At 49.0% G+C, this 115343-nt stretch carries 97 protein-coding genes, 2 tRNA genes and 4 pseudogenes (2 of these 103 cut by a window edge); 76 read left to right on the forward strand and 27 right to left on the reverse strand.

What is annotated here, in order from left to right:
- On the forward strand, nt 1–850 hold the 3' portion of the coding sequence (locus tag AURUGA1_RS03475) for a cryptochrome/photolyase family protein (RefSeq protein WP_240187393.1). It extends 608 nt beyond the left edge of the window; the window shows 850 of its 1458 coding nt (coding positions 609–1458); its start codon lies beyond the left edge, outside the window; the stop codon is at nt 848–850.
- Nucleotides 851–859: 9 nt separating this feature from the next.
- On the opposite strand, the gene AURUGA1_RS03480 is transcribed toward AURUGA1_RS03475, so the two are convergent.
- The gene (locus AURUGA1_RS03480; protein WP_114128894.1) at nt 860–2338 is read right to left on the reverse strand and encodes a DEAD/DEAH box helicase; all 1479 of its coding nucleotides are present in this window, start codon (nt 2336–2338) and stop codon (nt 860–862) included.
- Nucleotides 2339–2716: 378 nt separating this feature from the next.
- On the opposite strand from AURUGA1_RS03480, the gene AURUGA1_RS03485 reads away from it, so the two are divergent.
- From AURUGA1_RS03485 to AURUGA1_RS03495, 3 genes are all read left to right on the forward strand, one after another.
- Nucleotides 2717–3196, forward strand: coding sequence for an FHA domain-containing protein (locus tag AURUGA1_RS03485; RefSeq protein WP_371412366.1), 480 nt, complete (start codon nt 2717–2719; stop codon nt 3194–3196).
- 5 nt (nt 3197–3201) lie between these two features.
- Nucleotides 3202–3897: a MerR family transcriptional regulator gene (locus AURUGA1_RS03490; protein WP_114128895.1), complete on the forward strand. Its 696-nt coding sequence runs from the start codon at nt 3202–3204 to the stop codon at nt 3895–3897.
- A gap of 141 nt (nt 3898–4038) precedes the next feature.
- Entirely contained in the window at nt 4039–4584 is a 546-nt protein-coding gene (locus tag AURUGA1_RS03495; RefSeq protein ID WP_096381344.1) for a MerR family transcriptional regulator, read from the forward strand.
- Between the two features lie 63 nt (nt 4585–4647).
- Here AURUGA1_RS03495 and AURUGA1_RS03500 read toward each other — a convergent pair whose 3' ends face one another.
- On the reverse strand, nt 4648–5454 hold the full coding sequence (locus tag AURUGA1_RS03500) for a ParA family protein (RefSeq protein WP_114128896.1): 807 nt from the start codon (nt 5452–5454) through the stop codon (nt 4648–4650).
- A 74-nt stretch (nt 5455–5528) separates the two neighbouring features.
- Here AURUGA1_RS03500 and AURUGA1_RS03505 point away from each other — a divergent pair, with 74 nt between their 5' ends.
- The 4 genes from AURUGA1_RS03505 (at nt 5529) to def (ending at nt 12427) form a co-directional block, all read left to right on the forward strand.
- Complete coding sequence (locus tag AURUGA1_RS03505; RefSeq protein WP_114128897.1) at nt 5529–8945, forward strand: pyruvate carboxylase; 3417 nt, start codon at nt 5529–5531, stop codon at nt 8943–8945.
- A 141-nt stretch (nt 8946–9086) separates the two neighbouring features.
- The gene (locus AURUGA1_RS03510; RefSeq protein WP_162784047.1) at nt 9087–10514 is read left to right on the forward strand and encodes a hypothetical protein; all 1428 of its coding nucleotides are present in this window, start codon (nt 9087–9089) and stop codon (nt 10512–10514) included.
- 94 nt (nt 10515–10608) lie between these two features.
- Complete coding sequence (locus tag AURUGA1_RS03515) at nt 10609–11919, forward strand: AAA family ATPase (protein ID WP_240187394.1); 1311 nt, start codon at nt 10609–10611, stop codon at nt 11917–11919.
- Between the two features lie 16 nt (nt 11920–11935).
- Nucleotides 11936–12427, forward strand: a complete 492-nt coding sequence (gene def, locus AURUGA1_RS03520) for a peptide deformylase (RefSeq protein ID WP_114128899.1) — start codon at nt 11936–11938, stop codon at nt 12425–12427.
- Here the strand turns inward: def and AURUGA1_RS03525 are convergent.
- Nucleotides 12424–14244 carry a long-chain fatty acid--CoA ligase gene (locus tag AURUGA1_RS03525; protein ID WP_114128900.1) on the reverse strand — a complete coding sequence of 607 codons (1821 nt, stop codon included), beginning with the start codon at nt 14242–14244 and terminating at the stop codon, nt 12424–12426. The genes def and AURUGA1_RS03525 overlap by 4 nt on opposite strands.
- A gap of 75 nt (nt 14245–14319) precedes the next feature.
- Here AURUGA1_RS03525 and AURUGA1_RS03530 point away from each other — a divergent pair, with 75 nt between their 5' ends.
- The 3 genes from AURUGA1_RS03530 to AURUGA1_RS03540 all read left to right on the forward strand — a co-directional run bounded on the left by AURUGA1_RS03530 (nt 14320) and on the right by AURUGA1_RS03540 (nt 17390).
- Nucleotides 14320–15225 carry an ROK family glucokinase gene (locus AURUGA1_RS03530; protein WP_114128901.1) on the forward strand — a complete coding sequence of 302 codons (906 nt, stop codon included), beginning with the start codon at nt 14320–14322 and terminating at the stop codon, nt 15223–15225.
- Nucleotides 15226–15240: 15 nt separating this feature from the next.
- Nucleotides 15241–15930, forward strand: a complete 690-nt coding sequence (locus tag AURUGA1_RS03535) for a 1-acyl-sn-glycerol-3-phosphate acyltransferase (RefSeq protein ID WP_114128902.1) — start codon at nt 15241–15243, stop codon at nt 15928–15930.
- An 89-nt stretch (nt 15931–16019) separates the two neighbouring features.
- The gene (locus tag AURUGA1_RS03540; protein ID WP_114128903.1) at nt 16020–17390 is read left to right on the forward strand and encodes a class II 3-deoxy-7-phosphoheptulonate synthase; all 1371 of its coding nucleotides are present in this window, start codon (nt 16020–16022) and stop codon (nt 17388–17390) included.
- Between the two features lie 63 nt (nt 17391–17453).
- Here the strand turns inward: AURUGA1_RS03540 and AURUGA1_RS03545 are convergent, their stop codons facing one another.
- The 3 genes from AURUGA1_RS03545 to AURUGA1_RS03555 all read right to left on the reverse strand — a co-directional run bounded on the left by AURUGA1_RS03545 (nt 17454) and on the right by AURUGA1_RS03555 (nt 20403).
- A complete protein-coding gene (locus tag AURUGA1_RS03545; RefSeq protein ID WP_114129708.1) occupies nt 17454–18803 on the reverse strand; it encodes an APC family permease in 1350 nt (449 codons plus the stop codon).
- Nucleotides 18804–19146: 343 nt separating this feature from the next.
- Complete coding sequence (locus AURUGA1_RS03550; protein WP_114128904.1) at nt 19147–19749, reverse strand: DUF2202 domain-containing protein; 603 nt, start codon at nt 19747–19749, stop codon at nt 19147–19149.
- A gap of 108 nt (nt 19750–19857) precedes the next feature.
- Nucleotides 19858–20403, reverse strand: a complete 546-nt coding sequence (locus AURUGA1_RS03555) for a DUF4395 domain-containing protein (protein WP_162784048.1) — start codon at nt 20401–20403, stop codon at nt 19858–19860.
- Between the two features lie 30 nt (nt 20404–20433).
- On the opposite strand from AURUGA1_RS03555, the gene AURUGA1_RS03560 reads away from it, so the two are divergent.
- On the forward strand, nt 20434–20898 hold the full coding sequence (locus AURUGA1_RS03560; RefSeq protein ID WP_114128906.1) for an isoprenylcysteine carboxylmethyltransferase family protein: 465 nt from the start codon (nt 20434–20436) through the stop codon (nt 20896–20898).
- Nucleotides 20899–20950: 52 nt separating this feature from the next.
- The gene (gene trxA / locus AURUGA1_RS03565) at nt 20951–21328 is read left to right on the forward strand and encodes a thioredoxin (RefSeq protein WP_114128907.1); all 378 of its coding nucleotides are present in this window, start codon (nt 20951–20953) and stop codon (nt 21326–21328) included.
- Between the two features lie 35 nt (nt 21329–21363).
- On the opposite strand, the gene AURUGA1_RS03570 is transcribed toward trxA, so the two are convergent.
- The 3 genes from AURUGA1_RS03570 to valS form a co-directional block, all read right to left on the reverse strand.
- Nucleotides 21364–28257, reverse strand: coding sequence for an MBG domain-containing protein (locus tag AURUGA1_RS03570; RefSeq protein ID WP_162784049.1), 6894 nt, complete (start codon nt 28255–28257; stop codon nt 21364–21366).
- Between the two features lie 271 nt (nt 28258–28528).
- Nucleotides 28529–28762: a hypothetical protein gene (locus AURUGA1_RS03575; RefSeq protein ID WP_114128909.1), complete on the reverse strand. Its 234-nt coding sequence runs from the start codon at nt 28760–28762 to the stop codon at nt 28529–28531.
- Nucleotides 28762–31347: a valine--tRNA ligase gene (gene valS, locus AURUGA1_RS03580; protein ID WP_114129709.1), complete on the reverse strand. Its 2586-nt coding sequence runs from the start codon at nt 31345–31347 to the stop codon at nt 28762–28764. Before valS ends, AURUGA1_RS03575 begins: the two co-directional genes overlap by 1 nt.
- A 310-nt stretch (nt 31348–31657) precedes the next feature.
- Here valS and ileS point away from each other — a divergent pair, with 310 nt between their 5' ends.
- From ileS to ndk, 4 genes are read left to right on the forward strand one after another with little or no spacing between them, the layout of a single operon-like run.
- Nucleotides 31658–35002, forward strand: a complete 3345-nt coding sequence (gene ileS / locus AURUGA1_RS03585; protein WP_114128910.1) for an isoleucine--tRNA ligase — start codon at nt 31658–31660, stop codon at nt 35000–35002.
- Entirely contained in the window at nt 34995–36458 is a 1464-nt protein-coding gene (locus tag AURUGA1_RS03590) for a folylpolyglutamate synthase/dihydrofolate synthase family protein (protein WP_114128911.1), read from the forward strand. Before ileS ends, AURUGA1_RS03590 begins: the two co-directional genes overlap by 8 nt.
- Nucleotides 36455–36811, forward strand: coding sequence for a DUF4233 domain-containing protein (locus AURUGA1_RS03595; RefSeq protein ID WP_162784050.1), 357 nt, complete (start codon nt 36455–36457; stop codon nt 36809–36811). Before AURUGA1_RS03590 ends, AURUGA1_RS03595 begins: the two co-directional genes overlap by 4 nt.
- A complete protein-coding gene (gene ndk, locus AURUGA1_RS03600) occupies nt 36808–37227 on the forward strand; it encodes a nucleoside-diphosphate kinase (RefSeq protein WP_114128913.1) in 420 nt (139 codons plus the stop codon). The genes AURUGA1_RS03595 and ndk overlap by 4 nt, the downstream gene beginning before the upstream one ends.
- A gap of 41 nt (nt 37228–37268) precedes the next feature.
- Here the strand turns inward: ndk and AURUGA1_RS03605 are convergent, their stop codons facing one another.
- Nucleotides 37269–38729 carry a DHA2 family efflux MFS transporter permease subunit gene (locus tag AURUGA1_RS03605; RefSeq protein ID WP_114128914.1) on the reverse strand — a complete coding sequence of 487 codons (1461 nt, stop codon included), beginning with the start codon at nt 38727–38729 and terminating at the stop codon, nt 37269–37271.
- Between the two features lie 2 nt (nt 38730–38731).
- Nucleotides 38732–39328, reverse strand: a complete 597-nt coding sequence (locus AURUGA1_RS03610) for a vitamin K epoxide reductase family protein (protein WP_240187395.1) — start codon at nt 39326–39328, stop codon at nt 38732–38734.
- A 289-nt stretch (nt 39329–39617) separates the two neighbouring features.
- Here AURUGA1_RS03610 and AURUGA1_RS03615 point away from each other — a divergent pair.
- The 12 genes and pseudogenes from AURUGA1_RS03615 to AURUGA1_RS03670 all read left to right on the forward strand — a co-directional run bounded on the left by AURUGA1_RS03615 (nt 39618) and on the right by AURUGA1_RS03670 (nt 49675).
- Nucleotides 39618–41997: pseudogene (locus tag AURUGA1_RS03615) on the forward strand (Rne/Rng family ribonuclease).
- A gap of 174 nt (nt 41998–42171) precedes the next feature.
- Nucleotides 42172–42480 (forward strand): annotated as a pseudogene (gene rplU, locus AURUGA1_RS03620) (50S ribosomal protein L21).
- Between the two features lie 17 nt (nt 42481–42497).
- Nucleotides 42498–42749 (forward strand): 50S ribosomal protein L27, encoded by a 252-nt coding sequence (rpmA, locus tag AURUGA1_RS03625; protein WP_096381303.1) that lies wholly within the window; start codon nt 42498–42500, stop codon nt 42747–42749.
- Between the two features lie 92 nt (nt 42750–42841).
- A pseudogene (gene obgE / locus AURUGA1_RS03630) lies at nt 42842–44363 on the forward strand (GTPase ObgE).
- A pseudogene (proB, locus tag AURUGA1_RS03635) lies at nt 44353–45135 on the forward strand (glutamate 5-kinase). Before obgE ends, proB begins: the two co-directional pseudogenes overlap by 11 nt.
- A 33-nt stretch (nt 45136–45168) precedes the next feature.
- Nucleotides 45169–46440, forward strand: a complete 1272-nt coding sequence (locus AURUGA1_RS03640) for a glutamate-5-semialdehyde dehydrogenase (RefSeq protein WP_114128915.1) — start codon at nt 45169–45171, stop codon at nt 46438–46440.
- A 32-nt stretch (nt 46441–46472) separates the two neighbouring features.
- Entirely contained in the window at nt 46473–46667 is a 195-nt protein-coding gene (locus tag AURUGA1_RS03645; RefSeq protein ID WP_096381295.1) for a hypothetical protein, read from the forward strand.
- Between the two features lie 10 nt (nt 46668–46677).
- A complete protein-coding gene (gene nadD / locus AURUGA1_RS03650) occupies nt 46678–47277 on the forward strand; it encodes a nicotinate-nucleotide adenylyltransferase (RefSeq protein WP_114128916.1) in 600 nt (199 codons plus the stop codon).
- Nucleotides 47274–48782, forward strand: a complete 1509-nt coding sequence (locus AURUGA1_RS03655; RefSeq protein ID WP_114128917.1) for a hypothetical protein — start codon at nt 47274–47276, stop codon at nt 48780–48782. The genes nadD and AURUGA1_RS03655 overlap by 4 nt, the downstream gene beginning before the upstream one ends.
- Nucleotides 48783–49157, forward strand: coding sequence for a ribosome silencing factor (rsfS, locus tag AURUGA1_RS03660; RefSeq protein ID WP_114128918.1), 375 nt, complete (start codon nt 48783–48785; stop codon nt 49155–49157). It begins immediately after the preceding gene.
- A gap of 42 nt (nt 49158–49199) precedes the next feature.
- A tRNA-Ala gene (locus AURUGA1_RS03665) sits at nt 49200–49275 on the forward strand.
- A 49-nt stretch (nt 49276–49324) separates the two neighbouring features.
- Nucleotides 49325–49675, forward strand: coding sequence for a zinc ribbon domain-containing protein YjdM (locus tag AURUGA1_RS03670; RefSeq protein WP_114128919.1), 351 nt, complete (start codon nt 49325–49327; stop codon nt 49673–49675).
- Here the strand turns inward: AURUGA1_RS03670 and AURUGA1_RS03675 are convergent.
- Together AURUGA1_RS03675 and AURUGA1_RS03680 are read right to left on the reverse strand one after the other, a co-directional pair.
- Nucleotides 49672–51009: a DUF4032 domain-containing protein gene (locus AURUGA1_RS03675; protein WP_114128920.1), complete on the reverse strand. Its 1338-nt coding sequence runs from the start codon at nt 51007–51009 to the stop codon at nt 49672–49674. The genes AURUGA1_RS03670 and AURUGA1_RS03675 overlap by 4 nt on opposite strands.
- Nucleotides 51010–51099: 90 nt before the next feature.
- Nucleotides 51100–52188 (reverse strand): ABC transporter ATP-binding protein, encoded by a 1089-nt coding sequence (locus tag AURUGA1_RS03680; RefSeq protein ID WP_114128921.1) that lies wholly within the window; start codon nt 52186–52188, stop codon nt 51100–51102.
- A 175-nt stretch (nt 52189–52363) separates the two neighbouring features.
- Here AURUGA1_RS03680 and AURUGA1_RS03685 point away from each other — a divergent pair, with 175 nt between their 5' ends.
- The 4 genes from AURUGA1_RS03685 to AURUGA1_RS03700 are packed head-to-tail and all read left to right on the forward strand — an operon-like array spanning nt 52364 to nt 56620.
- Nucleotides 52364–53416, forward strand: a complete 1053-nt coding sequence (locus AURUGA1_RS03685) for an LLM class flavin-dependent oxidoreductase (protein WP_114128922.1) — start codon at nt 52364–52366, stop codon at nt 53414–53416.
- Nucleotides 53417–53443: 27 nt separating this feature from the next.
- Nucleotides 53444–55096 (forward strand): FAD-dependent oxidoreductase, encoded by a 1653-nt coding sequence (locus tag AURUGA1_RS03690; protein ID WP_114128923.1) that lies wholly within the window; start codon nt 53444–53446, stop codon nt 55094–55096.
- Entirely contained in the window at nt 55093–55365 is a 273-nt protein-coding gene (locus AURUGA1_RS03695) for a metal-sensitive transcriptional regulator (RefSeq protein ID WP_114128924.1), read from the forward strand. Before AURUGA1_RS03690 ends, AURUGA1_RS03695 begins: the two co-directional genes overlap by 4 nt.
- Nucleotides 55366–55378: 13 nt before the next feature.
- On the forward strand, nt 55379–56620 hold the full coding sequence (locus tag AURUGA1_RS03700) for a glycoside hydrolase family 3 N-terminal domain-containing protein (protein WP_162784051.1): 1242 nt from the start codon (nt 55379–55381) through the stop codon (nt 56618–56620).
- Here AURUGA1_RS03700 and AURUGA1_RS03705 read toward each other — a convergent pair whose 3' ends face one another.
- Nucleotides 56621–57667, reverse strand: a complete 1047-nt coding sequence (locus tag AURUGA1_RS03705; protein WP_114128926.1) for an aromatic acid exporter family protein — start codon at nt 57665–57667, stop codon at nt 56621–56623.
- Nucleotides 57668–57814: 147 nt separating this feature from the next.
- On the opposite strand from AURUGA1_RS03705, the gene AURUGA1_RS03710 reads away from it, so the two are divergent.
- From AURUGA1_RS03710 to holA, 3 genes are read left to right on the forward strand one after another with little or no spacing between them, the layout of a single operon-like run.
- A complete protein-coding gene (locus AURUGA1_RS03710; protein ID WP_162784052.1) occupies nt 57815–58474 on the forward strand; it encodes a helix-hairpin-helix domain-containing protein in 660 nt (219 codons plus the stop codon).
- Nucleotides 58471–60492 carry a ComEC/Rec2 family competence protein gene (locus AURUGA1_RS03715; RefSeq protein WP_114128928.1) on the forward strand — a complete coding sequence of 674 codons (2022 nt, stop codon included), beginning with the start codon at nt 58471–58473 and terminating at the stop codon, nt 60490–60492. The genes AURUGA1_RS03710 and AURUGA1_RS03715 overlap by 4 nt, the downstream gene beginning before the upstream one ends.
- A 9-nt stretch (nt 60493–60501) precedes the next feature.
- Nucleotides 60502–61506 (forward strand): DNA polymerase III subunit delta, encoded by a 1005-nt coding sequence (gene holA, locus AURUGA1_RS03720; protein ID WP_114128929.1) that lies wholly within the window; start codon nt 60502–60504, stop codon nt 61504–61506.
- A 44-nt stretch (nt 61507–61550) separates the two neighbouring features.
- Here the strand turns inward: holA and rpsT are convergent, their stop codons facing one another.
- A complete protein-coding gene (rpsT, locus tag AURUGA1_RS03725) occupies nt 61551–61811 on the reverse strand; it encodes a 30S ribosomal protein S20 (RefSeq protein WP_096381263.1) in 261 nt (86 codons plus the stop codon).
- 175 nt (nt 61812–61986) lie between these two features.
- Between rpsT and lepA the strand changes: the two genes are divergently transcribed.
- The 12 genes from lepA to leuA all read left to right on the forward strand — a co-directional run bounded on the left by lepA (nt 61987) and on the right by leuA (nt 74609).
- Nucleotides 61987–63834: a translation elongation factor 4 gene (lepA, locus tag AURUGA1_RS03730; protein ID WP_114128930.1), complete on the forward strand. Its 1848-nt coding sequence runs from the start codon at nt 61987–61989 to the stop codon at nt 63832–63834.
- The gene (locus AURUGA1_RS03735; RefSeq protein ID WP_114128931.1) at nt 63831–64493 is read left to right on the forward strand and encodes a DUF1990 family protein; all 663 of its coding nucleotides are present in this window, start codon (nt 63831–63833) and stop codon (nt 64491–64493) included. Before lepA ends, AURUGA1_RS03735 begins: the two co-directional genes overlap by 4 nt.
- Nucleotides 64494–64496: 3 nt before the next feature.
- Entirely contained in the window at nt 64497–65723 is a 1227-nt protein-coding gene (gene hemW, locus AURUGA1_RS03740) for a radical SAM family heme chaperone HemW (RefSeq protein ID WP_114128932.1), read from the forward strand.
- A gap of 66 nt (nt 65724–65789) precedes the next feature.
- Entirely contained in the window at nt 65790–66809 is a 1020-nt protein-coding gene (gene hrcA, locus AURUGA1_RS03745) for a heat-inducible transcriptional repressor HrcA (RefSeq protein ID WP_114128933.1), read from the forward strand.
- A gap of 26 nt (nt 66810–66835) precedes the next feature.
- Nucleotides 66836–67945: a molecular chaperone DnaJ gene (dnaJ, locus tag AURUGA1_RS03750; protein WP_114129711.1), complete on the forward strand. Its 1110-nt coding sequence runs from the start codon at nt 66836–66838 to the stop codon at nt 67943–67945.
- Between the two features lie 4 nt (nt 67946–67949).
- On the forward strand, nt 67950–68678 hold the full coding sequence (locus AURUGA1_RS03755) for a 16S rRNA (uracil(1498)-N(3))-methyltransferase (RefSeq protein WP_114128934.1): 729 nt from the start codon (nt 67950–67952) through the stop codon (nt 68676–68678).
- Nucleotides 68679–68687: 9 nt separating this feature from the next.
- Entirely contained in the window at nt 68688–69038 is a 351-nt protein-coding gene (locus AURUGA1_RS03760; protein WP_114128935.1) for a histidine triad nucleotide-binding protein, read from the forward strand.
- A 46-nt stretch (nt 69039–69084) separates the two neighbouring features.
- Nucleotides 69085–70062, forward strand: coding sequence for a PhoH family protein (locus AURUGA1_RS03765; RefSeq protein WP_240187406.1), 978 nt, complete (start codon nt 69085–69087; stop codon nt 70060–70062).
- Nucleotides 70059–70529: an rRNA maturation RNase YbeY gene (gene ybeY, locus AURUGA1_RS03770; RefSeq protein ID WP_114128937.1), complete on the forward strand. Its 471-nt coding sequence runs from the start codon at nt 70059–70061 to the stop codon at nt 70527–70529. The genes AURUGA1_RS03765 and ybeY overlap by 4 nt, the downstream gene beginning before the upstream one ends.
- On the forward strand, nt 70526–71821 hold the full coding sequence (locus tag AURUGA1_RS03775) for a hemolysin family protein (RefSeq protein WP_240187396.1): 1296 nt from the start codon (nt 70526–70528) through the stop codon (nt 71819–71821). The genes ybeY and AURUGA1_RS03775 overlap by 4 nt, the downstream gene beginning before the upstream one ends.
- Entirely contained in the window at nt 71821–72750 is a 930-nt protein-coding gene (gene era, locus AURUGA1_RS03780) for a GTPase Era (RefSeq protein WP_114128938.1), read from the forward strand. The genes AURUGA1_RS03775 and era overlap by 1 nt, the downstream gene beginning before the upstream one ends.
- A 131-nt stretch (nt 72751–72881) precedes the next feature.
- Nucleotides 72882–74609: a 2-isopropylmalate synthase gene (leuA, locus tag AURUGA1_RS03785; RefSeq protein ID WP_114128939.1), complete on the forward strand. Its 1728-nt coding sequence runs from the start codon at nt 72882–72884 to the stop codon at nt 74607–74609.
- Here leuA and AURUGA1_RS03790 read toward each other — a convergent pair.
- Both AURUGA1_RS03790 and AURUGA1_RS03795 read right to left on the reverse strand, forming a co-directional pair.
- Nucleotides 74606–75490, reverse strand: coding sequence for an SURF1 family protein (locus tag AURUGA1_RS03790; RefSeq protein WP_114128940.1), 885 nt, complete (start codon nt 75488–75490; stop codon nt 74606–74608). The two genes, leuA and AURUGA1_RS03790, sit on opposite strands and share 4 nt — an antisense overlap.
- Nucleotides 75487–75762 (reverse strand): DUF3099 domain-containing protein, encoded by a 276-nt coding sequence (locus tag AURUGA1_RS03795; RefSeq protein WP_114129713.1) that lies wholly within the window; start codon nt 75760–75762, stop codon nt 75487–75489. Before AURUGA1_RS03795 ends, AURUGA1_RS03790 begins: the two co-directional genes overlap by 4 nt.
- 59 nt (nt 75763–75821) lie before the next feature.
- On the opposite strand from AURUGA1_RS03795, the gene fabG reads away from it, so the two are divergent.
- Nucleotides 75822–76550, forward strand: coding sequence for a 3-oxoacyl-ACP reductase FabG (fabG, locus tag AURUGA1_RS03800; RefSeq protein ID WP_114128941.1), 729 nt, complete (start codon nt 75822–75824; stop codon nt 76548–76550).
- Here fabG and serB read toward each other — a convergent pair.
- The gene (serB, locus tag AURUGA1_RS03805) at nt 76547–77215 is read right to left on the reverse strand and encodes a phosphoserine phosphatase SerB (protein ID WP_114128942.1); all 669 of its coding nucleotides are present in this window, start codon (nt 77213–77215) and stop codon (nt 76547–76549) included. The genes fabG and serB overlap by 4 nt on opposite strands.
- On the reverse strand, nt 77212–78450 hold the full coding sequence (gene glgC, locus AURUGA1_RS03810; protein WP_114128943.1) for a glucose-1-phosphate adenylyltransferase: 1239 nt from the start codon (nt 78448–78450) through the stop codon (nt 77212–77214). The genes serB and glgC overlap by 4 nt, the downstream gene beginning before the upstream one ends.
- A gap of 94 nt (nt 78451–78544) precedes the next feature.
- On the opposite strand from glgC, the gene glgA reads away from it, so the two are divergent.
- The 3 genes from glgA to AURUGA1_RS03825 all read left to right on the forward strand — a co-directional run bounded on the left by glgA (nt 78545) and on the right by AURUGA1_RS03825 (nt 80882).
- Entirely contained in the window at nt 78545–79729 is a 1185-nt protein-coding gene (gene glgA, locus AURUGA1_RS03815; RefSeq protein WP_114128944.1) for a glycogen synthase, read from the forward strand.
- A gap of 20 nt (nt 79730–79749) precedes the next feature.
- Nucleotides 79750–80535 (forward strand): ABC transporter ATP-binding protein, encoded by a 786-nt coding sequence (locus AURUGA1_RS03820; protein WP_114128945.1) that lies wholly within the window; start codon nt 79750–79752, stop codon nt 80533–80535.
- A 95-nt stretch (nt 80536–80630) separates the two neighbouring features.
- Nucleotides 80631–80882 (forward strand): type B 50S ribosomal protein L31, encoded by a 252-nt coding sequence (locus AURUGA1_RS03825; protein ID WP_096381219.1) that lies wholly within the window; start codon nt 80631–80633, stop codon nt 80880–80882.
- Between the two features lie 57 nt (nt 80883–80939).
- On the opposite strand, the gene AURUGA1_RS03830 is transcribed toward AURUGA1_RS03825, so the two are convergent.
- The gene (locus tag AURUGA1_RS03830) at nt 80940–81641 is read right to left on the reverse strand and encodes an exonuclease domain-containing protein (protein ID WP_240187397.1); all 702 of its coding nucleotides are present in this window, start codon (nt 81639–81641) and stop codon (nt 80940–80942) included.
- 68 nt (nt 81642–81709) lie between these two features.
- Here AURUGA1_RS03830 and AURUGA1_RS03835 point away from each other — a divergent pair, with 68 nt between their 5' ends.
- Both AURUGA1_RS03835 and AURUGA1_RS03840 read left to right on the forward strand, forming a co-directional pair.
- Nucleotides 81710–82606: an alpha/beta fold hydrolase gene (locus AURUGA1_RS03835; RefSeq protein WP_114128947.1), complete on the forward strand. Its 897-nt coding sequence runs from the start codon at nt 81710–81712 to the stop codon at nt 82604–82606.
- A complete protein-coding gene (locus tag AURUGA1_RS03840; protein WP_114128948.1) occupies nt 82606–83685 on the forward strand; it encodes a glycosyltransferase family 1 protein in 1080 nt (359 codons plus the stop codon). Before AURUGA1_RS03835 ends, AURUGA1_RS03840 begins: the two co-directional genes overlap by 1 nt.
- Here AURUGA1_RS03840 and AURUGA1_RS03845 read toward each other — a convergent pair.
- A complete protein-coding gene (locus AURUGA1_RS03845; RefSeq protein WP_114128949.1) occupies nt 83656–84522 on the reverse strand; it encodes a Sir2 family NAD-dependent protein deacetylase in 867 nt (288 codons plus the stop codon). The genes AURUGA1_RS03840 and AURUGA1_RS03845 overlap by 30 nt on opposite strands.
- A 61-nt stretch (nt 84523–84583) precedes the next feature.
- Between AURUGA1_RS03845 and AURUGA1_RS03850 the strand changes: the two genes are divergently transcribed.
- From AURUGA1_RS03850 to AURUGA1_RS03860, 3 genes are all read left to right on the forward strand, one after another.
- Nucleotides 84584–85387, forward strand: a complete 804-nt coding sequence (locus tag AURUGA1_RS03850; RefSeq protein ID WP_114129714.1) for an RNA methyltransferase — start codon at nt 84584–84586, stop codon at nt 85385–85387.
- A gap of 43 nt (nt 85388–85430) precedes the next feature.
- Nucleotides 85431–87221, forward strand: coding sequence for a DEAD/DEAH box helicase (locus tag AURUGA1_RS03855; protein ID WP_114128950.1), 1791 nt, complete (start codon nt 85431–85433; stop codon nt 87219–87221).
- Nucleotides 87222–87307: 86 nt separating this feature from the next.
- Nucleotides 87308–87769 carry a hypothetical protein gene (locus AURUGA1_RS03860; protein WP_114128951.1) on the forward strand — a complete coding sequence of 154 codons (462 nt, stop codon included), beginning with the start codon at nt 87308–87310 and terminating at the stop codon, nt 87767–87769.
- A 38-nt stretch (nt 87770–87807) separates the two neighbouring features.
- Here the strand turns inward: AURUGA1_RS03860 and AURUGA1_RS03865 are convergent.
- Nucleotides 87808–87890, reverse strand: a tRNA-Leu gene (locus AURUGA1_RS03865).
- 106 nt (nt 87891–87996) lie between these two features.
- On the opposite strand from AURUGA1_RS03865, the gene AURUGA1_RS03870 reads away from it, so the two are divergent.
- Nucleotides 87997–88821 carry an undecaprenyl-diphosphate phosphatase gene (locus tag AURUGA1_RS03870; protein WP_114128952.1) on the forward strand — a complete coding sequence of 275 codons (825 nt, stop codon included), beginning with the start codon at nt 87997–87999 and terminating at the stop codon, nt 88819–88821.
- On the opposite strand, the gene AURUGA1_RS03875 is transcribed toward AURUGA1_RS03870, so the two are convergent.
- The gene (locus AURUGA1_RS03875; RefSeq protein WP_114128953.1) at nt 88818–89741 is read right to left on the reverse strand and encodes a proteasome assembly chaperone family protein; all 924 of its coding nucleotides are present in this window, start codon (nt 89739–89741) and stop codon (nt 88818–88820) included. The two genes, AURUGA1_RS03870 and AURUGA1_RS03875, sit on opposite strands and share 4 nt — an antisense overlap.
- 65 nt (nt 89742–89806) lie before the next feature.
- Here AURUGA1_RS03875 and AURUGA1_RS03880 point away from each other — a divergent pair, with 65 nt between their 5' ends.
- The 13 genes from AURUGA1_RS03880 to AURUGA1_RS03940 all read left to right on the forward strand — a co-directional run bounded on the left by AURUGA1_RS03880 (nt 89807) and on the right by AURUGA1_RS03940 (nt 105916).
- A complete protein-coding gene (locus tag AURUGA1_RS03880; RefSeq protein WP_240187398.1) occupies nt 89807–90499 on the forward strand; it encodes an HAD family phosphatase in 693 nt (230 codons plus the stop codon).
- Entirely contained in the window at nt 90496–91503 is a 1008-nt protein-coding gene (locus tag AURUGA1_RS03885) for a tRNA (adenine-N1)-methyltransferase (RefSeq protein ID WP_114128954.1), read from the forward strand. The genes AURUGA1_RS03880 and AURUGA1_RS03885 overlap by 4 nt, the downstream gene beginning before the upstream one ends.
- Nucleotides 91504–91569: 66 nt before the next feature.
- Nucleotides 91570–92517, forward strand: a complete 948-nt coding sequence (locus AURUGA1_RS03890) for an FKBP-type peptidyl-prolyl cis-trans isomerase (RefSeq protein WP_114128955.1) — start codon at nt 91570–91572, stop codon at nt 92515–92517.
- Between the two features lie 6 nt (nt 92518–92523).
- Entirely contained in the window at nt 92524–93516 is a 993-nt protein-coding gene (locus tag AURUGA1_RS03895; protein WP_114128956.1) for a YafY family protein, read from the forward strand.
- On the forward strand, nt 93516–94487 hold the full coding sequence (locus AURUGA1_RS03900) for a YafY family protein (protein WP_114128957.1): 972 nt from the start codon (nt 93516–93518) through the stop codon (nt 94485–94487). The genes AURUGA1_RS03895 and AURUGA1_RS03900 overlap by 1 nt, the downstream gene beginning before the upstream one ends.
- 35 nt (nt 94488–94522) lie before the next feature.
- On the forward strand, nt 94523–94729 hold the full coding sequence (gene tatA, locus AURUGA1_RS03905) for a Sec-independent protein translocase subunit TatA (protein WP_114128958.1): 207 nt from the start codon (nt 94523–94525) through the stop codon (nt 94727–94729).
- 7 nt (nt 94730–94736) lie between these two features.
- Nucleotides 94737–95561, forward strand: a complete 825-nt coding sequence (tatC, locus tag AURUGA1_RS03910) for a twin-arginine translocase subunit TatC (protein ID WP_371412367.1) — start codon at nt 94737–94739, stop codon at nt 95559–95561.
- A gap of 2 nt (nt 95562–95563) precedes the next feature.
- A complete protein-coding gene (locus tag AURUGA1_RS03915) occupies nt 95564–98005 on the forward strand; it encodes an RNA helicase (protein ID WP_114128960.1) in 2442 nt (813 codons plus the stop codon).
- Nucleotides 98006–99490, forward strand: coding sequence for an apolipoprotein N-acyltransferase (lnt, locus tag AURUGA1_RS03920; protein WP_114128961.1), 1485 nt, complete (start codon nt 98006–98008; stop codon nt 99488–99490).
- 37 nt (nt 99491–99527) lie between these two features.
- Nucleotides 99528–103043, forward strand: coding sequence for a DNA polymerase III subunit alpha (gene dnaE, locus AURUGA1_RS03925; RefSeq protein ID WP_114128962.1), 3516 nt, complete (start codon nt 99528–99530; stop codon nt 103041–103043).
- 20 nt (nt 103044–103063) lie between these two features.
- Nucleotides 103064–104380 carry a histidinol dehydrogenase gene (gene hisD, locus AURUGA1_RS03930; protein ID WP_114128963.1) on the forward strand — a complete coding sequence of 439 codons (1317 nt, stop codon included), beginning with the start codon at nt 103064–103066 and terminating at the stop codon, nt 104378–104380.
- Nucleotides 104381–104384: 4 nt separating this feature from the next.
- On the forward strand, nt 104385–104852 hold the full coding sequence (gene nrdR / locus AURUGA1_RS03935) for a transcriptional regulator NrdR (protein WP_096381175.1): 468 nt from the start codon (nt 104385–104387) through the stop codon (nt 104850–104852).
- Nucleotides 104852–105916 (forward strand): quinone-dependent dihydroorotate dehydrogenase, encoded by a 1065-nt coding sequence (locus tag AURUGA1_RS03940; protein ID WP_114128964.1) that lies wholly within the window; start codon nt 104852–104854, stop codon nt 105914–105916. Before nrdR ends, AURUGA1_RS03940 begins: the two co-directional genes overlap by 1 nt.
- Here AURUGA1_RS03940 and AURUGA1_RS03945 read toward each other — a convergent pair.
- A complete protein-coding gene (locus AURUGA1_RS03945; RefSeq protein ID WP_114128965.1) occupies nt 105913–106470 on the reverse strand; it encodes a DUF3043 domain-containing protein in 558 nt (185 codons plus the stop codon). The two genes, AURUGA1_RS03940 and AURUGA1_RS03945, sit on opposite strands and share 4 nt — an antisense overlap.
- 42 nt (nt 106471–106512) lie before the next feature.
- Between AURUGA1_RS03945 and AURUGA1_RS03950 the strand changes: the two genes are divergently transcribed.
- The 5 genes from AURUGA1_RS03950 (at nt 106513) to AURUGA1_RS03970 (ending at nt 111507) form a co-directional block, all read left to right on the forward strand.
- Entirely contained in the window at nt 106513–107895 is a 1383-nt protein-coding gene (locus tag AURUGA1_RS03950; RefSeq protein WP_114128966.1) for a dipeptidase, read from the forward strand.
- Between the two features lie 81 nt (nt 107896–107976).
- The gene (locus AURUGA1_RS03955; protein ID WP_114128967.1) at nt 107977–108333 is read left to right on the forward strand and encodes an iron-sulfur cluster assembly accessory protein; all 357 of its coding nucleotides are present in this window, start codon (nt 107977–107979) and stop codon (nt 108331–108333) included.
- A 135-nt stretch (nt 108334–108468) separates the two neighbouring features.
- Nucleotides 108469–109359, forward strand: coding sequence for a cytochrome c oxidase subunit II (gene coxB / locus AURUGA1_RS03960; RefSeq protein WP_172418242.1), 891 nt, complete (start codon nt 108469–108471; stop codon nt 109357–109359).
- A 9-nt stretch (nt 109360–109368) separates the two neighbouring features.
- Nucleotides 109369–111081, forward strand: a complete 1713-nt coding sequence (gene ctaD, locus AURUGA1_RS03965; protein ID WP_114128968.1) for a cytochrome c oxidase subunit I — start codon at nt 109369–109371, stop codon at nt 111079–111081.
- A 6-nt stretch (nt 111082–111087) separates the two neighbouring features.
- Complete coding sequence (locus tag AURUGA1_RS03970; RefSeq protein WP_114128969.1) at nt 111088–111507, forward strand: cytochrome c oxidase subunit 4; 420 nt, start codon at nt 111088–111090, stop codon at nt 111505–111507.
- A 522-nt stretch (nt 111508–112029) separates the two neighbouring features.
- Here the strand turns inward: AURUGA1_RS03970 and AURUGA1_RS03975 are convergent.
- The 3 genes in view from AURUGA1_RS03975 to AURUGA1_RS03985 are tightly spaced (at most 38 nt apart) and all read right to left on the reverse strand, a layout consistent with a single transcriptional unit that may run on beyond the window.
- Nucleotides 112030–113631, reverse strand: a complete 1602-nt coding sequence (locus tag AURUGA1_RS03975; RefSeq protein ID WP_114128970.1) for a cytochrome bc complex cytochrome b subunit — start codon at nt 113629–113631, stop codon at nt 112030–112032.
- A complete protein-coding gene (locus AURUGA1_RS03980; RefSeq protein ID WP_114128971.1) occupies nt 113628–114692 on the reverse strand; it encodes a ubiquinol-cytochrome c reductase iron-sulfur subunit in 1065 nt (354 codons plus the stop codon). The genes AURUGA1_RS03975 and AURUGA1_RS03980 overlap by 4 nt, the downstream gene beginning before the upstream one ends.
- A 38-nt stretch (nt 114693–114730) precedes the next feature.
- Nucleotides 114731–115343 carry the 3' portion of a c-type cytochrome gene (locus AURUGA1_RS03985; protein ID WP_114128972.1) on the reverse strand. Its footprint extends 188 nt past the window's final position, so only the last 613 of its 801 coding nucleotides appear in the window; the start codon falls outside the window, past its right edge — the gene reads right to left on this strand; it ends in the stop codon at nt 114731–114733.

The following is a 115343-nucleotide window of genomic DNA, read 5'->3' on the forward strand; positions in this document are numbered from 1 at the left end:
CAGATTTGCTGCAACACGTCAGGAAGCATTAGCTGCATTGGCTGACTTTGTTGAGACCAGATTGATGGATTTTGGCCCTTTCGAGGACGCCAGCCTCATGGGCGATGATGTTATGGCTCATTCCATGCTGAGTGTCCCGCTGAACCTTGGTCTTCTCCACCCTCAAGAAGTTATTGATGCTTGTGTGAATGCCTATGACCAAAGGAAAGCTCCACTAGGAAGTGTGGAGGCCATAGTTCGACAAATTGCGGGCTGGCGTGACTGGGTATGGCACTTGTATTGGCATCTCGGTGAGGACTATGTCCAAAAGAGTAACTACTTAGATGCTCACGTTGATTTGCCTCAACAGTTCTGGGATCTCGACGGCGAGAATGTTTCAGCAAAGTGTATGAGCCATGTCTTGAAGTCCGTTGGGGATACAGGCTACGCACACCACATTCAACGTTTGATGATTTTAGGTAACTGGTCTTTGCAGCGAGGATATAACCCTGCACAACTTAATGATTGGTTCATTGACGCATTCGTCGATGGAACTCCCTGGGTCATGCCTGCGAACGTGATAGGAATGAGCCAACACGCAGATGGCGGCCTTGTGGCCACCAAGCCGTATTCTTCCGGTGGCGCCTACATCAACTCCATGTCTGATTTTTGTAGTGGCTGCCCGTTCAACCCCAAGGTGAGATTGGGCGAAAATACTTGTCCGTTTACCGCAGGATATTGGGCATTTTTACACCGAGTCGAACCACGTATCCGTGGAAACCACAGGATGGCTCAACCACTAGCAGGCATGCGAAAGCTCGAAGATATCGATGCCATTATTGAGCAGGAAGCTCAACGAACGAGCTGGTAGGAGACCTGACTAACGGCTGTTCTGTCGAGCAGGACGTTGACGTTGGCCGCCTCCAGCAGCAGTTCCGTAGTTACGAGAACCTGAGCCATTGCTAGGTTTGTGCGAATCTGAGCGACGTTGGCCGTTCTCATTTGCTGGTGGACGTACAGAACGATCTCGTGCTGGTTTGCCATCTTTGGTCACACGAGTGGGGCGACCTGCAGGGTTCGCGCCGCGCGATTCGCGCTGTGCGCGCTTGCGTTGAGCATTCGCCCCCATTGACTTTCCGCTTCCACCCTGAGGTTTGGCTTCCCGCGGAGCAGGCTTCACATAAGGTGCAATCTCTCCTACGAGTTCGAGAACTTCGGGGGAGTTTGCCGTCACCTTCTGGGGTTGGACCTGAATATCTGCTTTCTTGAGAAGCGAAGCTAGATCTTTTTGTTGTGTGGGAAGACAGATTGTCACGACATCACCCTCAGCGCCGGCACGGGCGGTTCGCCCAGAACGGTGCAAGTATGCTTTGTGTTCCATCGGCGGGTCAACGTGAATCACGAGTTCCACGTTGTCTACGTGTACTCCTCGAGCTGCAACATCGGTTGCAACGAGTACGTTGACGTCTCCGTCGCCGAATGCAGCAAGGTTTCGATCGCGCTGAGGTTGGGATAGATTGCCGTGGAGATCTACTGCAGGGATTCCTGCGTCGGTCAGGGCCTTAGCCAGTTTCTTGGCATGGTGCTTGGTGCGCATGAACAAGATGCGACGACCGGTACCTGAAGCAAGCTTGTACACAAGCTCCTTTTTGGCATCGTTGCCGCTAGTTTCGAAAACATGGTGGGTCATTGCCGCTACGGGGGAATTCGCTTCATCAACGGAGTGGAGAACTTCATTGTGGAGGAATTGGTTCACTAACTTGTCAACACCGTTATCCAGTGTTGCCGAGAACAGGAGTCTCTGGCCACCGGTAGGCGTAGCTTTCAAGATTTTGGTCACGATGGGCAGAAAGCCCAAATCAGCCATGTGGTCTGCTTCATCTAGCACCGTAATTTCGACGGCATCCAAATGCAAAAAACCTTGTTTCATGAGGTCTTCTAGACGGCCGGGTGTGGCAACTACGATGTCGATGCCTTCTTTGAGTGCGGTGACCTGGCGACCTTGAGAGACCCCGCCAAAGATGGTTGTTACCCGCAAGTCATACGCTTCGGCTAGCGGTGACATCGTGTTCGTAATCTGTGTTGCAAGCTCGCGTGTCGGGGCCAGCACAAGGCCCAGCGGTCGGCCAGCACGACGGCGGCCACCGGCAAGTTTGCCGCCAAGACGAGCAGCCATCGGAATGCAAAAAGCCAGTGTTTTGCCCGATCCGGTTTTGCCTCTGCCGAGTACATCACGGCCGGCAAGAGTATCCGGAAGTGTATCTACTTGGATGGGGAAGGGAGAGTCAATACCAGTTGCGGTCAGCGCTGTGACGAGAGGGGCGGGCACGCCCAGTTGGGAAAAAGTCTTTTCAGACATGAGTTTTACCTTTGAATAAATCTCCCGGTCATTCACTATGTGTTTCAAACACAACATTGAACGTTAGTGAACGTCAAACGAGGTGGGGTAAATAACTGGGAATATATGGCGAAGGCGTCTGGTGACGCATCCGTTCGCCGAAGAAAAATGTCAACCAGTGTGGTGAGGGAAGCGTTCTATCGACGCAGGGAACGAAATAAATCGTTCACAAGATTTCTCTAGCCTATCGGGGAAAGCTGTGAAAGCCTCTCTCCATGCTCGAAGGATGCTTGAGACCGCAGAAATACTGGTGGGGGTTTCCGGTGAAAGGTCATAATTTGTCTCATATTTTGTTAATGAGAAAAGTCCACTAATGTGAACAAGTACGAAAGGGGAAAAGTGAACGATTCACTCGCTGGCGATGACGCCACACAGGTCCCCGGTTCGACCCCAGCTCCAGACGTGACTGCTACATTTACTCAGTCTTTCCTTGAGCAAGTTAAAGCACTTGAAGCAGTCGATGTCACTGCTGAAGAACAGGAAGCTATCGCTTCTCTTCCCAGCGGGAATGCTCTTTTGATTGTTCGTCGAGGGCCAAGCCAGGGTTCGCGTTTCCTTCTCGACGTTGATGTCACAACCTGCGGTCGTCACCCTAACTCGGACATTTTTCTCGATGACGTGACTGTCTCACGTCGTCACGCTGAATTCCGTCGCAACGGAACAGAATTTGAAGTGAGAGATCTTGCCTCACTGAACGGCACCTATTACGAGGGTGAACGTGTTGAACGTCATGCTCTCAAAGATGGCGATGAAGTTCAGGTTGGGAAGTTTCACCTCACCTTCTTTGCTTCACGTGTAGACCTAGCTCGAGGTGCATAAGGAACATGGCAACAACGGTAAGAAAAAGCACCCCCGCGCGTGGACTTCTCAGCATTGGGCAAGTTCTAGCCAAGGTTTCACCAGACTTCCCTGATCTGACCCCCTCTAAACTCCGTTTCCTTGAAGAGCAGGGCCTGATCACTCCCGAGCGGACCCCCTCCGGATACCGTAAGTTCTCCGTTGAGCACGTTGATCGCTTGCGTTTGATTCTGACCATGCAGCGCGATCACTACCTTCCACTGAAGGTCATTCGTGCACATTTGGAAGAAATTGATGCAGGAAACAACCCTGCACTTCCGAACGCAGCAAGCCTGTCCGCAGATTCACTTTTGGCAACACCCTCTCGCTACACGCGTGAAGAGTTTGTTCGTGCATGTGGTGCGAGCATGAACCTGCTACAAGATGCTGTTTCTGCCGGAATGCTTGAGCCTGCCGATTCCTATACGGATGAGCACATTGTTGTGTTGACCGCGCTTGTGGAACTTCAACGCTCAGGCATTGAGCCACGTCACTTGCGCACCATGCGTGCAGCAGCTGAGCGGGAATACTCGTTGATCGAACGTGCTCTGGTACCTGTCTCTCACCGCCAGGATGCAGCCAGCCAAGCTCGTTCCATTGAGCGTGCTCATGAGATTTCTCGCCACATTGAGATTGTTCGTTCTCAGATGTTGCGTCAAGTTATTACCCAACAATCTCGATAACTTCGAGTATTGCGACACGCCGAAAGGGCGTGTGAAGCTTTAAATCCCAGACACGATTAAAAACTGTCTGTAAGTTTGAGGATACAAACTCTCAACAACAACTTGAACCTTAAAGTTGTTGACGTCAGGTAAGGGCCGGAAATGAACGAAGTGAACCGCAGCGACGAAGCTCGCTACGAGCTCGACGTCCTGTTCAGCGATGGCATGCCTGAACGAGATGAGAATGCGGGCTACCGTGGTGCCGAAGCTGCAAAGGCAGCTGGAATCACTTACCGCCAGCTAGATTACTGGGCGCGTACCGAACTTGTTGTTCCCACCGTCCGTGACGCATCAGGTTCTGGTTCCCAGCGCCTGTATGGCTTCCGTGACATTTTGGTTCTCAAGCTTGTCAAGCGCCTGCTAGACACCGGAATTTCACTCCAGCAGATCCGTGCAGCTGTTGACCAGTTGCGATCTGCCGGTATCTATGACCTCGCTCAAACCACGCTCATGAGCGATGGTTCCAGCATCTACCTGTGCACTACCAATGACGAAGTGATTGATTTGGTCAGCCGTGGTCAGGGTGTGTTTGGTATCGCTATTGGCAAGGTTTTGCGTGAGGTCGAAACCAGCCTGGTTGAGATCACCTCAACATCAACCGATGCTTCAGATGAGCTTGCAGCTCGACGTGCCCGCAAAGTTGGCTAAGCCTCATTTACGAAAACTTAACGAAATAAACCCAGGCAATGCCTGGGTTTTTTCTTGTCCTGTTTAGGCCTTGTGAGCGTATTCACCGATTTTGCCAGCGCGAGAAATGCGGTTGAGGAGTTGATCGAAGTTTTTTGCCATCTCGGCTGCTGCTTCTCCAGGCCATGCGTGAACAGGGCGTGCAGCACCCTGGGCTTGTTGGAGGGAGGTGCGCTCAGGAAGCTGAGGTTGGAGAACGAGGGGGCCAAACATGTCGCGAAGTTCCTGAATGCGGAACTGGTGCTCCAATGATTGAGCACGGACTCGGTTGATAATCAGGCCAAGAGGCTGCAATCGTGGGCTAAGCCCGCGACGCACTTCTTCGATGGCGCGCAAAGCACGGTCTGCAGCGGCAACAGAGAATAAGCCTGGTTCGGTGACAACTACGACACGGTCAGAAGCCGCCCAAGCGGTTCTGGTAAGCGCATTCAAGCTTGGGGCACAGTCGATGAGGACCAGGTCATATTCGTCCTCTATGGTGGCCAATGCTTCTTCCAGGCGCCACACCTCACGGGCTGTGGGGTGGGGGCCATCAAAGTTGACAGCGGAAGGGCTTCCAATCATCACGTCGATGGGGGCATGACCTGGAGCAGACCAACCAGCTGGGGCTATGGCTTGACGTACAGTTTTGAGCTTGGGGTTAGCCAAAACATCAGCAACATTAAGGTGATCGCGAGTGTCTACACCGAGACCCGTAGAGACGTCAGCCTGAGGGTCAAAATCGACAACGAGAGTACGCAAGTTGGCGGCGAAAGCAGCAGATGCCAAACCGAGGGTGACCGTTGTCTTTCCAACGCCACCCTTGAGTGAACTAATACTGAGCACGTGCATTGAGACCACGATACCTTCTGTAGTCTTGGAGTACCTAACTACGAACCGATGCTGGCGGCATTCGAAGGGGTCATATGTTCAAGAAAATTTTGGTTGCAAACCGTGGCGAAATTGCGATTCGCGCATTTCGTGCGGCTGTCGAGCTAGGAGCAAAGACTGTCGCTGTATTCCCTGAGGAAGACCGCAGTTCTCTGCACCGCCAAAAGGCAGATGAGGCATATCAGATCGGTGAACCCGGTCATCCTGTTCGTGCCTATCTCGACGTATCAGAAATTATTCGCGTCGCAAAACTTTCCGGCGCCGATGCCATTTACCCCGGCTACGGTTTCCTCTCTGAAAACCCTGAATTAGCCCAGGCTGCAGCAGATAACGGCATCACTTTCATCGGTCCACCTGCCCGGGTACTGGAAATGGCAGGAAATAAAGTCACTGCCAAAGAACACGCCATTTCCGCAGGGGTTCCTGTTCTCAAATCGACACCAGCGACAACAGACATTGACGCGCTTCTAGCCGGGGCGGCAGAAATCGGATTCCCCATATTCGCTAAGGCAGTAGCCGGCGGCGGGGGACGCGGTATGCGTCGTGTCGAGACGATGGAAGAACTACGTCCCGCACTCGAGGCAGCCATGCGAGAAGCTGAAAGCGCCTTCGGTGATGGCCGCATGTTCCTTGAGCAGGCAGTGCTTCGTCCCCGCCACATTGAAGTTCAAATTCTGGCCGATAGCCAGGGAGAAACCATTCACCTGTTCGAGCGTGACTGCTCCGTCCAGCGTCGTCACCAAAAAGTTGTTGAGATTGCTCCAGCACCAAACATTTCTGATGAACTGCGTGCAGCTTTGCACCGCGACGCAATCGCTTTTGCTCGCTCCATTGGATATCAAAATGCCGGAACTGTTGAGTTCCTGGTCGACACTGCGGGTGAACGCGCTGGACAGCACGTCTTCATCGAGATGAACCCTCGTATTCAAGTTGAGCACACAGTTACAGAAGAAGTGACTGACGTTGACCTTGTGCAGTCGCAGATGCGTATTGCAGCGGGAGAGTCCCTCGGTGATTTGGGCCTCCACCAAGAGGACATTCACGTTCGTGGTTTCGCACTTCAGTGCCGCATCACCACGGAAGATCCTTCACAAGGTTTCCGTCCAGACACTGGCAAGATCACAACCTACCGTTCACCCGGTGGTGCCGGAATTCGCCTCGATGGTGGAACGGTCAGCCCTGGCGCACAAATCAGCCCCCACTTTGACTCCATGTTGGTCAAGCTCACCTGCCGAGGCCGCACCTATGCAGCTGCAGTTGACCGTTCCCGTCGTGCGCTTGCAGAATTCCGTATTCGAGGTGTTTCCACCAACATTCCCTTCCTACAAGGAGTGCTTGACGACCCACAGTTCAAAGCTGGTGACGTTGCAACCAACTTCATTGAAGAACGACCACACCTGCTGACCGGTCGCGAGTCGAAAGACCGCGGAACCAAGATTCTTAACTGGGTTACCGATGTCACCGTGAATAAGCCCAATGGCCCCCGGCCTGCAGGTGCAGACCCCAAGTCCAAGTTGCCCCGCATCGACCTCAACACACCTGCCCCTGCAGGAAGTCGTCAGGCTTTACTCGAGCTTGGCCCGAAGGGTTTTGCTCAGGCATTGAGGCAGCAAAAGGCAGTCGCGGTAACAGAAACAACCTTCCGAGATGCACACCAGTCGCTGTTAGCTACTCGTGTACGCACCAAGGATTTGGTCAACGTTGCTCCTTATGTAGCCCGTATGACACCTCAGCTCCTCTCCGTTGAGGCATGGGGTGGCGCAACCTACGACGTCGCCCTTCGTTTCTTGGGTGAAGACCCCTGGGATCGACTGGCCAAGTTACGTGAGGCTTTGCCCAATGTGGCGATTCAAATGCTACTTCGAGGCCGTAACACAGTTGGTTACACCCCATACCCAGAGGAAGTAACCAAGGCATTTGTCCAAGAAGCTGCAGCAACAGGTGTTGACATCTTCCGCATTTTTGATGCCCTCAATGATGTGAACCAAATGCGCCCAGCAATAGATGCAGTCCTCGAAACAGGAACGACTATCGCTGAAGTTGGTGTGTGCTACACCGGCAATTTGCTAGACCCCAACGAGGACAAGTTCACACTGGACTACTACCTCGCTCTAGCTGAAGAGATGGTCGCCGCCGGTGCCCACATTTTGGCTATTAAGGACATGGCTGGCTTGTTGCGTCCTGCAGCTGCAGCCAAGTTGGTGAGCGCTTTCCGAGAGCGTTTCGATCTGCCAGTCCATGTTCACACACACGACACCGCAGGTGGACAACTCGCCACGCTTCTTGCAGCTGCGGCAGCAGGTGCTGACGCAGTTGATGTTGCTTCTGCACCAATGTCTGGAACCACAAGCCAGCCAAGTGCTTCTGCTTTAGTTGCTGCGTTGGCAAACACTGAACGTGACACAGGTCTGAACCTGGATGCAGTCTGCGACCTTGAGCCCTACTGGGAAGCAGTACGAAACATATACAAGCCATTTGAATCTGGCCTACCTGCCCCAACGGGTCGTGTTTACCACCACGAAATTCCTGGTGGTCAGCTCTCAAACCTGCGCCAGCAGGCAATCGCACTTGGCCTTGCAGATGACTTCGAACTCATTGAAGACATGTATGCTGCAGCAAACAAGATTCTTGGTCGTGTCCCCAAGGTGACCCCGTCGTCGAAGGTCGTTGGTGATCTTGCGTTGCACCTCGCAGCAGTTAAAGCTGACCCTGCTGACTTTGAGGCCAACCCGCAGAAGTATGACATTCCAGACTCTGTTATTGGATTCATGGCTGGAGAACTCGGAGACATCCCTGGTGGATGGCCTGAACCCTTCCGTTCAAAGGTTCTCGAGGGTAAGACCATCAATATTCAGATTGCCCCATTATCTGAAGAAGATCATGAAGGTTTGTCGGGTGGCTCTGCATCACGCCGCGCCACGTTGAACCGTTTACTCTTCCCCGTTCCCACGAAGGCTTTTGAACAGGTTCGTGAGACGTTCGGTGATGTTTCTGTACTGGACACAGTTGACTATCTCTACGGTCTCGAATCTGGAAGCGAACACATTGTTGACCTTGGTCAGGGTGTTCGTTTGTATGTCGGACTCGAAGCTATTGGTGGGGTAGACCCCAAGGGTATGCGTACAGTGATGACCACGCTCAATGGTCAACTCCGTCCTGTATTCGTCCGTGACCGTTCTGTCGAAATCAGCACTAAGAGTGCAGAGAAAGCAGACCTCACTGAGGCTGGTCACGTAGCCGCACCATTTGCTGGTGTGGTCACGATCAAGGTTGAACCTGGTCAAACTGTTGCAGCAGGAGATCCTGTGGCTTCCATCGAAGCGATGAAGATGGAAGCGGCTATCACGGCCAGCATCACCGGACGCGTGGAGCGTATTTCCTTCCAAAAGTCTCAGCAGGTTGAGGCCGGAGATCTGATCGTAGTCATTACTCCGATCACTCCAGCAAATTAGTTCCTGAACAAGTTGGGCAACTCCTAAAGGGTTGACCAACTTGAATTTTTGCTAAATCGTTTACCCAAAGTGAGACTTTTGGTCTAAAGTGGGGGTTATCACCTGTGTTTAAAGCTTTTACCCCTTCATTGAGGAACTTTCGTGAATATTCAATCCCTAAACGTTTTATTTAGTCGTCGAGCAAAGGCGATGTTGGTTATTGCCTCTCTGGTTGCAAGTATCTTCGCAATATTGGTACCAGCCTCAAGCGCAACAGCAGCGCCTTCGAATCCAGATAAAGTGACCATTTGTCACCGTACACATTCGACCGGCAACCCATATCGAATGATTACGGTTTCTAAAAGCTCAGTAGATGGCCCCTTAAACGTTCGTAGCTCAGGAAATTCTGACAGTGCATCAGGTGACCACGCCGGAATCGTGCACAATAAACATGTCACTGGAGGTTCAGCGCTCACTACTTGGGACCCCAATTTCCCAATTTACAATCAATCCAAAACAAATGGTGCAAACGGTAATGTCGTCGAGGCAGATAACCCTGTTAGGGTTTTTGATCCCAACTACGTTTATTCTCCCAATGCCAAAATGTGGGAGGACATCATTCCTCCTTTCACCACTAACGGAGTTGATTTTGCTGGTTTGAATTGGACTGAAAAAGGAAAGGCAATCTACTACGGATTAACCCTCAACGGAGTCAACTATGCAGGCCTCTGCAAAAAAATGGGATCCCGTGAATATTACGACTCCGAAGTAGGTACTGGTCCCGGTCAAGGCGGCCAAACAGCCAATGATGTACTGGATGACATAAAGGATCAGGGAAATACAGAACAGGACGGAACTTTTAGTGGTCGTCCATCGCTGAATGAACTAAAGTCCGACCCGCCGAGTAACAAGGGACCCAAAAAGCCAACTAAATTGAACGATTTACTCTCTTCTCTGGCAACTACGAACAATAATCGAGCTCCAAGCGCAATGACTCAAGCTATAGCTGGGGTCGTATGGTTCGACGACAACCGAGATGGTGTGCAGGATAATTCCGAGACACTTGCTGCAGGGGTCGGTATTGTTTTGAAAGATCCTTCCGGAAACCTCTACACCGTTGGCTACAAAAAAGGGCAAAAGACCCAACCTAAATCTGCTCTCTTCACCGGCACTAAGGGAAACTTTTTCAGTTTTGCTCCAAGCGCAAAGAACATCTCCACTCAATTAGCCGCGAATGTAATCACTGTCAACACAGATGCGGACGGCTACTTCCAGTTCCCTAGTGTCCCTGAAGGTGAATGGCAAGTAGTAGTAATCACGCCAGATGGCTATTCCTATACCTACGATTCATCAGGAAGTAACGATGGCATTATGCCAGGAACTTTAGTTCCTGCAGGAGGCGTTGGCTTTGCTTGGGCAGGGTTGGTTAGCCAAGCACAAATTGATTCAGAAAATGCTGCTGCCGCAGCAGCAGCGGCTGCCCTTGCCAACACGGGCCTCAGTAGCACGGGATGGATTGCAGGTGCAGTAGCTCTTCAACTTATAGGAGTTGGGGCAGTACTAATCTGGTTCAGACGTCGCAGGGGCTAAATTGTCCCTCAACACCTCTTCGGCCCCGAAACTATTCGGGGCCGAAGTTGTTTAGGTAGACTAACGAAGTTACTCGAAACTAAAGGATTAATTCGTGAGCACAGAAACCCCTAAAACCTCTGCAAAGAAACCTGCCGCAAAGAAGCCTGCAGCCAAGAAATCCACGGCTAAAGCTACTGCGCCAGTTGAATCCGCAGATCGTATTTCTGAAGTTTCTGACGCCACTGAGCGCACTGTAGAACAGGCTCCTGAAGTTTCTAACATCAGCCTTCCTGCCATTCCGCTGAACCTCATGGCTCGCACATCAGAAGATTTTGAAGAGCCTTCTTACAGCAAAGACAACAACCTTTCTCATGCAGGAACTCCCGCAGAGGCCGTTGTTTCAGAGATCGCTGACATTGTTTACGGCGAAATCGACACTGTTGACACAGGTTCACTTCCTACCCGCCGTGACCGTCTTTCCGGAGAACCCTCGGGTAAACCAGAGCCTGTTGCGATGCTCACTCCTGAGCGTGTGCTTGACGCTAAGAAAAAGCGTGACAAGCCCACTGAGGGGTGGAACAAGTTCGTATACAACGTAACGTTCCACGCTGTGAACTTAGGTGACTCACCACAGACTCGCCACCGCAAAGCACTTGACACCAGCATTGGTCGTCCCCTTACTGGTGGTACCAAGTTCGTTCCGGTCCTCACCCGTAAGGGTGGTGTGGGAAAGACAACCACAACAACCCTTCTTGGTATGGCAATGGCCCTGGTGCGCGAGGACCGTGTTCTTGCCATTGACGCCAACCCTGACCGCGGAACTTTGGCTGAACGTTTCAACAAAACCACAGAAAAAACAGTTCGCGACTTGGTCTCTAACGCGGCCAAGATTTTGACCTTCAACGATTTTTCTGAGTACGTCAACCGTGACAAAACTCGACTGGATGTTCTCGCTTCGGACACCGACCCCTTCCTGTCTGAAGCTTTTGGTGCTAACGATTACAACATCGTCGCAGATCTCGCGAGCCGCTATTACTCGATTGCACTAACTGACTGTGGTACCGGAATTATTCATTCCGTTATGTCTGCAACCCTGCAGCGCGCTGATGGTTTGGTTATTGTCTCCGGTGGCTCATTCGATGAAGCGCGACTTGCATCTGAAACGCTGACCTGGCTTGAATCAAACGGATACGGTGATCTGGTGAAGAACTCCATTGTGGCGATCAACACCGCTACTCAAGGAACCAATCTGATTAAGCTGCGCGAAATTGAAGACCACTTTAATTCTCGTGTTCGTGAGACAGTTCGTGTTCCCTATGACGCCATGCTTGCTGCTGGTTCCTACATCGACTTTAAGAAGCTCAAGCCTGAGACTCAAGAGGCTGCTCGTCAGCTGGCTTCTTTGGTTGTTGACGGCCTCTAATTCCCCAAGAACTTAGATGACTGAACGTTCAATACGCATCCTTGGCGACCCCGTTCTCAAGACTCCTACTGAGGAGATTGTCGTTATTGACGACAAGATTCGTGCTCTTGTAGATGATTTGCTAGACACCGTCAAGATTCCTGGACGTGCCGGTGTTGCCGCCACTCAGATTGGAGTGGGTCTTCGTGCGTTTAGTTATAACGTTCACGGTGAGATTGGCTATATTCTCAACCCTCGTATCGTAGAAACACGCGGAGACATTGAGCTAGTTGAGGAAGGTTGCCTAAGCGTTCCTAACCTATGGTTCAAGACACCCAGGTATCCCTTTGCCAAAGTTGAAGGGACAGACCTCGACGGCAACACCATCGTGCTTGAGGGAGAGGGGCTGATGGCTCAGGCTCTTCAGCACGAGTGTGACCACCTAGATGGTCTGGTATACCTTGACCGGTTAGACCAACAAACACGTAAAGAAGCTATGCGGCAAGTGCGCGAAAGCGATTGGTTTTAGTCAACCGCTCCAGAAGCACCTTCATACATCGCTTCAATCTCATTGGCGTAATCTTTCACAATCACATTGCGCTTAATGCTCATCTTCGGAGTGAGGTGACCAGACTCTTCCGTGAACTGTGTGGGCAAGATTGTGAACTTACGAATAGATTCTGCACGAGAAACGCGTGCATTGGCGCGGTCAATTGCTGTTTGAACTTCTGCGATTACCGCAGGGTTCTTGGCCGCTTCTGAAATACTCATCGTGGGATCGAGCTTGTTGTTGGTGAGCCACATGGGCAACATTTCTGGGTCCAGCGTCACGAGCGCAGAAATGAATGGCTTTGCATCTCCCACAGCAACAACCTGGCTAATGACTGGGTTTGCGCGAATAGGGTCCTCTAGGAAAGCGGGAGCAACGTTCTTTCCGCCCGCAGTCACAATAATTTCTTTCTTGCGACCTGTAATGGTGATGTAGCCATCTGCGTCAATCTCACCGATGTCACCGGTTTTGAACCAGCCGTCATGGAATGTTTCTGCCGTTGCTTGAGGGTTCTTCCAGTATTCCTTGAAGACGTTGATACCAGCGGCTTCAATTTCGCCTTCATCACTCAAGCGAACAGAACATCCTGGCAATGCGGGTCCAACCGTTCCAATTTTGAATTTGGAGGGGAGGTTGATGGAGATGGGAGCTGTTGTTTCAGTGAGGCCATATCCCTCTAGAACAACCAGACCAAGTGCATGGAAGAAGTGGGCAAGCCTGTCGCCAAGTGGAGCAGAACCACTGATGGCATAGGTGCAGTTGCCACCAAGTGCGGCACGCAGCTTGGAAAGTACAAGTTTGTCCATCACGGCAAACTTCAGCTTGAGGCCGAGAGGAATGTGACCTGCCATTTCTGCTTTTGAATATTCGATAGCGGTTTTTGCAGCGGCACGGAAGATATTTCCCTTGCCACCAGCTTCTGCTTTTTGCTCAGCAGAGTTGTAAACCTTCTCAAACACACGAGGCACAGCCAAAAGGAATGTGGGCTTGAAAGATTGCATGGCTGGCAATAATTGGGTTGTGTCTCCCTGGTGGCCAACTTTCACGCCACCTTGCACAGCCAGAATCGAAATGAAGCGTGCAAAAATATGTGCCGTTGTGATGAAGAGCAACGTGGAGGACTGTGGGTTAACCACCTCGGGGACGGCAGCCTGCGCATTGCGTGAAAGCTCCAAGAAGTTGGAGTGAGTTAGCACGCAGCCTTTAGGCTTGCCGGTCGAACCCGAGGTGTAAATCAAGGTTGCAAGATCGCTGCCGTGTAAAGAGGAGCGACGTTCTTCAACTTCTTCATCAGAAACACCAGATCCAGCAATCACAAGTGCTTCCAAATCGCCGGCATCTATTTGCCATACTGAGTGAACAAATGGAGCATCTGATCGGATTTCTTCAAAACGCTTGAGGTGGTCGGGAGTTTCGACAATCAGTGCAACAGCTTCAGAGTCTTCCAAAATCCATTGAATTTGGCTGGGTGCGCTTGTTTCGTAGATCGGCACCAATGCTGCACCAGCAAACCACATCGCGAAGTCAACAAGGGTCCACTCATAGCGGGTCTTGCACATCAATCCAACGCGGTCACCCTGTTTGATGCCGCTGGCAATAAATCCTTTAGCAAGTGCAACAACTTGTTCAAGAAACTCGGTCGAAGTGACGTCTTTCCAGCCACCGTCAACAGGGAGTGAAAAAAGAGCATTATTAGGAGTTTCACGCACACGGTCGAGCAAAACCTGAGTGGTATTTGCTTGTGGCTCCGCTGGAACTAAAGCGGGTGTGTCGAACTGAATAACGCTCTTAACCATGGCATCTCCTTCGGTGTTAACTACACTTTAGTAGTCCCTCCATTCCCTCCCAAGACTTTCAGGAGACTCACAGCTATGTATTCCATTGGTATCGATATCGGGGGAACAAAAATAGCTGCAGCCCTGGTCAATGAGCTGGGTGAAATCATCACCAAGAGTCAGGTTCCTTCCCCTGCGCACAGCGCTGAAGATATGGAATTGGCCATAGTCTCACTCATCACGGAACTTTCAGCAGGCAACCCAGTTATCGCTGCCGGTGTTGCAGCAGCGGGTTTCATTGATGCTGCTCAGTCCACTGTTTACTACGCCCCAAATATCGCGTGGCGCAATGAACCCCTCAAAGACAAGCTCGAGGCAAAGATTGATTTACCTATCGTCATTGAAAACGATGCGAATGCGGCCGGGTGGGCAGAGTACAGATTCGGTGCAGGGAAATCTTTCACCCACATGACCATGCTCACCATTGGCACCGGCGTTGGTGGAGCAATCATCGCTAACAGAGAATTGTTTACCGGTGGTTTCGGTGCAGGAGCTGAGTTGGGGCACCTTCGTGTGCAACCTGATGGCCTCGAGTGTGGGTGTGGACAGCGAGGATGCATCGAAGCATATGCTTCGGGACGTGCCCTGTTGCGCTACATGCGCGAAGAAACCCAGAATCCTCGGCTTGAAGCCCAAGAGGGAAAAAAACTTCTTGAGGACGGCGATCCCGCCGCCTGGCGTGCGGTGAGCACTCTCGGGGGCTGGATGGGTGTGGCTTGTGCCAGTCTTTCAGCGATTCTTGATCCACAAGTATTTGTCATCGGTGGCGGTGTTGCCGCAGCTGGCGAGCACCTGCTGAACCCTATTCGTGAGTCATTTTTGAGTAACGTATCTGCTCGCGGATACCACCCAGAACCAGAATTTCGTATTGCTGAAATGGTCAATGATGCCGGTGTCGTGGGTGCTGCAGATCTTGCGCGTCGCCACGCAGAAAAACTCTAGCGGTAAGCTAAAAGCATGTTTTATTGGCTGATGAAAAACGTCATCGCCGGACCTTTGCTCAAGGGCATCTTTCGTCCGTGGGTCACCGGTGCTGACAACATTCCCGCTGAGGGCGGAGTGATTTTGGCCAGCAATCACCTCTCGTTTGTTGATTCAGTTTTTCTTCCGATCTCTATCGATCGGGAAATGGTCTTTTTAGCAAAGAGCGAATACTTCACCACAAAAGGCATTAAAGGTTGGGCCACGAAGTGGTTTATGAAGGGTACCGGTATGTTGCCCATTGACCGCTCTGGCGGAAAAGCTTCAGAGGCTAGTTTGAATACAGGCCTACGCGTGTTGGCTGAGGGTCGCGTTTTAGGAATTTACCCCGAGGGAACTCGTTCACCCGATGCCAAGCTTTATCGCGGTCGCACCGGTATTGCTCGAATGGTTTTAGAAGCTGGGGTCCCAGTTATTCCTGTTGCCATGATTGACACCGAAAAGATCATGCCGATTGGTTCTAAGTGGCCCAAGTTGCGTCGTCCCGGAATCATCATCGGTAAACCTTTGGACTTTTCCCGATTCCAAGGTATGGAGGGTGATCGTTTCATACTTCGTGCTGTGACAGATGAAATCATTTATGAGCTCGCTGGCTTGTCAGGCCAAGAGTATGACGATGTCTATGCCTCGTCTGTGCGTGAAAAACGCCCCGTCAGCGCAAGATAAGCTTAAGACTTGGCTAGATAAAGCCAATTGAGACAAGCATTCACAAGCAGTGATTCCCATCACGCATCCATTTTTAGGAGAGTTCCTTCGTGGCTAGCCAAACTGAGCCCAATATCGTCGCTGACAAGACCGTCATCGAGGGTTTGGACTATTGGCGCACACTTCCTATCAAGCAGCAACCTGAATGGCCAAATACTGAAGCAGTTAAAGCAACCAGTGCACAGTTAGCTGCTCTTCCGCCTCTAGTTTTTGCCGGTGAAGTGGACACTCTGCGTGAACGTCTCGCAAGGGCAGCTCAAGGTCAGGCATTCCTTCTACAGGGTGGAGATTGCGCAGAGACTTTTGCTGGTGCGACAGCGGACAAGATTCGTAACCGCATTAAGACTGTTCTTCAAATGGCTGTTGTACTTACCTACGCAGCAGAGATGCCGGTCATCAAAATGGGTCGTATGGCTGGGCAGTTTGCTAAGCCTCGCTCGAGCGACACGGAAACTCGTGGTGATGTAACCCTGCCTGCTTACCGTGGCGATATCGTCAACGGCTACGACTTCACTACAGAATCACGCACAGCAAATCCAGAGCGCCTGCTTCAGGCATACAACACATCAGTAGCAACCTTGAACCTCATCCGGGCTTTCACCACAGGTGGTTTTGCAGACCTTCGTGAAGTACACCGTTGGAACCAAGGTTTCGCCAAAAACCCTGCCAACGTCGAATACGAAGCTATGGCCAACGAAATTGATCGCGCAATCAAATTTATGGCTGCTTGTGGCGCTGATTTTGATGCTCTCAAGACCACAGAGTTCTTTGTTTCCCACGAAGCACTGCTGATGGACTATGAGCGTCCCATGACACGCATCGATTCACGGACTGGAACCCCGTACAACACCAGTGCACACTTCTTGTGGATCGGTGAGCGCACACGTGAACTTGATGGTGCACACGTTGACTTCCTATCTCGTGTCCGAAACCCCATTGGTGTGAAGCTCGGTCCCACCACAGATGTTGACAACATGAAAAAACTTATTGACAAACTGGACCCTGAACGAGAGCCAGGCCGTTTGACCTTCATCACCCGTATGGGCGCAGGCAAGATTCGTGAGGCGTTACCTCCGCTACTTGAAGCGATCAAAGAAATGGATGCAAATCCTCTCTGGATTACTGATCCCATGCATGGAAACGGAATCACTACCCCCAATGGTTACAAGACCCGTCGTTTTGACGATGTCATGGACGAAGTTCGTGGTTTCTTCGAAGCACACCGCCAGGTTGGGACATTCCCCGGTGGAGTGCACGTAGAACTCACAGGTGACGATGTCACTGAATGTTTGGGTGGTTCTGAACAGATTGATGAGAAGGACTTGGAAAGCCGTTACGAGTCTTTGTGTGACCCTCGACTCAACCACATGCAATCACTCGAGCTTGCATTCTTGGTTGCTGAAGAACTCAAGAAGGCATAAACCACTTCATAACGCATCAGGCCCCGTCACCAGAAGGTGACGGGGCCTGATTGTAGTTGAGTGTTACTTGACTACTTTGTTGAAGCCAGTAACTGGCTGTGCCTCATCGAAGCCTGCAACCTGCTTGCGGAATCCGCGAGTCAGGATGATCAACCAAACCAGACCAACACCGGCCCAGATGAGACCACCAGTGAGAGCCTCGGGGGAGAGGTTGACCCACAGGATGATGGTCATTGCAAGACCAACAAGTGGCAGGATAACAAACTTGAAAATGTCTGATCCTGTCTTACGGCGGCCCTGACGGATTGCAAACCACGCAAATACGGAGATGTTGACGAAGCTAAACGCAATCAACGCACCGAAGTTGATGAAGTGAACAATGTCAGCCAAGGTCAGTACAACACCGGTCAAGCAGACGACACCAGCAAGGATGACGTTGAAGGTTGGAGTCTGAGTCTTGGGGTTGACGTAGCCAAAGAGCTTGTTGGGGAGAACGTTGTTACGTCCCATAACCAGCAGCATACGAGCCACGGATGCCTGTGATGCAAGCAGAGAAGCAATAGTTGCGGCAAAGCCAGCTGCGGTCAGGATGATCTTCATGGTTTGACCACCGACGAGCTCACCAATGATGGGCAGTGTTGAATCGTCAACGTACTGACGGTCTCCACCTGGAGCGAATACATTCCAGTCAGGGAAGAGTGCCTGGGTGAAGTATGCAGTCACGATGAAGATACCGCCACCGATGAGTACGGTGAGCATGATCGCACGAGGAACAACCTTGGGGGTACGAGCTTCTTCTACGTACATGGTGACAGCATCGAAACCAATGAAGCTGAAGCAAACGATGGTTGCACCAAGAAGAACGAGCGAGAAGTCAACGCCTTCGTGAACGAATGGGGTTGGAGTGATGAGCGTTCCCTCACCGGCGCCACCGAGAAGCTGAACAATAACCATCACAACGAAGGCAAGCATTGCTGCGATTGCAATGATGAGCAGAATCGTGTTGACGTTCGAAGTACCACGCATGGTGACGTAGATAATTCCTGTAGCAAGAACAGTGAAGAGGATGACCCAGACAGCGCCATCAATTTCCGGAAAGAAGGATTCCATGTAACTGCGAACGATGATGATGTTGACCAAAGGCAACAGCATGTAGTCCAGCATGGATGTCCAACCCACCATGAAACCAACGTTGGGGTGGATCGAATTCTTCGCGTAGGTATATGCAGAACCAGCTGAAGGGAACTCTGCAGACATCTTGCCGTAGCTAATTGCCGTGAAGATCATCACGATCAAAGCAACCAGGTATGCCAGCGGCACAACGTTGTTTGTAGTTTCGGCAACCATACCGAAGGTGTCAAAGACAACAGTTGGGGTCATGTAACCCAGGCCAAGAGCCACAATGGCCCACATGCCGAGATTACGTTTCAGTGCGACCCTCGAGCCGCTACCGGGGACAAAGGATTCTGGCATAACATCTCTCTTCTTTGAGGCCATGAAAGAACATTGGATAGTAAACCTATGTTCGATTACTTACTCTAGTCCTCTTCAACACCTGAAAGACCCTCTGTAACCGGAAATTTACAACTGAATCCGTTGTTATTGGAGCAAATATAAAGGGGAATCGTCGAAGTTGCCATTCCAAAACTTCATGTGGCTTTGTTGGCACGATTAATGGTTTGGTATACGAAGGTGTGGTGCTTACGCAAAGAAAGTAGGGTGTGGAATCTCTCCCACACCCACAAAACTTTTTTGCTTAGAGTTTCTTACTGAATGCTGCAAGATGACTTTCGCTCGCGGAACGAAGTTTATCCAGTGTGGCGAGAATGGATGTGTCAGTAGTTGAATTCATTGCACGAGTAAGGTCTGCAATGTCAGTTTCTTCAATCAAGACGCCAACTTTGTAAGCCTCTGTTTGACTGGTCAATCCTTGAGCGATGAGCTGGTCGTACAGCGCCTGCAGATCAGGGTTCACAAATACACCGATTTCTGACGAGCGTGGATCTGCCAGTTCATATGCATTGAGCAAACTTAACACCTGATCTTGGTGGGTACTTTCGCTGGCCAAAATATTTGTGAAAGTGTTTCCGCCCCAAGTCTGACCAAGAACAGTGTAGACATCGTGGGCAAGCTTCTCTTCTTCGATGAGATACAGGAGCAAGTCTTCTGTACTGGTGGTTTCTGTAGAGGTCGACTCTTCTTCTAGTGCCTGCACTTCGTCAGCAGCTGTTACTTCTTGAGGGGGCTGGCTAACTGCAATAGGTGCAGGGGGTGTGCTGGTTAGTACAGCTGCTGAAACTCCTGCAATGCCGATAACACTAGCGAGGGCTGTAGCGGTGATTACTGTTGATTTCTTCATGGCGAACAACTTTCTATTGGGATAATTCAAAGATACCCCCGGGGGTATATGAGTGAACTATGTACAACCTATGAAATAGCTATGAATAAGTGTTTATGTTTTCTGTTTTCAGGGCACATAGTTGCAGGTATCACCTGGACACAATTCTGGTTGTTCATTACTGAGTCGTTGTTGGAGGAAGCAACCCACACAAATTCCAAATGCTGCCTCGAGAAAGAGCACGCTCAGGCATATTCCACACATTGTCAAGACCACTGGCACAGGTGCACCCAATCGTCCCATCAACAAACACGTCGTCAACGCCAGGCCAAAACCCAACCCCCATGCAAGTCTTTTCGGTCGAGCACTCACCCATTCAGGTCTTTGCCAGTAGACAGCAAGACGCCCCAGGGTCATCGTTGGTGAATACTTCGGAGAGAACACCAGCCTGATGATCATGTCAATAAGGAAAAAGAGAGCGAAGCCTTGAACAAGCCGAAAATCTTGCGTATTGAGAACAGTGACAAAGCCACTAAATCCGAAAAGAAATAAAATCCCTGCGCTTGCACGCACTTCTCGCTCATTGAAGACTTCCTGATTGTAGCCTTCAACAATTTCACCAAACCTTCCCCATTTACGGTCTGGGTTTGGCGGTAATTCGAATGGTGTGGTCATCTCAATCTTTCCATCAGGCATGATGTGGGGATGAGTAATAAAAGTAAAGGTGTCTATTTAGTTGTTGTGCAGTTTGTGCTGTTAGGTGCAATTGTCTTCCTCCCTCACGGTGACTTCTGGTCTGTATCCGAAATAGTGGGTACGTTTTCATTTGTTGTGTTGTTGCTGGGTTTCGTCATCACTCTGTTAGGAATTATCAGCTTGGGTAGCTCACTTACTGCAACTCCCGTACCAAAACACAATGCCGTTTTACGAACTTCGGGAATGTATGCCATTGTGCGTCATCCGATTTATTTAGGTTTGATACTCATTGGTTTGGGCCTTACCTTGCCTGCAGGATCGGTTCTCACTCTGGTGTCATACGGATTACTTATCTTTTTACTGTCCTATAAAGCAAGATTCGAAGAGCAACTGTTGATCGCACATTTTCCTCAATATCGGGCTTATGCATCACGTGTCGGCCGCATCATCCCATTGGTAGGAAGACTTCATTAACATTTCTTTAGTATACCCCCGGGGGTATTTATTTTTGCTGTAAGATAAGAACATGGCTTCTGTAGAACTCACCGCTGAAAACTTTGATTCCACCATCATGGGCAACGACATAGTCGTTGTTGATTTCTGGGCTGAGTGGTGTGGTCCCTGCAAGATGTTTGCGCCAACTTTTGAGGCGATTTCAGAAAATCACCCTGAGATTGTGTTCGGAAAAGTAGACACCGAAGCAGAAAAATCACTGGCAGCCGCTGCTGGAATTCAGTCAATTCCTACTCTGATGATTTTCCGAGACAGCATTCTGCTTTTCTCGCAACCAGGAGCATTGCCGCCGGCGGCCCTGGAAGACCTAGTCGGTCAAGTCAAAGCCCTAGATATGACAGAGGTACACAGGGAATTAGAAAAGATGCAAAACAATGTTGAAAACAATTAATTACGACGCAGTTAGTTTTGAGCTCAACGCAACTGTTAATCTGTCTTCTTCCTAAGATTTCTGGTTGGGAATATCCAACTCGAGAAAATACTTCCAGCTCCAATTATTAGACCAAAAAACATGACTTCGTAGCTAGAAGTAATCCATCCCGCAACCACTGGTAAAAATGTCACCCCACCAACTACGGCAGTCGCTACAACTCGGGCAGCAAAAGTCCAGCGTCGTGCAAACAGACGGATAATTAAGGCGTTCAAGGCAAATACGAGTTGAATCCATAAAGTCCACCAAGGCACGTTCTTTTCAAGAGGAATTTCACGGACAACTTGGTGGACACCACCGGAAGTGTTTGCGCCGACCAATTTGATGGTTGCTTTGGAACCTGTGTCGAACTTTTTTATCTCATTCAAAGTTGTATCTGAGAGTTGAATTTGACCATCGGAGCCTGCTGAAACACCATCAAGCTCTCTGGTCCCAACGAGGCGTATATTGTGACCCCCGTCTTCGAGCAAGCTCAAAGGCAGATTTCCCGAAATAGCGACTTTGCCGTCTTCTCCCACCACAGCTGAACCAAAGATGATGGGACTAGTCGTCACAGCCAAATAGACCACACTGCCTGGCTTGTATGTGGCAACTTGGGCTTCCACCTTTAACCAATTTGTTGCCGCGCCCAGGTTCAAAGAACCAACGGTTACTGGTTTAGCCAAATCACTAGCTGCAAAAACGTCAACTGCGTCCTGAGTGGTTGGCCCGCTGAGAATTTGGTTTTTGGTTGGTTGAGAAGTTGGTTGGGCACTGGTTATCTGGGCAAAATCTGTTGCGTTTCTATCGGTAGATTCCTTGATCGCGGCTGCGATTGCGACAGGATCTCCAATTTGTCCAGGTGTTATGACAAATTGACCTGTGGTTCTTGCCCCAATGATTTCTATTCGTGTGGAAACGCCCGGAGCAAATCCTGACAGGGCTTCTTCTTTGATGGATTCGATGCTTCTAGTTGCTTCGTTTCCTGAAATGTTTCCTGTCTTTCCAGGAATTACACCTTTTCCTGTATCCACCGTATCTACAGAGTTGGATGTTCTGACCGGTGCACCTGATGCAACTGGGGAACCAATTTTAGGCTCCTCAGTTTTAGGTACAGGCAAAGTTAAAACAGGTGCCGGAGTTGATCTAGCTGTCGGTGGTACTAAGTTCGCAGGGATGGGTGCAGTGGGAACAATGGGCGCTGGCGGAACATTAATTATGCGAGGTGCAACCGGTGTCTGTTGTTGAACATAAATAATGTTGAAAGTAATGGTGACTGTGTTGCTCATAGCAGCGCTGAAGTTTCCATTAGAGCCAACAAAGGCATAGACACCACATGTACCTTGCTGAGTTGCAGTGATTCGATTGTTTGAAATTGAACAAACGTTTGAACCCGAGGTCATGATGTATGTGATGTTGCCCCCACCCCGTGTGAGGTTAGTAGACAAAGTTGAAGTTTGTCCTACGTTTAGTGACGTAGGAGTGGCGGTAAGAGTTAGTGTTCTGTTACCAGACGTAACCTGGAACGAATATGGACCGGCATGAACCGACGTGTAGGTGCTGTCTTCCTCAGCTTCAACCTCTACTGAACATGTTCCTACGCTGAGCAGAGTAATGACTCCGGTGGTCTGATTAATGGCACAAACTCCGGTTGTATTTGAAGTGAAAGACAATGTGCCTTGATTTGGTGACAATGCTGGAATTAGCGAAATCTGTGCGTCAATAGTTGTAGTTGAGACAGCTGGAGAAAGAGCGGCGTTGAGGGTTCTGACAATTTTGGCCGGACCTGTGATGTTAAAGGTCTGAGAGATGCTGGTTGCCGGGTTAAAGTTTGTCGACGATCCGATAGACGCTGTGACTGTGCAAGTCACAGTTGCCGATGTGATAGATATGTTTGCGGTGATTTCGTTGCTGCTTGGGTTATAAGAGCATTCGCCAGAAGTAGTAACGGCTGGCGTCAATCCAGAAGTACTGTTCGCAATGAGAGAATGCGAACCACCAGGTTGAAGAGTTGGAACACTCACAGGGTTGAAGTTCAGTGTTTGATTGGCTTTGTTGATGGTGAATGCGCCGGTATTGTAGAGAAAGCTGTAGTTTCCTGAGTTCGCACCAGAGCATGTCACTGACGGATAAGTTCCCGCGGAACTTGAAAGTGAATAAGTCGAAACACAGGTCGGCGTGTTCGTTAGGTGTGAACTGTTTTCATTGTTGACCCACCCGGCAAATGTTGGTGTCAAAGTTGGCACTGGGTCGCCATAGGTTACAACAGGGTTTGGAGCCGAAACGGTCAATATTTTTTTGTTTACAGTGATTGAACCATTGTTGTAGTTGAAACTGTAATTTGCTGAAACCCCGTTGTTTTGACAACTAATCGTGACTGGCGTACTCGATGCATGTGTCTGATTCGTGTATGTAGTTGAACATGTTGGTGCTGTGTCGAGATCATCTACATTCTCTGAATTGACAAAACCTGATACTGAAGGGGTGAGAGATGGAATTGGATCCCCGTACGTCACTATTCGAGATGGGCCAGTCACACTCAAGGTTTTTTTGGCAACAGTAATTGAGCCGTTGCTGTAGCTAAAGCTGTAGTTATTGGAGACCCCATTATTGGCACAAACGATGGGAACAGGGGTGTTTGAAGCACCCGTTGTGTTCGTATAAACGGTTGTGCAGGAGGGTGCGGTTGCTAGATTTGATTCGTTTTCAGAATTAACAAAGCCAGAAATTGTCGGTGTCAGTGAAGGAACTGCATCGCCATACGTAACAAATCGTGAAGGTCCAGTTACTGTCAGACCCTTTTTATTGATTGTTGCGACCCCATTCACATAAGCAAAAGAGTAATTAGTTGCGTTTGCGCCTGAACATGAAATTGTTGGTGTTTGGGATGCAGAGGTAGTTGGTGAGTAACTAGTTTGGCACTGTGGTTGAACGCTCAAAGCACTACTGTTTTGTCCGTTTACAAACCCAGAAATTATCGGAGACAACGAGGGGACTGGGTCTCCATAGGTGAGCACATGATTGGGGGCGGAGACGTTGAGCTGCTTCTTAGAGATGTTGACATACGAAGGTAAGTAACTAAATGAATAATTAGTCGCGCTTGCGTTAGAACAAGAAATGCTGGGATTAGAACCCACATTTGACGTGCGTTGGTAAGTGGTTACACAGGAAGCTGGCGTGCTGAGAACTGATTCATTTTGACCGTTTACAAAGCCACTAAAGTCTGGAGCTAAATCAGTACCACTGGGTATTGGATCTCCGTAAGTTAGGTCAATTACCTTGCTTTCAATAGTTATGGGTCGTTGTGTAATGTTTACATTTCGCGAGGTATAACTAAAGGAATAGTCTCCGTCTGAGCCATTCGCACAGGTCACCGAAATTGTCTCGTTCACGTTGGTGGTTACTGAATAGCCTGAAGCGTTGCAGGATGGCAGTACGTCGAAAACACTAGATGTTTCCCCATTTGCAAGCGGGCTAAAGGTTGGTGAACCAATGCTGGGAAGAGGGTCCCCATACTGAACTGAAACTGTTGGGGGAGAAACAGTGATGGGTTTTTGGACGACGGTAATTGAACCTGGGTGATACACGTAGTTATAGTTCGTAGCTGTTCCGCCAGAACACGTAATGGCAACTGGAATTGAGTTCACGTGTGTATTTGGCGTGTAAGCAGTAGAACAAGTAGGCAAGCTTGCACCAAGGTTAACAACGCCCTGTCCGTTTACAAATCCAGAGTATTGCGGTGCTAGTGATGGAACGCTTGAGCCATATTCAACACTGCTATGAACTAAGCCTGATACATCTAAATCTTTCTTAGTGACTGTGACGGTACCTGGCACGTAATTGAATGAATAATTAGTCGACGCAGCTCCGGAACAAGCGACTTGAGGGGTTGACCCTGCATTGGTCAGACTTGTGTATGTCGAAGTACACGAAATGGGAGAGGTTAAGTCGCTTTCTGTATCTGAGTAAACAAAGCCACTTATTGATTTGCCGTAGGTAAATGTAGATGTTCCGTATTCAACGGAATAACTATTTCCTGTGATCGTTAGGGGAGCTTTTGCAATTGTGACTGTGAAATTAACATCAGGAGCGGCATTAAATTCGGAGTTACCACTTGCACTTGCTGTAACGGTTGCAGTTCCAGCACCGCGAATGACTAAATCTGTTCCGTTTACACTTACGACCTGATTGTTCGACGATGTGTATGAAACGTTTTGCCCACTGCTGGCAACTCCACCTGCGGCGAAGCTTGCAGTGTCACCGTATGTCTTGTTTTTGTTTGAAACAGTAATTGTTTGTGGTTTCTTCGACACCACAATTGTCAAAGTTTTCGTTTGTGAGGTTTGAGAATTACTCACCACTGTATAACTGGCGGTATATGTTCCTGCAGTGGTTGGAGTTCCTGTTAAGGCTCCGGTCGAAGCATTGAGGTAAATTCCTGGGGGAAGATCACCAGAGGCTTTAGTGTAGTTGGAATAAACTCCATTACCATCCACTGCGATGAGTAATTCTGAGTACGAAGAATTGACCGTACCTGATAACAGCTCAATGTTGGTTATATACGGAGCGCCAGCTGTAACTGGAAAAGTTATCGTAACTGGTTCGGCAGCATAAAAAGTTGTACTGCCATCTTGGGAGGCCGTTATTGAACATGTGCCCTGACTAAGTGTGACTATCTGGCCCCCACTAATGATGCAAACATCAGGAGTATTTGACGCATAATTGACAGTCAGGCCAGAGGTAGTAGAGCCAGATATTGTCCAGTTTGTTCCATTTTGCAGAGTGCCTGGTCCAGAAAAAGTAATCGTTTGGTTGGTTTTTACAAGTGCTTGAAAGGGCACCCATGCTCCTGATGCAGCTGTTGCGTAGCTTGTGCTGTAATAAGCAATTACTCGGAAGCAATACCAGCTGTTGTTTGTTAAGCCTGTAACTACTGTGTTTCCGGTTCCAGAGTCCACAGTGTTTACATCGGTAGGGAACGCACCTGCAAGCAAAATATCTGCGCCACCGTCTTGTAGGTATCCCGAACCGGGGACAGGGACTGTCGTTCCCAAAGAAGTACAGGAATTGGTTCCATTCGAGGAGGCGTATTCAAATTTTACTTTGGCTCCATTTGTTACCTGATTGGGGTCAATTGAACCGTTGAGCGTTACGTCAATCTTTCCGCTGGACAACGTTAAGTTCGTCACGGTTCCAGTTGTTGCGGTGGGGTTGCTTACGGGCTCAGTTGTTACAAATGAGAGAATTGCTCCATTAACATTTCCACCCTTGATCCGGTAGTAGTAAACGGTGCCGGAGTTAAGTCCAGATAAGTTCGACGTGTAGTTGACTGAACCTGTTCCACCCGCAGTGTTTCCAATACTGATGCTTGTCGCACTGCTGAGCGTAGGAGAAGTGCCGTATTGAAAAACCATTGCGCTCCCAGTGTCACCATTGGGGTCAATCGATCCTGAAATTGTTGCAGTGGTATTTCCTGTAACTTGTGCTGTACCCGTCACAGCTTCGATGGGAAGTTGTTGCGTCGTAGTCGTCGCTGTCACAGTTGTTTGTCCGCACGTTCCCTGCGCAGAGGTGTATGACATGGTGCTTGGACTTGAACCGATGCTGAGCGAACCCACAGAAGCCACAGCAGTGTTGGTGTAGTCATAAGTACTTGTGACACAGGTAGTCACAGCCATGTTGTAGGTAATAGTTCTGGAGCTATTTGCAGGAATTAGATAGGGCCCGGGAAATATAAGTTTTGTCGAATCAGTGCTAGACCTACTCGGTTCTGTAGTAGATGCAGAACTAAACCGAACTGAGTTTGCAACGTAACTCAAGCCAGGAGCAGGTGTGTCTGTAACCTGATCAATAGTGACGTCTGTTGAACCCGAGTTTGTCATCGTTACGGTGTAGCTAAAAGTCGTATTCCCACCGGCAACAGTGGCAGTATTACCCACCGTTTTTGTCACGCCAAGATTTACTGTTGGTGTGCTCGCTGAAAGGGATGCTGTACTGCCGGTTGCACTCACATCCGAATGTTTGATTTGTGTTCCAGATGCGATTTGACCGATTGGTAGAACAGTTGCGCCGCTGGGAGATGGGCCAACTACTTGGAAGCTATATACAGCTGTGTAATCAAATTGTTTTGTATTACTGTTTCCTGTTGTTGATTGAAGTTCAGCCAGGGTTACTTTCAAAGTGTCTGTGTATGTTCCAGCCGCTTTGTTTCCTTGACCAACTACAGAGATGGATGTTCCAGTAAGACGATACGCACCTGTGGGCCACGAAGAACGAGCCGCTGGGCTAAACCACAAGATGCCTGGATCGGCAGTGCTTCCTGCACCAACTGTTCCAGTAGAACCTGTAACGGTGACCGTCATGGTGGAACCTAAAGTAGTTACCGAGGTATTAGTGATGTTGGTGACTTTATTGGCAGCTGCTTTGATGGTTTCGGCAACTTTGCTGAACGTGAAAGTACACGAATAAACCTCAGTACTTCCTGCCAAACCTGGCTTTCCAGAAAACACGCGTAATACATGCGATTGTGCACTGGAGCTTGACGCCGTGGCCTTGAGTAAAAAGAAAGCGGTCGCGCTGTCGTTTCCCTTAGCAACAGTTCCCAGCGGCATGGTTGCATCATTGGGGTTTGCTAATGAAACAACTCCACCCGTAAAGGTGTCAATTTTGGCCCACAGACCTGTTTTGTCGCTAGCGCTGGAGGTGTTTTTGATGACATAAGACACATAGGCAGCATCGATATTTTGGCCTTGGCCTGAATCAATATAAAAAACACTTCCGTGTTTAGCCGTTACGTTGAGGTTATTTTGATCGTTTCCTGCAGCTCCATCGCATTTGTTCGAGGTAGCGGCGAAACTATCGTCTGACTGGAACCCAACCGAATGTGTGATGATCACTAAGCCAAGCACCATGGCGCAAGATGCTATGAAGAACCTCAGGAAGATGTTTCTTCCATGGGCATGACGAGGTATTCGTAAAACACGCATACGAAACACCCCCTGCCTAATCGTTTAATCTTTAAACCAACGGTTAAATGTACCTCACTTTGAGGTGATAACACCTGTTTTTGCAGGTACTTATGGGCATTAGCTGTTGTGCCGCAGAGGCAAATCTCAAGTGAGCGTGGTTCATCCCTTGAAATGAGTCCTTATGACAAGAAGACAATGATGTAGAGAATTCTTCTTAGTCCTCTTGTGTCACTGAGATATACCCATCAACATTGAGGCGTATCGTGATCCCGTCATCTAGCTGAACCACGGGACGATTTTCTAGATAGGTCAAAGTCCAAAACCACCCACTAGTGTCCTGTATGAGCGCAGTAAGTTCACGTTCGACCTCGGCAACAGCTTCCCGAACTGCCTTGTCTAGCGTTTGAGGAGGCTCAGTATGAGCTTTCCATCTTGTTCCAAGCTGCATCACTTTTCCTGCGTGGTTTCCGGTGCTGGGGCAAGTTCAATCTGGCTCACACCAAGCTCGGATGCTTCTTCGAAGGTGAGTTGTGCAATTCGACCTGTAGCCATCAAGTCACTCTGAGCAGCTTCAAGGAGAGAAATAGTTGCTTCCGATGCAGCGATAGTCGCTGTGAGAACCTCAGTCTTTTGGCTAGCTGAGGCTTCAGTTTTTGCTCGACGAATACCAATAAGTGCCTCGGAGGCGGCCTTGAGTACCTCGGGGTTACCAATAACATCATCTCCTGGAACAGGCCAGGTAGAACGGTGAATACTGTCGTCATTGAACCAGGACCATGCTTCTTCTGCGGCAAATGGCAGAACAGGTGCGAGTAGACGCAGAAAAACAGTTAGTGCTTGGTTGAGAGCAGCAGCTGCGGAAGCCTGCTCTGGGTGCTCTTGGTTATAGGCACGTTCTTTGACTAACTCGAGATAGTCATCTGTGAAGGTCCAGAAGTAATGTTCTGTCACTTCTAATGCTTTGGCGTGGTCATAGTTCTCCAACGCCTCAGTTGCCTCTCGAACCACGTTGTGAAGAGTTTCGAGCATGCTCAAATCCAGTGGATTGGTTATCACAGTGTCTTTTGGAGCATCGAATCCCAAGATGAACTTGGATGCATTCAAGAGCTTGATCGCTAAGCGGCGGCCAATCTTGATCTGGGTGGGGTTTTGTGGGTCGAAGGCTGCGTCTGTTCCCAAACGACTGCTTGCCGCCCAATAACGCACAGCATCGGAGCCGTGCTGATCCAGCATGTCTGCAGGAGTGACGACGTTGCCCTTGGACTTGGACATCTTTTTACGGTCAGGATCGACAATAAAGCCAGAAATTGCAGCATTGGTCCATGGCTTGCCATCGTTTTGCAAAGCAGAACGCAACATGGTGGAGAACAGCCACGTACGTATGATGTCCTGACCTTGGGGGCGCAGGTCGTATGGGAATACCAGATTCCACAGGTCCTCATCACGCTCCCACCCACCAGCTAGTTGAGGGGTCAGACTTGAGGTTGCCCAGGTGTCCATGACGTCAACTTCACCCTGGAAACCTCCTGGGATACCGCGCTGTGCTTCGGTGTAGCCATCGGGAACATCGGTGGAAGGATCAACGGGCAGCTGTTCCCTCTTTGCGATGATGGGCTCATCGAAGACGGGGTTGCCATCACCATCGAGTGGGTACCATACAGGAATGGGTACACCAAAGAACCGCTGACGGGAGATGAGCCAGTCACCGTTAAGACCATTGACCCAGTTCTCGTAGCGAACACGCATAAAGTCGGGGTGCCATGACATTTCCTGCCCAAGATCAATAAGCTTCTTCTTTAGTTGGTCATCCTTGGCGCCGTTGACTAAATACCATTGGCGAGTGGAGACAATTTCAAGTGGTTTGTCGCCCTTTTCGAAGAATTTAACTGGATGCGAAATAGGCTCCGGTTCGCCGAGCATCTCACCTGATGCCTTGAGCATCTCGACCATGGCGGTCTTAGCGCTGAAGGCAGTCTTGCCAGCAAGCTCAGCGTACGCAGCTTGTGCTTGAGGGGATTGAATTCCTTCTGGCGCTTCGGATACGAAACGACCATCAAAGCCGATGACAGCGCGGGTTGGCAGGTTGAGTTCACGCCACCAGATCACGTCGGTGACGTCACCAAAGGTACAGATCATGGCAATACCTGTGCCCTTGTCTGGTTGCGCCAGGTGGTGAGCGAGAACAGGAACCTCAACACCGAAGACAGGGGTCTTCACTGTCTTGCCGAAATAGGGCTTGTAACGCTCGTCATCGGGGTGTGCCACCAGAGCAACACAGGCAGGAAGTAGCTCGGGACGGCTGGTCATGATCTCTATGTGACCTCCGTCAGGCTTGTGGAAAGTCAAACGGTGGTAGGCGCCAGGCATTTCTTTATCTTCGAGTTCAGCCTGTGCCACTGCAGTGCGGAAAGTCACATCCCACAGGGTCGGAGCCATCGCCTGGTATGCCTCACCACGTGCGTAGTTATTGATGAAAGCCAACTGGCTGGTGGTGATGGTCTCATCAGAGATGGTGCGATAAGTCTGGGTCCAGTCCACAGAAAGACCGAGTTGACGCCAAACATCCTCGAATTGCTTTTCATCTTCTACGGTGAGCTTTTCACACAGTTCAATGAAGTTCTTGCGGCTAATGGGAAGCTGATCCGCTGCCTTTGAGCTTTTATTGTCTCCGCCTTCGAATGGTGGAACAAAGTTCTCAACATAGGGGAGACTGGGGTCGCAGCGTACTCCGTAGTAGTTCTGAACGCGACGTTCCGTGGGAAGACCGTTGTCATCCCAACCTGCAGGGTAGAAAACTTCCTTGCCGCGCATGCGTTGGAAACGGGCGATGACATCTGTGTGGGTGTAACTGAATACGTGCCCGATGTGCAGTGAGCCAGATGCGGTGGGGGGAGGGGTGTCAATGGAGTAAACACTCTCGCGGCTCTGACCTTCCTTGCGGAAGCGGTACAGACCTGACTCTTCCCATCTTTTATCCCAGAGAGTTTCAAGTCCTTCTAGAGCCGGCTTGTCAGGAACATTCGCGGGCGTCATAGTCATAGGTATTTCTCGCTCTCTATGGGCGGCATCGCGTCAATGTAGAAAAACAGGATGTCTGCCTACTTGATGCCTCAAATGGTGATGTTTCTAGCTTACTAAAGGCCTTAGAATGGTATCTAACGACATCGATCCGGCCATCACCGGGGAGTTTTCGGAAGAACAGTCTTAGGACTTAGTAGAACCGAACGGGACGAGCCCGTTATTGCTCACGAATAAGAGGTGAGATTTTTCTCACAAGCTCAGGTGGTACCGCGGAAGAAATTTCGTCCTGGCACAGTGTTTTACTCAACAACTGGAGCCCAGAGTGACGTATCCCCGCCGTAATGCATTCGGACAGCAGACCGAGATCGTTCCTTCGCCATCTTTTCCTGCCATCGAGGAACAGATTCTCGCTTTCTGGGAGAAAGACGACACATTTAAGGCATCCATCGAACAGCGTGCCGATGGTGACGAGTGGGTCTTCTATGACGGTCCTCCCTTTGCTAATGGTCTTCCACACTACGGGCATCTTCTCACCGGATACGCCAAGGATCTGTTCCCTCGCTACCAGACCATGCGTGGCAAGAAGGTGGATCGCCGCTTCGGCTGGGATACACATGGTCTTCCCGCCGAACTGGAAGCTATGCGTCAATTAGGCATTACCAAGAAAGAAGAAATCGAACAGATGGGCATTGCTGCATTCAACGCAGAAGCTCGCTCCTCAGTTCTTCGCTACACCGGCGAATGGGAACAGTACGTTACACGCCAGGCTCGCTGGGTTGATTTTGAGAACGACTACAAGACTCTTGATATTTCCTTCATGGAGTCCGTGATTTGGGCGTTCAAGCGTCTCTATGACAAGGGCCTGGCTTATGAAGGTTTCCGGGTTCTTCCATATTGCTGGAATGACGAGACTCCGCTGTCAAACCACGAGTTGCGTATGGACGATGACGTCTACAAGATGCGTCAAGACCAGTCGGTCACAGTTACTTTCCCTCTCACCGGTGACAAGGCAACTGCTTTAGGACTTGCTGGGGTTCGAGCCCTCGCATGGACGACCACACCCTGGACGCTTCCAACAAATGCGGCACTAGCTGTTGGGCCAACCATTCGCTACGCGATTGTTCCAGCTGGGCCCAATGGTGCAGCTGATGGTGCTGCATGCTGTGAAGCGGACTATCTGATCGCAGAGGATCTGTTAGGCAACTATGCCAAGGATTTGGGCTATGAGGATGCGGCATCCGCCCACGAAGCAGTGAAGTCTCATATCGTGGGCCAGGATCTTGATGGTGTGACCTATGACCGTCTCTGGGATTACTACGCAGATGATGAGGAATATCAGGCAAACGCCTGGAAAATCCTTGTCGCAGACTATGTCACCACTGCAGACGGTACTGGTGTTGTTCACCAAGCACCTGCCTATGGTGAAGAGGACCAAAAGGTCTGTGAAACCGCAGGCATTGGTGTGCGCGTTTCTGTTGATGATGGAGGAAAGTTCCTCTCTCGTTTCGCAGAGGTTGCGGGCATGCAGGTTTTTGAAGCAAACAAGCCGCTGACGACACTGCTGCGCGAACAAGGCCGACTCTTGCGTGTGGCTTCCTATGAGCACAGCTACCCACACTGTTGGCGTTGCCGTCAGCCTTTGATTTATCGTGCGGTTTCTTCCTGGTTCGTTTCTGTCACCTCATTCCGAGATCGGATGGAAGAACTCAACCAAGACATCAATTGGGTTCCTGAGAACGTCAAAGACGGACAATTTGGAAAGTGGATCGCTAACGCTCGCGACTGGTCTATTTCACGAAACCGCTATTGGGGATCGCCCATTCCTGTGTGGAAGTCAGACAACCCCGAATACCCTCGCATTGACGTGTACGGATCTCTCGATGAAATCGAAGCCGACTTTGGTGTACGTCCCACTGATTTACACCGACCTTTCATTGATGAGTTGACCAGGCCGAATCCTGATGACCCAACTGGCCAATCCACAATGCGTCGTATTGAAGATGTCCTTGATGTCTGGTTCGACTCTGGTTCGATGCCTTTTGCTCAGGTGCATTATCCGTTTGACAACCAGGAATGGTTTGACAGCCACAACCCGGCTGATTTCATCGTGGAGTACATCGGTCAAACTCGTGGCTGGTTCTACACATTACACATTTTGGCTACCGCACTCTTTGATCGCCCTGCATTCAAGAACGTTGTCTCTCACGGAATTGTGCTCGGTAGTGATGGTCAAAAAATGTCTAAGTCGCTGAGGAACTATCCTGACGTTTCTGAGGTCTTTGACCGCGATGGCTCAGATGCCATGCGCTGGTTCTTGATGAGCTCTCCAGTTCTGCGTGGCGGTAATCTCATCGTGACCGAGGAAGGAATTCGCGAGGGCGTCCGTCAGTTGTTATTGCCTCTGTGGAATAGCTATTACTTCTTCAGTTTGTATGCCAACGCTGACAACTATGAAGCCACCTGGCGCACAGACAGTACCAATGTGCTCGACCGATATCTCCTTGCTAAGACAGGCGATCTCATTCGTGAGGTTCAAGGTCATTTGGACAGTTTGGATTCTACGAACGCTGCAGAAGCACTTCGCAACTTTGCTGACGTGTTGACTAACTGGTACGTGAGACGTTCCCGAGATCGTTTCTGGACTGGAGGAGAGAGTGCGCGTGAAGCATTCGACACGCTGTACACCGTGCTCGAAACTCTCTGCCGAGTAGCCGCTCCGATGCTTCCGCTCATTACTGAAAATATTTGGCAAGGTCTGACAGGTGGACGTTCGGTTCATTTGGAAAACTGGCCAGACGCTGGACTATTCCCAGCAGATGAATCGCTCGTTGCTTCCATGGATGCTGTTCGAGAAATCACGTCCTCTTCTCTTGCTCTGCGAAAGAAGGTTGGCTTGCGTGTTCGACTCCCGCTAGCGGATCTCACCGTTGTTTCGGAGCATGCACAAGCTCTTGGGGAATTTAGCGATATCTTGCGAGATGAACTTAACGTCAAGCAGGTTACTTTGGTTCCATTAACAGAAGGTTCCGCTGCGCAATACGGGATCACTTCCAAACTCAGTGTCAACGCACGTGCTGCAGGTCCTCGCCTAGGTAAGCAAGTTCAGCACATCATTCAGGCCGCCAAGGCAGGGGATTGGTCAGAAACAGATGGCGTTGTCTCAGCCGGGGGTGTTGAACTCGTCGAGGGTGAGTATGAGCTCACTTTAGAAACCGGTGAAGGCGCTGATGGTGCTCGAGCCCTGGCGTTGTTACCTGCAGGTGGCTTTGTCTTACTCGATACAGTCACCACCTCTGAACTTGAAGCAGAAGGTTTAGCGCGTGATGTGATTCGTGCAGTTCAAGACACCCGAAAAGCTGCAGGATTTGAGGTTTCAGACAGAATTCTTTTGAACGTATTTTGCTTTGCTGAAGCTGATGCCCAGGCACTCAAGTTGACGACGGATGCCAATATCGCTGCAGATACTCTTGCCACCGAATTTGGTGTTCATGATCCTATATTCCACAGTGAACTTGCACAGTTGGAAAAAGTATCTCCAGCTGAGTGGCTACCAGGGATGCTTTCACACACTCCAGAACATTATGCGGTGTTCCCCGCCGGACAATACGCGAATGAGGGTAGCTTTGTAGTGGCTGTTTCGCGTGTGAATCGAGTACTCAATGTCTAGTGATGACCTGACTCCCGGAGGCTTTTCCAACGGAGATTTCTCATCTGATGATGACTATGACGGTTTAGATCCAGCCGAGTTGGATGAGTATGCACGAGCTGCCACTTTGGTCTACACCGAGCTTCAGGCACGTTTGGGCGAAGGAATGCCTCAGCCCAGGCTTGAGCCCACACGACGCGTTGTTGAACTACTCGGAGATGTCCACCGCGCATACCCCATCATTCACATTGCAGGAACGAACGGCAAGACAACCACCGCTCGTTTAATTGAGGCAATACTGCGCGCCTATGGTCTCTCCACTGGAGTCTTCACCTCACCCCACCTTGTTTCGTTCAACGAACGAATACTGCTCAACGGAGTGCCTGTTAGAGACGATGTCTTGGTCACAAACTGGCTTGACGTGAAGCCTTATGTCGAACTCGTTGATGCAGAACTGGAAGCGAAAGGCGAGCCTCGCCTGACCTTCTTTGAAGTGATGACGATTCTCGCGTACGGTACTTTCGCTGATGCCCCTGTAGATGTCGCCATCGTGGAAGCGGGCCTCGGCGGTGAATGGGACTCCACCAATGTTGCAGATGGAGTTGTTGCTGTTTTCACTCCAATTGCACTCGATCATATGGAACGCTTGGGTAGAGATGTTGAGACAATCGCGCGCACAAAATCTGGAATTATTAAGCCGGCATCAATGGTGGTCTCTGCTGCACAGGTTCCTGAGGTTCGTGCGGTCCTCGAAGAAGCAGCTGACCTCACTGAATCGACACTCACATTTGTCTCGACAACCACAGAGCCTGAAGTGGGAAACCCGATTGCTGTTGTTTCACGCGCTGTAGCGGTGGGGGGACAACTGGTCACCATTCAAGGAGCAGCTGGGCGTTACGAGGACATATTCCTTGCGTTGTATGGAGATCATCAGGCAGATAACGCCGCTTTAGCTATCGCTGCAGTCGAGGCTTTTTTAGGTGGCGCTTCTCAACAACTAGAACAAGAAGTACTCGACGAAGCATTTGCCACAGTCTCCTCCCCAGGGCGTCTCCAACTTGTCGCCGCAGATCCGACCGTGTTAGTTGATGCGGCACATAATCCCCACGGAGCGCTCTCACTTGCAGCAGCACTTGGCAACTATTTCACCTTCGATGACCTCACGATTGTGCTTGCCATTTTCGAAGATAAGGATGCTCAGGGAATTGTTCAGGCACTTGCGCCAATTGCAACACGATTCATTGTGACAACAGCACCTTCTGAGCGAACACGTTCTGCTCGTGATCTTGGTTTCCTCGTGGCTGATCTTGCCGGTGACGACAAAGTCGTCATCGAGGAAGATCCTGTCGTTGCCTTAGCAATGGCAAGAGGATATGCCGCGAATTCAGAGAAGGGCGCCGTTGTCGTCACAGGCTCAATAACTCTTGTGGGATTAACCATTGGCTTGGCAGTTGAAACACAAGGATGGACATTATGAGCACCCCTCCACGCAGAAGGTCAGCACAGACCTCTCTCGGACAAGTAGTTCTTGGCTTTGAATTGATTGTTGTGGCACTGGCAGCATTGACCATTTTTGGCTTAGGCGCTTTACCTCCTGTATTGGCTTTGGGTGGGGGAGCAGCTCTATGTCTGCTGATGGTCATCACCATCGCCCTGATGATGAGGTACAAGTGGGCATTCTTCCTCGGCTGGATTGTTCAAGTGATTCTTGTTGCTTCAGGATTCCTTGTCACGATGTTGTTTTTGATCGGTGCTGTCTTCGCCGGTATCTGGACCTTCGCCATGACGACAGGTGCAAAACTTGATTCTCAAAGTAAAGGAAACTCATGACCGCAATTGAAGAAACACTCGTCCTGATTAAGCCAGATGGAGTCGCGCGTGGATTAACCGGGGAAATCTTGCGCCGGATTGAAGCCAAGGGCTATGCGCTTGTTGATATTCGGATGGTTCAAGCTGACCGCGAATTACTCGGCAAACACTACGAAGAGCATGTGGGTAAGCCATTTTATGAACCTCTGGTGAGCTTTATGGAGTCTGGCCCAGTCGTTGCCATTCGACTTGCAGGTAACCGAGTTATCGAAGGCTTCCGTTCTCTCGCAGGAACGACAGATCCTACGACTGCTGCCCCGGGCACTATTCGCGGGGACCTTGGCCGTGACTGGGGTCTTGCCGTTCAACAGAACCTTGTTCACGGTTCGGACTCACCAGAGTCTGCAGCACGTGAATTAGCTCTCTGGTTTAGCTAAATCAGACCTCGTGACCCTCGCCAGTGCGGGGGTCACAGTTGTTAAGGCTTGAGTTCTACAGCGATTTCTTCAGCGGTTGCAGGCCGCTTCAAAATTGCTGCAACAGCAATGAGTCCTAGTGATGAGATTGCGCCGATAAGGAATGCTGTAGTGATTCCTGCGCTGAGCGCCTCAACTTCTGAACTTCCTGTCTGAGCAAGATTAACTGAAATCAGCGTCATGACGGTGATGAATAGTGCGGTTCCAGCAGCTCCTGCTAATTGCTGAAGTGTGCCAATAGTGGCGCTTGCATAACTGTAGAGCTTCGGTGGTACAGAGCTTAAAGACAATGCAAAGAGTGGTGTGAACAAGAATGCAAGTCCGATGCTCAGCACGGTGTAGCTGATAAACACCATCCACACGGTGGTGGATGTTGTGAATGTCACCATTGACCAGAAGGCAACACTGACTGTCATTGCTCCCGGTAAGAGAAGTTTTCTGGGGCCATGCTTGTCATAGATGCGTCCAACGGTTGGTCCTAACAAACCCATAATCAACCCACCAGGAAGCATCATCAACCCAGTGATCAAGGGTTCAACACCGAGAACATTTTGCATATAAATCGGAATTAGGATTCCTGCTCCGAACAAAATAAGCATGCCGATTGCCATCAGAATCATGGCTTCAGAAAATGAACGAGAACGAAAAGTCCTCAAATCGAGCAAAGCTGAATCCGTCTTCTGCAATCTGGTCTGGCGAATGAGGAACAGTGAGAACAGAATCGCACCTACGCCGAGAGGCAACCAGGGTGAAACAACTGCTGTTCCGCGGGCCGAGTCGGCGAATGAGCTCAAACCATAAATCAAGCCAGAGAACGCAAATGCACTCAGGACAACGGAGAGAGTGTCAATGGGGATCTTCCGTGTTTCTTGAGAGTTGGTAATTCGTAAAGAGCCAATGACGAGTGTGGTAATGCCGATGGGCAGCATGATCCAAAACAACCAACGCCAGTCGAGAAAGTTCAAGACAATCCCAGAAAAGGCTGGACCTAAAGCAGGTGCCGCAGAGAGAACCAAAGAAATATTTCCATTGATACGTCCTCGAAGGTGTTCAGGAACAAGTTGCATAACCGTAGTCATCAGCAGTGGCAACATGATGGCTGTTCCGCTTGCTTGCAGGATACGTCCGCACAATAGCTGCAAGAAACTTTGAGACAACGCGGCAACAAGAGTCCCGGTGGTGAAGAACAGCATGGCCGACATGTACATGTTCCGCGTGCTAAATCGCTGTAATAAGAACCCTGTGGTGGGAATAATCACAGCCATAGTGAGCATGTAAGCAGTGTTGAGCCATTGCCCAGTGCTTGGTTGAATCTGTAGCTGCTCCATTATCTGGGGTAGAGCTACACCCAGTGCCGTCTCATTCAAAAACACGACAAAGGTCGACACCATCAACACTCCAAGGATGACCTTGTGGCGTGGATCGAGCTTGTCGGAAACAGAGACAGATTCCGCAGCAGGCATTTCTATAGCGTACCGACCCAATTCAGAACGAGTTGCGCAACAACAGCTTCGATGAGGTAGGACGCAAGTGTAATGATGGCAACCCAACTCAGGAGTTTTTCACCAAGGTTGATTGCTTTGGAACCCCACACACCGTTTTTCATCGTCCAGAACGTTGCAACCCAAAAAAGTGGAATTGTGGCAAACCACGTCACCATGCACCAGGGGCACAAAGTGCCGAGTACAAAAACAGATTGACTGAACAGCCAAATTACAAAAGCAAAAGCTCCTGCAGTTCCAATTACGAACGCACGCCAGAACCAATTTGAATAACGAGCACCGGCAAGTATCCCTACCCCAATAGTGATCACAACTGACCAGGCCATTAATCCTATGAGGGGGTTGGGGAAACCAAAGAGAGACCCCTGCCAGGAACCAAGATTTTTGCCACATTGCACGATGACACTGAAGTCACATGACGCTGCTTCATCAGGGTTAGTGAGCTTATGAATTTTTTCTAAGGTCAGTGCAAAAGCAGCCGTAAGGCCAACAAGCCCAGAAAGAATAAGAAAAATGGGCAAACCTCTCAAGCGGGTGCCCGGTTCACTTGTAATACTCACTCGTTCATTATCTCGAGAATCGTCCGGGATTCAGCTGAGAGCCACACTTATGTGTGGAAACCTGCCATAATTGAATTAGTGCGAAGACATGTGGTCTCGCGCGACGTGACAAACAGACTTTGCACAATGTGATTGTGCGTAGGGAGATCACCGCGATCACCCGCCATAGTTCCAGAGCCACACGGGCCGGAAGTTGTGGGAAGACTAAAAAAGATTTATAGAACAGAAGCCTTGAGTTTCTGTCACAAGGGAATAGTTGCTCCAGCTGGCGCGGTGACAGCAGGGGGTAATGGGAAGTACACCGCTGATGGTGAAAAACACCGACAACGAAGAGAACGTGACCTTAGAGGTTGTCACTGAGGTTCTTGCTGAAGCTGTAGAAGCGGAAAACCTCATCATTTCTGATGCCGTTCAAATTGCTGAAAAGATAGTCGATCAAGCTGAAGAAACAGCGGCTGAAATTGTTGCTCAGGCACAAATCGACGCAGCCGACATTGAGGTTGCCTCTGACGTGATCTCGGAAGCAATAGTGGAGACTTCGGTGGAAGCAGTAGCGCCAACACCAGTCGATTACCCTACATTCGTTGCTCAGGACGTCACAGATATTTTCTTCTTTGCGCCGAATCTTCCAGGTTCAGAAAACCGCATTCCCAGCCGTGACGGTCGTGAGCGTTTCGAGGATCGACGCAACCGTCAAGGACGCAACGAGCGTGGTGCTTTCGGCCAAAACCAGGACAATGAAGCTGAAGAAGGAAGTTCAACCCTGCGTCGACGAGCGCGTCGCCGTCAAGGTGAAGACCGCGTGGGACAAGACGACCCCGCAAACACGATTGTTCGCATTCGTACTCCCCGCGCACCAGAGGTCATTACTGAGCCACAGCGAATCAAAGGTTCAACACGTTTAGAAGCAAAAAAGCAGCGTCGCCGTGATGTCGCGATGCTGGGCGTCGCCGAACGGTTGTAACTGAAAGTGAATTTCTTGCACGCCGTGAGGCAGTAGACCGCTCCATGATTGTTCGCGAGCGCGAAGATCGCGTACAGATTGGTGTACTTGAAGACAATGTTCTTGTTGAGCACTACGTTGCTCGAGCCTCTGAGGCTAGCCTGATTGGCAATGTCTACCTCGGTAAGGTGCAAAACGTATTACCATCCATGGAAGCAGCATTCGTTGATATCGGCCGTGGACGAAACGCTGTTCTTTACTCGGGCGAAGTTGACTGGGATTCGGTTGAAACCGGCAATCAACCTCGCAAGATCGAGAATGCACTTAAGCCTGGAGATAAAGTTCTCGTTCAAGTAACCAAGGATCCAGTTGGCCAAAAGGGTGCACGCCTGACCTCTCAGGTTTCTCTCCCAGGTCGTTACCTTGTGTACGTTCCTAACGGATCAATGAATGGAATCAGTCGCAAACTTCCTGACACTGAACGCACACGCCTCAAGCGCATCCTCAAAGAGGTTCTTCCTGAAAATGTGGGTGTCATTGTCCGTACCGCAGCTGAAGGTGCCACTGAAGAGCAGCTCACTGTTGATGTACAGCGATTAACTCAGCAGTGGGAAGAGATTTCTCGTAAGGCTGAAACAGACAACGCTCCTGCAATTTTGCACAGTGAATCAGACCTCCTGATCAAAATTGTCCGTGATGTCTTCAACGAAGACTTCCAGCGCATGATTATTCAAGGAGATATGGCTAAGGCCACAATTGAGAGCTATCTCAACCAGGTAGCTCCTGAGCTTCTCGAGCGAATTTCAGCCTATGAAGGTGATCGTGATGCATTCGATGAATATCGAATCACTGAACAAATTGAGAAGGCACTCGATCGTAAAGTCTGGCTTCCTTCTGGTGGTTCGCTAGTCATTGACAGAACTGAAGCGATGACAGTCGTCGACGTCAACACAGGAAAGTTTGTTGGTTCTGGCGGAAACCTGGAAGAAACAGTCACGAAAAACAACCTTGAGGCAGCCGAAGAAATAGTTCGCCAACTTCGCTTACGTGATATCGGCGGAATTATTGTTGTCGACTTTATTGACATGGTTCTGGAATCCAACAGAGATCTTGTTCACCGTCGTTTTGATTGAATGCTTGTCTCGAGACCGTACAAAGCACCAAGTTGCTGAAGTGACCTCACTCGGTCTTGTTCAAATGACTCGTAAAAAGCTTGGTTTAGGTCTGCTTGAAACATTCTCAGAAGCCTGCCAAGTATGTGCTGGCCGAGGTGTCATTGTTCACCATGAACCTGTTACACGTCCGGGAAACAATGGTGAATCTAACGCGGCTGAACCTCGCAAGCGAAGTAAGGGTCGTAACAGCGACAAGCCCGCATCTACAGCTGTTGTGGCACACCCCATTCCCGAAGGTGCCAAGAACGCACTTGCTCAAATTGCGGCTAGTACGGCTCGGGCACAACACTGACGACCACGTTGACGAAGACACAACAAGTGAGGTTGTCGAAATTCTTGACATTCCTGTTGTGAAATCAGATCGCGGCCGCAAGCCCCGAGTCTCAGCTGAAAAGGTTGAAAACATCCTCGAAAACGTCCTCGAAGCCTTGCCGGAACCCAGTGCGGCTGGACATGGACGAGGTCGTTCACGTCGAGTTTCCACAGCAACAATCTCAACCACAGAGCAGTATTTCCCAGCTGTCGACAACAGTGAGGCTGGAGGGGAGTAATTCCTATGGCGCGTGCGGCCTTGTTGGTTTGACCCACGTGCCATAAATGGCTATTCTTGAACCTTGGTGCCAGTTCCACTCAGAACTTTGTGCCCCAGTCTTCTGTGAATAGTTGTCAGTTTGCCCGAAACCTTCGCAGAAATAATTCGTTAGCTTTAGAAATTAGGTAGCAAAGTGGTTTACGCAGTAGTGCGCTCCGGCGGTCGCCAGGAAAAGGTTTGAAGTCGGCACCATCGTCACAATGGACCGCGTGCAGGCAGATAAGTCCGGTACCATCGAACTGCCCGCAGTTCTCCTCGTTGACGGCGACAAGATCACCGCAGACCAGGCTTCACTCGCCAAGGTTAAGGTCACAGCTACAGTCCTCACGACCTTCGTGGTCCCAAAATTATCATCCAGAAGTACAAGAACAAGACCGGTTATAAGAAGCGTCAGGGCCACCGTCAGGAGCTCACTCGCGTTCAGATCACCGGCATCAAGTAAGGCTAGGAGAGACTCAGATGGCACATAAAAAGGGTGCGAGCTCCACTCGCAACGGTCGTGACTCCAACGCACAGCGCCTCGGTGTGAAGCGCTTCGGTGGTCAGAAGGTCCTTGCCGGCGAAATCATCGTTCGCCAGCGCGGTACTCACTTCCACCCCGGTGTGAACGTCGGACGTGGTGGCGATGACACTCTCTTCGCCCTCGCAGCAGGTGCTGTTGAGTTCGGGAACAAGGGTGGCCGCAAGGTCGTCAACATTGTGACTGTCTAACACCAGCACATACAGCTTTAGAGGAAGGGCGAGCTTTTAGCTCGCCTTTTCTTATTTCACATATTTTCACTTCAACAGATGAGGAGCAGCTGATGGCAACATTCGTTGACAACGTCACCTTGCACCTCAAAGCTGGTCACGGTGGAAATGGTTGTGGTCTCGGTTAAGCGGGAAAAGTTCAAACCTCTTGCTGGTCCTGACGGCGGAAATGGTGGAGATGGGGGAGATATTGTCCTTTACTCCGATCCTCAGGTAACAACACTGCTGAGCTTCCATCGTTCACCCCACATCAAAAGTCAACACGGTGGCCCGGTATGGGCGACCACCGTCAAGGTTTTAAAGGTGAAGATCTTGTTTTATCTGTTCCTGTAGGAACTGTGGTCAAGGACGCAGAGGGAACTCTCATTACTGATATGAATGTTCCGGGTATGAAAGTGGTGATTGCCCCTGGAGGTCAGGGAGGTCTAGGCAACGCTGCTTTAGCATCAACCAAACGCAAGGCTCCTGGTTTCGCACTGCTCGGAACCATGGGATTTGAAGGCGACATCATCCTTGAACTCAAGACCTTGGCTGATGTTGCTCTCGTGGGGTATCCCTCTGCAGGGAAATCCTCTCTTATTGCTGCTCTATCAGCTGCACGACCCAAGATTGCTGATTATCCTTTCACCACACTGCACCCCAATTTGGGTGTAGTTCAAGCTGGAGACGTCCGCTATACCATCGCTGATGTTCCTGGTCTGATTGAAGGTGCATCAGAGGGTAAAGGTCTTGGATTGGAGTTTCTTCGACACGTCGAGCGGTGTACTGCTCTTCTTCATGTGATCGACTGTGCAACTCTTGAACCAGGTCGGGACCCGCTCACTGACCTTGATGTGATTCTGGCGGAACTTGCCGCTTATCCTGTTCCTGCTGACCAAATTCCATTACTGGAACGACCTCAGTTGATTGCTCTGAATAAGGTTGATGTTCCTGACGCTAAAGATCTTGCTGATTTGGTCAGGCCGTTCCTAGAAGAACGGGGATATCGAGTATTTGAGATTTCTGCGGTTTCGCATGAGGGACTTCGCCAGTTGTCATTCGCTCTTGCCGAGGTAGTTGAAGAAGGACGTAAGCAAGCTGCTGATAATGAGGTTGTTCCTGTGATTATGCTTCGACCTCGTGCAGTAGATGATCAAGGTTTCGACATCCGCGTCGAAGGTGGGTCTAACGGGAATATTTACCGCGTCCTGGGAGCTAAACCTGAGCGCTGGGTCGAACAAACCGACTTCAATAACGAAGAGGCAGTCGGTTACCTAGCAGACCGTTTAGCGAAGCTTGGTGTTGAAGAGATGTTGTTCAAGAAAGGTGCTGTTGCCGGTTCAACAGTCATTATTGGTGAAGGCAACGGATTGGTCTTTGACTGGGAGCCCACAATGACTTCTGCGGCAGAACTCATGACAGGACCTCGTGGAAACAGACGAGAGATTGAACCAAAACAATCGCCGAACCAATAAAGAACGCCGTGATTCTTATTACGACCTGATGGATGCGAAACAAGAAGCCCGTGACGAGCTCGTCCGGGAACGTGATGCAGGTATTTGGCAAGTAGATGAAGAGATCGCAGATGAGAGTTAGTACACGCGAAGACATTGCTCGTGCACATCGTGTAGTGGTCAAGGTCGGTTCATCCTCGATTAGTGGTGCAAATGTACATCAAATCAAGATTGTTGTGGACGCACTGGCAGAAATGCACAGTCGAGGAACCGAGGTTGTTCTTGTTTCCTCAGGTGCGATGGCAACCGGTTTTCCATACATTAATCTGACTTCACGACCTACAGATCTTCCAACTCTGCAGGCTGCAGCTGCTGTTGGTCAAAGCAGGCTTATGGTTCGATACCAAGAGCTTTTGGACAATTTCAACATTGTTGCAGGACAGGTATTGCTCACATCAGGCGATTTCGAAAACGACTCAACACGTTTCCAACGCTGCTTTGGCGATGGAGAAATTGCTCGAACTGCGTGTGCTTCCCATCGTGAATGAGAATGACACTGTTGCCACCCAAGAAATTCGTTTCGGTGACAACGACCACCTTGCATCTCTTGTTGCACAGCTTGTCCAGGCAGATGTGCTTGTTTTGTTATCTGACGTTGATGGCATTTACACCAAACCTCCTCATGAGCCCGGTGCAGAACGTATCGAAATCGTACCTTTTTGGTCATCTTCTTGACCATGTTGTGTTTGGAACTGTTGGCTCCGCTGGCGTTGGTAGTGGGCGCAGGAACGAAGGCTGCTGCTGCACAATTAGCTGCTCAATCTGGAACGTCTGTGCTCATCACGGATGCTGCACTCGTTTCTTCTGCATTGCGTGGAGAGAACGTAGGAACTTGGTTCGAAGCTGCAAGCTGAATTGTTCATTGCTGAGCTCGATAACATGGGGATATGTCCGCTTTGAATACGCATCTCAGTCGTGAACTCCTCATCAAGCTTGAGGCTGCTCAAAAAGCGTCACGCGTCCTAGGAACACTGAGCACTGCGCAGAAGAACACCGCGCTCGAGGCAATCGCAGACGCCATCGATGCTAACCATGGACTTATTCTTGAGGCGAATACCATGGACATGGACAAGGCGGAGGCAAGCGGTATGTCCACAGGCATGCTCGATCGACTTCGTTTCACCCCAGAGCGGTTAACTTCCCTAGCGCAAGCTGTTCGTGACGTCATTTCGCTTCCTGACCCAGTCGGGGTAGTTGTTCGCGGAAATGATATGCCTAACGGTATTCATCTTTCTCAGGTGAGGGTGCCCTTTGGCGTCATTGGTGCAATCTATGAAGCACGACCCAATGTCACGGTCGATATTGCCGCGTTATGCCTCAAAAGTGGCAATGCTGCCGTGTTACGAGGTGGCACTGCGGCAGAAGGAACAAATACAGTTACCGTCGCGCTCATGCAGTCGGCACTGAAGTCTGCTGGGATACCACAAGCATCAATACAAACAATTGACGAGCTCGGTCGTGAGGGTGCGACGCAACTCATGGCTGCCCGCGGTTTCGTGGATGTGCTTATTCCTCGCGGAAGCGCCAACCTCATCAATGCTGTGGTTCAAGAATCCAAGGTTCCTGTAATTGAAACAGGAGCTGGGGTGGTGCATATCTATGTCGAAGAGTCAGCAGATTTCGATCAGGCTGTGGAGATCGTGCATAACGCCAAAGTGCAACGTCCAAGTGTGTGCAACTCTTTGGAAACACTTCTCATCGATGAACATATTGCTCCTGAATTGCTTCCACGCATTGTTTCTCGGCTTGAAGCCGCTGGTGTAACGCTCAAGGGCGATACTTCAGCGCAATCTCTCTGTTCCAGTCTGGGGCCTGCTACTGATGAAGACTTTGCTACTGAACACATGTCCCTCGAGATGTCAGTTAAAGTCGTCACTGGCCTAAGTGAAGCGCTCGAGCACATCAGAAAGTACTCAACCAAACACACAGAGTCCATTCTCACTAACAATATTGCTCAAGCAGAACGATTTTTAGCCGAGGTAGATGCCGCTGTAGTAATGGTGAACGCTTCAACACGATTCACGGACGGCGGAGAATTTGGCTTTGGTGCAGAGGTGGGTATTTCGACTCAGAAACTTCATGCCCGTGGCCCTATGGGTCTTCCCGAACTTACTTCAACAAAGTGGATTGTCCGCGGTTCAGGGCAAATTCGGCACTAGACTTTATTTATCACCACTTATACGGAGAAACGATGAATGCAGTAGAGATTCTTGCCAACACCGAAGGTCACGAAACCTTTCCGCTCGTGCTTCCAGCAATCGCTTTTGGAATCATTGCAGCTGGTTTCTTCACTTTCCTTGGCTTAGTTACCTACAGCTACAAGAACGTGGCAGCGCGTCACCGTCAAAAGTGGTCTGAGGCATCCGATCACGGCGCCCACCACTAAAGAAGTTTTCATGACCGTCCTCGGTCACACCACTCGAATTGGCGTCTTTGGCGGAACGTTTGATCCGCCCCAAAACGGCCATTTAGCCGTTGCCCAGGACGCTCTAGTGCGACTTCAGCTCGATCATGTCCTGTTTGTTCCAGCAGGAGATCCTTGGCAAAAGAATGTCCAGACACCCGCGGCGGAACGTTTTGAGATGGTTGAAATCGCTCTCATTGGGCAGGAACACATGTCCGTCAGTAGAGTCGACATTGAACGTGAAGGTCCGACCTACACCATCGATACCCTTACGGATCTTGCCAAGTTATACCCCGGCGCAGAACTCTTTTTCATCCTCGGGGATGATGCCTTTTCTGGAATTACTTCTTGGAAAAATTACGAACAATTAGCCCAGTTGGCCACAATAGTTGTCGTGTCACGGCACGGAACACCTGTAGAAGTCCCCACAAAGCTTTCACCCAGCGTAAACTTGCTAGAAATGTCAGCTTTACCCATCTCGTCCACGCAATGCCGTGAACGAATCATGGCAGGTCACTCGCTCGAGGGACTTGTTCCAGCAGGGGTAGCTGCTTACATCGAGATGAAGAATTTGTATCGGAGAACAACGTGAGTGGTGACACCCCCGAGATCGTCCTTAACGAATTCGGCGACCTCTCTCGTAAAGCCCGACGAGAACTAGAAGCACGCGGGATTGACCCGGACACTGCTGTTGTTGAATACATCGCCGCAACAGGCCAAATGCCCGTCATTACCCCCGAAGAAGCAGCAGCTGCCAAGGCTCAAGCGCAGGTAGAAGCAGAGATATCACGTGCTGAGGAAGTAGTCTCCACACCTCCGGTTGCACATCCAATTCAAAGTAGGCCTGCTGAACCAATTATTCCTCCCGTTGAAAAAGTTGATGTCCAACCTCAATCTTCGGTTCCGCCCATCTCAGTTCCAGTCACAGCTGCAGAGACCGGTCCCATCGAACCTCTCGTGGTTTCCCCGGCTCTAGATTCTGGTTCCCTCACTGCGGTTGAAGAAACTCTGGCAACCGTTTCAGAACACACTGGTGAAGTTGTTACAGGCTTTGATTCTCTACTCACCACAAACACGGACAATGTTGCATCAGGACCTACAAAGAGTCAACTACGCAAACTAGCTCGGAAAGAAAAGAAAGCCCAATCTGCTGCCGTTAAGGCAGAAAAACTCGCTGCTAAGGAAGCTGCGCAACGTGAAGCGGAAGAAGCTGCAGCTACAACTGCGGCGGCATTAATTGCTTTAGAACAGGAAGAGGCGCGAGTTACTGAAGCACATCTCGCTGCAGACCGAGCAGAAGCAGAGCGTCTCGAAGCTGAGCGTGTCGCAGCAGAGAATGCTGATGCTCAACGTCGTGCTGAAGAGGCTGCCGAGGCTGAGCGCCGTGCTGAACAAGCGCGAACTGATGAAAAGAAACGTGAAGAGCAGACGGAGACGGCGGCCGCTGCTGCAGCTGCAGCAGCAGTTACATTTACTGAACCTGCGGAAACTGCATCACGAGTTGAGAATCTTCCAATCGAAGAACTCGAGGATGAGTCAGTTGATGCCGATGATGATCTGGAATTTGAACTGGAGCCTCAAACAATCTCGGAGGCTACTGCTGCTATTGCCATCGCAGAAGCAGTTGCTGCGGCAGAAGCTGTTGTGGAAGCAGGTGAAGTTAGTGTCGACAATGGCAATCTTGCCAGCGCCGTTCCTGCAACTACTGGTTCTATATCTGTCATTCCCAACACGCTCATCTTGCCCAATCTTCCAGAAACAACTGGAAGTATTGCGCCAATTGTTCCTACAGGTGAAATTGTCATCACCGGATCAATTTTGATTCCCTCTTCTGTGTCTCAAACAGGTGCATTAGAAGCAATTGACACCTCTGAGGTCGACATCATTGCTGAAGAGGATCAACCCGCACCTACGCAAGGAATGGCACCAGTTAGTGCCGCATCTGCTGTCAGCGCCTACAACATCTCCAACACAGTCGTCACAACGCCCCGGGGTATGAACGAACGACTTCCTTTCATCCTCTCTGTAACAGCTGCCGGTTTGGCTGTGGGAGTGGTGGCTTTATTCGTTGCCGGTTATTTCTTAGGACTGTTCTAATTGGCTGCTACTGAAAACGCTCTTCGTCTGCTCGCAATTGCGGCTTCTGCTGCAGATGACAAGGGCGGAGAAGATCTCGTTGCACTAGATATTTCCGAACCTCTACCTTTAGTTGATATTTTCTTACTCGTTACTGGTCGTAACGAACGTAATGTCATCGCAATCTCTAATGAGATTGAAGACAAAATGATTGAAGCAGGCGTCAAAACCATCCGGCGCGAAGGCCGCGCAGAAGGACGTTGGATTCTTTTGGACTTTGGTGATCTTGTGGTTCACGTTTTCCATGAAGAAGAACGTATGTACTACGGGCTCGAGCGTTTGTGGAAAGACTGCCCGACAATTCCGCTCAAATTAGCACGCCCCTCTGAGGTGTAGTAATCTAAACAAGTTGTCACTGAGCAGTAGCTCAGAGACCAAGGGTCTGTGGCGCAGCTGGTAGCGCACCTGCATGGCATGCAGGGGGTCAGGGGTTCGAGTCCCCTCAGATCCACCAGAATCCCCGCCCAGGCGGGGATTTCTTGTTCTAATACTGATGGAGAATCATGTCTGAAGCTTTACCTGCATGCCCTGCATGTTCATCTGAATACACCTATGAAATGGGGGCTTTGTTGGTGTGCCCTGAGTGTGCGCACGAATGGAACCCTGATGAGGATCAAAGTTTAGATACCGCAGTAATCAAAGACGCTGTTGGAAATGTTCTCTCAGATGGCGATACAGTCACTGTGATTAAGGGTTTGAAGGTTAAGGGCTTTCCCCAAGACATCAAGGTAGGAACTAAGGTACGCAATATTCGATTAGTTCCTGACTCTGCGAACGGCCACGACATCGACTGCAAGGTTGATGGTTTTGGCCAAATGCATCTCAAATCCTCCGTAGTAAAGAAAGTTCTCTAAACGAGGTCTCTCCAATCCACTTCTGGCTCATCTGCTCCTCGTGGCGGGGGAGGGCCATCCTCAGCCCCAAAACCGATGCTGTCGGTGTGGATGCCAATTGACGCAGTAAATGCCCCAGTTGGCGGATTAATGACGACTTCCTCATCGCGGCGATACTGCAACACATTATCGATGTAGTCACGGACAGCTTCGTTGAGTGGAACATCTCGTCCTTGTTTTTGGGACATGAACCACCGATGCTCGAGAACCTGATGGAAAACTTCGGCTGGTTCTAGTTTGCTGTCTAAATTTTCTGGTACCGCTCTAATTACAGGTTCGAAAACGCGTGTAAGCCATAAATGTGCCACTACTTCTTCATCAAGATTAAGCAAGCTCACTGTTGCAGCGTACGCGTCTAGATCGTTGAGTAACCTTCGGGCTTGGTTTTCTTCAGTGTCTAATCCCGTCAACCGGAGCAGGCGTCTGGCATGGTGGCCTGAGTCAACAACCTTGGGTTGAATCTTGACGTGTGTGCCATCTTCATCTGTCTTGATAGAAAGCTCTTCAATATCGAACCCGAGCTCATTGAGTCTCTGAACTCGTTTGTTAATTCGCCACAGTTCATTTTGTTTCAATAACTCAGGATCGTTGAGCTCATGCCACAAGGTGTCATAAGAGGCCATGATGGATTCGCTCGTCGCGACAGGATCAATTGACGCATCTAGCTTCCCACCAGCCTGAATGTCCATCAACTCGCCAGCAATATTTACACGAGCAATCTCGAGATCATGTTTTCTTTGCCCCGGGGTGAGGTTGTCATACAAACGACCTGTTTCCGCATCGACTAGATAGGCTGCAAACGATCCAGCATCGCGCCTAAATAGGGTGTTTGACAAGGAAACATCTCCCCAGAAAAACCCAACGTTGTGGAGTCGAACCAAAAGCAGTGCAAGAGAGTCAACGAGACGCTGGGTCGTTTCTGGGCGCAACGTAGTTGAATACAAAGCCCTAAAAGGCATTGAGAATTTGAGATGCCTCGTGACCAATGCGGCGGCTAGCGGATTGCCCTCATCATCTTTACGCCCCTGAACAACAGCAACCGGTTCAACGCAGGGAACATCGATTTTCTGAAGATTCCGTAACATCTCATATTCGCTTTGGGCCATCTCGTCAGTGGTTTCTTTGATGGCAATGACGTAACCGTCAAGTTGAGCAAAGCGCACGATATGCCGAGAAATACCCTTGGGAAGAGCTGTGATCGTGTCATCTGGCCACATCTCTAAAGGAATACTCCACGGCAAGGTGAGCAAACTAGGCTCTACCGTTGACGCCGTGATGTTGAGGGACCCACTCATTGAATGTCCTTGTTGTTACTCAGGTGAAATATTGTTGCCCGCGATCGAAATCCGGATCGCGGGCAACAGTGGATCACAATGTGATGTGTTTTATAGCTTTACAGCACCTGAGAGACGCTCACCAGAAGAAGCGTCAAATACGTGAATGTGCTTCTCTTCGGGCATAACGAAGATTTCATCACCGCGAAGAGGGTGGTCTCGTCCGTCTACACGGACGGTAACCATGAGTTCTTCACCATTGATTGTTGAACGGCCATATAGATATCCATCTGCACCAAGTTCTTCAACAACGTCCACACTGACCTTGAGGCCTTTGTCTTTAGTAACAATAAGGTCTTCTGGGCGAATACCAATGGTGACAGGTCCGGTAGCCTTCTTGGTTACTTCTGAATCTACCTTTGCAGTAGCGTTTCCGAACTCGAGTCCGCCGCTGACGATAGTTGATGGCAGAAGGTTCATTGCAGGGGATCCAATGAAGCCGGCAACGAACTTGTTTGCCGGGCGTTCGTAAAGGTCACGTGGGGTACCAACCTGCTGAAGCACACCGTCTTTGAGAACAGCAATGCGGTCACCCATGGTGAGCGCTTCAATTTGGTCGTGGGTAACGTACACAGTTGTGACGCCCAGGCGGCGCTGCAATGAGGAAATCTGAGTACGAGTTTGTACACGCAGTTTCGCGTCCAAGTTGGACAAAGGCTCGTCCATGAGGAAAACCTGAGGCTTCCGAACGATTGCTCGGCCCATGGCAACACGCTGACGCTGTCCACCGGAGAGTGCCTTGGGCTTGCGGTCGAGGTACTGTTCGAGGTCGAGAAGTTTTGCAGCTTCGAGCACGCGTTCTGCTCGTTCTTCCTTACCAACACCAGCAATCTTGAGTGCGAAACCCATGTTTTCTGCCACTGTCATGTGAGGGTAAAGGGCATAGTTCTGAAAGACCATAGCGATGTCGCGGTCTTTGGGAGGCATATCCGTAACGTCACGATCTCCAATGAGAATGCGACCGCTGTTAACCTCTTCGAGGCCTGCGAGCATTCGCAAAGTTGTCGACTTACCGCAGCCGGAAGGGCCTACGAGAACGAGAAATTCGCCGTCAGCAACCTCGAGGTTGATTTTGTCTACTGCGGGCTTGTTCGTCCCGGGGTAGAGGCGAGTGGCGTTGTCAAATGTAACTGTAGCCATGATGAGTACTGCTCCTTCACCGGCAGGTACGTGCCGGACGATCCGTTGTGAATGGAAAGTGATACCCGTCTTTGGATATCACATTATCTAGTCTGTCATACATACAGGTTGGGGAATAGAACCCGGGTTCTCTGACTTATTACCAGTGGTAGAAGTTTTGAGAATGAGGATTATCGTGGCACAAAACGTGGAATTTGGTTTAGATACTTTTGGTGATGTCACTGTTGATTTACAAGGGAATCCTGTACCACATGATCAAGTTCTTCGAAATGTTGCGGCCGAGGCAGTACTTGCTGATCGCATTGGTTTGAACTTTTTCGGTATAGGGGAGCATCACCGATCTGACTTCGCTGTTTCATCACCTGAAGTTCTGCTCGGGGCAATAGCTGCTCAAACCAAAAACATTCATTTGGGTTCTGCTGTAACAGTGTTGAGTTCAGAGGATCCCATTCGTGTTTTTCAAAAGTTTTCTACATTAGATGCTGTTTCTCACGGCAGAGCCGAAGTCATCGTTGGCCGCGGTTCATTTACTGAGTCTTTCCCGTTATTTGGATACAACCTTCAGGATTACGAAAAGCTCTTTGAAGAGAAGCTCGATCTTTTTGCTCATTTGATCAATGGTGGGCCAGTTTCATGGGAAGGGACAATACGCCCTGCACTAGTCGAGCAAGAAGTTTTTCCACCGACTGCTTCTGGCAAGCTCAAGACCTGGATAGGTGTCGGGGGTAGTCCACAATCTGTTGTTCGTGCGGCCCAATATGGCCTTCCATTGATGCTTGCCATCATTGGGGGAGACCCGCTGCGGTTTAGGCCATATGTTGATCTTTATCACCAAGCATTGTCACAGCTGGAATTGCCCGCTTTGCCAATCGGTCAGCATTCACCTGGATTTATTGCCGCTACTGACGAAGAAGCTAAAAATCTCATGTTCCCTCACTACGCAACAATGCATGAGCGTATTGGGCGTACACGTGGTTGGCCTCCACTGTCTCGAGCTCAGTTCGAACATGAAGCCGGACCTGAAGGCGCACTTTTCGTCGGATCACCCGAAACTGTGGCTAACAAACTTACGCGGAGTATCCATGGATTGGGCATCTCTCGATTTGACCTCAAATACAGTTTGGGAACACTTCCACATGAACATTTGATGGAAAGCATTCGTCTCTATGGCGAGGTGGTTGTTCCACGTGTCAGGGAACAGCTTTATGAGTTAGCGCAAAACATATAAATACCCCCAGGGGTATATGATGAACTTATGTCTAAGGAATTAAAAGTCGTTGTCGTTGGTGGTGTAGCTGGTGGCATGTCAGCAGCAACACGATTGCGTCGATTGGTAGAGTCCGCTGAAATAGTCGTTCTTGAACGCAGTGGATACGTTTCATTCGCTAATTGTGGACTTCCCTATCACCTTAGCGGGACAATCGAGCAACGTTCTTCCTTGATGCTTCAGACTCCCGCTTCATTAGCGGCACGTTTTGCACTAGATGTTCGAGTCAAGTCTGAGGTTGTTGAAATCAACAGAGAAGCAAAGACTGCACTGGTTCGCAATCTTCTTGACAAATCTGAATATGTCGAACACTACGACTATTTGATTCTTTCGCCTGGCGCAGCACCGGTCATGCCAAGCCAGCACGGTGCTGAGCGTGCGATGTCTATGAGAGATATTGAAGACCTTGATCGCGCTATGGCGTGGCTGGAGTCCAAGCCAACAACTGCAGTTATTTTAGGCGGTGGATTTATTGGCATCGAAGTTGCAGAAAATCTCGTAAAGAGGGGCTTGCACGTAACTTTGCTGCAGCGAGGCACCCAGCTCATGAAAAATCTTGACCCTGAAATGGCTGTAATGCTCAGTACCCGAATGCGTGCAGCTGGTGTAAATATACGATTCAACACCACTGCAACTGAGTTCACTAAGAAAACCGTTACCTTATCCAGCGGTGAAGAAATAAGTGCAGATGTGATTTTTTCGGCCATGGGTGTAAGGCCAGAAATTGGACTCGCAGAATTGGCTGGTCTTCGTATAGGAGAAAACAGTGGCATTTGGGTCGATGCTGAGCAACGCACTTCCGACCATTCAATTTTTGCTGTGGGTGATGCTGCCGAGAAAACGGATGCCATCACTGGAGAGTCGCGACTAGCCACCCTTGCAGGACTTGCGAACAGACACGGACATTCTGTCGCAAATGCAATCGCTCATGCCCCTGTCGCGCCTGCCACTCCAGCTTTAGCTACTTCAATAGTTACTTTTGAAGGACTTGCTGCAGCTTCTGTGGGATGGACTGAAGCTGGTCTCAGAGCCAATGGTCGTGATATCAGAGTGATTCATGCTCATCCAGCAAATCACGCTGCATATTACCCTGGAGCAGAAACAATGAGACTTAAGTTAATTGTTGATGCACAAAACGATCAAATTCTTGGCGCTCAAGGTGTTGGTGGCGCCGGTGTCGATAAAAGAATTGATGTAATTGCCACAGCAATGTTTGCAGGTATTTCAGCAAGTCAACTTGCTCAACTTGAACTTGCCTACGATCCACAACACGGATCTGCAAAAGACCCTATCAATATGCTGGGTTACATCAATAGAAATATTGCCGAGGGATATACCAAGACAATTGAATGGCATGAACTCGAGACTTACCAGAATCAGGGTTGGGAGATTTTGGACGTCAGAACGAGAGGTGAGCACCAATTCAGTTCAATTCCTGGCAGTATAAATATCCCGCTGGATACTCTTCGTGAGAATCTCAAGCTTATAGATGGCAAAAAGCTCGTTGTTCATTGCCAAGTCGGTCAACGTGGCCACACAGCTACTCGAATTTTGGCTCAGGAAGGTTTCGACGTGGTAAATCTAGATGGTGGATTTCTGACTTGGAAAGCTGGCATGGCATCGATGGGAGAGTCGAATTGACAAATTCAGATGAAAAAGAAATCCGTGCAATCGCAAACAGGTTAAAGCGTGCTCAGGGACAACTTGCCTCAGTTATTGCATCAGTCGAATCGGGTGGTGACTGTCGCGCGGTTGTTACCCAGCTTTCGGCTGTTTCCGGAGCTATAGACAAAGCGGGCTTCGCCATCATCGCCAAGGCGATGCAGGACTGCATCACAAATAGTGACAAATTAGAAAAAGATGCTCCAACAGTCGCTGAATTAGAAAAGCTCTTTCTTTCACTCTCCTAGCTAAACTCGCAGGGTGGGAACACTCAAACAAGTACGCCGTCGGTGGACGATTCTTTGCGTATTTGTTGTGGCTGTCATCCTTGTGTGGATCAATGTGACGTGGCCCCAGCCAAAAGCTGTCGAAGCTGACCTGTCTACGTTTTATCGAGTCACCCCTGTAGCGGTCGCACCTCTGTGGGGCAAACAACCTGTTGAATTTTATGTTCACGAAACCATGGCAGAAATGTCTCTTGAGCAAAAAATCAGATCTCTGCTCATCATTAACCAGCCAGGAATGGACGTGGCTTCTCTGCAGGGATTTGTGGATTCTCAACAATTAGGTGGTTTCATTCTCATGGGAAGCAACATCCCATCTACACCTGAGGAACTTTCGGGCATCACAGCAGCGTTAAGAGGTAATCCAGAACTCCCACGTCTCATCGGTATTGATGAAGAAGGAGGAGAGGTCAAGCGACTTCCCTATGACTCTTTTGCAGGAGCGGATGTCCTTCGCAATGAACCAATTGAGGCAACAGCTCAGGCATTTACCTCTCGAGCCCAGCTGTTGAAGTCGGTTGGTATCAATCTCAACTTTGGCGTTGTTGCTGATGTTTCTGGTGACACTGCTTCTTTCATTTATGGACGATCATTTGGCTCTGATGGCATGAGCGCTGGTATTCGTGTAGAAGCTGCAGTTACTGCCGAGAATCCTTATTTACTCAGTACTCTCAAACATTTTCCCGGTCATGGGAGTGCGCCAGGAGACTCACACGTTGGCATTCCAACGTCTCCGCTTGACTATGAGTACTGGAAACAAAGCGAGGGAATTCCCTTTGCCATGGGGATTGTTGCCGGAAACCCTCTTGTGATGTTTGGGCATTTATCCTTCCCAGCTATTGATCCGGTGCCGTCATCGCTGTCACAACGTTGGCATCAGATTCTGCGGGAAGAGATGGGGTTCGACGGTGTCATCATCACTGATGATATGACCATGTTGGAAAGCTCGGGTATTCCAGAATATTCAGACCCTGCTTCAAACGCAGTTGAAGCGTTGCGTGCAGGAAACGATCTGCTGTTGTATGTTCCGAGTGTCAATTTTGACGTTGGAGCAATTGTTTCTGCTGTAACCAATGCTGTAACTGCGGGAACAGTATCAGCCGAACTACTTGATGAATCTGTAGCTCGTGTTCTTACTCTCCGCAGAGAGCTCTACTCTGAAGCGAAAACGTGGATTCCGCCCTGTGATGAGCGATGTCTCATCTGGGTGACCTATTAGTTAGTCGGAAACCCCGGTTATCTCCTCGCGGATACGACGAAGGTTTTCCATCAGGAAACCAATAAGTATCCAGTTAGCACCAGACGGCGGAGTGAGTCTGATCGGTTCGGTTAAGGCAGGTAATTCATTGGTTGCTGGGTGTGATTGGTTATATGCAGGAAGACCAGCATCACGAACCAGCATGCGTAGATCATGTGCGGAACGCATAAATTCTTCCGCAATCTGAGCAATACCAGGCTCGGCTATCACCGATTCGTCATAGTTATCGCGAACTCCACGAGCGACACCGATAGTTCTGGTCACGAGAACGGCTAATTGAGAAAGTAATTGTTGCTCTGCATCAAGTTCTTTCTCGTGTTTTCCTTTGATGACGTTAAAACGAAGGCTTTCTTGAGCAGTTTGAATTGTTGTCTGAGCAACGTTGAGTTGATTCCGAAGCTCCCGTGCTCGAATGTTGATGTTGGAGAGCACTTCGTAGCTTGTGGAGCGTCGCAGAACGCTTCCAATATCTTCGAGGACCTCTGCAATATTTGCACCAAGTTCAGAAACTGCTTTTTGGGATGGTTCTAGGGCAACTGGGGGAACAATAACCGCATTCACAATGAATGCGATTGTTGCACCAATGATAGTTTCAATGATCCGGCCGAGTGCATATTCCGGTGTTGCAGAACCGATAGCGATGACCAGCATGGCGCTAATGGCAATTTGATTCGACGTTCCCGGAGTGAATTTGAATAACCATCCAGCGATGAATGCGGCAATAACCGCGACAAGAACAAGCCAGCTGTGAGATCCAAAAATCAAGCTTGCGCCTAACGCCACTGCAACCCCGAGAACTACCCCGGTGCTTCGTTCAATTGCTTTCCCCAAAGATTGATTGATGCTTGGTTGCACAACGATAATCGCTGCAATAGCAGCGAAGATGGGTTGCTCATCGGGATATACAAGTAACGCGACAAACCACGCGAGAAGAGTGGCAATAATCGTTTTGGCAAGTTGTAAAAAAGGTATGCGTTTCTTCGTTTGGACGTTGGAGACAATACTCACCTTCTCACCGTATGGGTTAAGCCGCTTTCGGCTTCAGTGCCACGCGTAGACACACTGCTAGACATGCACACTCAGGTTTCTGGCAATTCATCCACAGTGTGCGAGAAGTGTTCTCTCCTACTATGCGATTTTTTTTATGTTGTGTGGATGAAAATTCTGGAAATGCTGTTTAGGAAAACCTTCGGATTGGAGAGAAATGACCAAATCTCGCTCCAACAGCCCGCCGTCTTCAGACGGAGGATAACTATAGCTGCTGCTTTTATTGCTGGGTTAGCGGTCGTTCTTGTTGCCGTGGGCTGGTCATTCATGGGCTCAGTTACCAGCAGTAACTCGGTACCTGTAGAGCTCAGATCAACTACACAAGATTTACCCACAATCTCCCCGCAGGACATTGGGGTTCTGGTCCATGTTGTCGGTGGAGTACATCACCCAGGAATTTACCAAATTTCCCCAGGCTCACGAGTTATCGATGCAGTCATGGCCGCTGGTGGACTAGCTCCTGGTGCCAGTGATTGTGGAATAAATCTTGCACGTCAGGTATCTGATGGAGAGCAGATTGTAATCAGCGTAGACACCGCCTGTAGTGCCGAAAATGGTCAAGCAAACGCTGGCGGAGCTTTGCTTTCCCTGAATAACGCAACTGCTGAAGAACTTGATGGATTACCGGGTATTGGTCTAACTTTGGCTCAACGGATCCTTGAGTGGCGCGAGGCCAACGGTAGTTTTGTTGACATACATCAGCTCAATGACGTACCCGGAATTGGGGACAAGTTGTATGAGTCTTTGCATGAGCTTGTCAGCTTGTGAATCATAGTTCACGAACCGTAGACCTCCGTCTGGCTATTCCTGTTCTTGCGAGCTGGATTCTGCTATCGACGGCGTTACTACTTGGTCAAATATTTGGCAACACTTTGTTGTGGGCATTGATCGGTTGCTGTGTTGGTTTGAGTGCTGCGATTTTTGGATCCCGGCTGCATTCGCTTCTATTCCTGAGCGGATGGATTACCACGGGATTGTTCTTGATTTACCTTATTCGTCTTCCAACACATCGAGACTTGCAGCCGTGGGAAACGATCGTTACTCAACAACAGGCGTCACCTGAGTGGGCGGTCTATCTCAGGCAAAGTTTTCTTCAAGTGACTTCCGAACTTCCGGGCCCTGGCGGGGAACTGTTGCCTGGTTTAGCAATTGGAGATACTTCACGCTTAACTGAGTCACTTGATCACGCCATGAAAACAGTTTCTTTGACCCACATCACTGCTGTTTCAGGTGCGAACTGTGCAATAGTTACGGCCGGTGTCATGATGTTCGCTGCCCTATGTGGAGCTGGACGAAAACTTCGATTGATTGCTGGAATTACCGCACTAGTTTCGTTTGTGATTATTGTGACTGCTCAACCAAGCGTGGTTAGAGCTGCGGTGATGGCAACTATTGTGATGATCGCTTTGTTCTTAGGTCGCCCCGCTGCCGGCATCCCTCTACTTTCTGCTGCGGTTGTGGGTTTGCTGATGTGGAATCCTTGGTGGGCGATCGAATTGGGCTTTGTACTTTCTGTGTCTGCCACTGCCGGATTGTTACTTTTTTCACTTCCGCTATCCCACAGGCTTGCGCAATGGATGCCCTATTGGTGTGCGTTAGCAATTGCTGTTCCACTTTCTGCACAGTTGCTTTGCCAGCCCTTTATCATCCTGCTTTCACCACAGATGCCTACCTATGGTGTTCTTGCAAATATTGTTGCTGGTCCAGCAGCATCATTGGCCACCGTATTTGGTCTTCTTACGTGTGTTGTTGCCCTGCCAGCACCTTGGCTTGGTCAGGTAATGATGTGGATCGGCTGGCTGCCTGCACAGTGGATTGGTTCTACTGCGATGTCTGTTTCCAAATTCCCTTTTGCGTCTCTTGGATGGGTTCCAGGGGTAGCGGGTGCATTCTTGGCGGCATTTGTCAGTACGTGCGTACTTTTTTCTTTACTCGCTCGGTCGCCGCGTGTGAGGGCGATTTTCGCAACACTGCTTACCGTTTCTCTGTTGTTCTGGTTACTTATTTTGTTTGTCATCAACTTTCGAAGCGTTTCTAGTATCCCTACAGGATGGAGCATCGCAGTTTGTGATGTGGGGCAAGGAGACGCAATTGTCCTTGCTTCAGAAGGGTCATACGCCCTCATCGATACCGGACGAGAACCGGAGTTAGTAGATCATTGTCTGATGAGATTAGGGATTTCTCGACTTGATCTCCTTGTTCTCACACATTTCGATAAAGACCATGTGGGTGGTCTACAAGCCGTTATTGGGAAAGTCGACAAAGCCGTTGTGGGACAACCCGAAAATATAGAAGATGAATCCCTATTGTTAGATCTCTCACGCTCAGGAGCACAACTTTCTCGCGGAATCAGCGGATTGTCGGGAAATCTTGGTGCTGCAAAGTGGCAGATCTTGTGGCCAGATGGACTTCATCCAGCAATGAGTGTGGGGAACCCGGGATCTGTGACACTGTTGGTGAACTTTCCGGAATTTCAGAGCCTTTTTTTGGGTGATTTAGGAAAAGAATCACAATTGGCATTGATGAAAACTGTTTCACTTCCTCACATCGATGTTGTGAAAGTAGCTCATCATGGATCAGCAGATCAAAGCATGACTTTGTATCAACGCATCCAGCCTGCAGTGGGCTTGTTTTCTGTTGGGAAAGGCAATGAGTATGGTCACCCAAGAAAAGAAATCTTGAATGAACTCAATAGCCTTAACACACTTACCCCGCGTACCGATGAAGATGGAATGATTCTTGTCATACCGAATCAGACAGGGATCTCTGTCTGGACTGAGCATTAAGCTTGCATCATGGCAGCTAAGGCAAAGATTTCAATTCCACAGTTCACGTGGTTAACTGCCGAACCCGCACCCCTTGTACTCGTCACGGGAGCCGAAAGTTTTTTAGCAGATCGTGCTACACAGCGCATACGCGATTCACTTCGTGCAGCAGATGCTTCCCTGGAAGTCAGCGATATTGATGCAAGTTCTTATACCCCTGGCCAACTCCTCACCCTTGCCAGTCCTTCTTTGTTCGGGGAGCCCCGATTAATTCGAGTCAGTGACGTTGAAAAATGTAACGACGAATTTCTCATTGAAATGCTCGACTATGTCGCATCTCCAGATCCAGACACGACTGTAGTTCTTCGTCATAACGGGGGAGTACGCGGGAAAAAACTTCTCGATACTCTCCGAGCTGGCACTGAAAGAGCCGTAGAGGTCGTATGTGCTGAGCTCAAAAGCGATACCGATAAATATGACTTTGCAGCCCAAGAATTTCGACAGGCAGGTCGAAATATTTCACCAAGTGCGTTGCGTTCACTCGTCCAAGCCTTTTCAGGTTCAGGTTCCGAGCTTGCAAATGCCTGTCAACAACTTATCGCCGATGCTGAAGGTGAAATAACTGACCGTACCGTCGAAGATTATTACGGTGGGCGAGTTGAAGCTACGGCATTCAAAGTCGTTGATAATGCTGTTGCAGGTCGGCTTGGAGACTCTCTTGTTATTCTTCGCCATGCCTTACAAACAGGAGCTGACCCTGTGCCTATTGTTGCGACGTTTGCGGCAAAACTTCGTTTGATGGCCAAGCTCTTTGGAGAGCGCAGAAGCGCAGGGGAGCTAGCCGGAGCACTGGGAGTGGCACCCTGGCAGATAGATCGAGCACGCAGGGATCTTCAAGGATGGACAGAAACCGGTTTAGGTAATGCCATAGAGGTCATTGCAGAAACAGATGCCAATGTTAAAGGAGCCTCGCGCGACCCTCTCTATTCACTTGAACGCATGGTTAATGTTGTTGCATGTTACGGGAGACGTTAACAAAATAAGGCCCCCAATGAGGGGGCCTTATTTGAGTGGGATGCTTAGAGAGCAGCAACCTGCTTAGCAATTGATGACTTGCGGTTTGCGGCGTTGTTCTTGTGAAGAACACCCTTGCTCACTGCCTTGTCAAGCTTTTTGCTCGCGTTTTTCAGTGCTGCTTCAGCTGCTGCCTTGTCGCCAGCGCTGATAGCGGTCTTTGTTGCGCGAACGGCGGTCTTCACTTCGGACTTCACAGCTTTGTTGCGCTCGTGAGCCTTCTCGTTGGTGCCAATTCGCTTGATTTGCGACTTAATGTTTGCCACGTTTACCGTGTCTTTCACTCGTTATTCGTACGTTTGGATTGTGTCGCACCAGAGGTAGAGGGCTCACGGCGACGAATCGTGCAGGTGGGACTACACGTAAGCCAATAGACAACACTACCAGTAATAGTTGTCGTTGCTAAAACTGTGCCTGAGTTCGTGGGAGACTAGAGGTTCTATGTCTCCTCGTTCCTCTAAACCATTGCAGCCTGCGTCAACTGACCCTGCGAAGATTCGCAATTTTTGCATCATCGCTCATATTGACCACGGTAAGTCGACTCTTGCCGATCGCATGCTTCAAATTACTGGCATTGTTGATGACCGTTCTATGCGGGCTCAGTATTTGGACCGGATGGATATTGAACGTGAACGTGGCATCACCATTAAGAGTCAGGCAGTGCGCATGCCGTGGGATGTTGACGGCCAAACGTATGCCTTGAATATGATTGACACTCCTGGTCACGTTGACTTCACGTACGAGGTTTCACGTTCACTTGCTGCGTGTGAAGGAGCGATCCTTCTGGTTGATGCTGCCCAGGGTATTGAGGCTCAGACTCTGGCGAACTTGTATCTGGCAATGGAAAATGACCTCACAATCATTCCTGTGCTCAACAAGATAGATTTGCCTGCTGCAGACCCAGAAAAATATGCCAAAGAGCTTTCAGATTTGATCGGTGGCAAGCCCGAGGATGTTCTTCGCGTATCTGGTAAAACAGGAATGGGCGTTCCTGAGTTGCTAGATCTTGTGGTCGAGAAGATTCCTGCTCCCGTCGGTCAGGCAGATGCTCCTGCTCGAGCAATGATTTTTGACTCGGTGTACGACGCCTATCGAGGAGTAATTACCTACGTGCGCGTCATTGACGGCATGCTTAAACCCCGTCAGCGAATCCAAATGATGAGTACCAAAGCTTCACATGAGCTGATCGAGATTGGTGTTAGCTCACCAGAGCCCATTCCTTCTGAGGGATTGGGGGTCGGTGAAGTTGGATATCTCATCACTGGTGTGAAAGATGTCCGCCAGTCCAAAGTTGGTGACACTGTCACTGATTTCGTCAAACCAGCTACTGAGCCTCTCCCGGGATATACCGACCCGAAAGCAATGGTGTTCTCAGGTCTATACCCCATTGATGGCTCGGACTATCCCGTCCTTCGTGAAGCTCTCGACAAGCTCAAACTCTCCGATGCTTCCTTGAATTATGAACCAGAAACCTCAGTTGCCCTCGGGTTTGGTTTTCGATGCGGTTTCTTAGGTCTATTGCACCTAGAAATAATTACCGAACGTCTCGAACGTGAATTTGGTCTTGACCTCATCGCCACAGCGCCTTCTGTTCCCTATGAGGTCACAACTGAAGATAAAAAGACAGTCACTGTGACAAACCCCAGTGAATACCCTTCAGGAAAGATCATCAAAGTATCCGAACCCCTGGTTCGTGCTGGAATTCTCACACCTAAGGACTACGTCGGAACAATCATGGAATTGTGCCAAAGCCGTCGTGGAAATCTTTTGGGCATGGAGTACTTCGGTGAAGATCGCGTCGAAATGAAATACGAAATCCCTCTTGGAGAAATCGTCTTTGACTTCTTTGATCACCTCAAGAGCAGGACACAAGGTTACGCATCCTTGGATTATGAAGAAGCCGGTGAACAAGATTCTGATCTTGTGAAAGTAGACATTCTGTTGCAGGGTGAACAGGTCGATGCGTTCAGCGCGATTGTCCACAAGGATAAGGCTTATGCCTATGGCCTAATGATGACAGAGCGTCTCAAAAAACTCATTCCGCGCCAACAGTTCGAGGTACCCATTCAGGCTGCTATCGGGGCACGTATCATTGCTCGAGAAACGATTTCTGCAATCCGTAAGGACGTCCTTGCCAAATGCTACGGCGGTGACATTACACGCAAGCGCAAACTCCTCGAAAAGCAAAAAGAGGGTAAAAAGCGTATGAAAATGGTCGGCCGTGTCGAAGTTCCACAAGAAGCCTTTATTGCGGCATTGCAAGGTGATGATGAGGTGAAAAAGAAGTGACCGAATCAGCACGCAGAAGTAATTACTCCGCCGATCGCTCAGTAAGTTACGGAAGCGTCGGGGCAACTCAAGCAGCCGATGTTTTGGTTTTCCCACCCCACGGATTCTCCTCATCGCAGTCAGAGTTTCGCCTCGGCAGCGGCCAAGAACGTTTTGACGCGGCTTCTGCCGCGCTCATGACATGGGGGGTGCCACGAGGTTCACGGCTCGAGGTCGTGAAGATTGACCAAGCAGATGCTGAAGGTTATGCAGGCTTGTTATTCAATGAATTCGGTGCGCCAATTGCACCAACTTCTGACGTTTTAGATCAGCTCTATTCCTCAGATGGCACCCCGTTCCTTTCTGCGGGTACCACGATTGAACTCGCTGGTGTGTGGGCACCTTCGAAAATTTCTTCCTCATATCGAGTTATTTATGTCGTCCGCGAAGACCGTCGTATGGGTTACGCACTCGGAACTCTCGATTCTGCGCCAGTCATTGGCGAAGAATACTTTGGTGTGGAGTGGCGCGATGACGACTCAGTGTGGGCTGTAGTTCGCTCAGTCACCTCAATTGCTGAAGGTAGAAAGTACGCTTGGAGTGCCCCGGTCATTCGTGCGCGCCAGTGGTTGCTTCGTCGTCATTACGTTCGGTCTTTACTTCCTGCCCGTTCGGTGTAAACAATGGCTAGCCAATTGCCAGATGGTCTGGCAATGCCGCTGAACGGGGCATTGCCGAGCACTGTGAGCGTTGGCTCCCTACATAAAACGATGAGTGCCTATGTGCACATTCCTTTTTGCCGGGTTCGTTGTGGCTATTGCGATTTCAACACCTACACAGCCACTGAGCTCAGAGGCGCATCACAAGCCACTTATGTCGATGAATTGAAGAAAGAGATAGAACTTTCGATTGAGGTTCTTCACTGTGCAGATGTTTCAATACGACCTCTACACACAGTGTTTTTCGGTGGTGGTACTCCGACGTTACTTCCCGTTTCTGATCTTGCCCATGCAGTACAAGCACTACGTGACAGCCATGGAATAGAAACAGGAGCAGAAGTCACAGTTGAAGCCAATCCAGATACCCTCACTGAAGAATATGTCGAAGGTTTAGTTCAGGCAGGTTTCACACGTGTGAGTGTAGGAATGCAATCTGCAGTTCCCCATGTACTTTCAGCATTGGATAGGACACACAATCCTGCTGCCGTAGACCGCGCAGTAACAATAATTCAGTCTGCTGGGCTAGAAGCCAGTATTGATTTGATCTATGGAGCTCCGGGAGAGAGCCTGTCTGATTGGCGCAGGTCTCTAGAAAAAGCAATTTCTTTGAATACAGGGCATATTTCCGCCTATGCACTCATCGTTGAAGACGGTACTGCTTTGGCGCGCAAAATTAGTTCAGGAGTTATGGATGCTCCTGATGATGATTTACAGGCTGAAATGTATGAACTAGCTGACGAACTATTGAGCAAAGCGGGATTTCAATGGTACGAAATTAGCAATTGGGCAAAGTCACAACAGCAACAGTCTCAACACAATCTTGCCTATTGGACTAACCAAAATTGGTGGGGCTATGGTCCTGGTGCACACTCCGCAATAGGTGGCACACGTTTCTGGAATGTCAAACACCCAGCTGCCTATGCAGGACGCCTGGCCGAAAATCAAAGCCCAGCCTTGTCTTATGAGACACCTAACCAGGAAGCAGCCATGTTGGAACACGTGTTACTGGGGTCACGATTAGCAGCAGGTATACCTGCTCAAGGGCACGACCCTCAAGCCATTTCTTCACTGATAGCTCGTGGTCTCATTGACGGCAAGCATGCTACTGGTGGACGAATCGTGTTAACACTTTCTGGTCGTCTTCGTGCTGATGAAGTTGTTCGAGTATTACTCTTTCGTTCTCAGGATTGACTGCTAAATATCCGGTATCATTAGCACTCAGATGCATCGAGTGCTAGTGATGTAAAGGAGGATTCGATGGTTTCACAACGTGGGCTTGAAGTTCTTCGCGTCATCGTTCAGGATTATGTTTCTTCACGTGAGCCCGTCGGTTCAAAAGCTATTGTTGACCGCCATCAATTTGGCGTATCCGCGGCGACAATTCGCAACGATATGGCACTGCTCGAGGAAGAAGAGCTCATTGTTGCCCCTCATACATCCAGCGGTCGAGTTCCCACAGACAAGGGATATCGTCTTTTCGTTGACCACTTAGCCGAAGTCAAGCACATCACGCCGACACAAAAGCAAGCCATAGATCAATTTCTAGATGATTCTGCAGATTTTGATGAACTTCTTGGACGAACTGTTCGTTTGCTTTCTCAATTAACTAACCAGGTCGCTATCGTCCAATACCCCACATTAGGTTCGACACGAATTCGTCACATCGAACTCGTTTCTCTCGGCAATAATCGAGCTTTATGCGTTGTGATTAGCGACAACGGTCAGGTCGAACAGAAATTGATTGATCTTGAAGTTGAGCTCAACGAAACCGACCTTGCCCAGTTATGTTCTGGAATTAATGAGCAAGTGGCAGGGAAACTTCACAGTGAGCTTTCTGAATCCATAACTTCGCTCACGTCTCGGGTGCATAACGCCCTGATTCCAGCAGTAACTCACATAGCCTCAGCACTGAGCGACAGCATTCAAGCTAACCGGCAAAACAAGTTAGTGATGGCGGGCACAGCTAACCTAGTCCGAACAGGCGAAGATTTCTCCGACAGTATCTACCCAGTTCTCGAAGCCATTGAAGAACAAGTAGTTCTGTTGAAACTACTGACCGAAATGAAGGCGGATGCCGACGAAGTGGCAGTGAGTATCGGTCGAGAGCACAGTAATTCAGGCTTAGAACAAGCGAGCCTGCTTTCCACTGGATACAGCTCGGCTGGTGAAAAAGCCACCCTGGGGCTTGTCGGACCAACCCGAATGGACTATTCCTCCAACATCGCATCAATCCGTGCTGTTGCCCGATATCTCACTCGTGTGCTTGATGCACGCTAAACCCTCATTCAAAGGAGATGGCCTTCGTGGCTGATCATTACGACGTTTTAGGTATCTCACGTGATGCCAGTGCTGAAGACATCAAAAAGGCATATCGCAGACTTGCACGTGAACTTCACCCTGATGTGAATCCAGACGAGGCAGCACAGGAAAAATTCAAACTCGTCACCCACGCCTATGAAGTTCTCAGTGACCCCGTGCAACGTCAACAATATGATTTAGGTCCACAAGCCGGCTTTGGCGGGAACTTCGGCGGGCAAGGTTTTAGTGACTTTGGAGACATCTTCAACACCTTCTTCGGTGGAGGCCAGCAACGCGGTCCACGTTCACGAATGGAACGCGGTCAAGATGCTTTGCTACGCGTAGAGGTTGACCTTGCCGACGTCATTTTTGGCGTTCACAAAGATATTGAAATTGATACCGCAGTGGTGTGCGAAACCTGTAATGGAAACTGCTGTCAACCAGGGACATCGCCAATAACATGTGACATTTGTGGCGGTTCAGGCTCTATTCAACGTGCAGTTCGCTCCCTACTGGGAAACGTCATGACTTCCAACCCTTGTGGAAGCTGCAGAGGTTATGGAACCACCATTCCCGCACCCTGCACAACATGCCAAGGGCAAGGCCGTGTCAGGGCGTCAAAAAGAATACCGGTGGACATTCCTGCCGGTGTCGATACAGGTGTTCGACTTCACATGGCTCAAGCAGGAGAAGCTGGTCAAGCAGGCGGCGTCCCCGGCGACCTCTATTTTGAAATCAAAGTCAATCACCACGATGTGTTCAGTCGTGACAACGATGACTTGCTGTGCACTCTAGAAGTTCAGATGACCGATGCCATCCTAGGAACCACAGTTACGGTTCCAGGGCTTGATGGTGAGGTCACGCTAGAGATTAAGCCCGGAACGCAAGGCTCAGAAGTTCTGACTGTAAAAGATCGAGGCATAACACGCCTACGCGGAAATGGCCGCGGTGATCTTAAAGTGGGAATCCATGTGATTACTCCCACCAAGTTGAGTTCTAAGGAAAAAGAACTCATTTCAACATTCGCTCAGGGACGAAAGCAATCCACTCCAGCACTGACACATTTCCAACAGGGAATGTTCTCAAAGTTGCGCGATCGATTCTTCAACGCATAAAGCAATGGCACACTTTTACATTCTGGAAAGCCTTGAATCCTCTTCTGTCGGATCAGAAGTAGTTTTAGATGGCTCGGAGGGAAAACACGCTGCCACTGTCTCCCGAGTGAGACCAGGGGAGAAGTTCACTGTAGGCAATGGGCGCGGTCTCGTTCTTAAAGTCGAAGCTGAATCAGTATCCAAAGACTGTGTCCAACTTCGTGTACTTCATGCAGAAAACGAGAAACGTCTTCATCCAGAATTTATCCTTGTTCAAGCACTGGCCAAAACAGACCGAGATGAACGAGCAATTGAAGCGGCAACAGAGCTGGGTGTTGACACCGTCATCCCGTGGTCTGCCTCACGAAGCATCTCCAAATGGGACGGGCCCAAGGTTGGAAAAGGTATTGCGAGGTGGTCAGCAATTGTTCGTGAAGCAAGCAAACAATCCATTCGCGCCTTTATTCCACAGGTTCACCCTCCAGCCAGTACGTCCGAACTTGTCCAGTTGTTATCAGGTGCTGACCTGGTCGTGTTAGATCCGACAGGAGATGTTCCGTTGAGTTCTTTCAATCCCACATCGCATCAAATAGCGATCATTGTTGGGCCAGAGGGCGGCATCACAGATTCTGAATTAGATATGTTCCGAAATGCAGGTGCCACCATCGCCACGATGGGAAACAATATTCTTCGAACCTCGACTGCAGGACCTGCAGCATTGGCCATCATGAATGCCAAACTAGGGCGCTGTTAAGCTAGAACTATGTCCGAGCCGACTTCTTCGATTTTTACAAAAATAATTAATCGCGAAATACCAGCAGAAATTCTCTTTGAGAATGATCGTCTTATCGCCATCAGAGACATTGCTCCACAAGCTCCTATGCATTTACTCGTGATTCCTAAGTCTGAAAACTTCCTAAATGTCACAGAATTAGCTGCAGGTGATCCACAACTGCTGGCAGAAATGGTCTCTACCGCACATAATCTGGCAACCTTGCACTCTAACGGTGAGTATCGCTTGGTCTTCAACACAGGTGAGAGCGCAGGCCAGACAGTATTTCACGTTCATGCCCATGTACTCTCAGGCGGTCTTCAGGAGCACACACTTGCCTGAATTTGCCGCACCACATTCAGAAGTCATCACTGTGGATGGTATTGAAATGGTTCGATTGCTGGGTCCACAAGACCGGTTACTCACCAGTGTTGAGAAACAGTACCCACTGGTTGAGGTTCACGTTCGTGGTAATGAGATTCGTTTCAGCCCCAAAATCGCTGGCGAGGATGCTTACAAAGAACTTCTCGCAGCCCAAAATCTTGTCCGCGAGTTATTGTCCATGGTTCGACAAGGACATGATCTCGCCCCAACTGATGTTGAAAGTGGGAAACACATTCAGGAAGCGCACCCACACACTTCTCCATCGGCAGTTTTGGGAGAAGATATTCTCTCCACGCGGGGAAAAACTCTGCGGCCAAAAACAGTTGGTCAGCAGGAATATGTTCGCGCAATAGAAGATCACACAATCACTTTCGGCATTGGCCCAGCTGGAACGGGGAAAACTTATCTTGCGATGGCAAAAGCTGTTCAAGCATTACAACGCAAAGAAGTGGAGCGCATTATCTTGACTCGCCCTGCTGTTGAAGCGGGGGAGCGGTTGGGATTTTTACCCGGAACTCTTACTGACAAGATAGATCCCTATCTACGTCCACTTTTTGACGCGCTTAACGAAATGCTCGATCCTGAGCTAGTTCCCAAGCTGATGGCTGTTGGCACAATTGAGGTCGCACCACTGGCGTATATGCGAGGTCGAACACTTAACAATTCCTTCATTATTTTGGATGAGGCTCAAAACACCACTCCAGAGCAGATGAAAATGTTCCTCACACGACTTGGTTTTGACTCCAAGATGGTGATTACTGGTGACATCACTCAGGTGGACCTACCAAGTTCCGCTAGCGGATTGAGACTAGTCACAGGAATCCTTCAAGATATTGACGACATCCATTTTGCTCGCCTGACAAGCGCAGACGTTGTTCGCCATTCACTTGTCGGACGCATCGTTGACGCCTATAGCGAATATGACGAAAAGTCTTTAGCTGCTCGGCATAAGCGAGAACAAGCCCTGGAGGCTCGTGAATGAGTATCGAAGTAAACAATGAATCTAGCTTCGCCATTGATGAATCAGCGCTTCAGCGCTTAGCTACATATTGTCTGGACGCTATGCGCGTTCATCCCGATGCAGATCTTGCCCTCGTCCTTGTAGACGAGGGAGCGATGGAGCAACTACACGTTCAGTGGATGGGCGAACCGGGCCCTACAGATGTATTGAGTTTCCCCATGGATGAGTTACGTCCAGGTAATGACGATGTGGTGACACCACCTGGTGTTCTCGGAGATGTTGTTCTGTGCCCGCAAGTTGCAGAGGTTCAAGCCGAGGGTGCCGGCCATTCCACGATGGATGAGCTGCTCTATCTCACCGCTCACGGAATATTGCATCTTCTCGGGTTTGACCATGCCGAACCTGATGAAGAAAAAGAAATGTTTGCCCTCCAACGCGACCTCATAATTGGGTTCAGCATGGCAGAGAAAAAACGAGAGACTTCGTGATAATTTTCCTCACCATTCTCGGCATGGTTGCGCTCATTGGATTCGGCGGGTTGATGGCGGCCAGTGAATCTGCAATGGGCGTGATGTCTTCGGAAGATTTTCGTCAAGCAGCTCAAGGACGTCGAGCAGAGCGATCACTTCTAGCAATTTCACGTGATGTTGGTCCACACCGCACAGTCACTACATTTGTGAGAATTCTTGCGGAAACAGCTGCCGCCGTTATTGTCACGCTGGCTCTAGTTTCCTTGGGTCTGCCTTATTGGGCCGCCCTACTCTTAGCAATTTTGGTGATGTCTATCGCCAGCTTTGTTTTGGCCGGTTCAAGTCCACGGTCTGTGGGCCGAGTTCATCCTGAAAAAGTTTTGAGTGTTTCTGCGCCACTTATTCATTTCTTTCGCGTGATTTTAGGGCCTTTGGCGAACTTTCTTGTCACCATGGGAGATAAAGTCACTCCAGGCCGTCCAGGCACAACGTCCTTTGCCTCAGAAGAGCAGCTTCTGAGCATGGTTGATGAAGCCGTGAAGCATGACGTGTTGGAGAGTGATGAACGTGAGCTCATTCACTCCATCTTCGAATGGGGTGAGACCGTTGCACGTGAGATTATGATTCCTCGAACAGATATGGTCACAATCAACTCTCATGCATCATTGAGTGATGCTGCAAAGTTGTTCCATGAATCTGGTTACTCTCGAGTGCCAATCATTGGTGAAGAGATTGATGACATCGTTGGTGTGCTCAACCTTCGTGATGTCTCTCGTCGAATGTTTGAACACCCTGAAAAATTTTCTGAAGGCAAACTCATTGACTTGGCACGACCTGCAATGTTTGTTCCTGAGTCGAAGAAAGTCGATGACACTCTCAAACAGATGCAAGCCGAATCTATCCACATGGCATTAGTAGTAGACGAACACGGTGGCATTGCAGGCCTGGTGACTCTCGAGGATCTTATTGAGGAACTCGTTGGCGATATTTCGGATGAACATGATCGTGGTGCCCCAGATGTCGAGCTGATTCGCGAAAACACCTACCGTGTGGCCACGCGTCTACCACTTGATGAATTAGGCGAACTCTTTGGGCTTGAACTCGATGATGAAGATGTGGACTCTGTTGGAGGATTACTGGCAAAAGAGCTTGGCAGACTCCCTGTTGTAGGGGATAGCGTTACCGTGAGCGGATTGATCATCACAGCAGATGTGAGCGGTTCACACCGCAAGCGTGTAACCAGAGTGGTTGTAGAACGCGATCAAGACCTCATTGATGCTCTTACTGCTTTTTCAGAACAGGATGAATAATGGCGAGACCTCCAAAATCATCAAAGCGTGATGAAAACACAGGTGAATTTCGTTCAGGTTTCGTCTCGCTAGTAGGACGGCCAAATGTTGGCAAATCCACCTTGACAAACGCCCTAGTTGGAGAAAAGGTTGCCATCACCTCTTCCAAGCCACAAACTACACGTCACACAATTAGAGGAATATCCAACCGTCCAACTGGACAACTCATTCTGGTTGACACACCAGGAATTCATCGCCCCAGAACACTACTTGGTGAGCGATTAAATGCCCTCGTTCAGGCAACACTCGGCGATGTTGACGTGATCGGTATGTGTTTTCCTGCAGATGAACCCATCGGCCCGGGTGATCGATTCATCAATGAACAATTGCACAAGTATCCCCGTGCTATCAAAATAGCTGTCATCACAAAGACAGATGTTGCAACTAAAGCACAGACCGCCGAAAGGCTCATGCAAGTTCAAGAATTACGAGATTGGGCATCAATCATTCCTGTTTCGGCTGTTGGAAACGAGCAGATAGACCTCCTTGCAGATGAGCTCATTCAACTCCTGCCGCTAGGTCATCCTCTTTATCCCGAAGAAACAAACACTGATGAGGACATTGAAAAGCGTATTTCTGAGCTCATTCGAGAGACCATTCTTGAGGGAGTTCATGAAGAACTGCCACATTCCTTGGCCGTCACTATTGATGACATGATTGAACGTGAGGATAAAGATATTCTCGAAATTTACGCCAATGTTTTCGTTGAGCGCGACAGTCAAAAAGGAATCATCATCGGTTCTGGCGGAGAGCGCCTCAAAGACATCGGTCAACGCTCCCGTGCAGCGATCGAGCCTGTTGTCGGTCAGAAAGTATTTTTATCTCTGCGAGTCAAGGTGGCCAAAGATTGGCAGCGGGACCCCAAATTACTCCAGCGATTGGGCTTCTAAAGCGCAAGTGCTAGCCTAGAAATATGTCCACTGGTCTGCTTCTTCTTAGTTGCCGCGACGAGTCCATTTATTAGGCCTCACTCGTCGCGGAGATGCCCTTTGGCTGACCACCATTCGCGAGGAGAAGACAGATGAAGAACAACCAGACCCCTAGCACAATGCCAGTGCACAAATATCGTCCGTATCACGAGAGCTTGGGCATAGATCTTCCAGATCGAACGTGGCCATCAAAGCGCATCGAAAAAGCACCTATTTGGTGCGCAGTTGACTTGCGAGATGGTAATCAAGCACTCATCGACCCCATGAGTCCTGAGCGCAAGCGCATCATGTTCGACCTTTTGGTCAAGATGGGATACAAAGAAATCGAAGTGGGTTTCCCTTCTGCGAGCCAGACTGATTTTGATTTCGTGCGATCTCTGATTGAAGAAAAAGCCATTCCAGACGATGTCACTATTCAGGTGCTTACTCAAGCGCGTGACCACCTCATTGAACGCACCTACGAATCCATCGCGGGCGCCAAGCAGGCCATCGTTCACTTTTATAACTCGACCAGTATTTTGCAGCGAGATGTTGTCTTCCGTGAAGACCGTCAAGGGATCATGGAAATTGCTCTTCATGGCGCGCGATTCTGTCGTGAAATGGAGAAGAAGATTCCGGAGACGAGGGTCTTTTACGAATACTCTCCAGAAAGTTTCACAGGTACAGAACTGGAATACGCCGTTGAGGTGTGCAATGCAGTACTTGAAGTACTAGAGCCAACTCCCGAGCGCAAGGTCATCATTAACCTTCCTGCCACTGTTGAAATGGCGTCACCTAATGTGTACGCAGACTCAATTGAGTGGATGGGACGCCATCTTGCTCATCGCGAGAACGTCATCATCTCTTTACATCCTCACAATGACCGAGGAACAGCGGTAGCTGCAGCTGAATTGGGTTACATGGCAGGTGCAGACCGCATCGAGGGATGCTTGTTTGGTAATGGTGAGCGCACTGGGAACGTCGACCTAGTTGCTCTTGGTATCAATATGTTTACCCAAGGAATTGACCCTCAAATCGATTTCAGTAACCTCGATGAGATTAAGCGAACTGCTGAGTACTGCAACCAACTCAAGGTTCACGAACGCAGTCCCTGGGCTGGAGACCTTGTCTACACTGCATTCTCTGGCTCGCATCAAGATGCCATTAAAAAGGGTTTTGAGCGCATGGCGGCAGATGCCCAAGCACAAGGCACACATGTAGACAATCTTGTGTGGGCAGTCCCTTATCTTCCAGTAGACCCCAAAGATCTTGGACGTAGCTATGAGGCTGTCATTCGCGTAAATTCTCAGTCAGGTAAGGGGGGAGTGGCCTACCTGCTCAAGAAGGATCACAATCTCGAGCTTCCACGAAGATTACAGATTGAGTTCTCTGGAGTCGTTCAACACAAAACCGATGCTGAAGGTGGCGAAGTCTCCAGTGATGATTTGTGGGCGATTTTCCAAGATGAATACTTGCCTGCTAAGGACGCCGTCAACAAGTGGGGTCGATTTGAACTCACTGGAAGCCGTACCGAAAGCGATTTCAATGGCACTCTGAAGCTCTCGGTTGACTTGCGAGATGGCGATAGTGTTACTCGCAAAGATGCCGTCGGAAACGGCCCCATAGATGCCTTCCTGAAGCTCATGCTCGAAGAAGGAATCAACGTAGAGCTCTTTGATTATGTGGAACACACGCTTTCCGCCGGTGGCGATGCCCTGGCAGCAGCTTATGTTGAACTCAATGTCAACGGAACACGACTTTGGGGTGTTGGTATCGATTCTGATATTTCAACAGCATCGTTGAAAGCAGTAGTTTCTGCAATTAACCGAGCAGTTCGCTAGCGAGAGGCCTGATCCAGGAGAGCATCCTCGATGTCCTCTTCAGTAGGTTGTGACGCGCGTTTTTGCTGTCGTTTGAGTTCGCGAGCTTTACCTTCATCTGTCTCAGCATTTCGTAGACGAAGTTCGTTGCGTATTGCCCAAACTAAGGCGATAAATGCCAGAACACCGAACATAATCCATTGGTAGGCATAACTCAGATGAGCGCCTTCATCTAATGAGGGCTTTTTGGCTGCCAATGGTGGGTTTTCACTCGGTGGAGGCGTCTCTGAATCCAACACACCGTATGCACCGGTATACGTGGGGTAACCAATAATGTCTGCGATGAGGGGTAATTCAATCGTTGCTAGTTGGTTTCCTGCTGCTTCGCGACCTGGAATGGCAGGTTCTCCTGCTTTCAGGCGGGCAACTACCGTTACCTCACCAGATGGTGGTGCCGGCAGGGTGTATGTTTCTGTGCCATCAGGCAAAACAGGAAGCCAGCCGCGGTTGATAACAAAGACATTGCCCTGATCAGTCAGCAGGGGAGTAAGAACTTCAACCCCAGCCTGCTGTTCGCGTGGACGACTTCGAACAATGAATTGTTCTTCAGATAAATATGTTCCAGTTACGGTAACTGGAATCCACTTATCGTCAGGATCGAAAGTATCCAGGTTCGGCAGGGCTTCATTGAGGGTTATGGGGGATGCCTCGTAATTTGCTAAGACCCTGCTAATCTCTCGCTGGGCTTCTTCCCGCCGATTAAACTGCCACGTTGAAAGTGCTATACAGGTACCTGCAAATATTGCTGTCAACAAGAGGTACGTCAACCACCTTTTTGTGAGTGCGACTGCATACCAAGGAACACGTTCAGGTGCTTCGCGAGGGGTGAGAACTGTGTTCAAGACTGCTTTTCTTGATAGAGCACGATGGTGCTTGGGCGCTCAACATACGAGGTTTTTGGTGCCATCTTGACGTTTGCAGCAATCATGGCAAAGTAGGGAAGCACAATTGCGCCAGCGGCAAAGACAACAAGCCACCAGCCAGAAACAAAGAGCATCCCAATGATGCAAACCATACGAATACTCATTGCGATGGTGTATTTGACCATACGAATTCGCCGCTCGTCCGCGGGGGATGGTGGAAGGGTTGTTGCGGACTGAAGTTTCTTCTTCATTGCCAGCACTACTCCAAGGTTGATGTGGTGCTACTAGCCTACGACTAAGCTGGCATTCGATGCATCCAATAGGAGGAAATGTGACCGTTCGTACAGTACTCATTACTGGTGGAAACAGAGGCATTGGGTATGCCCTTGCAGAGGAATTCATCTCCCAAGGCCATCGAGTTGCTGTCACAGCACGCTCTGGTGAAGGTCCTGCCGGCTCGCTTACTGTTCGAGCAGATGTCACAGATGGTTCTTCACTCGACTCTGCATACGCAGAAGTTGAAGAAAAACTTGGTCCAGTAGAAGTTCTCGTTGCCAATGCAGGTATTACCAAAGATACCCTCGTGATGCGAATGACCGACGATGAGTTTGACTCTGTTGTTGATACCAATCTCGGTGGAACCTTCAAAGTAGTCAAGCGTGCGATCAAGGGCATGTTAAAGGCGCGATTCGGTCGAATCATATTGATTTCCTCTGTTGTCGGACTCTATGGCTCCGCCGGCCAAGTTAACTACTCCTCTTCAAAGAGTGCGTTGGTGGGTATGGCTCGCTCACTTACTCGTGAATTAGGCGCACGTGGAATTACTGCAAATGTTGTCGCACCTGGCTTTATTGAGACCGATATGACTGCAGCGCTGCCTGAGGAGCAGCAGGAGCAATACAAAAAGAACATTCCTGCAGGACGCTTTGCTCAGCCCTCGGAGGTCGCCAAGGTGTGTGCGTGGCTTGCTTCTGATGACTCAGGTTATATCTCGGGAGCTGTGATTCCTGTTGATGGTGGATTAGGTATGGGGCACTAAAGCCCAATTAGCCCCAAGGCTTTGCTGAGGTCTCGTTCGTTCAAGGCCACATCAGCACTTTCTTGAACTATTGGCTTTGCGCAGAAAGCTATTCCCAGAGCGGCTACCTCCATCATTTTGAGGTCGTTTGCCCCATCCCCGATAGCTACCGTCTGCGATAGGGGAATAGAGGTTTCTTGAGCCCACTGGCGTAGTGCATCTGCTTTAGCATCTGCGTCAATAATCTCTCCTACAAGGTTTCCGGTGAGTACTCCCTCAACAACTTCAAGACGATTAGCTTTCCACTTATCTAAGCCAAGTTGCTGTGCGAGCGGATCGAGGAGTTCGTGAAAACCTCCACTTACCACTCCTACTGTGCCGCCGAGTTCCTGTATTCGTTTAATGAGTATCTCTGCACCTGCGGTGACTGTAATTCGTGATCGAACAGTCTCAAAAACCGAGGAGGGTAATCCTGCAAGAGTGGCAACTCTTTCTCGCAAACTCTCAGCAAAATCAAGCTCGCCACGCATTGCACGCTCCGTTACAGCAGCGACGAGCTCTAGTGAACCTGCTTCCTCAGCTAACAGTTCAATAGCTTCGTTTTCTATCAACGTTGAGTCAACGTCTAGAACTACGAGGTACCGAGATGAGTCCGTAGCGGTGAAATCGTTACGGTCTTCAATCATGGTGTTACTCGTACTCCCTTGCCGACGACGGTGATTCCGGATTCAGTAACTGTGAACCCTCGTGCTTTATCGCGTTCGTGATCTACACCGATTTTTGAACCGGGTTCAACAACGACTTCCTTATCAAGAATAGCTCGGCGAATTTCAACATCTTGTCCAACATTGACATGGTCAAAAACGATGGAGTCATGGATGCTTGCACCTGAATCAACTTGACACCATGGTCCTAGAACACTTCTTTCTATGTGAGCACCAGACAACAAAGAACCCAGAGAGACGACAGAATCAATTGTTGCTCCAACGCGTCCTCGTGCATCACGAACAAATTTGGCTGGGGGAGAGTTGACCTGCATAGAGTAAATAGGCCACTCAGTGTTGTACAGGTTGAAGACGGGCAATGTAGAAATCAAATCCATGTGGGCGTCAAAAAAACTTTCGATGCTTCCCACGTCGCGCCAGTAATATTTGTCGCGATCAGTTGACCCTGGAACATCATTCCGTTGGAAATCATAAACACCCGCTTGATCTTCACTCACGAAATAGGGAATGATGTCTCCTCCCATATCGTGGTTTGAATCTGTGAGTTCACCATCACGTTCAACGGCGTCAATTAGGGCATCTGCGTCAAACACATAGTTACCCATGGATACAAGAACTTCACCAGGATTGTCTGGCAGTCCCACTGCATCGGTTGGCTTTTCACGGAATCTGGAAATCTTTGTCACGTCCTTGTCATCGACTTCGATGACACCGAACTGATCAGCTAGACGAATCGGTTGGCGAATAGCGGCAACAGTGGCTTTGCGTCCTGATTCAATGTGGGCTTGGATCATCTGATCAAAATCCATACGGTAAACGTGATCGGCGCCAACAACAACGACAATGTCAGGTTTTTCGTCACGGATGAGGTTCAAACTTTGCAAGATGGCATCTGCGCTACCCGAAAACCATCTCTTTCCCAAGCGTTGTTGTGCTGGAACGGAGGCAACATAAGAGCCAAGAAGACCAGACATTCTCCACGTTTGGGAGACGTGACGGTCCAGTGAATGTGATTTGTATTGAGTAAGGACCACAATTTGGCGAAGCCCTGAATTAATCAGATTCGAAATCGCAAAATCAACGAGACGGTATTGCCCACCAAAAGGGACTGCAGGCTTTGCCCTGTCCTCGGTCAGGGGCATTAGTCTTTTGCCCTCGCCGCCAGCGAGAACAATTCCAAAAACCTTCGTGGCCATTTCTCAACAGTAGGGCAACAAGGTAACGGTTTAGCAACATAATTTTTTTAGGTTACGTTCGATAACTATTTGAAGGTGAGATAACGTCATTGTCATGCGCGTTGATTTACTCACCAAGGAATATCCGCCTGAGATTTATGGCGGTGCCGGTGTTCACGTTGCTGAATTGGTAAAGGCTTTGCGCGCAAGTGATGAGATTCACGTTCGCTGCTTTGGCGGAGTTCGTGATGAACGCGATGTGACAAACTACCTGGTTCCTCAAGAACTACATTCAGCAAATGCCGCGTTGCAGACCATTGGTGTGAATCTCCTGATGGCAAACGACACTGTTGGGGCTGACATCGTTCATTCGCACACCTGGTATGCCAATGAAGCTGGACGGCTTTCTCAACAGTTGCATGGAATTCCTCACGTCATTACAGCTCACAGTCTGGAGCCTTTGAGGCCATGGAAAGCAGAACAGCTCGGCGGCGGATACAAAGTTTCCAGCTCCATAGAACTCAACGCATATGAGAGTGCAGATGCAGTAATTGCTGTTTCCGCCGGCATGCGTTCGGATATTCTGCGAAGTTACCCCGATATCGATCCCAGCAAAGTGCACGTCATTCACAACGGAATTGATGTTCAGGCTTGGGCTCCAACATCTAATCCTGAACTTTTGGAGCGGTGGGGGGTAGATTCGTCACGCCCTTCAATTGTTTTTGTCGGCAGAATTACACGGCAAAAGGGTTTGCCATATTTACTCAAGGCAGCTCAAGCCCTACCTGAGGATGTACAGCTGATTTTGTGTGCTGGTGCTCCAGACACTGAGGAAATCAAGCAAGAAGTAGAACTCAGGGTTTCTCAACTGCAGAAGGAACGTTCTGGAGTTATCTGGATTCCTGATCATCTGCCGCGACACGAGCTTGCTGCCATTTTGACATCAGCCACTGCTTTCGTATGTCCCTCCATTTATGAACCTCTTGGAATCGTCAATTTAGAAGCCATGGCCTGTGGAATACCGGTGGTGGGAACAGCCACTGGAGGAATTCCGGAAGTTATTGCAGACGGAGAAACGGGTTGGTTAGTCCCTATTGAACAACTTCAAGATGGCACTGGGACGCCTCTAAATCCTGAACAATATGTCGCTGATTTAGCTCAGGCAATGATTAATGCAGTCTCGGATATAGAACGGGCTCGTCGTATGGGTGTTGCTGCTCGCGAACGAGCACGCACACACTTCTACTGGGCGGCAATTGCAGAGCAAACACGGTCTATTTACAACTTAGTTCGCGCATAACTAGTCGTTAGCATTGAGACATGGTCCAGGTTCTTAAGTTTTCTCACGCGTCTCTTGTTCGCGACGGGCATTCCGTTGTTTCTGACCTTGATTGGGATGTGACAAGTGACCAACGCTGGATCATTCTTGGCGCTAACGGTGCTGGGAAAACGTCACTGTTAGATATGGCTGCTGGATGGGACATCCCAACCAGCGGACAGGTGACCGTTCTCGATGAAGATCTTGCCACGGCAGACCCTGAATGGTTGCGTCCTCGAGTGGGCTATGCCTCCTCAAGCATGGCCAAGCGTATTCCTCCAACAGAAACTGTTTCGGACGCTGTTATCACCGCGGCATATGCCGCTGCTGAACGTCGTGGTGAACAGTTTGAAGACATTGATATAAGGCGTGCCCGACGCGTTCTTGCTGAGTGGCGTCTCGAAGGTTTCAGCGATCGCACTCTTGTTTCACTCTCTGAGGGTGAAGCAAAGCGTATGCAAATTGCGCGCTCGATCATGACCGACCCGGAATTGCTCTTACTCGATGAGCCAACAGCTGGACTGGATATGGGCTCGCGTGAAGAAATTTTGCAGATGTTGGGTTTTTTTGCCGGAAACCCGTCAGCTCCTGCAATCGTCATGGTTACTCACCATGTTGAAGAAATTCCACGCGGGTTTACCCATGTTCTTCTGATGAAGGATGGAACCGCAGCTTACGCTGGACCTATTGAATCCACACTGACAGAAGCGAACCTTTCAGACGTGTTCGGTGTCAAAATTTCTCTGTTCTCCAATGATGGTCGCTACTCGGCGCAAGCAACCCTCTAGTTTCTGATAATATGATGAGTCGGCCCGCTGAAAAGCGCTGACTAAAAGCTTCTTGTTCGTCGTCTGACGAACAACGTCAAATTAAGGAAATATCGATGAAGTCTGACATCCACCCCGAGTACGCACCAGTCGTATTTCACGACCTGGCTTCGGGAGAGTCGTTCCTGACACGTTCCACCGCTACCAGCTCAAAGACTGTTAAGTGGACCGATGGCAACGAATACCCCGTCATCGACGTTGAAATCTCTAGCGCATCACACCCCTTCTACACAGGAAAGCAGCGCATCATGGACTCCGCAGGACGTGTTGAGAAGTTCAACAAGCGTTTTGCTGGATTTGGCCAGTAATTCTCTAGTTTCATTAAAAAAGCCCGGTCATTGGACCGGGCTTTTTGTGTTTGATGGCTATCTCACAGGCCAGATTCCATCTCCAGGGTAAACCGGCAGGTTCTGACTCCGACGCCAGTTAGCGTAACTTTCAGCTTGTTCCTTGGCCCAGGTCACCTGGAGGTCATGTAACTCTTCAGCGGGAAAAGCCAGATCCGCTGCATACTTTTTCCCAATAGCTTGGGCAACGCGTCCCGCTGCAATTGCATCTGCCGCAGCATCATGTGCGTCAGTGAGCGCAACACCATAATGAGCAGCGGCAGCTTCTAACGTTCTTTTGCCCTTGCGGTACTTATCGACCTGCTTGTCAATGATGAGTGGATCAATTACTGGTCTAGGTAGTTCAATGGGATCAAACCCGTATCTTTTTGCTTCCCGGTCAAGAATTGTGAAGTCATAAGAAGCGTTGTATGCGACGACGCCAATTCCTTGATCCATAAAGCTTGAAATGATACTCAGTAGCTCATAGATGCTGTCGGGAGCTGGTGCGCCTTGTGAACGCATGCGTTCTGTCGTAATGCCATGCACTGCCGTTGCTTGCTCTGGAATTTCTATTCCACAATCGATGAGCCAATTATGTTCGTCTTCCACCTCGCCGTAGGGATTGAGGACGCTGACGTTCGCTGAGACGATACGTGTCGTCTCAGGGGCAATTCCCGTCGTTTCAGTATCAAAAACAGCAATTACGTTAGCCCATTCGGGCAATCCAGTGTTGGTCACGTCATTCACTTTAGGTTCTCCGACGGACAAGCAGGCTTTAGCGGCTCGGTGCGCCTACACTTGAGGCAATGCCTGCTGTTTCTCCTTATGCTTCCAAGCTTGAACAAATTCCAACCGTTCATGCTTCTGTCGACGTCTCTGGCCTCAGAACTGATTATTGGGAATATGGTGACTCATCATCTCCACTTCAATTGGTTTTGATACATGGATTTCGTGGAGATCATCACGGCTTAGAGCCCATCGTTGCCGAATTGGGGCCTGGAGTTCATGCCGTCATACCTGATTTACCTGGTTTTGGTCTTTCAGAAGCGCTACCTTCACCAGCAAATATTGACTCATTCAGCACATGGCTCATACAGTTTCTTGAGGTAATCGGTGCCGACAAGGATGTTGTTGTATTGGGGCATTCTTTTGGCTCAATTGTTGTTGGTGGTGCTGCCGCTCAGGGCCTTACACAGCGCAGAATAATAATGATTAATCCCATAGCGGCGAATGCACTCAAAGGTCCCCGCGGCATCATGACTCGTCTGGCAGTTCTTTATTACAAAGCAGCGGCTGCGCTGCCAGCACGTGCTGGTTATGCGTTACTCAAAAACAAACTGATTGTTCGGGTCATGAGTGAAACCATGGCTAAGACGGATGACAAAAACTTACGTCAGTGGATTCACGAACAGCACGATCAATATTTCAGCCTGTTTGACTCCCGGGACTCAGTTTTGGAAGCATTCGAAACTTCCGTTTCTAATGACGTCAGCATGTTTGCTCCTAAAATTCATCAGGAATTGCTCATGCTCGTTGCTGATAAAGACGACATCACTGCACTGCCAGAACAGAAACTTCTCGCGTCACGAATTCCAGGAGCGCAGATTGAAGTAGTCGAAGGTGTTGGACACCTTGTTCATTATGAGGCTCCAGATTTCGCAGCCAAGCATATTCAGGCTTTCTTAGATAAGGTCAAGAAATAATGCGCATTGCTTTTGACTGTCGATATGTGCGCGTGGATCATCATGATGGAATTTCGCGCTTTAGTGCTCGACTTGTTGAGCACCTCATTCCACTTGTGAGGCGTAACGGCGATGAGCTCATCATGCTCATCAGTGATTTTCGGCAACTTGCTATGTTGCCAGAACTTCCACACCACCTAGTTAGTTCTCCCACCAGTATCAAAGAACGCGGTATCGCAAAGCAGATCAACTCAATCTCTCCGGATATTGTGTTTAGCCCAATGCAGACAATTGGTTCCCGGGGACGCAAGTATCGACTTGTTTTGACCGTTCATGACTTGATCTATTATGCGCACCCCACCCCGCCACGAAATCTGTCGTGGCCTATTCGCATATTGTGGCGGCTTTATCACACTGCATGGTGGCCGCAACGTTTGCTTCTTTCACACAGCGATACAGTTGTGGCAGTTTCAGAGACGACTAAAGAACTCATCCTCGAGAACAAACTCACTTCTAAGCCTGTATATGTTGTCCACAATGCTGCAGACAGTATTTCTGAAGACATTGACGTTGCAGTAGCAGGCGAAAGAACACAATCCCTTGTGTACATGGGTTCTTTCATGCCCTATAAAAATGTTGAAACACTCGTCAAAGCAACCGCTTTACTTCCTGATTTCACCCTTCATTTGTTGAGCAAAATCAGTGATGCCGATCGCACACGACTCCAAAAAATAGCTCCAAATGCTCAAATTCATTTCCACAATGGTATTTCTGATGTGGATTACTTTGATTTACTCTCCCACGCCACAGCTTTAGTTTCTGCTTCTAAAGATGAGGGCTTTGGTATTCCTGTTGTAGAAGCAATGAGCCTCGGAACTCCTGTGGTCATTTCAGACATTGGCATTTTTCATGAAATTGGCGGAAACGCTGCTCTATTTGCTGACCCTGATGACCCAGAATCTTTTGCGAAAGCTGTGAGATCGCTCACAAACCAAGATACTTGGAACAGAGCATCTAAAGCAGCTCGCCGACAAGCAAGCAATTTCAGCTGGGAAAGTTCGGCACAAGAATTATTCGATGTCCTCGTAAAGGTATCCTGACCCTAATTCATGGGCAAGAGCTGTCAATATTGGGCTCGTACCACCGTCAAGTTTTATAGCTGCCCTACGGTCACCCTTTGTCATACCTTTGTTGATAATGGCTATCGGCTTTTTCTCACGCCTAGCCTGATCTACTAATCGCACAGCAGAATTCACTGCCAAAGATGACCCTGCCACAATGAGAGCGTCTGCGCGTTTAATCAGGCTTTGAGCAGCCGCAAAGATTTTGGCAGGAACGAATTCCCCAAAAAATACAACATCAGGTTTCAAAATTCCACCGCAAACAGTACACGCAGGAATAGATACTTCGTTGAAATTTGAAACATCGACATCACCGTCAGGTGCAAGGACAATGTTGCTCAGCTCTTCAAGCCAAGGATTCTTTTCACTTAGTTGCTGTTCAATGCTGATTCGATCAAATTGTTGGCTACACTCCAAACAAATCACTCGATCGAGTGAGCCATGCAGATCCACTACGTGAGAATTTCCTGCACGACGATGCAGTCCATCTACGTTTTGGCTGATGACTCCCTCGATGATTCCGCTTTGTTCCATGGCGGCGATAGCCAGGTGACCCTGGTTGGGTTCAGCTTGAGAAAAACTTTTCCATCCAACGTGTGCTCCGGCCCAATAACGTTTTCTGGCAAGTTCACTATTGAGAAAGTCAGAAATGTTCATTGGTGTTCGTTTAGAGGCACCTTGTCCACGGTAATCAGGGATTCCTGAATCGGTAGAGACACCTGCGCCGGTAAGAACGGCAACACGTCGACCTGTTACTAATTGAACTAAAGATTCCAGCCCCTGAATGTGGGTGGTTTCTTGGACAATTGCGGCCATGGCCGCAAGCCTAGGTCATTTGCATTTCGTTCATGTTTCAGAAAACTGGCAAACTGAACGTATGTCCACGGTGTTGAGAATCTCTGATCTATCTGATCCGCGGCTCGTAGATTTCACTCAGCTTACCGACGTTGCATTGAGAAAGGTTCTCGAACCTGAAGGTGGGTTGTATTTAGCTGAATCTCTTAAAGTCATTCAACGCTCACTTTCAGCAGGCCACGTCCCTCGGGCTTTTTTGATTCAAGAACAGTGGCTCAATGACATTGAGCCGTTAGTTGCCAAGTATGACTGCCCGGTCTTTGTTGCACCGGCTGACCTTATTGAAGAGTTGACTGGATACGACATGCACAGGGGGGCAATGGCTTCGATGAATCGTCCCCGATTGCCCGATTTGAGTGCTCTTCTCTCAGGCGCAAAGCGTGTCGTTGTCTTGGAGGATATCGTTGACCATACGAATGTCGGGGCGATATTCAGGGCGGTAGCCGGCCTCGGTGCTGATGCCGTTCTCATCTCTCCTCGCTGTGCTGACCCTCTCTATCGTCGGTCTGTCCGTGTCTCGATGGGCGCAGTTCTCCAGATTCCGTGGACAAGACTTCCAGAGTGGGCACAAGCAAGAGAGATACTCCACAAATATGGTTTTCATATTTCAGCTCTTGCGCTTTCTGACCAGGCCATTTCACTAAAGGACTTCGCAACTCATCCGCCTGAAAAGGTTGCACTAGTTTTTGGTTCTGAGGGCGATGGGCTTTCGCGACAGGCCTTAGGGGTATGTGATTCGGTCGTGACCATTCCGATGAAACACGGCGTTGATTCGCTCAATGTCGCATCAGCCAGTGCTGTTGTTTTATACGCACTCACCGAGTGAACTCCACACGCATTACTGTTCGATTTCATAGACTAAACAAACTATGACAGGGGAAACGACACACATTGGTTCGTTTGCCGCCGAACATCTTTCTCCTGCATATCCCGCTCGCGCTCCATGGGGAACTGCTGATAACTTACGTGCGTGGCAAACCGAGGCATTAGATGCATATTTCAGGCATGAGCCAAAAGATTTTCTTGCCGCAGCAACACCAGGTGCAGGAAAGACGACCTTCGCATTGCGTCTCGCCACAGAGCTGTTTCGCCGCCGTGTGATTGATCGCATTACAGTTGTCACTCCAACAGAACACTTGAAAACACAATGGGCTGATGCTGCGCATAAAGTTGGCATTCGGCTAGATCCGCATTTCACCAATGCGCACAAACGCCACGGTAAACAGTTCCATGGTGTTGCTGTGACTTATGCACAAATTGCGATGAAGGCACATGTTCACAAAGACTTGACGGAGTCGGCTCGGACACTAGTCATTCTTGATGAGGTTCATCATGGTGGGGATACCCTCAGTTGGGGTGACGGTATCAGGGAGGCTTTTTCACGAGCTGAGAGGCGTCTTTCTCTTACTGGAACACCTTTTCGTAGTGATACAGCGCCAATTCCGTTCGTGAGTTATCTCCCCAATCGCGACGGTGTATTAGTTTCTCAAACAGATTATGACTACGGATATGGACGTGCATTGCAGGACGGTGTTGTCCGTCCTGTCATGTTTATGGTTTATGCCGGTTCAATGCGCTGGAGGACCAGAGCTGGGGACGAAATGGAAGCGCGTCTTGGGCAGGACAATACCAAGGATGTGACTTCTCAAGCCTGGCGAGCAGCTCTTGACCCAAGTGGTGACTGGATTCCCCAAGTATTAACTGCGGCGAATTCTCGCTTGAGTGAAGTCCGACATTCGATTCCAGATGCAGCTGGTCTTGTTATTGCAACAGATCAGGATGATGCCAGAGCCTATGCACGCATTCTTCACACAATTACTGGCGAACAACCAACTGTTGTGCTCAGTGACGAGGTCGGTGGAAGCCAGAAGATTGAAGAGTTTTCTTTATCCAACAACCGGTGGATGGTTGCTGTTCGGATGGTTTCTGAGGGTGTAGATGTTCCTCGTCTTGCAGTTGGTGTGTATGCAACAAGTGCATCTACACCCTTATATTTTGCACAAGCTGTCGGGCGCTTTGTTCGTGCTCGACGCCGAGGTGAAACTGCGTCGATCTTTTTGCCCAATGTTCCTTCACTCCTAGCTTTAGCTCAAGAGCTCGAACTTCAACGTGATCATGCTCTCGAACGCAGGTCCTCTGCTGCAGAGAGCGATAATCCCGAAATGATTGAATTTGAACTTGCGCAGAGGGAAGAACAAGCTTCTTCACAAATAGACGAAGAATTCAATGAGTTCGCGATCTTAGGTTCAGATGCAAACTTCGACATGGTCATGTTTCAAGGGGAGGAGTTTGGTGGTTACGCAGAGCCAGGTTCTCTCGAAGAACATGACTTCATCGGTATTCCTGGTTTATTAGAACCAGAACAAATTGCTGACCTTCTGCGTTTTCGACAGCGACGCCAAGCTCAGCGTGGAAGTGGTCGCTCTCGCGATGTTGCCGAGAACCGCAGCATCCCTCTGCACAGAAGCTTGAAAGAGCAGCGGGCTTTGTTGAACTCCTTAGTTGCGTTATGGAGTAAACAGACAAATACGCCACACGGCATTATTCATACTGAACTTCGTCAAACATGCGGTGGTCCGCCTGTTGCACAAGCAACAGTTGCTCAACTTCAAGCACGTATTGATTTGATGAGGCGACGTATCTCTTCACCCGTGAAATAACTAGATATAGTCCTAAATTTTGAAATACACGCAACATGAGGTGTTTCAATCATAAGTTGAAGGTTTTTTCGAAGTACTATTTCTTCATGTCTTGCATACGATTCAATACCCCAGCACAGCGTGCACAGCTTGATATGTTGCGTAACGACAAGAAACTCAACGAAACAGCTGTTGCTCAGTTTCTAGGTCCAGAATTTGGTGAAACCAAGATTAACCGCCTCCGGATCATGGCGGTTGATAAGAATCCCAAAATTCGTGAAAGTGTTGCTCTGAGTTATCACGTACCTGAAGAGGTTATGTGGAAGCTTGCAAAGGATAAGAACGAAGGTGTTCGTATTTGTGTTGCACGAAACGAAACCACACCCTGTGACATTCTTCGTTTCCTTGCTTCAGACAAGAGTGAACAAGTGCGCAGTTGGGTTGCTGTGAACTTTTTTGTTCCGCAGGACGTCATGGAAACTCTGGCATCCGACAAGAGCGCATCCGTTCGCAAGCTTGTTGCATGGAAAGCCTCACTTGCAGAAGAAGAACTTCAAGCTGCAAGCTAAACGAAGAAATCCCCGAGATTCTCGGGGATTTCTTATTGTGCGCGAAGGGGGACTTGAACCCCCACGTCCTTACGGACACTAGCACCTCAAGCTAGCGCGTCTGCCATTCCGCCACCCGCGCAGGTGATGGTAGATAACTACCGAGAAACAACATTAGCACGAAGAATTATCTTCAAAGTGCACTGTGCCTCCTCATGCTGAGGTGCAACACAACTACTGTCGAAGTTATGGGTTTTTTTGACGCACTTTTCCTCGGGTTTATTCAAGGTCTGACAGAGTTCATTCCCGTTTCCAGCTCGGCACACCTGAGGATTATCGGCGAATTCTTGCCCAATGGAGCTGATCCTGGGGCAACATTTACTGCTATTACTCAACTCGGAACAGAGGCAGCCGTTGTTGTCTACTTTTGGAGAGACATAGTTCGTATTGTTGAACAATGGTCACGAGCATTAGTCGGAAAAGCACCAAGAAACGACCCAGATGCACGAATGGGCTGGCTTATTATTGTGGGCTCGCTGCCCATCATCTTTTTGGGCCTTGTTTTTCAGGACGAAATTGAGACTACTTTCAGATCATTGTGGCTTGTCGCAAGCATGTTAATTATTTTCGGCATTCTGATGGGTGTTGCCGATGTCGTTGGGAGGAAGACTCGCAGTCTCCAGCAACTGAGCGTTGGTCGGGGTGTTATCTTTGGCTTCGCGCAAGCATTAGCTTTGATACCGGGAGTTTCTCGTTCTGGCGGAACAATTACTGCTGGTTTGTTTATGGGCTTCAGCAGAACTGCTGCTGCTAGATATTCATTTCTTTTGGCCCTTCCAGCAGTTTTTGGAAGTGGGTTCTATCAGCTAGCCAAAAGTTTTTCAGGCCCGCAAGTTTTTGGGCCTCTGGAAACGTTATCTGCAACCGTTGTTGCATTTGTTGTTGGCATAGGCGTGATTGCCTTCTTGATGAACTGGCTCAGCAAACACAGCTTCTGGCCATTTGTCGTCTATAGGGTTATTCTCGGCGGAACAATATTGGTTCTCTTAGCGACAGGTGTGCTTCAGGGCTAAACGCCCTTTGGTGGCTCATTTCCTTCGGGGCCAGGCTTGTCCGTTGAACGCAGAAAACGTTCAAACTCCTGAGCCAAAGATTCTCCTGTAGCTTCGGGGGAGTCAACCATGTCTCGTGCCTGTTCAAGTTGAGCAATATAAGCCGACATATCTTCGTCTTCGGCGGCAAGTTTGTTGATGTTTTCTTCCCATGCTGCTGCCTCTTCGACCAGCTCTCCTCGGGGAATCACGACATCAACAATTTCTTCGAGCTTGTCGATGAGGGCCAATGTTGCCTTCGGGCTTGGACTTTGGTGAACGTAGTGGGGGACTGAAGCCCAGATAGCAACCGTGGGGATATCTGCTTCTTCTGCAGCGGCAGCAATCACACTCAAGATACCCACAGGGCCTTCGTAGCTGCTTCGTTCAACATCAAATTCGTGTCTAACTGCTGCGTTTTCACTACTGACAAATGTTGAAATGGGTCGGGTGTGTGGCACATCAGCCAGCATGGCCCCGAGAAGAACTATTGCGGAAATGTCTGCAGCGAGCGCAATATCCAAAATTTCATTGGTGAAAGTAAGCCAGTTTCGACTCGGCTCTACACCCTGCAGTAGATAGATATTTCCTGAATTAGTTCCAGTAACTTCGAGCAGATCATCTTCGAGAACCTCCTCAATAACATCACTAGGAACCATGGGGGCATAGAGAATCGAGGTCGGCCACGTTAGAGAACGATTTCCGTCGTCATCAAAACCGATGACTGGACGATTGAACTGGAAGTCGTAATAGGTTTCTGGATCAACTGTGTGAAGTGGAACTACATCAAGCTGTTCCTGCAAAGTTCGTACAGCGGAGCTGGCAGCTTCACCTGCGTCATTCCATCCTTCAAAAGCAACGACGAGAAGTCTGCCGCGAAAAGGATGACGGTCTTTGTTCACCTGTATTGCCCCGATCTGTTACTAGATAAGAATACCGGCCCACCACCGACAAGTAGGCTAGTCGAGTGAGTACCGACAAACCCAACACGCAGATTCGCCCAGCAGCAATTCTTTGGGACATGGACGGCACAATTGTCGATTCAGAAGAGTATTGGATTATTGCTGAACAAGAACTTGTTGAATTATTCGGCGGAACCTGGTCTCACGAAGACGGATTAGCACTTGTTGGTAATGGTTTGCCAACCACTGCTGTGAAACTCCAAGAACGCGGCGTCACACTATCGGTGGATGAAATTGTTCAAACGCTTACCAATCGCGTACTTGAGCAATTGGAGATTGCAGTTCCTTGGCGCCCAGGCGCTGTAGAGCTCATCCATCAGTTTCAAGCTGCAGGTTTGCCTCAGCTACTTGTGACAATGTCCATCGAACGAATGGCCCGAGCAGTTGTCGCACGTATTCCGGGTATCCCACTTCACGATGTTGTCGCCGGTGACAATGTGGTCGAATCCAAGCCACATCCTGAGGCATATCTTCTTGGTGCAGAAAAACTTTCAGTAGACCCACGCCAGTGCGTTGCTTTTGAAGATTCACCCTCGGGCGTTCGTTCAGCCACCGCTTCTGGTGCATTCACAATTGGAATTACAAATATTGTTTCACTCGTGAATCAGCCAGCAGACGTGATTTTAGATACCCTCGCTGGCGTCGATGCAGAACAGATTTTCAACTTATTCGCACAACGATCACAGGCAACTTTATGAACCACGACATCGCTCCACGTTTTTTACCAGGCCCCCTGCGAGCAGGTGATCGCTGCCAGCTGACAGACCCCAAAGGAAAAATCAATACTGTTTCTCTCAAACCTGGAGATGAATTCCATACGCATCGTGGCGTGATCAAACATGACGACATCATTGGGTTACCTGATGCTTCAGTTGTGCTGAATAGTTCAGGCATTGAATATTTGGTGATGCGACCTTTGTTGGTTGATTTTGTCATGTCGATGCCCCGCGGTGCTGCAATAATCTATCCCAAGGAAGCTCAAGCGATTTTGGGTCAGGCAGACATCTTCCCAGGTGCACGTGTTGTCGAAGCGGGGGTGGGTTCCGGTGCTCTTTCACTGTGGTTACTTCGCGCAATTGGACCACATGGCCACTTGTTTTCCTTTGAACGTCGAGAAGAGTTTGCTGAAATAGCTGAACTCAACGCAGCTACTTTTCATGGGTTCACTCCTGAAAATTGGACTGTTACTGTTGGTGATTTGCAAGATGCTTTGCCAAAAACTGTGCGACCCGGCGAAGCCGATCGTGTGGTTCTTGACATGCTCGCGCCTTGGGAGTGTGTAGACATGGTTGCTGAAGCTCTTGTTCCTGGCGGTGTAGTGCTGATGTATGTGGCTACAGTGACCCAACTTTCACGTGTAGTTGAAGCCTTACGTGCCACTGGTCAATTCACGCACCCCCAATCCAGCGAAACTATTGTTCGCGGTTGGCATGTTGAAGGACTCGCAGTGCGTCCTGAACATCGAATGATCGGGCACACTGCATTTTTGGTCACAGCACGAAAACTCGCCCCAGGTGCATACTTACCTGATCTTAAACGTCGTGCGTCTAAATCAGACTTCACCGATGAAGATATGGAAGCCTGGACACCAGGTATTTTGGGTGGACGTGAAATAAGTCCAAAGAGTCTTCGTAAACGAGTTCGAAACGCAACAGAAAGCGCAGAACTTTCACAGTCTTCGGACAGCCAGCCTGAAGTCTAGAACGCACACTCCGCTCTAAGCTTGAACTGTAGGGGAGACAACTCTTCTAATGGACTCTGAGGAATTATGCGTCGAATTGTTGCAGCTGTAGCTAGTCTTGCTCTTGTCACTGGTCTTGCCGGATGCTCGGGTTCGAATTCCAATACAACGGAGTGCACCCCGTTAGCTTCTAGCGGTTCGGTTGTTGACTCGGTCAAGGTAGATGGAAGTTTTGGAGAAATTCCGTCAGCGACCTTCCCAACCCCACTCAAGGCCACAAAGACTGAACGCAAAATTCTTGTTGAAGGCGATGGTGCCCCTGCTCTTCCAGGAGGAGCAGTAGCAGTCGACTTCACACTGTATAACGGTGAAACCGGGGAACTTATCGGTCAAACCTCTTATGACGGCTCTGATCTTCAAACCACAACTCTTTCTGAAAACACTCTCGTCAGTGGCTTAATTGCAACTCTTCAGTGTGCAAATGCTGGAAGCCAAATCGTTTCTGTCATCGCACCAAGTGATCTGCTAGACCCTAACGGAAATAACATTGGCGACTTAGGAGAAAATACTTCAATCGTTGTCATTGCCGATCTGGTTTCAACGAGCCTTGCTCGAGCAACCGGTAAGTCACAGCCATCTCCTGATGGGATGCCTACAGTTGTCCTCGACGCTAATGGTGTTCCTGGTATCACAGTGCCCAAAACTGCTCCGCCGGCCAAGCTTGAAACTGCTGTCCTCATCAAAGGTGATGGTCCGGTAGTTTCTTCTGGAGCTTCCGTAACTGTCCACTACACCGGAGTTTTATGGAGTGATGGCACTGTCTTTGATTCGAGTTGGTCTCGAAGTACTCCAGCAACATTTAGCCTCGACGGGGTCGTTCCAGGTTTTGCTCAAGCAATTGAAGGCCAGACTGTCGGGTCACAAATTCTTGCTGTCATTCCACCTGAGCTTGCATACGGTGACCAGGACAACGGAACCATTCCTCCAGGTTCGACACTTGTATTCGTTATCGACATATTGGGCACAACAAAGTAGTCAGGTATGTCAGGAAAAGCTGGGACTCGCGTCAAGAAAGAAGACCGTCTTTTTAGTCTGATTCTTGCCCTTGTTTCTTCGAGAGAAGGTCTGACAAAAACGGAGATCCTGCGCTCGGTTCGAGGCTATGCAGAGATTTACGATTTCAAAGCAAACACTGCACTCGACAAAATGTTCGAACGAGACAAAGAAGAAATTCGCGCGATGGGTGTTGTTATTGACACTCTTGAGCTTCCTGAAGAGGAAGGCCAAACGCACAACATTAGATATTCAATTTCTCGCAAGAATTATGACTTCCCCGACGATGTAACTTTCACCTCAGAAGAAATGACTCTCATCAACCTTGCTGCTACTGCATGGCGAGAAGCTTCTCTGTCAAATGAATCACGCCATGCTCTGACCAAAATTAAATCTATGGGGATTTCTGCCAATGATCCGCTCATTGGCGTAGCGCCTCATATTCGAACAAATGACAAAGCATTTACAGCAATTGAGGAAGCACTAGATGCCGAACTCATAGTGACTTTCAACTACCTCAAACCTGGAATAGCCAAACCGCAGCTAAGAACTGTTGCACCTTTGGCAATGCTTCAGTGGAGGGGTCTATGGTACGTACTTGCTCACGACTTGGAGGTGGATGCTCAACGTACCTTTCTGCTCAAGCGAATTGTCACTAATCCCGTTCGAGTTCCACAAAAAACATTCCCACGAGTTGAAGCTTCTTATGCGAAACAACTCGAGTTAGAACTCTTAGAACTCACACAAAAGAACACAGCTGTCATCGAGGTTGTACCTGGTTCTGATGCGCAACTTCGTATCGCATCAGAGCAGGGGATAAGTTCCGATCTCACAACGCTGACTTTTGGTTTCTCAGATCTAGAGATTCTTGCTGACGATCTTGTGAAATTTGGACACCAACTCAGAGTTGTTTCTCCTCCAGAACTAATCTCCGCAGTGATCTCACGATTTGAGTCAATAGTTAATATTCAGGGGAAATAATGGTCAACACATCACGACTTGAAGCCTCTGATCGAGTCACATTACTAATGTCTTTTGTTCCATATCTTCTAGAACATGGACCTGTTTCTGTTGATGACCTAGCACAACATTTTGACATCACGACTACTCAGGTTGAGGAATTAGTCCAACTCTTGGCAGTGTCAGGAATTCCTGGAGACAACGGTTTTTATCAGCATTCTGATTTGTTTGATATCAATTGGGAGTTGTTTGATAATCAAGCTCAGGTAGAACTGTGGTCTCATGTCGGGGTCGAAGCTACCCCTAAGTTTTCTGCAAGAGAAGCTGCGGCACTCGTTGCGGGTCTTCAGTATATTTCCGGGATTGTTCCAGATTCCGACAAAGAGATTATTTCGACGTTGCTGAACAAAATATCCGCAGGAGCCTCTGTAGCGCCAGAGAATCTTCTGATCAGCGCTGCAGAGATGCCAGTTGATGTTGATGTCCTTACTTCTGCAGTTACGTCAGAGCGCTCTATAAGTTTTCGTTACAGGAACGGTCAAGGAATTGAGCAGGTTCGCACAGTTGATCCATTGAGACTAGATCTTGTTGGGCCGACCTGGTACTTAAGGTCATGGTGCCATGACCGGCAGGCTCTTCGAACTTTTCGGTTAGATCGAATTTCTGAACTTGAACTTTCAGAGCAAAAGTTTTCTTCTCCGGTATCAGCAAATGAGCTAACTGATGAACTTTTCCATGTTTCTGCAACAGATCTCCGTGTGCAATTCCATGTGGACACTGCGGCGTTGTCCCTCATCTCTGCGTATAACCCGCAGATTGTTTCTCACTTAGGTGAAGAATCGGTCGCCGTAGAGGTGTCCTTCGCAAACTTGGAATCTGTCCCCATATTTGTCGCTCAAGTGCCCGGACTCATTCGTGTGATTTCACCATCAGAAGCAGTATCGGCCGTCCAGGAATGGGCCAATCAGGCACTTGCCAGTTATACCGCCTAAACTAGAACTATCCCTCGTGTACTAAGGACAAAATGATGCTTGGAAATCTCTCTGGTTGGCACCTGCTTATCATTATCGCTGTTGTCCTGCTGTTGTTCGGGGCACCAAAACTTCCTGGTCTCGCACGCTCACTTGGTCAGTCCATGCGAATCTTCAAGAGTGAGGTAAAGCAAATGAAGGACGATGACAAGTCTGCTGACCAGCCCAGCAACGAAAATAACGATTCACCCAAGACCTCCTAAATTGGTCATGGCGATACGTCCTCGCCGAAGCTCGGCACGCGAAGCTAGAATGCCCTTAAGCGGGCATCTTGTTGAGTTGCGGAAAAGACTCTATTTAGCTGCGCTATTCATTGTTCTGGGCGCAGTAGTAGGGTGGTTTGCCTCTGATTATTTGCTGGCTTTGTTGCGTGATCCCATTTACGCAGTAGCAGAAACACAAGATCGTGTCGCCACTATTAACTACAACTCAATAACGAGTGCCTTCGACCTCAAGCTACAAATCGCTTTTACAGTGGGCATTGTTATTTCTAGTCCGTTTTGGCTCTATCAAATTTGGGCTTTTTTTGTTCCAGGCCTGACAAAAAAAGAAAAGAAATACACGCTGGGCTTTATGTTCAGTGCGATTCCTCTGTTCTTTTTGGGCAGCGCAGCAGGTTGGTATGTCTATCCGCATATTGTTGCTCTCATGACAAGCTTTGCTCCTAGCGAAGATACGTCAATTATTGAAGCAAAGACATATTTTGATTTTGTGCTCAAACTAGTAATTGTGGTTGGTGTCGCTTTCGTGTTGCCGGTCTTCCTCGTGTTGTTTAACTTCGCAGGTCTCATCTCTGCTCAGAGCATCCTCAAGTCATGGCGAATCGCTATTTTGATGATTACGTTGTTCACCGCAATTGCAACACCTGCCGCAGATGTTCTCTCAATGTTCTTACTAGCAATTCCGATGATTATGTTGTTCTTCCTAGCCGCCGGCATTGCGTGGCTTCACGATAAAAGAGTTGAAAAAAAGATTGATTCCGTGAACCCAGATGAAGCAAGTGCCCTACCGCCCACAGAACCATTGTCTGCATAACAATGGTCGAGCTCACAGCTGCTGAACGTTACGCACTTGCACAGGCACGCAAAAAGACACCTCTAGTCAATGAATTCCGGGAACGCAGAACTTTTGACCTAGACCCATTCCAAATCGCTGCGGCAAACGTTCTTGAAGCGGGTAGCTCAGTACTAGTTGCTGCTCCAACTGGTGCAGGCAAAACAGTTGTTGCTGAATTTGCTGTCTTTCTAGCAATGTCTACTGAGACTGACAAATTGTTTTACACAACGCCTATGAAAGCCTTGTCGAACCAGAAATACAACGAGTTCGTTGACGAGTGGGGCGCAAGTAACGTTGGCTTGCTCACTGGCGACACCAACATCAATCCCACTGCACGCATCATGGTGATGACCACTGAGGTCTTGAGAAATATGCTCTATGCAGACAGTGACTTACTGAGAAACCTCAAATTCGTGGTGATGGATGAAATTCACTACCTTGCGGATAGATTCCGTGGTGCCGTGTGGGAAGAAGTCATTATCCATTTGCCTCAACATGTGCGTCTTGTTGGTTTGAGTGCAACAGTTTCAAACGCAGAGGAGTTCGGAGATTGGCTCCAAGCTGTCCGCGGCAACACAGAAATCATTGTTTCTGAAGATCGTCCCGTGCCGTTAGACCAACATGTGTTGGTTGGAAACAAATTTATTGACCTCTTTGACACAGCTCGGTCAGGTGCAAACACTCGAGTTAACCCAGAACTTCTGAGGTTGGCTCATTCCCATCAACGAGCGCCTCATATTCGTTCAGCAGGTCGGAATTCACACCGCGGCGGAAGAAATAAACCCAATTATGCGATGAACGCACCTCTTCAAGGCCGTATGGATCGTGCACAAATTATTGAACTACTTGCCGAGAAGAATCTCCTCCCCGCGATTTCATTTATTTTCAGCCGAGCTGGTTGTGATCAAGCAGTCTCCCAGGTTTTGCGGTCAGGAATTCGTCTGACGACAGCAGAAGAAAGAGAAGAAATTCGAGAAATTGTTGAACAACGATGTTCACCTATTCCTGACGAAGACTTGGGTGTATTGGGGTATTGGGACTGGATTGACGGTTTGGAGCGCGGAGTAGCGGCTCACCATGCAGGTCTTTTGCCCGCATTCAAAGAAGTTGTTGAAGAGTTATTTCAAAAGAAATTGGTCAAAGTAGTTTTTGCAACCGAAACTCTTGCATTAGGTATCAATATGCCTGCTAGGACTGTTGTTCTTGAAAAACTTGAGAAATTCAACGGCGAAGCACGACTTCCTCTGACCCCGGGTGAATACACACAACTGACAGGCAGGGCAGGCCGTCGGGGAATTGATGTCGAAGGTCACTCACTGATTCAGTGGTCAAATAATTTGGACCCACAAACTGTCGCAAGTTTGGCTAGTAGGAGAACATATCCGCTGAACTCAAGCTTTCGCCCAACCTACAACATGGCCATTAACCTGATCGAACAATTTGGTCGTGCACGAACTAGGGACATTCTCGAAAGCAGCTTTGCCCAGTTTCAGGCGGACCGCGCAGTCGTTGATTTAGCAAGAAAAGTAAAGCAACAAGAAGAAACGTTAGCTGGTTACGCAGAACCAATGACCTGCCATCTGGGTGATTTTGTTGAATATGCAGCGCTTCGCCGAAAACTGACAGATATCGAAAGGCAATCTGAGTCAGGTTCTCGAGCAGCTAAAGAAAAACGAAGCGCGGAACTAAATTCCCTTCGAAAGCAATTGAAGTCTCATGCCTGCCATCATTGCCCAGATCGCGAACAGCATGCGCGCTGGGCAGAGAGATGGTGGAGACTCAAACGGGAGACCGACAAAATTGTTCAACAGATCAACACGCGTACCGGCGCTGTTGCTCGTATTTTTGATCGAGTTTGTGATGTATTGGTTGATATTGACTATTTGATGAAAGATCCTCAGGGTAGTGAGTTCTCTCTGACGCCTAAAGGAGAGTATCTCGGAAAGATTTACGGAGAGCGTGATCTCCTGATTGCCGAGAGCATTCGTTTACAGCTATGGAATGAACTTGATGCGCCCTCATTGGCCGCAATGGCTTGTGCAATAGTTTTTGAACCACGTCGTGAAGAGGGTCTGATCAACGAAAGGCATCTTCCTCGAGGTAAATTTCTGGATGCACTTCATGAAACTCAAAGTCTCTGGGCGGACTTGGATGAGTTAGAGAATTATCACAAGCTTCCTGGAACATCTCCGCTAGCTACAGGGCTGTGTTTAGCAATGTATAAATGGGCCAAAGGTGACCGCCTTGATAATGTCCTCTTCGATGCTGATATGCCGGCTGGTGACTTTGTTCGCTGGGCTAAACAAACCATCGATCTACTTGATCAACTTGCACAGGTTACTGACGGAGAACTCCAGAAAACTGCACGCGATTCACTCGACCAGGTTCGTCGAGGCATCGTTGCCTATTCTGCGGTGGTGTAAATGAAGAGACTGAATTTTTGGATATCTGTAGCACTTGCGGTCATAGCAGGTTTTGCGCTATCTGCTGCCTTCCCGGCAACTGCCTTCTGGCCGTTGGCTTTCGTCGGGGTGTTCATTTTGTACTGGAGTCTCATTGGCCGCAGTTTCTGGACTGGGTTTATTGTTGGAACAATCACAGGTGCCACATTTTGGCTCACTCTCATCAATTGGCTCACTCTCTATCTAGGCCCAGTTCCTTGGCTTGCTTTGGGAATTCTTCAGGCTCTCTTCTTTGGCGTCGGAGCTGCTGTCTCAGGAATTGTCATTAACCGCGGCCCACAACACTGGCCATCACGTCCAGGCCGAATTGCGGTTGTCAGCATTGTTCTAGCTTCTGTGTGGACTCTTCGCGAGTCAATCACGAGTATTTGGCCCTACGGGGGGTTTTCTTGGGGTCGGATGGCTCAATCGCAAGCTGAGAGCCCTTTGTCACAAAATGTCGCGTGGGTTGGCACTGCTGGGTTAACTTTCCTCGTTGTCGTGAGCTCTGCGTTACTTTTCCAAACACTTAGAGAACGACAAATGAAGTTGTTGTCAATTCCAGTTTTGTTTTTTGTGTCAATACTTGCTGTACCCGCATTTCCACATGAAATTTCTGGATACACCAACGTCCTTTCTGTTCAAGGCAATTCGCGCGCTGGATTATTCGACAGAGGCGCACCCGGATCAATATTGCAAGATCATGTATCCGGTACTTTGCCCTATGAAGGCCAAGACATTGACATGATTGTGTGGCCTGAGAACGCAAGTGATCTCAACCCGCTGCAATCTGTTTTGGCGGCACAAGTCCTTACTGAGGTGTCTGCAAAGTTAGATGCACCCATTGTTACCGGAACAATTACTGTTGATGAACAGGACAGAGTCTTTAACTCTTCCTTGGTATGGACTGATAAAGCCCTAGCTCAATACGACAAAATCCATCCAGTTCCTTTTGCCGAATACATGCCTAACCGAGAGTTTTGGCGGCTCTTTCAACCTGATCTGGTAGACCTTGTCACCCGAGATTACAGTTTTGGAACGCGACCAAATGTTGTTGACATCAACGGTGTTCTTGCCGGTATATCTATCTGCTTCGACATTACGGATGACAATCAGGCCTATTTGATGATTGATGATGGCGCAGAAATTATCCTTGCCCAGACAAACAATGCTGATTTTGGAAAAACATCTGAGAATCTTCAACAGCTTTCTATTGCTCGACTTCGGGCTATTGAAACAGCTCGATCTGTTGTGAACATTTCTACAGTGGGTACATCTGCAGTAATCAGCCCTGATGGTGCAACTTTAGACAGCATTCCTGCTTACCAGCCTGCTGAAATGTTAACTACCGTCCCCTTAAGTACAACTATCACTCCTGCGATGTCATTTGGCCGTGTTATTGAATGGTCTATTGGTGCTGTCGCCATAGCCGGCGTGCTCCTCATTCTCATTCGGCGTAAGCCATAGAATGGGCTAGCTGAGTCTGTATATAACTGGAGTGAAGATGGCGAAGAACAACGACTCGTTCGTTCATCTCCACGTACATTCTGAATACTCGATGCTGGATGGCGCTGCTCGAGTGAAACCACTTATTCAGGCAGCAGTTGATGCTGGGATGCCGGCAATTGCGATCACCGACCATGGAAACATGTTCGGCGCCTATGACTTTTGGAATACCGCGACCGATGCCGGAATTAAGCCCATCATTGGTACTGAGGCATACCTCACACCGGGAACACACCGTACGGACAAAACTCGAGTTCGTTGGAATAACGGGGGAGACGATGATGTTTCTGGAGGTGGTGCTTACACTCACATGACACTTCTTTCTGCATCGAGGGAAGGCATGCATAACCTCTTCAAGATGTCCTCTCTCGCATCGTTAGAGGGTTATTACTTCAAGCCTCGTATGGATAGAGAACTTCTCAATACCTTTGGCAAAGGTTTGATTGCGACAACAGGTTGTCCAGGTGGCGAAATACAAACTCGATTGCGTATAGGCCAATATGCCGAAGCTCGTGAAGCTGCTGCCGAGTTCCGGGACATTTTCGGTGCAGAGAATTTCTTTGTTGAAATTATGGATCATGGACTCGACATTGAACGACGAGTAGTTACCGACCTGATAAAACTCTCAAAAGACCTGGGATTGCCTCTTGTAGCAACGAATGATCTCCACTACACGCATGCTCACGATGCCGATGCGCATGCAGCGCTGTTATGTGTTCAGTCGGGTTCTACTCTAGATGACCCCAACAGATTCAAATTCGATTCAAATGAGTTCTATCTCAAATCCGCTGCAGAAATGCGGCGACTCTTTGCCGACTACCCCGAGGCATGCGACAACACTCTACTTATCGCTGAACGTTGCGAAACCAGTTTCGAAAAGCGTGATCTCATGCCGCGTTTTCCTGTGCCTGAGGGAGAAACTGAGGCCAGCTGGTTTGAAAAAGAAGTATCTGCCGGGTTGAAAAAAAGGTTCCCTCAGGGTGTTCCTGACGCACATCAAGCACAAGCAAAATATGAAGTAGATGTCATCATTCAAATGGGTTTTCCCGGCTACTTCCTTGTCGTTGCGGACTTTATTGCATGGGCTCGCAAGCAAGGCATTCGTGTTGGACCAGGTCGTGGTTCGGCGGCAGGTTCACTTGCTTCCTATGCAATGGGAATTACAGAACTAGACCCGCTACATCACGGTCTCATTTTTGAGCGTTTCCTCAACCCTGAGCGTGTTTCAATGCCGGATGTTGATGTTGACTTTGATGATCGTCGTCGTGGTGAGGTCATCAAATACGTCACCGAAAAATATGGTGATGATCGTGTTGCACAAATCGTGACCTATGGAACTATCAAGGCAAAACAAGCGCTGAAAGACTCTGCCCGTGTACTTGGTATGCCTTATTCGGTCGGTGAAAAACTGACAAAGGCAATGCCACCTTCGATTATGGGTAAAGACATCTCCCTCACAGAGATCATGGATCCCCAGTCAGCGAGATATAAAGAAGCAAATGATTTCCGCTCAGTCTTGGAGTCTGATGTTGATGCGCAAACAGTGTTCAACACTGCTCAGGGAATCGAAAATCTCAAACGCCAATGGGGTGTTCACGCTGCTGGTGTAATCATGTCGGCTGAACCGCTGATGGATGTTATTCCCATTATGAAACGCGAGGATGATGGGGCAATCATTACCCAGTTTGACCAGCCCCCTTGTGAGTCTTTGGGGCTGCTCAAAATGGACTTCTTGGGACTTCGCAACCTCACAGTTATTCAGGATGCTTTGGTCAACATCAAGAACAACCGTGGAATTACCGTTGAGCCAGAAAAGCTTGACTTAGATGCTGACCCCGCAACTTATGAGCTGCTCTCTCGAGGGGATACTCTAGGAGTTTTCCAACTCGATGGTGGTCCCATGCGTGCACTGTTGAGACAATTGAAACCAACAAACTTTGAAGATATCTCCGCGGTTATTGCTCTTTACCGACCAGGCCCTATGGGAATGAATTCGCATACGAACTATGCGCTTCGCAAAAATGGTCAGCAAGAAATTGAGCCAATTCATCCTGAGCTTGAAGAGCCACTTTCTGAGATTCTGGGTACAACATACGGTCTCATTGTGTACCAAGAGCAAGTGATGGCTGTTGCGCAAAAAGTGGCAGGCTTCACACTAGGGCAAGCCGATGTGTTGCGTCGCGCTATGGGTAAGAAGAAAAAATCTGAACTCGATAAGCAATTTGCTGATTTCGAAGCAGGAATGATTTCCAACGGGTACTCGCCTAGTGCCGTCAAGATTCTCTGGGATACCCTCATGCCATTCGCTGACTACGCCTTCAATAAGGCTCATTCAGCAGGGTATGGCGTTTTGAGTTATTGGACAGCGTATCTCAAAGCAAATTACCCGGCAGAGTACATGGCCGCTCTGTTGACGTCTGTTGGTGATTCCAAAGACAAACTTGGTATTTATCTGTCTGAATGTCGACGTATGGGTTTGAATGTCCTTGCTCCCGACGTTAACGAATCTGATGGTGTCTTTTCGGCAGTGGGATCAGATATCCGTTTCGGCATGGGTGCTATACGAAACGTTGGATTTGGCGTTGTAGAACATATCAAAGCTGCCCGTTCAGAAAAGGGAAGATTCGAATCTTTCCACGACTTTTTGAAGAAAGTCCCACTTCCCGTAGCCAATAAAAAGACGTTGGAATCACTTATCAAAGCAGGTGCTTTTGACGCTATGGGTAATACCCGAAGAGCACTGGTCGAAATTCATGAAGACGCGGTCGAATCAGCAGTCAGCCTGAAGCGTAACGAGGCAAACGGGCAAGTTGACCTTTTCGGCGACATGTTTGAATTTGAGCAGGATCACACTCAGGTTCCTGACCGTCCTGAATTTACAAAACGAGACAAACTCGCTTTTGAACGGGAAATGTTGGGTCTTTACGTTTCTGATCACCCTTTGGCTGGGCTAGAACTCCAATTGGCAAAACACGCCACTATTTCCATCAATGAGCTCACTACGAGTGATCAAACAAATGATGGAGACATCGTTGTCTTGGCTGGCTTGGTGACTGAGGTGCAACGACGTATCGCTAAAAAGTCAGGAAACGCTTACGGAATTATCAAACTCGAAGATTTCGGGGGAGAGCTAGACATTATGCTGCTGGGCCGCACATATCAGGAGTTTGGCCCCATGCTCGAAACTGACATGGTGCTAGCAGTAAAGGGTCGAGTTAATGTTCGTGATGATGGTGTCAATATTCAAGCTATGAGTATGTTTGTACCAGATCTTGGGTCAAACATATCCAACAATGCACCGCTAAATCTTGTGCTTCCTGAAATCAGAGCAACTTCTTCGACTGTTTCAGAACTATCTGATGTGCTTAAGAGACACCCTGGAGATTCAGAAGTGCGACTCAAGCTCACACGAGGAGATGTTGCTCGTGTTTTCGAATTGCCAACACGAGTTAACGTAAATTCTGATTTATTCGGTGAGCTCAAATCTCTTCTCGGTCCAGGTTGTCTCGGGTAGCGAAATAGACTGGACTGGCAATGATTCGAACTATAGACCTTCGCGGAACACGACCTAATCGAGAAGAATTACTAGCCCTCATTCCTCGTAATACTCTTGATGTTCTGGTCGCATCAAGCATCGCTTCGGAGTTAATTCATGACGTTCGCGAACGTGGTGTTCTCGCATTAGAGGAACAAGCGCTGAATTTAGATGGAGTCTCAGGACACAGTATCCGTGTCCCGCAAGAACATATTGATCAAGCCCTTTCTCAACTCAGCCCACAACTTCGCTCTTCACTTGAAGAAACAATTACTCGAGTTCGACGTGGATCTCAAGCTCAGGTTCCTGCTCAAACATCCACAAAGATTGCTCCCGGAGCGACCATCATTCAACGTTGGCAGCCAGTTGAACGTGTCGGCTTATACGTACCTGGTGGAAAGGCAGTTTATCCATCCAGCGTGATCATGAATGTTGTGCCTGCGCAGGTAGCAGGAGTGGCCTCCATCGCATTAGCCTCACCACCCCAAGCCCAATATGACGGAAGGGTTCATCCGACCATCTTGGCTGCTGCTGGACTCCTTGGAATTTCTGAGGTTTATGCAATGGGTGGTGCGGGAGCAGTAGGAGCTTTTGCATTTGGTGTTTCAGATTTGGCGCTAAGTCCTGTCAACGTCGTTACCGGTCCAGGAAACATTTATGTTGCGGCAGCTAAACGACTGGTCCGGGGAACTGTTGGTATCGATTCTGAAGCTGGACCAACGGAAATATTGATCATCGCAGACTCTTCTGCCAATCCAGCTTTTGTTGCAGCTGATCTCATTTCTCAAGCAGAACATGATGAAATGGCTTCTGCAGTCCTTGTAACAGATTCTGACGAATTAGCTGAAGCAACATCACATGAGATTTCCCGGCAAGTGCGTTTGATCAAACATGCAAAGCGCGTGGAGAACTCACTCACTGGTACTCAATCAGCGATTGTCATTGTCGACAACCTTGATATAGCTGTTGACTTTAGTAATGCATATGGTCCAGAACATTTAGAAATTCAAACTGCTCATTCACATCAGCTTGTTTCTTCGATCACTAATGCAGGAGCTATTTTTGTCGGTGATTTCACACCGGTAAGTCTTGGAGATTATTCAGCGGGGTCTAATCACGTGTTACCTACAGCCGGACAGGCTCTTTTTTCATCTGGTCTCGGAGCTTATACATTTTTGAGACCTCAGCAAATCGTCGAATACACCAAGGACGCCTTGTTGACAGTAGCTGAAGGAATCAGAGCACTCTCTGATGATGAGGACTTACCAGCACACGGTGATGCTGTAGATATTCGTTTCGAACAAGAGGACAATTAGCCGAATGTATTGCCCATTTTGCCGCCATTCTGATTCTCGAGTGATTGATTCTCGAACAAGCGATGATGGTCTGTCGATTAGACGTCGCAGACAGTGTCCTGAATGCAACGGCAGATTCTCCACCCTGGAAACTGCATCACTTTCAGTAATCAAACGTTCAGGTGTTGTTGAAGCTTTCTCACGGGAAAAAGTCGTTCTCGGGGTCCGTAAAGCGTGTCAAGGACGACCTGTTACAGATGCTGATTTAGCTGTCTTAGCTCAGAAAGTTGAAGAAACAATCCGCGCTACTGGCGCTTCACAAATTGAGGCAAATGAAATTGGTTTAGCAATCTTGCCGTCTCTTCGTGAATTAGATGAAGTTGCATACCTGCGTTTTGCCAGTGTTTATCAAGCTTTTGAATCTCTAGAAGATTTTGAGGCCGCAGTTCAAACACTCCGTGCAGAACGAGCGAATGGTCCTGCCTCAGAATAATGACGACGCACAACGGTAGCCACAGTTTCTACAATTTCATTTTTCATTCTTTTTTCAAACACCTCGATGCTGAAAAGGCACATCATCTTGGTGCCTTTGTCATTCGGCTGATTGGACTTCCAGGAATTCGCCACGTAAAACATGGATTTACACGTCCTGCTCCAGAACTCCATGTCCAAGCTTTAGGTCTGAATTTTGATTCGCCTTTCGGCATGGCCGCAGGTTTTGACAAGGATGTAACCATGGTTTCTGGCCTTTATGCGCTGGGTTTTGGTCACGTTGAAGTCGGTACTCTGACAGCACATGCACAGCCAGGAAATCCGAAACCTCGTCTATTCCGCCTGATTCCTGATCGCGCACTGGTCAACCGAATGGGTTTCAACAATCGAGGTGCAGCAGCGGCTGTTTCCCGGCTCATCAAACTTCGTAAACTCAAACACCGCCCCGTCATCGGAGTAAACATCGGCAAATCCCGCATCGTGGATGTAGAGAACGCGATTGATGACTATCTGACCAGTACACGACTTCTTGCACCCCTTGCTGACTATCTCGTAGTCAACGTCAGTTCCCCTAACACTCCAGGCTTGAGGGGTTTACAGGAACTATCCTCATTGTCGCCGTTATTGACGGCTGTGAAGGATGCCGCCGCAGATACTCCATTATTGGTGAAGATTGCTCCCGACTTGAGTACTCAAGAAATCCGTGCAATCGCACAATTAGCCACCAAGCTCAAACTGGATGGAATCATTGCGACGAACACCACCATCAGCCGAAGTGAACTGAAAACAGCACAAGAGATAGTGGACGCAATCGGTGCAGGTGGGTTATCTGGTGCACCACTTCATCACAGATCTCTTGAGGTGCTTAAAGAACTTCGTAATGTTGTTCCTGCCGAAATGTGTTTAATTTCGGTCGGGGGTATTGAAACTGCTCAACAAATCCAGGAACGTCTCGATGCAGGTGCAACCCTAGTTCAGGGATATACAGGATTCATCTATAACGGCCCTGCTTGGGCGTTGTCGATAAATAGAGGCTTGCGAAAGATACGCAAAGAAGAGCTTTAGCTGGGGAACTGACGTCGTCCTACTTGTGGCTTGGGCAGGCGCAGGGGACGCATTTGCAAGCTTCGCATACCTGCATACCAACGAACGCCCTTGTCAATAGAGCCGAACTTTTCAGTCATTTTCTTGCGCAGGCGAATGCTCAAAATCATGACATCAGTCAACGCGATGAAAAAGAAGGTCCACAGCACTAAGAATGAACTTTCTTGGACCGGCAGGCTCGGGATGAAGGTCATGATGATAACCAAGAACATGAAAGGAACCATCAATTCGCCGACGTTGTAGCGAGCATCTACGTAGTCACGTGCATATTTCTTCTGAGGTCCGCGGTCGCGAAGTGGAAGGTACCGTTCATCGCCAGAGGCTAATCCGATTCGAGCACGGTTACGTTCCTCGTTCATACGTGCACGTTCTAATCGACGAGCTTCTTTGCGGTCGTCAGGGACCAAAGGGCGCTTGTTCGCTGCCTCACGCTCTTTACGGCTAGGGGTTGGGTGTCCTTTTCCTACAACTTCTTGTGAAGTAGTTTCAGGAGTCTCTTCAGACTTTTTCGCCACGGTATTCCTTCAATCGTTACGTTCGAACATAAGATTACCGGCATGACCGATTCACTTCCTGACGTTGAGCTCAAAGTTTCGTCGTATTTTTCTGAGGTAATTGATACTTTGACGGAACTGGTGGCAATTCCTTCTGTATCTTGGCCGGCTTTTGACCAAACAGAAGTTGAGCGAAGCGCAGAGAAAATTGTTTCACTTGTTAACGAGCTTAATTTTTTTGACAGCGTCGAGCTCCTTAATGCTCCAATTGGTCAGACACAAAAACTTGGACAACCAGCGGTTGTTGCCAGAAGAGAAGCATCACCTGGATATCCCACTATCCTTCTGTACGCCCACCATGACGTTCAGCCACCCGGAGATATTTCATTGTGGGAAACACCACCTTTTGTAGCGACGCAGAAAGACGGTCGGCTGTTTGGCAGAGGATGTGCAGACGACAAAGCTGGAATCCTTGTTCACTTGACTTCTATTCGAATCTTGAAAGAAATAGAACACACTCCAAATATTGGTGTTGTTCTTTTCATTGAGGGCGAAGAAGAATATGGATCACCCTCGTTTGAAAACTTTCTTTCTCTCTACCGGGCGAAACTTGAATCTGAAGTCATCGTTGTTGCTGACTCTGGTAATTGGGACACTTCTACCCCTGCGTTGACAACAACTTTGCGCGGCAATGTGACGTTCAAACTCAGTCTCAGAACACTAGACCATGCACTTCATTCCGGAATGTTCGGGGGAGTGGTTCCCGATTCATTTACCGTTTTCAGCCAACTAGTTTCTAGCTTCTTCGACAAGTCTGGTTCGGTTGTTATTTCAGGGCTTGAAAAGACACAAACTTCAGCACTTTCATATTCAGAGGAGCGAATTCGTGAAGAAAGTGGCGTGCTTCCAGAAGTTGATTTGATTGGAAGTGGTGACATTCTGTCAAGGCTTTGGACGCAACCATCTGTCACTATTACTGGAGTTGATTTCCCTTCCATCGAAAATGCTTCAAACACTCTTGTCCCCGAAATTTCAGCACGAATCAGTCTTCGTGTTGCTCCTGGGCAACAAGCACAGGATGCTTTCGACGCGTTTTCTGGGCACGCAGAAGAGTTTTTGAAATCAAAGGCGATCTTTTCAATAACGGATGTCAGTACCGGTGAAGGATTTGTTGCAGATATTCAGGGATGGGCTGCGAAATCTATGCAGAGATGTCTCTCTGAGGCGTTTGGTAATGAGTGCGTTGAGATGGGTGTTGGCGGTTCAATTCCATTTATTTCAAGTTTTGTTGATGTTTTCCCTGGTGCACAGGTACTCGTCACGGGTGTGGAAGATCCTGATTCTTGCGCGCATAGCCCCAATGAATCTTTAGATCTTGACTCATTACAAAAAGCTATTGTCGCTCAAACACTGTTTTTGCTTCGTTGTAATCAAAAATCGATTTGAAGCACAGGAATACTTCAGCCTCCTGGCACGTTGTCAGTTTAGAATCTAGTTAGGTGAAGACATACCTTCCAAGGAGCGGAAATGACTGAAACGACATCCACACAATCACGTGCACACGGTGTTGGTTTGACCGATGCTGCAGCTCAAAAAGTCAAAACTCTCCTTGCTCAAGAAGGTCGTGACGATCTTCGTTTGCGTATTGCTGTTCAGCCCGGCGGTTGTTCTGGATTGATTTACCAGCTCTACTTCGATGAGCGTTCCCTCGAGGGCGATGCAGTCGTTGATTTCGGGGGAGTAGAGGTCGCCGTCGATAAGATGAGCGTTCCTTATTTGGACGGCGCCACAATCGACTTTGAAGACACTATCCAAAAGCAAGGATTTACCATTGACAACCCGAACGCAGAGGGTAGCTGCGCTTGTGGAGATTCTTTCCACTAAAGTTTTTTATTTTTGCTTCACCAGAGCGAAAATTAGTCCGTTTATTACACAAACAACTTCGCTACTGAGGGTAGAGTTGAACATGTTCGTTTCTGTGTGATTCGAACTTTGAAAAGTGTTTGTGAAAGGCCAAAAGTGCGTTCTACACGTCGAATCCGATGGGCTGCCATTCCGTTAGCAGCAACGCTGGTACTTGCCATGACGGCGTGTACAGATCAAGAACTCGCAGGCTACATGCCTGGTTTTGTCTCTGGTGCAGAGCCAGTAACCAATCACACGAAGCTCATTACCGATTTCTGGGTAAACAGTTGGATAGTTCTGTTCGCAGTTGGTTTCATTGCATGGGGCTTAATGCTCTGGTCGATGGTTGTTTACCGTCGCCGCAAGACCGACACTGGTCTCCCAGTTCAGCTGCGTTACAACATGCCTATCGAAGTTTTCTTCACAGTCGTACCTCTCATTCTTATTCTTGGTTTCTTTGCATTCACAGCTCGCGATGAAGCCATCATTGAAAAGCGGTTTGACAACCCTGAAGTCACTATTCAGGCTTTTGGTAAGCAGTGGGCTTGGGACTTCAATTACACAAATGAAGATGTTTATTACTCAGGAATCCAGGTTCAGCCTGATCTTTCTCCAGATGCCCCTCAAGGGGCGATTCTTCCTGAATCATTACCAACTCTTTACTTACCGGTTGGAAAAACTGTTGAAATTCAACTTAATGCTCGTGACGTTATTCACTCTTTCTGGGTAATTGACTTCTTATACAAAAAAGACATGATTCCAGGTAAGACCAACTACATGTCCATCATTCCTCAGCGTGAAGGTACTTACGCAGGAAAGTGTGCAGAGTTGTGTGGAGAATTCCACTCGCAGATGCTGTTCCAAGTCAAGGTAGTGTCGCAGGCTGAATATGATGCCTACATAGAAAGCCTTCGTGAACAGGGCTTTGAAGGCCAACTTGGCAACGAATATGACCGTGTTACAAACCAAGCGAATGTTGTTGCATCCGCTACTGAGTCGAAGTAAGGAACTACGATGAGCTCAACTCTGACTCCCACGCCAGTCGTTACTACTTCTGAGAAGCCTCAGACAGTAGGAGTGACTCGTCCGGTCACCAAGGGAAACATCGTTGTTAAATGGCTAACGTCCACTGATCACAAAATCATTGGTCACATGTACAACATCACTTCCATCATCTACTTCCTTCTTGGCGGAGTTATGGCGCTGATTATTCGTGCTCAGCTCTTTGCTCCAGGACTTAATGTTTTGCAGACCAAGGAACAGTACAACCAAATGTTCACTATGCATGGAACTATCATGCTTTTGATGGTTGCTACTCCATTGTTCGCTGGACTAGCAAACGCAATCCTTCCGCTTCAAATTGGAGCACCTGACGTTGCGTTCCCGCGTCTAAACATGCTCTCGTTCTGGCTCTACTTCTTTGGTGCTCTCATCGCTGTGGGAGGATTCCTTACTCCACAAGGTGCAGCAAGTTTTGGTTGGTTTGCCTACGCGCCATTGTCCGACACTACCTTCTCGCCAGGAATTGGCTCCAACATGTGGGTACTTGGTCTTGCCATGGGTGGTTTCGGAACGATCCTTGGTGCTGTGAACTTCATCACGACAATCATTACTATGCGCGCTCCAGGCATGACTATGTTCCGTATGTCAATTTTTTCCTGGAACATTTTGATCACATCTATCCTGGTTCTCCTCGTTTTCCCTGTACTGGCAGTTGCCTTGTTCGGGCTAGCTGCAGATCGAATTTTTGACGCACACGTTTTCGACGCTGCAACTGGAGGCGCAATTCTTTGGCAACACATGTTCTGGTTCTTTGGTCACCCAGAGGTGTACATCCTTGCGTTGCCATTCTTTGGTGTGGTTTCTGAAATCATCCCAGTTTTCAGTCGCAAGCCAATCTTTGGTTATAAGACACTGGTTTACGCAACAATATCTATCGGTGCTCTTTCTATGACGGTTTGGGCACACCACATGTACGTCACCGGTTCAGTTCTTCTTCCCTTCTTTGCTCTGTTGACCATGCTCATAGCGGTACCTACAGGCGTAAAGATCTTCAACTGGATCGGAACCATCTTCCGTGGATCGGTCACCTTCGAAACACCGATGATGTTTGCATTGGCATTCGTTTTCAACTTTGTTTTCGGTGGTCTTACTGGAATCATCCTTGCCTCACCAGTACTTGACTTCCACATGTCTGATTCCTACTTCGTTGTGGCTCACTTCCACTACGTCATCGTTGGTGCACTTGTCTTTGCATTGTTCGGTGCCTTCTATTTCTGGTGGCCAAAGTGGACAGGTAAGATGCTCAACGAACGCCTTGGAATGTGGCACTTCTGGCTGTTCTTTATCAGCTTCCACATGACGTTCCTTGTTCAGCACTGGCTCGGAGTCATCGGTATGCCCCGTCGTTACGCCACATATTTGCCAGAAGATGGATTCACTTGGATGAACCAGCTCTCCACAGTTGGCGCTTTCTTGATGGCTGTATCTCTCCTTCCGTGGGTTTTGAATGTCTACCTCACCGCACGTTACGGAGCTAAGGTGACGGTCAACGACCCTTGGGGTTACGGACGCTCCCTAGAGTGGGCTACTTCTTGCCCACCCCCACGTCACAACTTCACTTCTATTCCACGTATCCGTAGCGAGTCTCCTGCGTTTGATCTCAATCACCCAGAACTCGCACCTAGCGGCTACACCAGCACCCCTGCACTAGCTGGAAAGGCATAACAGCAAATGAAAAGCAATGTAGTAATGCTCATCGTTCTTGGAGCATACTTCCTCGTTTCTGGTGTTGTGTACATCATCTGGAACCACCTCGCTGGTCAGGAATTTGAAGCAACTGGATCTGTCGGTCTTCTACTTTCAGCAGTACTTGCCGGTTTTGTTGCTTTCTTCTTGAACATGGTTAACCGCTCACAAGGCGGAATCCTGCTTCCAGAAGACAGCCCAAACGCAGACATTGATGATGCGGATCCTGATCTGGGACACTTCAGCCCCTGGAGCTGGTGGCCACTCATCCTCGGCGCAGCCATTGGACTCGTATTCCTCGGTCTCGCTGTCGGCTTCTGGATTATTTTCCTAGCGATTCCATTAGTATTGATTGCTGTAACAGGTTGGACATACGAGTATTACCGAGGAAACTTCGGTCACTAACCTCAAACATATTAAGGCCCCAGATGCATTTCTGGGGCCTTTTATTTGTGCCTAAAGTACCGCGAATAACCGCACTAACTATATATCCAGATCGTCTCAATCACTAGAGACTATCTGCGTGATGTGCTCAGCATAACCACGATTCCATATGTGACTTTGAGTTCTAAACAACTGAGATTTAGTTCCTCTATATCCCTGAATATATGTGAGTGATATCTCATCGATTGCTTCTGAACTATGTGACTGCTGGAGTCTAAAATATCGGTAGACAGCTAGATGAGACGTCGCTGGATAGCTTTCAATCGGTTATATATTCAGTCTTGATGTCGTACACACAATCGATCTGAATTGTATTTGCAACACGACGAAAAATTTGGCTCGATTCTTCAACGAAACTTCTTGTGTATCGAAGCATAAGATTTTTCGCCAGGAACTCTCATTGATACTTGTGTCACAAATTTTTACCGTATTTGAGCATAAAAAAGAGAACCCCTCCGGAGAGGGGTTCTCTTTCGTATCAATTTAGTGGTGTGCGTGCTCAAGAGCTAGCTTGTACTCTTCCTGTGTTACAGGAGCAATACGGTCTTCAAAGAAGAAGCGAGAGAGCGATGCACGTAAGCGCATACCTGTTGTGATTTTTCCTTGAGGGTTAGGTCGCAACATAATGGGTGCGTTGTCGTTATAGGAGACAAGCTGCCAACGGTCATAAGCGTCTAACTGTTGGTGAACTTCAATGAATTCGCCACCGGGAAGACGAACAATGCGACCAGTCTCGTAACCGTGAAGCAGAATCTCACGATCCTTCTTCTGCAATGCCAGAGCAATTCGCTTTGTTACAACAAACGCAATAATTGGTCCAACGATCAAGAGAATTTGGAGTGTGTTAATGACACCTTCCATAGTTACCTTGAAGTGAGTCGCAATAATGTCCGATGAAGCTGCTGCCCATAGAACTGCGTAGAATGTCACACCAGCTGCCCCGATAGCCGTACGTACGGGGGCGTTTCGAGGACGATCAAGTAGGTGGTGCTCGCGTTTGTCACCAGTAACCCATGCCTCAACGAAGGGGTAAGCAAATGCTGCAGCAAGGAACACAACCAGAATCAATACCGGAATGATAATGTTCCAGGACCATGTGTAACCGAACCAGTAAGTTTCCAGGTGCGGAGGAATCAGGCGAAGTGCACCATCAGCAAAACCGATGTACCAGTCCGGTTGTGTACCTGCAGAAACAGGGGAGGGGTCGTATGGTCCGTAGTTCCAAATTGGGTTGATAGTGACTGTTGCAGCCATAAGCATGACAACACCGAACACCAGGAAGAAGAATCCGCCTGCCTTCGCTGCGTAAACAGGAAGGATGGGGAAGCCAACAACATTCTCTTCGGTCTTACCTGGTCCAGGGTACTGAGTGTGCTTGTGAATGATGACGAACATCAGGTGAAGCACGATGAAAATCAGCACGAAAGCGGGCAACAGGAGGATGTGCAAAGAGTAGAGGCGACCCACGATGTCATCGCCGGGGAATTCGCCACCGAAAAGAAGGAATGTGATCCAGGTACCTACTACCGGTAAACCAAGGATCATTCCGTCGATAATGCGAAGACCATTTCCAGAAAGCAGATCATCGGGAAGCGAATATCCTGTAAATCCCTCTGCCATAGCGAGCACAAACAGAACGAATCCAATGGACCAGTTCAGTTCACGTGGCTTGCGGAAAGCACCAGTAAAGAACACGCGCAACATGTGCAAACCGATACTTGCTACGAAAAGAAGAGCCGCCCAGTGGTGGACTTGGCGCATGAGCAATCCACCGCGGATATCAAATGAAATATCCAAAGTTGACGCCATTGCAGCAGACATTTCAACGCCCTTGAGGGGTACGTACGAACCCTCGTAGTGAACTGGAGTCATGGACGCTTGAAAGAAGAAGGTTAGGAAACTTCCAGAAAGGAGAATGATGACGAAGCTATATAGTGCTACTTCACCCAGAAGGAATGACCAGTGGTCAGGAAAAACCTTGCGTCCGAATTCTTTTACAGCTCCGGAAATACTTGTTCGTTCATCAAGGTAGTTGGAGAACTTTCCTACAACGCCACTTTGTGCAGGTGCCGTTACATTACTCATTTAGCGCGCTCCCAGAAGCTAGGTCCAACAGGTTCAGTAAAGTCACTTTGCGCAATAAGGTAGCCTTCGTCATCCACAGTGATGGGAAGCTGGGGGAGAGGACGGGCTGCAGGGCCAAAAATCACTGCACATTCGTTAGCAATGTCGAACTGTGATTGGTGGCATGGGCAAAGAAGGTGGTGTGTTTGCTGTTCATAAAGAGCAACTGGACAACCAACGTGAGTACAAATCTTGGAATAAGCAACGATTCCGTCGTAGGACCAAGACTCTCGTTCTTTGCTTGTCCAGTTCAAGTCTTCTTTCTTTAAGCGAACTAGAAGAACAGCGGCTTTAGCCTTTGCGTTGAGCATTTCGTGCTCGGGAAGATCGACAAGACCTTCTGGGATTACCTGGAATGCTGAACCGATGGTGAGGTCAGAAGCCTTAATTGGTGTACCTTGGGGATCTCGTGTAAGACGAAGACCCTTTTTCCACATTGTGTGCTTCAATTCGTTATTTGGGTCAACATCCATAGGAGCTAGACCGCGGAACAAAGCAATTGCTGGAAGTGGGAAGGCAATCAAGGCGCCAATGAGACCATTGCGAATAAGAGTTCTGCGGCTGAACCCAGATTCTTCATCAGACTCTCTGAAAATTTCTACCGCACGAGCTCGTGTTTCCTCAGATCCTCGCACTGGGTGGCGGTGATCAATTGCTTCTTTGTCTGCCATCAAGGCCTTACCCCAGTGAACTGCGGCTATACCGATAGCAAGTAGAGAGAATGCAATACCCAAACCTAAGTAGAGGGTGTTCATTCGAACTGAATGCACATTTTCAGGCTCAATGGGAACAAACATGTATGCCCAGACTGCGAAAACGCTTGCAGCAATGGAGAAGTAGAAAAGTCCGTAGACAACACGTTCAGCTCGCTTTGCCGCCTTGGGGTCAAGGTCAGTTATGCGTGGGCGGTGAGGGGGAAGCCCCGGGTTGGTGAATGCGTCGGGTGCTACTACACCAGTCCCGGTTACTTCTGCATTGTCTGCAGGAACGATGTCGGCTTTGCCGTTCTCGTTCTTAGCCATGTTTCTCCTTTAGATTCTTTCTAAACTTTGGTGAAGTCTTAGTTCGACTTAGCAGTTACCCACACAGTCAATGCAACGATTGCTCCGAGACCGAAGACCCAGAGGAAGAGTCCTTCTGATACTGGACCAAGACTTCCCAGTTCAAGGCCTCCAGCTGACGGGTTTTCCTGGATGTAAGTCAAGTAAGAGATGATGTCTTTCTTCTCTTCAGGGGTAAGATTCAGGTCATTGAAAACAGGCATGTTTTGGGGACCAGTCAACATTGCCTCGTATACGTGAACCGCCGCTACACCCTTGAGCTCAGGGGCATATTTTCCTTCAGTTAGTGCACCACTAGCACCTGCGACGTTGTGGCACATTGCACAGTTAATGCGGAATAGCTCGCCACCGTTAGCAACGTTGCCTCCTTCAAGCATTGACTGGCTTGGAATTGCGGGGCCGGGAGCCAATGAAGCTACATAAGCTGCAAGCGCTTTGGTTTGCTCATCTGTAAATTGAACGGGTTTTTGCTCAGCTTGGGGACCTGACATCTGCATTGGCATACGACCAGTACCAACCTGGAAATCGACAGATGCAGAGCCGACACCAATCAAAGTCGGTCCATTTTCAGTACCTTGAGCTTGCTTGCCGTGGCAAGTTGCGCAGTTAGCT

The organism is Aurantimicrobium sp. MWH-Uga1 (assembly GCF_003325955.1).
Taxonomy (GTDB): Bacteria; Actinomycetota; Actinomycetes; order Actinomycetales; family Microbacteriaceae; genus Aurantimicrobium.

What these genes read in the sequence shown, in the direction of transcription:
- AURUGA1_RS03500 (WP_114128896.1), bottom strand. Translation starts at nt 5,454, where the DNA reads ATGCACGTGCTCAGTATTAGTTCACTCAAGGGTGGCGTTGGAAAGACA.
- hisD (WP_114128963.1), top strand. Translation starts at nt 103,064, where the DNA reads ATGATTCGAACTATAGACCTTCGCGGAACACGACCTAATCGAGAAGAA.
- AURUGA1_RS03490 (WP_114128895.1), top strand. Translation starts at nt 3,202, where the DNA reads ATGGCAACAACGGTAAGAAAAAGCACCCCCGCGCGTGGACTTCTCAGC.
- serB (WP_114128942.1), bottom strand. Translation starts at nt 77,215, where the DNA reads ATGATTGAAGACCGTAACGATTTCACCGCTACGGACTCATCTCGGTAC.
- nadD (WP_114128916.1), top strand. Translation starts at nt 46,678, where the DNA reads ATGACCGTCCTCGGTCACACCACTCGAATTGGCGTCTTTGGCGGAACG.
- AURUGA1_RS03605 (WP_114128914.1), bottom strand. Translation starts at nt 38,729, where the DNA reads ATGCCTGCTGCGGAATCTGTCTCTGTTTCCGACAAGCTCGATCCACGC.
- leuA (WP_114128939.1), top strand. Translation starts at nt 72,882, where the DNA reads ATGAAGAACAACCAGACCCCTAGCACAATGCCAGTGCACAAATATCGT.
- AURUGA1_RS03975 (WP_114128970.1), bottom strand. Translation starts at nt 113,631, where the DNA reads ATGAGTAATGTAACGGCACCTGCACAAAGTGGCGTTGTAGGAAAGTTC.
- rpmA (WP_096381303.1), top strand. Translation starts at nt 42,498, where the DNA reads ATGGCACATAAAAAGGGTGCGAGCTCCACTCGCAACGGTCGTGACTCC.
- hemW (WP_114128932.1), top strand. Translation starts at nt 64,497, where the DNA reads ATGGCTAGCCAATTGCCAGATGGTCTGGCAATGCCGCTGAACGGGGCA.
- AURUGA1_RS03850 (WP_114129714.1), top strand. Translation starts at nt 84,584, where the DNA reads ATGTCCACGGTGTTGAGAATCTCTGATCTATCTGATCCGCGGCTCGTA.
- tatC (WP_371412367.1), top strand. Translation starts at nt 94,737, where the DNA reads ATGGCGATACGTCCTCGCCGAAGCTCGGCACGCGAAGCTAGAATGCCC.
- AURUGA1_RS03530 (WP_114128901.1), top strand. Translation starts at nt 14,320, where the DNA reads ATGTATTCCATTGGTATCGATATCGGGGGAACAAAAATAGCTGCAGCC.
- AURUGA1_RS03760 (WP_114128935.1), top strand. Translation starts at nt 68,688, where the DNA reads ATGTCCGAGCCGACTTCTTCGATTTTTACAAAAATAATTAATCGCGAA.
- valS (WP_114129709.1), bottom strand. Translation starts at nt 31,347, where the DNA reads ATGACGCCCGCGAATGTTCCTGACAAGCCGGCTCTAGAAGGACTTGAA.
- AURUGA1_RS03795 (WP_114129713.1), bottom strand. Translation starts at nt 75,762, where the DNA reads ATGAAGAAGAAACTTCAGTCCGCAACAACCCTTCCACCATCCCCCGCG.
- AURUGA1_RS03525 (WP_114128900.1), bottom strand. Translation starts at nt 14,244, where the DNA reads ATGGTTAAGAGCGTTATTCAGTTCGACACACCCGCTTTAGTTCCAGCG.
- AURUGA1_RS03820 (WP_114128945.1), top strand. Translation starts at nt 79,750, where the DNA reads ATGGTCCAGGTTCTTAAGTTTTCTCACGCGTCTCTTGTTCGCGACGGG.
- AURUGA1_RS03915 (WP_114128960.1), top strand. Translation starts at nt 95,564, where the DNA reads ATGGTCGAGCTCACAGCTGCTGAACGTTACGCACTTGCACAGGCACGC.
- AURUGA1_RS03645 (WP_096381295.1), top strand. Translation starts at nt 46,473, where the DNA reads ATGAATGCAGTAGAGATTCTTGCCAACACCGAAGGTCACGAAACCTTT.
- AURUGA1_RS03940 (WP_114128964.1), top strand. Translation starts at nt 104,852, where the DNA reads ATGACGACGCACAACGGTAGCCACAGTTTCTACAATTTCATTTTTCAT.
- AURUGA1_RS03950 (WP_114128966.1), top strand. Translation starts at nt 106,513, where the DNA reads ATGACCGATTCACTTCCTGACGTTGAGCTCAAAGTTTCGTCGTATTTT.
- AURUGA1_RS03575 (WP_114128909.1), bottom strand. Translation starts at nt 28,762, where the DNA reads ATGCAGCTTGGAACAAGATGGAAAGCTCATACTGAGCCTCCTCAAACG.
- AURUGA1_RS03555 (WP_162784048.1), bottom strand. Translation starts at nt 20,403, where the DNA reads ATGACCACACCATTCGAATTACCGCCAAACCCAGACCGTAAATGGGGA.
- lepA (WP_114128930.1), top strand. Translation starts at nt 61,987, where the DNA reads ATGTCTCCTCGTTCCTCTAAACCATTGCAGCCTGCGTCAACTGACCCT.
- AURUGA1_RS03840 (WP_114128948.1), top strand. Translation starts at nt 82,606, where the DNA reads ATGCGCATTGCTTTTGACTGTCGATATGTGCGCGTGGATCATCATGAT.
- AURUGA1_RS03570 (WP_162784049.1), bottom strand. Translation starts at nt 28,257, where the DNA reads ATGGTGCTTGGCTTAGTGATCATCACACATTCGGTTGGGTTCCAGTCA.
- AURUGA1_RS03860 (WP_114128951.1), top strand. Translation starts at nt 87,308, where the DNA reads ATGTCTTGCATACGATTCAATACCCCAGCACAGCGTGCACAGCTTGAT.
- AURUGA1_RS03885 (WP_114128954.1), top strand. Translation starts at nt 90,496, where the DNA reads ATGAACCACGACATCGCTCCACGTTTTTTACCAGGCCCCCTGCGAGCA.
- AURUGA1_RS03675 (WP_114128920.1), bottom strand. Translation starts at nt 51,009, where the DNA reads ATGAGTGGGTCCCTCAACATCACGGCGTCAACGGTAGAGCCTAGTTTG.
- AURUGA1_RS03900 (WP_114128957.1), top strand. Translation starts at nt 93,516, where the DNA reads ATGGTCAACACATCACGACTTGAAGCCTCTGATCGAGTCACATTACTA.
- hrcA (WP_114128933.1), top strand. Translation starts at nt 65,790, where the DNA reads ATGGTTTCACAACGTGGGCTTGAAGTTCTTCGCGTCATCGTTCAGGAT.
- ybeY (WP_114128937.1), top strand. Translation starts at nt 70,059, where the DNA reads ATGAGTATCGAAGTAAACAATGAATCTAGCTTCGCCATTGATGAATCA.
- AURUGA1_RS03505 (WP_114128897.1), top strand. Translation starts at nt 5,529, where the DNA reads ATGTTCAAGAAAATTTTGGTTGCAAACCGTGGCGAAATTGCGATTCGC.
- AURUGA1_RS03855 (WP_114128950.1), top strand. Translation starts at nt 85,431, where the DNA reads ATGACAGGGGAAACGACACACATTGGTTCGTTTGCCGCCGAACATCTT.
- glgC (WP_114128943.1), bottom strand. Translation starts at nt 78,450, where the DNA reads ATGGCCACGAAGGTTTTTGGAATTGTTCTCGCTGGCGGCGAGGGCAAA.
- AURUGA1_RS03680 (WP_114128921.1), bottom strand. Translation starts at nt 52,188, where the DNA reads ATGGCTACAGTTACATTTGACAACGCCACTCGCCTCTACCCCGGGACG.
- glgA (WP_114128944.1), top strand. Translation starts at nt 78,545, where the DNA reads ATGCGCGTTGATTTACTCACCAAGGAATATCCGCCTGAGATTTATGGC.
- AURUGA1_RS03980 (WP_114128971.1), bottom strand. Translation starts at nt 114,692, where the DNA reads ATGGCTAAGAACGAGAACGGCAAAGCCGACATCGTTCCTGCAGACAAT.
- AURUGA1_RS03550 (WP_114128904.1), bottom strand. Translation starts at nt 19,749, where the DNA reads ATGAAGAAATCAACAGTAATCACCGCTACAGCCCTCGCTAGTGTTATC.
- AURUGA1_RS03890 (WP_114128955.1), top strand. Translation starts at nt 91,570, where the DNA reads ATGCGTCGAATTGTTGCAGCTGTAGCTAGTCTTGCTCTTGTCACTGGT.
- AURUGA1_RS03480 (WP_114128894.1), bottom strand. Translation starts at nt 2,338, where the DNA reads ATGTCTGAAAAGACTTTTTCCCAACTGGGCGTGCCCGCCCCTCTCGTC.
- AURUGA1_RS03545 (WP_114129708.1), bottom strand. Translation starts at nt 18,803, where the DNA reads ATGTGGGCCATTGTGGCTCTTGGCCTGGGTTACATGACCCCAACTGTT.
- AURUGA1_RS03825 (WP_096381219.1), top strand. Translation starts at nt 80,631, where the DNA reads ATGAAGTCTGACATCCACCCCGAGTACGCACCAGTCGTATTTCACGAC.
- AURUGA1_RS03765 (WP_240187406.1), top strand. Translation starts at nt 69,085, where the DNA reads ATGGTTCGATTGCTGGGTCCACAAGACCGGTTACTCACCAGTGTTGAG.
- era (WP_114128938.1), top strand. Translation starts at nt 71,821, where the DNA reads ATGGCGAGACCTCCAAAATCATCAAAGCGTGATGAAAACACAGGTGAA.
- tatA (WP_114128958.1), top strand. Translation starts at nt 94,523, where the DNA reads ATGCTTGGAAATCTCTCTGGTTGGCACCTGCTTATCATTATCGCTGTT.
- AURUGA1_RS03560 (WP_114128906.1), top strand. Translation starts at nt 20,434, where the DNA reads ATGAGTAATAAAAGTAAAGGTGTCTATTTAGTTGTTGTGCAGTTTGTG.
- AURUGA1_RS03895 (WP_114128956.1), top strand. Translation starts at nt 92,524, where the DNA reads ATGTCAGGAAAAGCTGGGACTCGCGTCAAGAAAGAAGACCGTCTTTTT.
- def (WP_114128899.1), top strand. Translation starts at nt 11,936, where the DNA reads ATGACTGAACGTTCAATACGCATCCTTGGCGACCCCGTTCTCAAGACT.
- AURUGA1_RS03535 (WP_114128902.1), top strand. Translation starts at nt 15,241, where the DNA reads ATGTTTTATTGGCTGATGAAAAACGTCATCGCCGGACCTTTGCTCAAG.
- nrdR (WP_096381175.1), top strand. Translation starts at nt 104,385, where the DNA reads ATGTATTGCCCATTTTGCCGCCATTCTGATTCTCGAGTGATTGATTCT.
- AURUGA1_RS03595 (WP_162784050.1), top strand. Translation starts at nt 36,455, where the DNA reads ATGAGCACCCCTCCACGCAGAAGGTCAGCACAGACCTCTCTCGGACAA.
- AURUGA1_RS03755 (WP_114128934.1), top strand. Translation starts at nt 67,950, where the DNA reads ATGGCACACTTTTACATTCTGGAAAGCCTTGAATCCTCTTCTGTCGGA.
- AURUGA1_RS03690 (WP_114128923.1), top strand. Translation starts at nt 53,444, where the DNA reads ATGTCTAAGGAATTAAAAGTCGTTGTCGTTGGTGGTGTAGCTGGTGGC.
- AURUGA1_RS03590 (WP_114128911.1), top strand. Translation starts at nt 34,995, where the DNA reads ATGTCTAGTGATGACCTGACTCCCGGAGGCTTTTCCAACGGAGATTTC.
- AURUGA1_RS03955 (WP_114128967.1), top strand. Translation starts at nt 107,977, where the DNA reads ATGACTGAAACGACATCCACACAATCACGTGCACACGGTGTTGGTTTG.
- AURUGA1_RS03845 (WP_114128949.1), bottom strand. Translation starts at nt 84,522, where the DNA reads ATGGCCGCAATTGTCCAAGAAACCACCCACATTCAGGGGCTGGAATCT.
- AURUGA1_RS03495 (WP_096381344.1), top strand. Translation starts at nt 4,039, where the DNA reads ATGAACGAAGTGAACCGCAGCGACGAAGCTCGCTACGAGCTCGACGTC.
- lnt (WP_114128961.1), top strand. Translation starts at nt 98,006, where the DNA reads ATGAAGAGACTGAATTTTTGGATATCTGTAGCACTTGCGGTCATAGCA.
- AURUGA1_RS03870 (WP_114128952.1), top strand. Translation starts at nt 87,997, where the DNA reads ATGGGTTTTTTTGACGCACTTTTCCTCGGGTTTATTCAAGGTCTGACA.
- trxA (WP_114128907.1), top strand. Translation starts at nt 20,951, where the DNA reads ATGGCTTCTGTAGAACTCACCGCTGAAAACTTTGATTCCACCATCATG.
- dnaE (WP_114128962.1), top strand. Translation starts at nt 99,528, where the DNA reads ATGGCGAAGAACAACGACTCGTTCGTTCATCTCCACGTACATTCTGAA.
- AURUGA1_RS03670 (WP_114128919.1), top strand. Translation starts at nt 49,325, where the DNA reads ATGTCTGAAGCTTTACCTGCATGCCCTGCATGTTCATCTGAATACACC.
- AURUGA1_RS03710 (WP_162784052.1), top strand. Translation starts at nt 57,815, where the DNA reads ATGAAAATTCTGGAAATGCTGTTTAGGAAAACCTTCGGATTGGAGAGA.
- ndk (WP_114128913.1), top strand. Translation starts at nt 36,808, where the DNA reads ATGACCGCAATTGAAGAAACACTCGTCCTGATTAAGCCAGATGGAGTC.
- holA (WP_114128929.1), top strand. Translation starts at nt 60,502, where the DNA reads ATGGCAGCTAAGGCAAAGATTTCAATTCCACAGTTCACGTGGTTAACT.
- AURUGA1_RS03970 (WP_114128969.1), top strand. Translation starts at nt 111,088, where the DNA reads ATGAAAAGCAATGTAGTAATGCTCATCGTTCTTGGAGCATACTTCCTC.
- AURUGA1_RS03640 (WP_114128915.1), top strand. Translation starts at nt 45,169, where the DNA reads ATGTCCGCTTTGAATACGCATCTCAGTCGTGAACTCCTCATCAAGCTT.
- fabG (WP_114128941.1), top strand. Translation starts at nt 75,822, where the DNA reads ATGCATCCAATAGGAGGAAATGTGACCGTTCGTACAGTACTCATTACT.
- AURUGA1_RS03835 (WP_114128947.1), top strand. Translation starts at nt 81,710, where the DNA reads ATGCCTGCTGTTTCTCCTTATGCTTCCAAGCTTGAACAAATTCCAACC.
- ctaD (WP_114128968.1), top strand. Translation starts at nt 109,369, where the DNA reads ATGAGCTCAACTCTGACTCCCACGCCAGTCGTTACTACTTCTGAGAAG.